Source organism: Rhizobium sp. CFBP 8752 (assembly GCF_014842035.1).
Lineage (GTDB): Bacteria > Pseudomonadota > Alphaproteobacteria > Rhizobiales > Rhizobiaceae > Neorhizobium > Neorhizobium soli.
Window position 1 is genome coordinate 1,183,752 of record NZ_JACYUZ010000001.1, and the last position, 115,343, is coordinate 1,299,094.

The following is a 115,343-nucleotide window of genomic DNA, read 5'->3' on the forward strand; positions in this document are numbered from 1 at the left end:
CGGCCGAAAGGCGGCACCCAATGCGATGCTGATCGGTTTGCGCGGCCGCTCCGTGGACGAGGGCTATCCGCGGTTTTTCCGCAGGCTCAGCCAGACGACGTTCGACCAGAAGGAGATCGCCTCGGAAGTGGAGGCTTTCGTCGGGTTCGTCGAGGATATCGGTCCCGCCTATGGCGCGGATCCGGCGCGCACCGCGTTCCTCGGTTATTCCAACGGCGGCAACATGATCGGAGCGACGATGCAGCTTTACCCTGAGCTGATCCGCAAGGCAGTGCTGCTGCGCTCAATGAACGTGCTGGAAGACCGACCCGTCGTTGATCTTTCCGGGGCAGAGGTCCTGTCACTCAGCGCCACCAACGATTTCTATGGCCCACTTGCCGGCGAGATCGAGGACAGGCTACGGACGGCCGGGGCGGACGTGACGGTCCGGGTACTCGACGCGGATCACGGCCTCGGCGCGGAAGACGAGGTCATCGTGCATGCATGGCTCAAGGAGCGGATTGGTTGACAGGTAACGCGTTCACGACCGGAAACGACAAGCCGGTATTCTGTGCCGATATCGGCGGTTCGTTCATCAAGTTCGCGGTGTCGCCGGCGCCTGGCATCGTCGAGCCTCTGGAACGGGTCGCTACGCCCGCTTCCGACTGGGATGCGTTCGTGCGCGCGCTGTCTGACCTGATCGCGCGGCATGCCCATCTGGTCGAAGACAATGGCTCGACGCCACTGGCCTTGTCGATCACGGGGATCGTTGATCCCAAGACCGGCGTGTCGATTGCCGCCAACATTCCCTGCATCACAGGACGTCCCGTGGCGGCGGAACTTTCCGCGCGGCTCGGAAGGCCGGTGATTGCGGCCAACGACGCCGATTGCCTGACTCTTGCCGAAGCCAGTGAAGGTGCCGGCAAGGGCCATGACGTCGTGTTCTGCGCCATCATCGGCACCGGGATCGGCGGTGGTCTGGCGATTGGTGGCAAGCTGGTGCGCGGTGCGGGCGGCGTGACCGGCGAATGGGGCCACGGGCCGATCGTCAATACGACCGTCGAGATCGCCGGCGAGACGATCCACATTCCGCGCCTGGCCTGCGGTTGCGGCCAGTCCGGCTGTGCCGATACGGTCGGCGGCGCACGCGGGATAGAGCGTATCGACGGCCTGCTCCATGAGAGAGCCGAGACCAGCCACACGATCATCGCGGACTGGCAGGCCGGCGACGTGTTGGGGGAAAAGACGGTCGCCGTCTGGCTAGAACTGATTGCCGATCCGCTGGCGCTTGCGGTCAACACGACAGGGGCGTCGGTCGTGCCCGTCGGAGGGGGACTGGCCTCCGTTCCGGCACTGATCGACCTGCTGGACAGAGCAGTGCGCAAACGCATCCTCAACCGGATAAGTCACCCATTGGTGATCCCGGCGCTTCGGCAGGCGGATGGTGGGCTGGTCGGGGCAGCGGTGCTCGGACGGCAGGAGGGCTGATGGCGATGCGGATCACGCTCGAAGTCTGTGTCGATACGCCTGACGGGTTCGAGGCGGCTGTGGCAGGCGGGGCCGACCGGATCGAACTCTGCGCGGCGCTCGATCTGGGCGGACTGACGCCGTCGGCGGGGCTGATGGCACTGGCGGCGAAAGCGTCGACCCCGGTCTATGCGATGATCCGACCGAGGGCAGGGGATTTCGTGTTCGGTCTCGGTGACGAGGCCGCCATGCTCGGCGATATCGACGCTGTGCGGTCCGCCGGGTTGGCGGGTGTGGTGATCGGTGCGAATCTGGCCGATGGCCGTCTCGATGTGGCGCTGCTCGAACGCCTGATGCGACATGCTGACGGTCTCGGTGTGACGCTGCACCGTGCCTTCGATCTGGTGCCGGATCCGGTTGAGGCCCTCGACGTGGCGATGACGCTCGGCGTTGAGCGCATCCTGACGTCCGGGCTGGTTCCGCGCGCCATAGACGGCGTGAACCTGTTGAAGCAACTGGTCGATCAAGCCGGGACACGGTTGTCGATCATGCCGGGCAGCGGGGTCACGCCGGCAAACGTTGTCGAATTGTTGAACTGCACCGGTGCCCGCGAGGTCCACGGCTCCTGCCGCGCTGTTCTCAAGCGCGGTGACGGCAGAGCTGTCGAGTTCGGTTTTGAAGCTAACCAATCATACCGGACAAGCGAAGTCATCGTGCGCGAGATGCGGACGATCTTGGATGGTGTCGGCGGCTGAGGGTTCGCTCAGCCTCAGGCGCAGAGGCTGGCGAGGGCCTTGAAGTCCTGGATCTGCACGCAGCGGACGCTTTGCAGTTTGATCAGGTTGGATGCGCGCAGCTTTGCGAACACACGCGAAACGGTTTCAATCGTCAGGCCGAGATAATCCGCGATGTCGAGTCTCGACATCGGCAGGTCGAAATGGTCGAGATTGCCCTGGCGGTTGGCCATGTCCAGCAGGAAGCCGGCGATGCGCTCCACCGCGGTCTGGCGACCGATGACCGCCAGGTGCTCCTGGGCGCGCAGCATGCCGCGCAAGGCGAGCTTTAGAATGTCGTCGCCATTGCCGGGTTGGGAAAAGCTGCGCAGTCCCGTCGGAACGATCGCTTCCGCGAAAAAGGCATGCGTGCGGTCGGCTTCAAACCCAAAGGTCTCGCCGGCAAGGTAGAAGCCGATGACCTGACGGCGGCCATCGGACAGGAGCCGATGGAGGCGGACGGCGCCGAATTCGACCTCGTAGAACGTCCCGGATTTCTCGCCGGGCGTGTAGATTTCCTTGCCGCCGGCATAGGTCTGGACCTGGGTAACCCGGGTGACTGGTGCGGAGGAACACGGAAACGCGATCGGCGTTGCGTTTAGCATCTTTGCCTGGGCGTTCGCGACCGGAGCGTTCACGGCTCTTCCTCCAAGTGATCAGAGCTAGGATGCCGCAAGCCACTCGTCGGCGATATTGAGGTGTCTCCCTACGGAGTTCTACGTAGCAACCGGTGCCGGCGTGGCGTGGCTCAGATGGGCGAAATCCCTCACCATCCGCAGCAGTTCGGCGCCATCGAATGGCTTTATCAGGATGCGCGCCGTGTTTTTGGATGGGATCGGCGTCATTCCGTCTGCCAGCATGATGAAACGGCTGGGAGAGTCGAGAAGCTTGTGCTGGGCGTCGAGGTTGCCGTGGACCTCGTGGGAGTCGATGATCGTGCACGCGGACGAGGCTGCCGAGGCGTGGCCCGCGCACCAGCTTTCATAGGAAAGAACCTGAAAACCTTCGACCTCCAGCGCGAACGCCAGCGACTGTCTAAGCCCGGCATCCGGAGCGATCACTGCAATAGTGGTCGAGGGTGACAACACGTGGACTATCCAGGATCCGGGGGGCGCTAGGGCGACATTGGACGCCGATTGTAATATGCGCGCCACGCCCCAAGCGGACTTTGCGTTAGATCAAGAAGTTGCAATTAAATCGCGGATTGTCCGTTTGTTCAGGTTCGGCGTCACTCCTGGTCGAATCCGGCCGCCATGGTCATCCGAACCAACTGCGGCAGGCTGCGCGCCCGCATCTTGGCCATCACGTTGGCGCGGTGGACTTCAACCGTCCGGGGGCTGATGTCGAGATCGTAGGCGATCGACTTGTTCGGCAAGCCGGCAACGACTGCCAGAAGGACCTGGCGCTCGCGATCGCTAAGCGACTGGAGGCGGCTCAACACTTCCTGCACCTCGGTCACTTCCGTCGGCTTTTCGACGAGAAGCTTGGCAGCCCGCTCGATTGCTTCGATGATGGTCGTATCGTCGAACGGTTTTTCGATGAAATCGACAGCGCCAGCCTTCATTGCTTCCACTGCCATCGCCACGTCGCCGTGGCCGGTTATGAAGATCACAGGCATCCGTATCTTCTGGGCGGCGAGCGACCTGATCAGCTCGAGTCCTCCGATATCGGGCATCCTGAGGTCGCTGATGAGCAGTGCGTTGCGAGTTCCGGGCGCAAATTTCAGGAAGGCCGTCGCGCTTTCATGCACGCGCACGGCAAATCCGTTCATCGTCAGCATGAAGGCGAGCGACTTGCGCACCGGCTCCTCATCGTCGACGATATGCACCACGTAGTCAGCGGTCGGCATTCTCTTCGTCCTCCTTGTACAACGGCAGCGTGAACCGGAACGTGGCACCTCCGGCGACATTTCGGGTGACCACCATCTCACCGTCATGGGCTTCGATAATACGTTTGCATATCGAAAGTCCGATTCCCATACCACCCGCCTTGGTCGTCACGAATGGCTTGAACAATTGGGCCTCGATCTCCTCCGCAATCCCGGGGCCTGTGTCTTCGACGACCACGGCCACGTGCTCGTCGTCCTGGACCAGCGTGCGGATCGTGAGCTCTCTCCGCTCACTGTCGCGCATCGCTTCGATTGCGTTTCGCATCAGATTGGTCAGGACTTGCTGGATCTGGATCTTGTCAGCGACGACGATTTCCGGGCCGTCGTTGAATTCGAACATCGTCCGCACGCCATTTTCGCGAGAACCGACCAAGGCCAGAGCGGCGGCTTCTTCAATCAGCCGGCGGATGTTGTGGGGTGCTTTTTCCGTTTCGCCCTTCGTCACGAATTCGCGCAGGTGCTTGATGATCTGCCCGGCGCGGAGCGATTGGTTGCCGGCTTCCTTCAGTGCGTCTCGCAATCGCGACGCCATGTCGTCGTCCATGTCCCGCAGGAGTCTTGCGCAGCCGTGGACATAGTTCGCGATGGCCGAAAGCGGTTGGTTCAGTTCATGGGCAAGGGTCGAGGCCATTTCACCCATCTCGTTCAGTCGCGCGAGACGGGCGACTTCACCCTGCATTTCCTGCAATCGTGCCGCCGATTCGGCGCGTTCGGTAAGATCTCGCACGAAGCCGGTATAGAAGGTCTCGCCACCCGACCGGGTTTCGCCAACGGCAAGCTTCATCGGGAAGGTGGAGCCATCCTTGCGACGGCCGACCACGACGCGATCCCGGCCGATAATCCGCTTCTCGCCGGTGCGCGCGTAGCGCTCGAGATAGCCGTCATGCTCCCTGTGGTAGGGCTCCGGCATGAGGATACGCAGGTTGCGTCCGACGACCTCGTCTTCCGTATATCCGAACTGGCGAACGGCCGCGGAATTGAAGGAGACGATGATGCCTTCCTTGGTAATGACGATAGTGGCATCGAGCACGGTGTCGAGGATCGATCGCAGATGCGCCTCGCGAACCTCGGCCTTGGCCTGGGTCTTTGCGATGATGATACGGGCGATATGCAGGACCTTGCCGGTGACGGCGATTGCCAGGCTGGTCAGAGCGACCACTCTCAGTTCCGCCGAGGTCGCGCTGACGGGTGACAGTTCCTTCAACGCCCAGACACCGATTACGGAGAGGACTGCAGCGACCACACCCGGTCTCAGGCCTCCGATGACGGAGGCGAAGATGATCGACGGCACGAAAAAGAAGTAGATCCCCTTGCCGTTCATGGGAACGGACAGAGCCAGACGAATTGCAAAGCCGACCAGGAAGCCGACCACAGCAAGGAGATAGACCTCACCGCGGGTGAAATCACGTTTCTGAATGAACTGTACGAAGCGTTCGGTGCGCCCGGTCATTTCGCTTAGGATCATCGCTCATCCTACTGAAAAGGCGATCGACACAGGCGCGCGGAGAGACGGGCGCGGATGTCTTGAACGCGTTGTAGCACAGGCTTAAATGCAGCGTCCAACGGGCAAATCGGGGAGGGGTCTTCATACACATGCTTTTCACCATATGTCAGAGAAACCACGCATTCGCTCCGGAACCCTGTTCATCCCGGCGTGCAATTGATCGGCAAACCCGATAAGGCTGGGCCTTGGCCTAAACATTCCGCTAGGTTATCAACCAGAATCAGACTGGTAACACACACGCAGCCATGGCTGCTGCCGGAGAATTCGATATGTCGACCGTAGCCGCCGAAGCAAATGAAGGGCGCGCCGCACCGATCAAGGTTTTGTTCGTAGAAGACGAAGCCCTGATCCGCATCTCTACAGCCGATTTCCTGCAGGACGCCGGCATGGGCGTCGTCGAAGCCGGCACGGCCGGTGAGGCGCTGGGCCTTGCCTCCGAGCAGCCGGTCGATATCCTGGTTACCGACGTGCATCTGCCTGACATGACAGGCCTGCAACTGACCATCAAACTCCGCGCCCAATTTCCGGATCTCCCGGTCATCTTCGCGACGGGCGATCGCAATGTCGAAGGCGCCGAAGGCCTGTCGCGTTCGGGCCTGGTGACCAAGCCTTATGACTACGACAGCCTTGTCTCGCTGATCCGCTCCATGGTCTCGGCCGGCTGACCGGCGGAACCGGCCGTCAGATCCGGCCGTCCGCCTCCACGATCATCTTCGTCAGGCTGCCATCCGCGGGAAACAGCGGGATGAGGCATGCCTGCAGCGCGTGATAGATGTCGCCCTTGCCGGGAAACAGGGTGTGAGCCGGGACCAGATCTTCCGTCAGTTCCTCGTGCCAGCCGCCGTTCTTGTGGTCGACGAACTTGTTGGCGATTGTGCCCCAGATCAGCCTGTAGCTGTCTTCGTAGAAGCTGTCGGCCGGCAGATGCTGGTTGATGAAGTGGGCAGCGCCAGCGCCCTCGCACATCGGCCACCAGAGCTTGTTGGTCTTGGCCGGCGTGTCGTCCCAATCCAGCGTGTAGAAGAAGCCGCCTTTTTCCTTGTCCCAGCCGAGTGACATGGCCTGCACGAACAGGTTCTTTGCCGCATCCGGCATCCAGGCGTGCTTCTTGTCGCCGAGCGTCCACAGTTGCAGCGTCAGTCTTGCCCATTCCAGCCAGTGGCCGGGCGTCGTGCCGGCCGGGCGGAACATCTCGTCCTGGTGATAATAGTTCTTGTCGATCTGCCAGTCGCTATCGAAATGCTCGGCGACGCGGAAGCCGACGCTGCCGGCGAGGCGCCGGATGACGAGGTCTGCAATGCTTTCGGCCTTGTCCAGATAATGCCGTTCGCCGGTTGCCTCAAAGGCCGCCATCAGCGCTTCAGTCAGGTGCATGTTAGAGTTCTGGCCACGGTAGCTGCCGCCGTCGATGGGGGACCAGTCGGGCGCGAATTCTTCGGCAATGGCGCCGTGTTCGATATTCCAGAACCGGGTCTCCAGCACGTCGGTGACGTCGGCGAGCATCGCGTCGGCGAGCGGATGGCCAACGACTTTTGCGGAGGATGCGGCGAGAAGCACGAAAGCGTGGCCGTAACCCTGCTTGTTGCCATCCGCCGGGCCATCGTCGTTCATCGACCAGGCATAGCCGCCATGTGTTTGGTCGCGGTGACCGTTCCAGAGAAAATTCATGCCGTGATCGATCAGGTCGCCTGACCCCGGACGACCGAGCAGATAGGCGATCGAATAGCAGTGCACCATGCGGGCAGACGCGTGAATGCCGCGAACGGCATTGCCGCCAGGGAGCGGGTTGCCGGTAGGATCGAGATCGAAGAAGCCGCCCTTGGGGTTGATGGCCCTGTGCTGGAAGAAATCGAACAGGCCGTCAGCCTGTTGCAGGAGCCAGCGCCGGTGGTAGGGCAGATCGCTCCAGAATTTCGATACCTGGCCCGCTTCGCTCATGCTTCTCTCCCTTTTGCATTCTGCTTCAAGGCTATACCGTCAGGAGTATGGCCTGTCATCGACAATTCGTTTATTACTCACAGCACGACGGCTGGACATCATATAAACGCATCTTTATATGATTATGAATACCGTTTGATGCTGTTCAGGAGTGTGTCCCTTGTTTGATGAACTCTTCGGTCCCGAAGGCGATCGCCGCGACGGTGCGGAAATCCTTGCAGCGCTAAAGGCCGCCGCACGCGAACGCATTCTCGTGATAGATGGCGCCATGGGCACCCAGATCCAGGGGCTCGGCTTCAACGAAGACCATTTTCGTGGAGAACGCTTCATTGGTTGCGCCTGTCACCAGCAGGGCAATAACGACCTTCTGATTCTCTCGCAGCCCCAGGCGATCGAGGATATCCACTATCGTTACGCCAAGGCCGGCGCCGATATTCTCGAAACCAACACGTTTTCCTCTACCCGTATCGCCCAGGCGGATTACGAGATGGAAGGCGCTGTCTACGATCTCAACCGCGATGGGGCACGGCTTGCCCGCCGCGCCGCGATCCGCGCCGAAAAGGAAGACGGCCGCCGCCGTTTCGTGGCCGGCGCCATCGGCCCGACCAACCGGACGGCCTCGATTTCCCCCGATGTCAACAATCCGGGCTACCGCGCTGTCTCTTTCGACGACCTGCGGATTGCCTATGGCGAGCAGATCGACGGTCTGATCGACGGCGGTGCCGATATCATCCTGATCGAGACGATCTTCGATACGCTCAACGCCAAGGCCGCGATCTTTGCCTGTGAGGAGCGCTTCGAGGCAAAGGGCATTCGCCTGCCGGTCATGATATCGGGCACGATCACCGACCTTTCCGGACGCACGCTGTCCGGCCAGACGCCGTCTGCGTTCTGGAACTCTGTGCGCCATTCGAACCCGTTCACGATCGGCCTCAACTGCGCGCTCGGGGCAGATGCGATGCGTCCGCACCTGCAGGAACTGTCGGGCGTTTCCGACACGTTCATCTGCGCCTATCCTAATGCCGGCCTGCCCAACGAGTTTGGCCAGTATGACGAGACGCCTGAGATGATGGCGAAGCAGGTCGAGGAATTCGCCCGCGAAGGTCTGGTCAACGTCGTCGGCGGCTGCTGCGGCTCGACGCCGGAGCATATCCGCGCGATTGCCGATGCCGTCTCCAAGCACAAGCCGCGTGAGATCCCGGAGCATTCGCCGTTCATGTCGCTGTCGGGCCTCGAGCCCTTCACGCTGACCAAGGACATTCCGTTCGTGAATGTCGGCGAACGCACCAACGTCACCGGTTCGGCCAAATTCCGCAAGCTGATCACCGCCGGCGATTATGCGGCAGCGCTGGTTGTTGCCCGCGACCAGGTCGAGAACGGCGCGCAGGTCATCGACATCAACATGGACGAGGGCCTGATCGATTCGGGCCAGGCGATGATCGAGTTTCTCAACCTGATCGCTGCCGAGCCGGATATCGCGCGCGTTCCCGTCATGATCGACAGCTCGAAGTTCGAGATCATCGAAGGTGGACTGAAATGCGTTCAGGGCAAGCCGATCGTCAACTCGATCTCGCTCAAGGAAGGCGAGGAAAAGTTCCTGGCGCAGGCCAAGCTGATCCGCAATTACGGCGCAGCCGTCGTGGTCATGGCGTTCGACGAGACGGGGCAGGCGGATACCTATGACCGAAAGGTCGAGATCTGCAGCCGCGCCTACAAGATCCTGACCGAGCAGGCGGGCTTCCCGCCCGAGGATATCATCTTCGATCCGAACGTGTTTGCGGTGGCGACCGGGATCGAGGAACACAACAATTACGGCGTCGATTTCATCGAGGCGACGCGCACCATCCGCGAACGCATGCCGCTGGTGCATATTTCGGGCGGCGTTTCGAACCTGTCCTTCTCGTTCCGCGGCAACGAGCCCGTGCGCGAGGCGATGCATGCCGTGTTCCTCTACCACGCCATCCAGGCGGGCATGGACATGGGCATCGTCAATGCCGGCCAGCTGGCGATCTACGAGAACATCGATCCGGAACTGCGCGAAGCCTGCGAGGACGTGGTGCTGAACCGCCGCGCCGACGGGACCGAGCGGCTTCTGGAAGTGGCCGAAAAATATCGTGGCGGCCCCGGCAAGGAAGCAAGGGTTCAGGATCTAGCCTGGCGCGAACGCTCGGTCGAAGAGCGGCTGTCGCATGCGCTGGTCAATGGCATTACCGAATTTATCGACGCCGATACGGAAGAGGCGCGGCTGCAGGCCGCGCGTCCGCTGCACGTGATCGAGGGGCCGCTGATGGCCGGCATGAATGTCGTCGGCGATCTGTTTGGCTCCGGCAAGATGTTCCTGCCGCAGGTGGTGAAATCCGCCCGCGTGATGAAGCAGGCGGTTGCGGTGCTGCTGCCTTACATGGAAGAGGAAAAGCGCCTCAACGGCGGCGACCAGCGCAAGACCGCCGGCAAGATCCTGATGGCGACCGTCAAGGGCGACGTCCACGATATCGGCAAGAACATCGTCGGTGTCGTACTCGCCTGCAACAATTACGAGATCGTCGATCTCGGCGTGATGGTGCCGGCCACGAAGATCCTCGAAACGGCAATTGCCGAGCAGGTCGATATCATCGGCCTGTCGGGCCTGATCACGCCATCGCTCGATGAAATGGTGCATGTGGCGGCCGAAATGGAGAGGCAGGGTTTCAACGTGCCGCTGCTGATCGGCGGCGCGACGACCAGCCGGGTGCACACGGCCGTCAAGATCCATCCGCGCTATGAGCGGGGCCAGGCCGTCTATGTCACGGATGCCTCGCGCGCCGTCGGCGTCGTCTCGGCGCTTTTGTCGCCGGACGCCAAGGATGGCTATGTCGAGACGATCCGCGGCGAATATGCCAAGGTCGCAGCCGCGCATGCCCGTTCGGAAGCGGACAAGAAGCGGCTGCCGATCGAGCGTGCCCGCGCCAATGCCGAGACGGTCGACTGGACATCCTATGAGCCCAAGAAGCCGCAGTTCTTCGGCACGAAAGTGTTCGAAGGCTACGATCTGGCGGAGCTTGCGACCTATATCGACTGGACGCCGTTTTTCCAGACCTGGGAATTGAAGGGTCGCTACCCGGCCATTCTCGAGGACGAGAAGCAGGGCGATGCCGCGCGGCATCTGTTTGCAGATGCGCAGGCGATGCTTCAAAAAATCATTGCGGAAAAGTGGTTCCGGCCCCAGGCCGTGATCGGCTTCTGGCCGGCCAACGCTGTTGGCGACGACATCAAGCTGTATACCGACGAGACACGCAGCACGGAGCTTGAGACGCTGTTCACGCTGCGCCAGCAGCTTTCCAAGCGCGACGGGCGTCCGAACGTGGCGCTGTCGGATTTCGTCGCGCCGGTTTCGAGCGGCAAGGCCGATTATGTCGGCGGCTTCGTGGTCACGGCCGGTATCGAGGAAGTGGCGATTGCGGAACGGTTCGAGCGGGCGAACGACGATTACTCGTCGATCCTGGTCAAGGCGCTCGCCGACCGGTTTGCGGAAGCGTTTGCCGAACGCATGCACCAGCGCGTGCGTCAGGAGTACTGGGGCTATGCGCCGGATGAGACGCTCACCAGCGACGAGTTGATCCACGAGCAGTATGCCGGCATCCGTCCGGCGCCCGGCTATCCGGCTCAACCCGACCACACGGAAAAGGAAACGCTGTTCCGGTTGCTCGATGCCACCAAGGCGACAGGCGTGACGCTGACCGAAAGCTACGCGATGTGGCCGGGATCATCCGTCTCAGGCTTCTATATCGGCCATCCCGCCAGCTACTATTTCGGCGTTGCCAAGGTGGAACGGGACCAGGTCGAGGATTATGCATCCCGCAAGGGCATGGCGATCGAGGAGGTCGAACGCTGGCTCGGACCTGTGCTCAACTATATCCCGACCAATGTGGCAGCGGTCAACGACGCCGCCGCGTAGAGCGTTCATTGCGAAGTTCACAGATTGAATCAAGAAGCCGGCAAGTTGAATCACTTGCCGGCTTCTTCCGTTTGATATTGCTGCGTTGTTAGCGATCAAGCATTTGCCAGTCGCGGCGCGCAGCGCCTATTCCTTGATCACCAGCAGGTCGCTTGCGGCAAAGCGCAGGGTCACGGTTTCGCCGGGCTGCGGCAGGACCTTGTCTGGTGCGTTGAACATGTCGAACGAGATCTGGTTTCCGCCCACAGTGAACCGGGTGCGCACGACGGACCCTAGGAAATGTGTCGAGACGACGGTGCCGGTCAACGCCGTATCGCCCGCGGCGCTCTCAGACAGCGAGCCAGCTTCGGGGCGTAGCGCGATCGAAACGCTGTCGCCCTGGTTCAAGGCGCCGATTGGTTCGCGCAGCGTGATGATGTTGTCGCCGATGCGGATGGTGTTGGCGGCCGGATCTACGACGATCGCGTCGATGATGTTGAGCGTGCCGACGAACGAGGCGACGAAGCGGGTGGCCGGGCGGTTGTAGATCTCCGACGGCGTGCCGATCTGGTCGGCGCGACCGGCGTTCATGACGACGATCCGATCCGAGATGGACAGCGCTTCCTCCTGATCGTGCGTGACGAACACCGTGGTGATACCGAGCTTCCTCTGGATCTGACGGATTTCCTCACGCAGCGATACGCGGATCTTCGCATCGAGCGCAGACAACGGTTCGTCGAGCAGCAGGACCTGCGGTTTCGGCGCAAGCGCCCGGGCGAGCGCGACGCGTTGCTGCTGGCCGCCGGACATCTGGTACGGGTAACGGTCGGCTAGATGTTCGAGGCCGATCAGCTTCAGCATTTCCTTCACGCGCGCGTCGATATCCGCCTTCGACATGCCGGCGACCTTGAGGCCGAAGGCGACGTTGTCGAACACGTTCATGTTGGGGAACAGGGCATAGGCTTGGAACACCATGCCGATATTGCGCTGGCTGGTCTTCAGGCCCGACTGATTCTTCCCGTTGATGACGATCGTGCCGTCGCTCGGGTTCTCGAAGCCGGCGATCATCCTGAGCACCGTGGTCTTGCCGCAACCGGACGGTCCGAGAAAGGAGACAAATTCCCCTTTCTCGATCGCCATATGGAAGTCCTTGACGACCTGCGTCTGGCCGAAGCTTTTCTTGATACCGTCGAGAACGAGAAACGACATGAGGTGAAAATCCTTGAGGCGTAGTCCCTAAGCCCGGGAGGGTGCCATCTTGCTGAAACGGGAAACGAGCTGGAGCAGGCCCATCGAAAGCCAGGTGATTGCAAAGGCGATCACGGCGAGCGCCGACGGCTCATAGGCCTTATTGGCGCCCACGAGCTGGAGATAGGGACCGAATGCGGGTCGGTTGAGGAGGGCGGCCATGGTGAACTCGCCCATCACGATCGCGAAGGTGATGAAGGCACCCGACAGCACGCCCGACATCACGTTCGGGAAGATGCAGCGAAACAGGATCGTCGGCCATTTGGCACCAAGGATTTCCGCCGCTTCCGTGAGGGTTCGAACGTCGATGGTGCGCATCGCCGTATCGACCGAGCGATACATGTAGGGCAGCGACAGGGTGATGTAGGACATGACCAGAAGTATGTTGGTGCCGAAGGTCGAGCCGGTGAAGGGAATGTAGGACGACGAATTGTAGAGCCGGAGGTAGCCGAAGACGATGACGATCGCCGGGATGACCAGCGGCATCAAGGTGATGAACTCCATCACCGGACGCATCTGCGGAACGCGGAGCCTGACCCAGTAGGCCGTCGGCACGATCAGCAGCATGCCGAAGATGATGGTGAGCAGCGCCATCAGCATGGAGAAGCCGAAGGTCGCCCGGAAGGCGGCATCCGAAAACACCGAGTCGTAGGCATCGAATGAGTATTCGCCGCGCCGCATGCGCAACGAGAATTCAAACGTGCCGATCAGCGGCACGAAAAAGTAGATGACGCCGATGGCGATGGCGAGCCAGGCGAAGAATTTTGTCATCTTCATCTCGCGCATCCTCACTTCTGCCAGCGTTCGGCGCGCATGCGCAGCCAGATGTACAAGACGTTGGAGGCGCCGGTGATGACGATCATGCCGAGTGCCAGCGCATAGCCGAGGTTCGGATTGTGCAGCACGTCGCCGCGGATCTGCGCATAAAGCAGGATCGGCACGATGTTGAGCGAGGAGCCGGTCAGCGCATAGGCCGTGGCGATCGCGCCGAAGGCGTTGGCGAAGAGAAGCAGGCTGGTGCCGAGGAGGCTTGGCCACAGGATCGGCATCGCCACCATGCGCCAATATTGCCAGGTGGAGGCACCGAGGATCTCGGAGGCTTCACGCCACTCCTTCTTCAGACCGTCGAGTGCCGGGGTCAGGATCAGCACCATCAACGGGATCTGGAAGAACATGTAGGTGAGGGTCAAGCCCACGAAGGAGAGGAGATTGAAGCCTGTCGAATAGAGGTTGAAGCCGAACCAGTCGCGCATGAAGACGGTGACAAGGCCTGTGCGGCCAAGCGTGGCGATAAAGGCGAAGGCGAGGGGCACGCCAGCAAAATTCGAGGCGACGCCGGAGAAGGTCAGGAGGCTGGAGCGGATCCAGGACGGCAGGCCGCCGAGGACGATCGCCCAGGCAAGTGCAAAGCCGATGATCGCGCCACCGAGCGAGGAGGCGAACGACACCTTGATCGAGATCCAGTAGGCCGAAAGAATGGTCGGCGTGAACAGGTCTGCAATATTCTTGAAGGTGAATGCCCCGTCCGGCGTGAAGAAGGCGCCGACGACGAGATAGAAGGTCGGGACGATCAGAAACATCAACGCGAAGATCATGAACGGCGCAATGCCGAGCCAATCGACGACGGTACGGCGGTCGATGAAGGACGATGATGCGGTGGACATGAATCCGGTGTTTCTGTCGGAGGAGGAAAAAGGCCTCCCCGCGCCCATAAAAGCGGAGCGGGAAGGCCGTCTAGGCTAGATTACTTGACGTTGGCGCCGACCACGGAATCCCACTTCGTGGTGATCGCGGTCTTGCCGGCAGCCTGCTCTTCGAGTGTCGGGAATACGGCCTTCTCATAGGACGCGGCCGGCGGCAGGGCGTCGAGCAGTGCCTTCGGGATCTTGTTGTTCTTGGCAAGATCGTTGAACCGGATCGGGTGGCAATAGCCCTTCAGCCAACCGAGCTGACCTTCGTCGGAATAGAGGTATTCCATCCACAGCTTGGCAGCGTTCGGATGCGGTGCGAAAGCGGAGATCGCCTGCACATAGACGCCCGCGACGACGCCCGACTGCGGAACGACGACTTCGTAAGGCGGGTTGCCCTTCAGGCTTTCGCCCCAGGACAGAGCGTTGTAGTCCCAGGCGATGATGATCGGGGTGGAGCCCTGTGCGAACGGGGCAGCCTTGCCGATGACCGGAACGAAGTTGCCGGCCTTGTTGAGTTCTGCGAAGAACTTCAGGCCTTCTTCGCCAGCCTTGGCGGCATCGCCCTTAGCGGCGGAGAGACCGGCAGCATAGACGCCCTGGACAGCCTGGTTGGCAGCGCGCGGGTCGCCGGCGAGTGCGACGGCGTTCGCGTAGTCGGACTTCAGAAGATCCTTCCAGTCCTTCGGCGACTCCTTGACGAGATCCTTGTTCACCATGAACGCGAGAACGCCGTAATAGTCGCCGTACCAGTAGCCTTCAGCATCCTTGGCTTCGGCCGGGATCGAGTCCCAGGTGGAAACCTTGTAAGGCTGGATCAGGCCTTCGGCCTTGGCGGACGGGCCGAAGGACAGACCAACGTCGATCACGTCAGGAGCCTGCGGGCCCTTGTTGCCCTTGTTGGCCTTGATGGCTTCGATTTCGTCGCCCGAGCTCGCGTCCGGGTTCAGTTCGTTGACTTCGATTCCGTACTTTGCCTTGAAGCCGGCGATCACGTCGCCGTAGCCGCACCAGCTGTGGGGCAGGGCGATGGTGGTCAGCGCGCCTTCCTTCTTGGCGGCGGCGATCAGTTCCGCGCTCGGCTCGGCTGCTGCAAGGCTGGTGGAAGCGATGAGGACTGCTGTCGTCAGAGAAAGCAGTCGATGGGCGTTCTTGAGCACGGGTGTCCTCCTGGGGTTGAGCGTCTCGGCGCGACTCGTAGAGCCATTGTGTGTATCGTATGTGACAGCGCGCATTCCAAGCGCATGCTAGAAATCAGGCCTGTATTTCAGGAATTTAGAAGATATCCCTCACCAATTGAATCCGTTTGTCCGGAGGGAACTGCGCTCGGACACGGCAATCGTGTTTGCCCTGTCATCACTGGTCAATCCTGCCGGTCATACGAAAGCCGTTCCCTCCGGTCTGCGCCGGTTTGTGACAGGATTAACATTCGTTTCCAGGACCGAGTCAACGGGGCCTATGGAGGAGATTTGAGATTACCGTTGACGACGCGGCGGAAGTGAAGAATTCTCGTCGTGGTTAATGCGTGTTCATACTTCACGAAATCGCTTCAAGACCGATGTCGGCGGGATCAAAGGACAGTCATCGCGTCCGGCACTGACTTCACGACCTAGACTATGAACGAGTTTATTCGAAACGAAGCCGCCTACGGTCGAGGCAGGCTTTCGACGGGCCGGTGTGGGAACTCTCCAGCCGGTTTACTGAGAGACCAGGGGAACAGCCAGAGCTGCGGGATACCGACACCGACAAAAGCGGGCGGATCCGAATGGACGGGGACGGCGGGCCGGACGGCCTCGCTGCCTATTTCTTTGATCAGGAGAGAAGGCATGGAAAGTTCATCAGCGGGCGTCAGCTACAAGAAGGCGGATGCTGCCTATTTCGAAAAGCGCGGGCTTTCGCGCTATGCAGGGGTCTGGTCGCTTTGGGCGCTCGGCGTCGGCGCCGTTATCTCAGGGCATTTCTCGGGCTGGAATTTCGGTTTCGCGACCGGCGGATGGGGAGGGATGCTGGTTGCCGGCATCATCATCGCCGTCATGTATCTCGGCCTGACGTTCTCGATCGCCGAGATGAGCCCGGCGCTGCCGCATACCGGGGCGGCCTATTCCTTTGCGCGAACGGCGATGGGTCCCTGGGGCGGGTTTATCACCGGGCTTTGCGAGAACGTCGAGTACGTTCTTACGCCGGCCGTCATCGTGACCTTCATCACCGCCTATGTGAATTCTATTCTAGGGCTCGATCCGGTCTATTCGCCGATCCTGTGGATCCTGTTCTACATCATCTTCCTCGCACTCAACGTGTTCGGCCTCGAACTGTCGTTCAAGGTGACGCTGGTCATCACGGTCATTTCGTTGGCCGTGCTGGTGTTCTTCTGGGTGAGCGCCATCCCCAACATGGACTTCTCCCGCTGGGCGCTGAATATCGGCGTCGGACCTGATGGCGCAGCGATCGAACTGCCTGAAGGCAATGGCGACTGGTTCCCCTTCGGGATCACAGGCGTGCTGGCAACGCTTCCTTTTGCGGTCTGGCTGTTCCTTGCGATTGAACAGTTGCCGCTCGCAGCAGAAGAATCGGTCGATCCAAAGCGTGACATGCCGAAGGGGATCATCCTTGGCATGATGACGCTGATGCTGTCGGCCTTCATGATCGTGCTGCTCAACCCGTCGCTTCCGGGCGTCGGCGCCTTCCATCTGAGTACGGCGCTCGAGCCGCTTCTCGACGGGTTCAAGTCCGTTTACGGCGACAGCGGCGTCGTTATCCTCGGTCTGGTGGCGCTGACGGGTCTGATCGCCAGCTTCCATACGATCCTCTATGCACAGGGTCGCCAGATCTACTCGCTCTCGAGGGCCGGCTATTTCCCGACGGCGCTCTCGGTCACGCATCCGACCTACAAGACGCCCTACGTTGCGATGCTGGCTGGAGCGCTGGTCGGTCTTGCCGTGATGCTGGTCATCTGGTTTTCGCTCGGTGCAGAAGCAGGTGGCAGCGCCATCGGCAGCGTGTTGCTCAACATGGCGGTGTTCGGCGCGATGTTCTCCTACATCATGCAGGCGATCTCGTTCATCATCCTGCGCAAAAAACTGCCCAATATCGAGCGGCCGTTCCGGTCTCCACTGGGCATCCCGGGTGCCGTCCTGACGATCGTCATCGCAGTGGTGACGCTTCTCTATCAGGTTCAGGATCCCAACTTCTTCAAGGGCGTCGTCTGGGTGGTGATCTGGTTTGCAGTCGCGATCGCCTATTTCGCGCTTGTTGGCCGCCATCGTCTGATCCTTTCGCCGGAAGAAGAGTTCGCGATGGAGCACAAGCAGGCGGCAGCGCTGGTCTGATCCCTAGACATCCGTGATCAACATGTGGCCCGCGATCGCTTCGCGGGCCACATTTGCGTTCTCAGCCTTTTTAGGTCGGCATGCTGAAATGTGACAGGCAATATGCGTTAACCCTTAATTTACGTCTCGTTAACCAAGTTCATGAAGAATACGTTAACTGCGCATGAAGCGGCGTGGTGGTGAGCGATGCGGCTCTATTTCATCAAGGACCGAGAATGCCCGTAATTTCATTTGCCAATGCCAAGGGCGGTGCCGGCAAGACGACTGCAGCCCTGCTGCTTGCCACGGAACTCGCCCACCAGGGATTTCGCATCACGATCATCGATGCCGATCCGCAGAAGTGGATCAGCCAGTGGTGCGAGATCTCGGGCCCCGTGCCCAACCTCTCGGTTATTTCAGAAGTCACGACGGCGTCGCTTCCATGCCACCTGCGCGAGATGGCATCTTCGACCGACTACTTCATCATCGATCTTGCCGGCGCGCGAGACGCGCTGGTAACCACTGCAATCGGGCTTTCCAACCACGTCATCATTCCGGTCCAGGGCTCGGCGATGGATGCGAAGGGCGCAGCACAGATCCTCGATCTGCTCGCGCAGATGAAGGACAAGGCCAAGCTCGACATTCCGCATTCCGTCGTCCTTACCCGTGTCACCTCGATGGTGACGACGCGAGCCATGCTGGCGATCAAGGGGTTGCTGGCGGCCAAGGGCGTCAATGTGCTGGAGACGTCGATCGGCGAACGGGTCGCGTTCAAGGAATTGTTCGAGACCGGCGGAACCCTGCACACGCTCGACGCGACAAAGGTCAGCAATGTCGACAAGGCAAAAGACAATGCGCGCAGTTTCGCTCAGGAAGTGATGCGCATGATGCCGGTCCGCGTCGTGCGCTCGATGGGATCGAAACTGTTTCCGTTTCGCCGCAACGCCGCCTGAAGCCAATTTAACGTAGCCAAAAAAAAGCCTCTCCGGTTTGCCGGAGAGGCTTTTTGCGTTGTTAAGTCTGGCAAAACCTACTCGAGGAATTCGACGGTCGTGCCGGGTTTGACCATCTTGGCAAGTTCCGTCGCATCCCAATTGGTGAGGCGCACGCAGCCGTGGCTGTTGGTCTTGCCGATCTTGGAAGGCTCCGGCGTGCCGTGAATGCCGTAGGTGGGTTTCGACAAGGCGATCCAGACCGTGCCAACCGGGCCGTTCGGACCCGGAGGGATCTGCAGGATCTGGGTGTTGTTGCCCTGTGTGAAGTTGATCTTCGGATTGTAGGTGTAGCCCGGATCGAGCGCGATGCGCTGGACCGTATGGTTGCCCGACGGCGATGGCGTATCGCTCGAACCGATCGTGGCCGGATAAGCCGAAATCAGAACGCCGTCTTCACCGTAGGCGAAGACCTGCTTGCGATACTTGTCGGCAACGATCCGCGTCACCTGTCCGGTCTTCGGCGTGCCGGGGTTGATCACCTTGATGGTCATGCCGGGAATGGTGAAGTCGACGTTCGGGTTGAGCGACTTCAGGTAGTTCTCATCCATGTGGAACTGCTCGGCGAGCTTTTCGGTCACGGATGTGTAGGACATCGCCGGCAGAGTGGCCTTGTGAGCGTAGTCTTCCGGGATAGACGCAACATATGGTCCGGCAGCGTCCGCGGCCGTGATCGTATAATCGATGATCGGCAGGCCGCCCGAATAGGTCAGGCGCTGCATGATGTCTTCGGAATTGTTCGGATCAAGCGTCTCGCCGGTCATTTCCTGCCAGGCGGCGATCGCCTTGTTGACGTTGTCGCCAAGATGGCCGTCGATCACACCCGGCGAAATGCCCTCGCGGTCAAGAAACACCTGGAGTGCGGCGATCTCGGCCTGCGGCTTCTTAGTGACGGTGATGACCGGTTTGGCATCATGCTGCGGTGCCGGAAGCTGCGAGCCCGCATTCGGGTCGATCGAGGCTTCTTCGGGCTCGGAATAGTTCTCGTCGATGCCGGGAAGTGCATCGTTGGTAAGTGGCTCGCGGGTAATCGAACCGGGGCCGGCAATCGACCCGGTCACGGCACCCGGTTCTTCACCGGGACGATACTGGCGGTAATCCTGATATCCGCCCTGGTCTTGCGGATACTGATCCTGCGGCTGATAGACAGTGTCGCGACGGTTGCGGTAGCCACTCGGTGCCGGCGGATATTCCGCCTCCTGGGGACGGTAGGCATCCTGGCGCGTTTCGGTCGCAACGATGTTTCCGCGGCGATCGAGATAGACGCGGCGGCCCATACCGTCGCGGCTGATCACCACGTCGCGCGGATCCGGCATGTAGTCGAGTATGGCGCCGTCAGGTGCCACGAGGGTCGTCTGCTGCTGATAGCTATATCCGCTCTGAGCCTGCGCCGACGATGGCCCGAAGGCTGCTGATATTGCCATTAGGCCGATACTTGCGAGAATGAGACGCTTCACGTTTCCACCGAAAGAAATTATTCCGTCTACGGTAAGCGGGGAAATGCGCATATGGTTCCCGACTCCGTATCTGGTGCCATAGACAACGTAATTTCGACTTTACCGTGAGAAAAGTGAATTCGTTATGAACCGATGGTTAAATTCGATCACGATCCGGCGAGAGGCACCGTGAGGGAGGTTTTATGAAAGCATTTTCAGCAGGAAACGGGCCGAAGCTCACTCTGGACGAGGGATCGGTGCTGGATATCGGCGCGTGTTTCGTCGGCGGCATCGACATCGCGCCCGGCCGGGCCATTCCTGACGACGGCGATCCGCGAATCGACCATTCGCTGGAAGGGTTTTTGTTTACCTGCGGTCCCGACCACATCCGTCATCCCGAACCCATACCCGGTCGTCCCGATGGCGCGAAGTTTCCGCTGCACGGCTCCTACTCGTCGCACCCGGCCGAGATCGTGTTCTGGGATATGCAGGAGGATGCCGAATGCCGGGCGCGCGTTCCGGTCACGACAGCCGAGGGCGGATCGGCGCTTCTGGAACGCCACTGGCGGATTGATGGTGTGACCGGAGAAGTCTGCCTGTCCGACAGGGTGACGAACATCGGAACGAAAGCCATCGCCCGGGTGCATATGTACCATATGAATATCGGGGCCTGGCTGCTGGACGACAACGTCCGTCTCTCGAGCGCGATGTTCGAGCAAAAAGAGATGCCCTGGAATTTCGGGCCCGAGCCAGGGAGCGTGTTCTGCGTGCCGGCAGCGGGCGGCGATCCCTGGGCGGAACTGGCCTTGGGACCGATCGCGGCGCTCGGTGGTCTCACGCTCAAAGTGCGCTTCAAGACCGACACGCTTCCATACCTGCAGATGTGGCGCAACCAGAAGCAGCCGGCGCATGTGTTGGGGATAGAGCCGGTCTCGCACCGGCTGGCCAACCGCGGCGAACTGGAGGCGTCAGGCGAGCTGAAATGGCTTCAACCCGGCGAAAGCGTCGACTACGGCCTGCGCTTCGTGTTTGCGTAAAAGGCCGCTTGGCGATTGACGCTCCCCGGGGTGCATCGTAAAGCTTGCCCCCTATCGAGAATGGAGGCTCTGCCATGGATATCCGCGAGATTAACGACGAATACTCGGTCTCAGGCCAGATCACGGTCGAAGACCTCGACCAGATCAAGGCGCTCGGCTTCAAGTCCATCGTCTGCAACCGCCCCGACGAGGAAGAGCCCGGCCAGCCGGATTTCGCCGCGATCGAGGCACGCGCCAAGGAGCTCGGTCTCGACATCCGCCATATCCCGGTCGGCCGCATGGGCCTGACACCGGAAGGCGTGACCGAGATGGTCGACGTGCTCGAAGATTTTCCCAAGCCGCTGCTTGGCTATTGCCGCTCGGGCGCACGCTCCACGGCGATCTATGAACAGAGCCTGCGCCTGCGCGGCTGATCGGTTCGAAAGCTTTTCCACGCAAGGGCGCGGTATGCCACGCCCTTAATTTCCGAAGCTCAGCATTCAGGAGCATTTTATGAGCATTCAGCGTATCGAGCCCGGCGCCCGCATGAGCGGCGCCGTCGTCCATGGCAACACCGTCTATCTGGCCGGCCAGGTTGGCGAAGGCGACAGCGTCACCGACCAGTGCAAGGACGCGCTTGCCGAAGTCGATCGTCTGCTGGCTGCTGTCGGTTCCGACAAGTCGAAGATCCTGCAGACCCTGATCTATCTCTCCGACATCGCGGATTTCGCTGAAATGAACGCGGCTTGGGAAGCATGGGTCGATCCGGCCAATACGCCGGCCCGCGCCACCAGCGAAGCCAAGCTCGCTGCGCCAAAGTACAAGGTCGAGTTCATCGTGACCGCGGCGATCTGATCGCTCGGTTCATACGGACATGAAAAAGGGGGCCGGTGAAAACCGGCCCCCTTTTTGTATCGTTGATCCGTTGCGATCACGGCTCGCCCGGCGTCATGCCGATGAAGTAGTAAGCCGCGAGTGCGAGACCGATAAAAAAGATGACGGCGACGAAGGTCGTCATGCCACCCAGTGCTTTGCGTTTTGTGTCATTTGCCATGCGCCATCAACGGCATGGCCGGCGGAATGTTCCGCCGGGTGATTGCGCAGATGCCGCCGTTTCAGTTCCTGTTGCGGATCTGCGTCAGCGTTTTGGCCGGCGTGATCGCTTCCGGATCGAGCCTGATTTCGATGATGGCCGGCTTGCCGCTTGCGCGGGCCCGAAGGTAAGCGGGACCGAAATCCTCCGTCTTCTCTACCAGTTCGCCATGCCCGCCGAAGGCTTGCGCATAGGCGACGAAATCCGGATTGACGAGATCCGTTGCCGAGACGCGGCCGGGGTATTCGCGCTCCTGATGCATGCGGATCGTGCCGTAGATGCCGTTGTTGACGAGGACAGTGATGATCGGCAATCCGTAGCGGACGGCGGTGATGAATTCCTGCCCGTGCATCATGAAGCAGCCATCGCCGGCAAAGCAGACGACTTCACGATCCGGAAACAGCTGCTTGGCGGCGACTGCTGCCGGAAGGCCGTAGCCCATCGATCCTGATGTCGGTGCCGACTGCGTGTTGTATTTCCGGAACCGGTGGTACCGGTGCACCCAGGTGGCGTAGTTGCCGGCGCCGTTGGTGAAGATCGCGTCAATCGGAACGTTTTCCTCGATCCAGGCCATGATCGGTCCCATGTGGACGTTGCCGGGGCCGCTTTTCGGGGGCGTCGACCACTTCAGATAGGAATCGTGCATCGACGACTTGCGCTCGGTCCAGAGCGGCAGTGCCGGCGGCTGAAGATCCTTGATGGCTGCGACGAATTCTGCCGGTGCCGCGCAGATCGCCAGATCCGGGCGGTACATCCGTCCAAGCTCTTCCGGATCCGGGTAGACGTGGACCAGTGTCTGCTTGGGGTAGGGAATGTCGAGGAGCGTATAGGAGGAGGACGGCATTTCCGACATGCGGGCGCCGATGAGGATCAGCAGATCGCTATCCTTGATTTCATAGGCAAGCGCCGGGTTGATGCCGATGCCGACATCGCCGGCATAGGATGGGTGGAGGTGATCAAACAGCATCTGGCGACGGAACGAGCAGCCGACCGGCAGCTTGAAGCGGCTCGCAAAATCCTGGAAATCCGAGACCGTTTTCTCGTCCCAGCGGGTGCCGCCAAGGATCACCATCGGCCGGCGGGCATTGCGCAGCATCTCGTCGAGGGTCGCGATCTGGCTCTTGCCGGGATGGCTTTCGACCGGGGTATAGGGGCGGGCCTGAACCGCCTCGACGGCTTCCGTCAGCATGTCCTCGGGCAGTGTCAGCACGACCGGGCCGGGGCGACCGGAGGTGGCGACGGCAAAGGCGCGGGTGACGAATTCCGGAATGCGGCGGGCATCGTCGATCTCGCCGACCCATTTTGCGAACTCGGTAAAGGCGCGGCGGTATTCGACTTCCTGGAAGGCTTCGCGTTCCTTCATGTCGCGGCCGATCTGGCCGATGAACAGGATCATCGGGATCGAATCCTGCTTGGCGATGTGTAGACCGGCCGACGCGTTGGTGGCGCCGGGGCCGCGGGTGACCATGCAGATGCCGGGTTCGCCGGTCAGACGACCCCAACTATCGGCCATCATCGCCGCGCCGCCTTCCTGGCGGCAGACGAGAACCTCGATACCGCTTTCATAGAGCGCGTCGAGCACGGCAAGATAGCTCTCGCCCGGAACGCAGGACACTCTGCGCACCCCGTTTGCCTTCAGTGCCTCGACGATCAGTTCTCCACCCGTTTTCATCGATTGCGTTCCTTCTCGATCATATTCAGTTCGGCAAGAATTTCGGCCGTGTGTTCGCCCACATTCGGGCTTGGCCGGTGATAGACAAGCGGCGTCTCCGATAGCACGATTGGGCTGCGGACGCCGGGAATGACGGTGCCGTCGGCGGCTTCTAGATCGACACGCAGGCCGCGCGCCTTGACCTGGGGATCCTCGAACATTTCGCCGATCGAATTGATCGGTCCGACCGGCACAGCATTTTCGCCGCAGGCGGACAGGAGTTCAGCCTTGGTCCACTTGATCGTCTCGGCGATCAGCAGAGCGCGAACCTCGATCCGGTGCGCCACACGCGCCTTGTTGGTGGAAAACCGTTCGTCGTCTGCCGCATGCTCTATCCCGAGAATTCGGCAGAAGCGGCGGAACTGGCCGTCATTGCCAACGGCGAGAATGATGTAGCCATCCTGCACGTTGATCACCTCATAAGGAGAGATGTTCGGATGGGCGTTGCCGAGGCGGACCGGCGAGATGCCTGATATCAGGTAGTTCATGTTCTGGTTGGCAAGGACCGCCGACATGACATCCAGCAGCGCCATGTCGATATGCTGGCCTTCGCCCGTCCTCATGACGTGGATCAGCGCGCTCTGGATGGCGGTGACGGAATAGATGCCGGTAAAGATGTCGGCGATGGCGACGCCCGACTTCATCGGCTGGCCGTCGGGTTCGCCAGTGATCGACATGAAGCCGGACATGCCCTGGACGATATAGTCGTAGCCGGCAAGGCTCGCATAGGGCCCGTCCTGGCCGAAACCGGTAATCGAGCAATAGACCAGTTTCGGATTGATCGCCTTCAGGCTCTCGTAGTCGAGCCCGTATTTGTTGAGGCCGCCGACCTTGAAGTTCTCGATCAGGACGTCCGACTGCGCGGCGAGGCGGCGGACGATGTCCTGGCCTTCTTCGGTCTTGAGATCGACCGCGATCGACCGCTTTCCCCGGTTGGTCGAATGGTAATAGGCGGCAGAGAGGTTTTCGCCGTCGACGCTTTCGACGAAGGGAGGGCCCCAAGCGCGGGTATCGTCGCCGCCGTCAGGGTTTTCGACCTTGACCACATCGGCACCCATATCGGCCAGCATCTGGCCGGCCCAGGGGCCTGCGAGCACGCGGGCCAGTTCGAGAACGCGAATGCCGGCAAGCGGCGGCTTTTTCTTGGGCTCATCCATGATCAGGGGCTTACCACTGTGTTTTCGCTGTTGGTGACGGGCTTAAGCGAGGCGGCGCGGCGTTCGCGCCAGATGATGTAGAGGCCTGACCCGATGATGATGGAGATGCCGAGCCATTTGACCGGATCCGGGAAGTCGCCGAACACCAGCCAGCCCAGCAAAGTGGCCGAGACGATCTCGAAATACTGAAGCGGCGCAATGACCGAGGCGGGTGCTGCGCGATAGGCATAGACGGCAAGAAGGCCCGACAGGGCGGCGACCGCGCCGACGCCGATCATCCATGTCGTCGTCGTCAAGTCGGGGATCGAGGGGGCCATGAATTCGATGCCGCCGACATGACCGATGAGGAGGAGGGCACCCGAGATCGGAATTCCCCAGAGCGACATCTGAAACTGCATCGACCATGGGTTTTCGCGGTGCGCGAGCGCTCGCGTCATCAGGGCGAAGACGGCGACGCCGAAGGCGGTGACCACGGGCAGAACCGCGATATAGCCGATTTCCTGAAAGCTTGGGCGGATGACGATCATCGCGCCCAGAAAGCCGACGCCGCAGGCCGTGTAGCGCCGCCAGCCGATGACTTCCTTGAGGAAGATCGACGACATGACGGTGAGGATGATCGGCTCGACGAAGAAGATCGCGACGGCGTCTGCGACTTCCATCACGGCAAGCGTTGCGACGAAGCAGATCATCGAGAGCGTGATCACGGCCGCGCGGATGGCGTGATAGAAACTGAGCTCCCAGGAGAAATTGCGCCATGACCCGGTCCACAGCACGATCGGCAGCATGCAAAGGCCCTGGACGATGAAGCGCACCATCGTGATGAGCGTCGGGGAGGCGTTGGCAGTTGCAAGCTTGCAAAACACGTCGATCAGCGGCGTGATCAGCATGGCAAGCAGCATCAGGCCCATGCCGGCGGAAATGCCGGACGCTTGCAGAGCAGGTCTCGTATGCGCATGCGGTGACGTCATGGCAAAGCTATACCTTCGGCATTCTCCGAGCGCACTTGAGGAAATGTCATGAACTCATTCCGTTTGCGTGCGGGTATCGCGCGACGGATCTGAGCGACGCGAGGTGAGCGTTTTCGCCCATTCGGCGAAGGCGTTGGTCGCGCGGTCCCGGACGCGATCGTTCAGGGTCTCGTGGCGGGTTTGTGGGTAGATGATCGTCTCGACATTGTGCATGCCGCGTTTCTGGAACCTGTCCGCGAGCCAGCGGATGGCGCGCCCTCCATCCGTCGCCGGATCGTCCGTGCCACCGACCAGATTGACCGGCAACTCGGCGGGCAGGCGGTCCAGAAGCGCGGGTCCCCGGTAGGACATCTCGAAGATGTCGAGCCAGAGCGAGACGCTGGCATCGAAACCGCAGAGCGGGTCGGCAACATAGGCATCGACTTCGGTTTGGTCGTGGCTCAGCCAGTCGAAATCCGTGCGATGGCCGGGGATCGATTTTCCCCATGCCCCGAAAGTGAGTTTCGGCAGATGCGTGCTTGGAACATCAGACCCTTTCAGCGCGCGCTCGACAAGCAGAATTGCTTGGGCACCGCGCCCGGCAAGGCCTGGATTGAAGTTGGAGTTCCAGACGGCAATCCCGTCGAAGGCCTGCGGATAATCGATCGCGGCATTGAGGGCGATGAGGCCGCCCATCGAATGCCCCAAGAGAATGACCGGCAGGCCCGGATGCCCCTTGGCGGCAAGATCGCGAACCGCTTTCACATCCGCGGTCACGATGCTTGCACCGTCCCGCAAGGCAAATCGGCCGATTGGTATGCCGGGCGCCGTGGTCTCGCCATGGCCGCGATGGTCGGGTGCATAGACATGGAAACCGTGCGTCGCCATCGCCTCGGCAAACCGCCGGTAACGGCGGGAATGGTCGGCGAGACCGTGCAAGACGAGGATGACGCCACGGCCGTCCGATGTCGCGGGTTGATGATGAAATGCTATGCGTGCGCCCGTCGAACTATCGAGCCAGTTGGTTGTGTCAAACATCGCTATTCCTGCGGCACCGACGCTGTCAGTCGCTTGTCCTGCCCGGCCGCTTCTCCCGTTCGATCTTTCGCAGAGGCAATCCGGTAGCGCAATGTTAATTCAAGCTAGGTAAGCCGGTGCTGAAGGGCAAAACGCAGGTGGCTTCGAGGATGGCTGGCGCGAGGAGAGGCGAGGCATGCGTGTCATCGACGCGGCAGAAAGGATCGCTTCTGCGGATCTTTTTCGTTGTCTATCTGACGGCTATCCTTTTGCTGCTACTCGACCTTTCCGATGGACGGCTGTTCTTCGCGGATGTGGATGATGTTCTCCGGGGCGTTCAGATTCGCCATCTGTTATCCGCATCCGGGTCCTTCTGGGACCTGACATTGCCGATGATCGACAGCCCAGGGATCTACGTCTCGGCCTGGTCTCGTCTCGTCGACCTTCCCTATGCCGGCCTTTCGCTTCTGCTGACGCCGCTGCTCGGCCGCGACGGCGCCATCTCCGCGTCCCTGTTGATCTGGCCTCCGATGCTTCTTTCGGTCTATGGGCTGTTTGTTGCCATGATCTGGAAACGCATTGCTCCGATCACCGAGGGTATTCATTATCTCCGGCTGGCGGCTGGGACGTTTGCGATGCTGTATGCGGTCTTCGAATTTGTGCCCGGTCGGATCGACCATCACAATCTCCAGATCGTTGCGTTGATGGCCGTCGCCTACGGTCTTGTCCGCTTCGATCGTATCGGCGGTAGCGTTGTCGGGGTAGGCACCGTCATGTCGGTCGCCATCGCACTCGAAGGTCTGCCGTTCCTGGTCATCATGTTCGGCGGACTTGTTGTGGCATTCGTCGCAGGGGCGACCAGGGCGGCCGAAACGCTCTCGGCGGCGTCGGCCACAATTTGTATCACCACTGTTCCAACAGCTTTGGCACTGCTTGGTGCCTCGGGTACGATGTCGACGCAGTGCGATGCGTTTTCTGCACCCTATATCGGTCTTCTTGTCGGTCTGTCCGGCACATCCTGGATTGCCTGCAGATGTTTCGCGGATGCATCCGGCTGGGTAAAACTCGCCGTTCTTGCCGCTGCCTCGATCGGCGTCATCGTTGCAACCGGAATCTCTTTTCCTGAATGCCTTGCGGGCCCCTATGCCGGGATGGATCCGCTTGCAAAGCAGCTATGGTTTGACCGGGTGCCGCAGGAGCAGGGACTGCTCCATTATGCAGGCGGCTCGCCGTTGCCGGGCATGTTGTTGATCGGTATTTTCCTCACCATACTCGCTCTTGCGGCGCCACGGGTCTTGAGTGAGGTTCGCGCCGGTAATCCTGCCCTTGCGATCCTGTTCGTCACCGCACTCGTCAGTGTGCTTCTGGCAACCGGTCTGCTTCGCTATATCCGCTTTCCATTCGTCTTCGCCGCACTTTTCGTGCCACTGGCGCTCCGCCATATCGATCAGACATCAAGGCAGCCCGGCCGAGCGTCAAGGACCTTGTTCAGCGTCGGGACCGGCGTCTTTCTGCTCATGGTCGGTCTCTGGAGCCTTTCGCGGCCACAAACGATACACGGCGATGCCGTTCAGGCGATGACCATCGACGACTGCAAGGCCGGCGACATGTCCGCTCTCTCAAATCTCGGCCAAGGGCATCTTCTAGCACCCCCGACACTTGCCATGTCGGTGCTGAGGAACCCGATGCCTTCGGGGCTGACGGTCGGGCCGATTCCGTTTCACCGGGCCTCACACGGGATGGAGAACGCCTATACAGCCTTCATCACAACCGACCCAGGGACGCGTCGCGAAGCGCTTGCACCGTTCGATTACGTGGCGGTATGCCGTTTCCCTGCGCAGGCTGAGCCTGGATCGGCGCCGCTCTACTATGCATTGTCCGCGGGCAAGGACTGGCCCGGCCTCGTACGGCTCGAGACCGGTCGCGCAAATCCGTTTCAGCTTTTCCGGATCGACCACGCAAACCTGCGCTAGAAAGCCTCCGGTCCCACGATTCCGTTCGGAAAGCGCATGGTTTGCGCCTCGTATGCGTTGCTCCCAGGCCTGTCTTCGCCTACATAGCGGGCAAACAAATTCCCCGGAGCACATTTATCCATGGCACGTCAGTTCATCTATCACATGTCGGGGCTGAACAAGTCCTACGGCGCCAAGAAGATCCTCGAGAACGTCAACCTGTCCTTCTATCCGGATGCCAAGATCGGTATCCTCGGTCCGAACGGTGCGGGTAAGTCGACGGTTCTGCGCATCATCGCCGGACAGGACAAGGAGTTCACCGGTGAGGCCTGGCTCGCTGAAGGTGCGACCGTCGGCTATCTTGAGCAGGAACCGCATCTCGACCCGACAAAGACCGCTTTCGAGAACGTCATGGTCGGCGTCGCTGCCAAGACCGCGGTGCTTGAGCGCTACAACGAACTGATGATGAACTATTCCGACGAGACCGCCGACGAAGGCGCCAAGCTCCAGGACGTCATCGACGCACAGAACCTCTGGGATCTCGACAAGCAGGTCGAAATGGCGATGGAAGCGCTGCGCTGCCCGCCGAAGGATTCGGACGTCACGCTGCTTTCAGGTGGTGAGCGTCGCCGTATCGCGCTCTGCCGTCTGCTTCTGTCGCAGCCGGACCTGCTGCTGCTCGACGAACCGACCAACCATCTTGACGCCGAGACCATCGCCTGGCTCGAAAAGCACCTGCGCGACTATCCCGGCGCCGTGATGATGATCACCCACGATCGCTACTTCCTCGACAACGTCACCGGCTGGATCCTCGAGCTCGACCGCGGCCGCGGGATTCCATACGAAGGCAACTACTCGGCTTACCTGCTTGCGAAGGCCAAGCGCATGCAGCAGGAGTCCCGCGAAGATGCCGGCCGCCAGAAGGCGATCAGCCGTGAACAGGAATGGATCGCCTCCAGCCCGAAGGCCCGTCAGGCCAAGTCGAAGGCCCGTATCAAGGCCTACGAACAGCTGGTCGATGCTGCCGACGGCATCCGTCCCGGCGATGCGCAGATCATCATCCCCGTGTCCGAGCGTCTCGGCCAGGTGGTGATCGAGATGGAAGGCATCAACAAGGGCTTTGAAGGCCGCACGCTGATCAACGACCTGTCGATCAAGCTGCCACCGGGCGGTATCGTCGGCATTATCGGCCCGAACGGCGCCGGCAAGACGACCCTGTTCAAGATGATCACCGGACAGGAAAAGCCGGATGCCGGTTCTGTCCGCATCGGTGAAACCGTACATCTCGGCTATGTCGACCAGAGCCGCGACGCTCTCGACGGCAACAAGACGGTGTGGGAAGAAATCTCGGGCGGTGCCGAAGTCATCAAGCTCGGCAAGTTCGACATGAACTCCCGCGCCTATTGCGGCGCCTTCAACTTCAAGGGCGGCGATCAGCAGCAGAAGGTCGGCAACCTGTCGGGTGGTCAGCGTAACCGCGTTCACCTTGCCAAGATGCTGAAGGCCGGCGGCAACGTTCTGCTGCTCGACGAACCGACCAACGACCTTGATACGGAAACACTGGGCGCTCTCGAAAGCGCGCTCGAAGCGTTTGCCGGCTGCGCGATCATCATCAGCCATGATCGCATGTTCCTCGACCGGTTGGCGACGCATATCCTCGCATTCGAAGGCGATGGCCATGTGGAATGGTTCGAAGGCAACTTCGAGGATTACGAAGAGGACAAGATCCGTCGTCTCGGCCCTGATGCTCTCAATCCCGGCAGCCAGGCCCACAAGCGCCTGACGCGCTAACTGCGACAAACGCGGTTTGAAGCTTACAAAAACCCGGGGTCGTCCCCGGGTTTTTTTTGTAGGAATGCAGGCTGAAATCCCGTTGCGTCTTGCATGACAATTTGAAATCACATAAACATATCTTTATATGTTGATTGTGAAGGCGTGTTGTATGGGGTTGGTCCTCGATGAACTGGTAGATGTGTTGAAGACGGCAGGGGAGCCCACACGGTTTCGCCTGCTTGTGCTACTGGCCGCGGGCGATCTGACCGTCACGGATCTGACCGAAATTCTAGGTCAGTCCCAGCCTCGGATCTCGCGTCATCTCAAGCTGTTGACCGAAGAAGCGCTGATCGAGCGCTACCAGGAAGGCGCCTGGGCTTACTTTCGGCTGCGCCAGGAAGGGAACGGCGCCGCACTGGTCCAGACTTTGCTCGCCTCCGCATCGCAGGATGATCCGGTGCTCGTGCGCGACCGCGAGCGTCTGACAACTGTGAAAAACCAGCGCTCGGCGAAGGCGCAGGAGTATTTCAGCCGCAACGCTTCGCAGTGGGACGAGCTTCGTCGTCTGCATGCGAGCGACGAGACGGTCGAAGAGGCGCTGCTGCGGCTGATCGGCCCATCGCCAGTTGATTCGCTGCTCGATCTCGGCACGGGAACGGGCTGGATCCTGCGTTTGCTGGCAAGCCGCTATCGCCGCGCGATCGGTGTCGACGCCAGCCGCGACATGCTGTCTGTCGCCCGGTCCAATCTCGACGACGCAGGCATCGTCAAGGCATCGGTCCGGCACGGCGACATTCTCAATCCGCCTGTCGAAGGCCAGGATTTCGATCTCATCACCATTCACCAGGTGCTGCATTTTCTCGACCGGCCTGATCTTGCGATTGCCGAAGCTGCCCGCATGCTGCGGCCCGGCGGGCGATTGCTGATCGTCGATTTTGCGCCGCATGCGCTGGAGCATCTGCGTGACGAGCACGCGCATCTGCGCCTCGGTTTTTCCCATCAGGCGATGAACGAGTGGCTGAACAGAGTGGGCCTGGACGTTCAAAAGGTGATCGACCTCAGCCCCGGCCGCGAAGGCGCCCTCACGGTGACCGTGTGGCTTGCCGGCGACCGTCGCCTGCTGATGGCGAAAGCCGACACACCCGCTCTCGCCGAAACCGTTATCTAGGAGCCTGATCATGGATACACCCGCAGCCAAGGCCCCGTTCAAGCTCTCCTACGAGTTCTTTCCGCCGAAGTCCGATGAGATGCAGACGCAGCTCTGGGAAACGGTCGATGCGCTTGCAGCCTTCAAGCCGGAATTCGTCACGATGACCTATGGCGCCGGAGGCTCCACGCGCGAGCCGACGCTCGCAGCGGTTCAGCGTATGATCAACGATGCCAAACTCCAGACCGCTGCGCATCTGACCTGCGTCGATGCCGCGCGCGAGGAGGTCAAGTCTGTTGTCGAGGAGTACCGGGCAGCGGGCGTTCGTCGCATCGTTGCGCTGCGTGGGGATTCGAGCGCAGGCGTCGGCGCGGCCTATACGCCGCATCCCGACGGTTTCTCGGACACGGCCGATCTTGTGCGCATGCTGGTCGAGTATGGCGACATGGATATTTCCGTCTCTGCCTATCCGGAAATGCATCCGGAAAGCCCGAGCATGGCCGCCGATATCGATACGCTCAAGCGCAAGGCAGATGCAGGTGCCAACCGTGCCCTGACGCAGTTCTTCTTCGACAACGAAGTGTTCGAGCGCTATCTCGAGGCCGTTCATGCGGCGGGCATCACCATCCCGATCGTGCCCGGTATCATGCCGATCCAGAACCTGACTCAGCTGAAGCGTTTTGCGGGCCGCTGCGGCGCCACCGTTCCGGCGTTTCTCGATGCCCGTTTCGAAGGGTTGGACGACAAGCCTGATGATCGTGCCAAGGTGGCGGCCGATGTTGCAGCCGAGCAGATCGCAGACCTGATAAACCGCGGTCACGATCACTTCCATCTCTACACGATGAACCGCGTCCCGCTGGTCTCAGGTGTGCTGGAACTGCTTGGCCGGCACCCTGACAAGGATGCAAACGTCGGTAACGCTGCGTAGCGCCGACAATGAAAAAGCGCATGTTCCATGCGGGAACATGCGCTTTTGTAATGCTGCCGATTATCAAACGGTCAGTCCGAGGTATCACCGGTCACCGGTTGCATGCGTTGTTTTGGAATGCGTCTAGATGAACAACATCGAAGCGACGAACACAAACGCAATACCAACCACCAGGACATTGAGAGGGTAGGTTCTTCCCATGTCTGCCTCCTTGCGTTGACTGACAGAGTTTATGTCTGTTTCATGGCAAATGGGAAGAGGGAAACTGTGCTGCGGCGCATCAAGATGCGGCCGAAACCGACCAATTATTTTCCATCTTATTGATTTGACAAAAGAAAGCCCCGTTAACGGAAGTTTTCAAAGTGTTAAATATCGCGATCAGACGGTTAACAGTACCGTTTCCAGCGAGGACTACGTCGCCGTTGTGCGGGTGCGAAAGATTCGCCCATCCAACAGAAGGAGCCCTGCACAGATGACCGCCATGCCGGCAATATCAGTCCATTCCAGTCGTTCGCCGAGGAAGAATACTCCCAGAAGAATGGCGCTCGGAGGGATGAGCAGCGTGACGAGGGAAGCGTTGGTTGCGCCGGCCAGTGCCAGGACCCTGAAGAAGATCAGGTAGGCGAGCGCGGTCGAGAGTAACGCCAACGCCACGATAGCCATGACGACGTGAGCGGAGGGTGCAGCAAGCGTCCAGGGTTGGTCCGCGACCAGCGAGACCGGCAGTATCATCAGGCTCGACGCCGTGAGCTGTCCCGTGGCCGTCACCGGGGCCGGTATGCCGCGGAAGCGTTTTCCGTAGGTGCCGGCGATACCATAGGAGATCGCGGCGCCGATCGGCAGGAGCAGCGCCCAGAGCGGTGCTGCCGTATCTGTAATCGTGCTCGGGCCGATCAGGATAAAGGTGCCGACAAGGCCTGCAGCGCATCCTGCGAGCTTTGCCCCGGTCAGCTTTTCGTCCGACGTCCACTGGTTGGCGATGATGACGGTCCAGATCGGCGTCGTCGCGTTGAGGATCGAGGCCATGCCCGCGCCGATCTCCGTCTGGCCGAAGAAGATCAGCGTGTGCGGCAGAGCGTTGTTGAGGAAGCCCATGACGAGAAAGGCGCGCCAGTGAGTGGCAAGGATGGAGTAGGCTCCGTTGCGGCCGTGCAGGTAGATGTGGAGAGCGAGCGCCGCAAGACCGAGGCGCAGAAACACCAGCGTGAACGGCGGTACTTCCTGGACGGCGATGCGGGCGAAGAAGAACGAGCCGCCCCACAGAAGGCCGAGTACGAACAGCAATGCCCAGGCGACGGGGGTCAGTCTGGCTGCGGCGGATGACATGGAATGCCTTTGTTGATGCTGCTCGAAGGTAAAACGGGCGGCGGTTATCCCGCCACCCGTTTCATGTCATGTGATGCAAGGTCTGCTGCTTAGAGAGCAGACAGAAGCGCCTGGGTCGGCCAGCCGTCGGCCGGCATGCCGAGGCGTGCCTGTTCCTTCTGGACGGCAACGCGCGTGCCGGAGCCCAGAATGCCATCGATCTTGCCGACGTCATAGCCATGCGCCTGAAGCTTGGTCTGCAGTGCCTTCATGCCCGTATCGTCGAGACCCGGTTCCGGGTTGCCCTTCAGGTAAGGCGGGGCGCCGGAGAGGCGGGTGGCGAAATAGGCGGCAGACGTCGTGTAGATGAACGACTGGTTCCACTGCAGGTAGATGCCGAAGTTCGGATAGGTCAGGAACGCGGGTCCCTTGCGGCCCTGCGGCAGAACGAGTGCTGCCGGCAGATTGCCGAAGGACGTGACGCCATCGCGCGGCGTGACGCCATAGGAAAACCATTCGCTGGCCGGAATCTCGTTGCCGAGGCCGCTCTTTTCGAAGGGCAGGCTTTCCGGAAGCGTCACTTCCTGGATCCACGGCTGGCCGGGCGTGAAGCCCATGCTCTGAATGAACTTCGCCGCTGTCAGGATGGCGTCGGGACCGCTCGTCTTGACGTTGATATGGCCGCTGTTGTCGCCATCGACGCCGTGCGCGATGATGTCTTCCGGCAGCATCTGCACCTGGCCGATTTCGCCGGCCCATGCGCCGGTGTTGGTGGCCGGGTCGAGATCGCCATGCTGGACCATTTCGATCAGCGCGATCAGCTGCGGCCGGAACAGGCCCGGACGGCGGCAGTCATGCGACAGCGTGACAAGCGCGTTGCGGGTGTTGAAATCGCCCTGAACGGCACCGAAATCGGTTTCCATCGCCCAGAATGCGGTGATGACTCCCGGCGCAACACCGAATTCGCTCTGGGCGCGGCCGAACACGTCCGAAAGCTGCTTCATCTTCTGACGACCGATATCGAGGCGGCCCTGGCTGACGGTGCGCTGCGAGAATTCGAGGAAGGTCTGGCGGAAGACGCCCTGCGCGCGGTCGCGCGACAGAACCTTCTGGTCGATCTCGGCGCCTGCAAAAGCCTGATCCGCGGCCGCAGCGGTGGCGCCGGCCTTGATCGCATCGGCCTTGACGCCGTCGAGGAAGGTCGCAAGATCGCCGCCGCAAGGTGCTGCCGGAATTGGCGGAGCGGTCGGCTGAGTGGCTGTCTGGGCAAGGGCGGTGGAAGAGAGGCAGGCGGCGAGAGCACAAGCCAAAGCTGCGCGGCGGACAAGTGTCGAAGACATCAGCGGTTTCCTAAAATCGATTTCTTCCGCGCGACATGGTCACTGGTGGACATGGGCGCAGACCCTCAGGTCGCGCCGGTTTTAGCGTAACGTCAGATACATTGCCAGAGAGCTTGTGCGGGTTAGCACATCAGTCGGCCGACGCAATAAACGTCTTCCACGCTTTGCTGTTTCCGGCAAAGACATTGATATCGGTTGCGCCCTTGACGCCCGGGACAACGCCGGTTGCCGTGTATTGCCAGAACGCCCACTTGCGGTCCGTATAGATCTTGGTCGGATGGGCGGCGACCGAGCGAACCCAGAAATGGTAGTTGGGGAAGGCGCCGACGAGGTTGTCGCGGTGGAAATCGACCGACGTGTAGATGATCGGCCGCTTGCCGTAGTGGGCCTCGATCCTGTCCATGAAGCGTTTCATGCTGGCCCGCACGGTCTGCGGATCCGGCTTCAGCTTGCAGGTGGGCGAGGCGTGGTTCCATTCCATGTCCAGCACCGGCGGCAGCATGTTTGCTTCCTTGGGAACATTGGCGATGAACCAGTCTGCCTGATCTTCCGGTGTCGAGCAGAAGTAGTAGAAGTGATAGGCCGCGTGCGGAATGCCGGCATTGGCCGCGTTGCGCCAATGGGTGGTGAAGGCGGAATCGATGCGGTCCTTGCCCTCGGTGCCCTTGATGAAGACGAAGGCGACGCCGGATTTCTTCACCGTCTGCCAGTCGATGTCGGTGCCGTTCCATTTCGACAGGTCGATGCCGTGAACCTCGTGGCGACCCGGATGGTTGGCGCCGAAATCCTGCGGATCCGTGTCCTTGAACTTCATCTGCCGGACAGAGCCAGTATCGACCAGATCGTAGCTCGTGGACGTACAACCGGACATCAGAAGCGCGGCAGACAGGACGGCAGCAGAAAGAACGGTTGGAAGCCGGGGCATGAAGGTTCCGTGTTAGGGCAGAGACAAAGAGCCTTGTCCGCGATCGAGTGGGCAAAAGGGAGGCATAGCGTCCCGTTTACCATAAGCTCGTAAAAATTCAGTTAGAAAGCAAGATCTGGAATCCGCTGAGTGATTATCCGCGGCGGCGAAGGATCGCCCGCCAGGCATAGCCGCTACCGATCACCTCGAACATCATGTCGGCCTTTGCCGGTGCGAGACGCTTTTCCAGCGCCTGTTCGAGGGTGTCGCGCGGGGTCACATGAAAGCGGGCGAGCCAGGACTTAAGCGCAGATCCCATGACGTTCGGCAGGTTTTCCTGCTGTCCGAAGTCGATGATATGCAGCGACCCTTGAGGCGACAGCGCCGCAAGGGCGGCGTCGATCGCCTTCTCCCAGTCTGGGATCATCGACAGGGCATAGGAAATGAGGATCCGGTCGAAACCGTTGACGCCGAACTCCTCCGCCGTGAATGTCGTGGCATCTGCGACCTTCAGAATAGGCTTTATTCCTGTGCCGCGGAAATTCGCGTCTGCCGTCTGGAGCATCTGCGCGGAGATATCGAGGCCGTAGAGTTTCGCGTTCGAGAAAAGCTTGTGGGCGAGCAGCAGGTTACGGCCGGTTCCGCAGCCGACTTCCAGCACGCTTCCTCCGACTGGCGGGGCAAGGCCTGCGATCGTGCCATCGCGTCCCAGGAGATAGTATTTGCGGGTGAGGTCGTAGATATGCCGCTGGTAGCGGTACATCCGGTCCATCCTGCCGGCATGGCCGATCTCTTCACGATTGGCCGGTCCGAGGTTGCCTGCGTCGGTCTCTGCCATCAGTCGGCCTTTGCGTAGACATGGAAGCCGCCGTAGATGGCGGAGCGGTCCTGCAGGTTGAGGGCCTGCGAGCGCTCGTCGAGATAGGTCCAGCGCGCGGCAAGCGAGGGCGAGAGGCGCCCTTCGATGACACTGCGCTCGGCGGCCGTCCGGAAGATCACCCTTGCGCCGACAGCGGCCGTCCGGTCGATCTCCGACCAGAGGTCGTTGATCTGCTGGTCGTTCATCCAGTCCTGCGCGTCCAGCAAGACGTAGCGATCGACGGAGCCCGCCGTCTTGCGCTTGAGGAGAGCGGTGAAACTCTCGTGGTGAACCGCGACCCGGTCTGTGGCGGCCCGGATCGCCTTGTAGTTGCCTGCCTTGAGATAGGTGGGCAGCGTGCCTTCGTGGGCGGCGGGATAGCGGCGGACAAACGCCTGCCATGCGAAATAATTGTCCTTCAGAGGAAAATGACAGGCGAGCTTTTCGAGACGCTCCCGCAGCACGGTCGCGATTGAGCCGTTATCGCTGCCGCCGGTCGCCATGCCGGCCAGCTCGTCATATTGCTGCGGCGGAATGCCAAGTCCGAACAGCGAGCTCTTGTTCGAGGTAATCCAGCGGACAAGTTTTCTGTCGAACAGGGGCGCGATCTCTTCGTCGAAGAAGCGGCGCTGATCTCGGACCGATTTGGTCTGCGCCATCTTCGTCAGATCGACGCCATGCAGGCGCGCCAGAAGGTGTCCCGCGCCGATAAACCGGCCGAGAAGACCGGTGCGGTAGATGTTGCGGTCGAACACTGAGATGCGGCGACGGCCGGTGATAGACCGCTTCTGCCAGTAACTGCGGGTTGCGCGATCCAGATGCGACGCGATCAGTCTGTCGAAGGTGACGCTGTTCGATCGTGTACCCTGCGCCGAGAGAAACCTGACGACATCCATATGGCTCGGCAGATGACGGAATGCCGCGAGCTTCAGCCGATTCAGCGCGACATGGTGGGGGTTAAGATCCACGACATCGATGCTGCGCGGATTGCGGGAGAGGTAGGCCAGCATGTTGCAGCCACCGGAGCCGATGGTGACGATCGCATGCTCCGATGAGAGCTTCATTGCTTCCATGTCGACGTCTGGATCTTCCCAGATCTGCGGATAGACGAGACCGGAAAACAGGAGCCCGAACAGCCGTTCCGACAGCCCTTCGCGCGAAAATAGTTTGTGCTGGAGCAGCGCATCCTTGAGCTTCTGATTGCTGGTGAAACCGGTTTCCCTGACGACGTCGGCCATTGCGTCTCTCGCTGCGTGAATTATTTCGCGATCTGTAGAACGCAGGCCTAAACCCGGCATGCTACAGCTGGATGACGAGGGCTGTTGGTGAACAAGGACATTTGACATATGCGCCTGATGAAGCGGATCGTGACGGGAATTGCCGGGGCATTGGCGCTTGGTATCGTCGGGGGACTGGCGTGGATCACGATCGCGCCGCCGCAACTGCTTCGGGTCGGAAGCGGCTATGCGGCAAAGATCGTCTGCTCCAATGTGTTTCTGGCCGGACGCGATCCGCAAGAGGTGCTGGCGACGGATGTGCAGGCGCCCGGCAATCCGCTGCTCCTGATGATGTGGGTCACCGTCGATCGCGATTCCGGCCGGGTCGACGCCGGGCTGCTTGGCTTCATCGGAACCAATCAGGCAACCTACAGGCCTGGCCTCGGCTGCACCGTTTCGCCGGATGGTTCGGCGTTGCCGCAAGTCGCGCTGCCGCCGCGATCATCACCTTCCGTCGATGAAGCTCCGGCCTGGCCGGTGGGGCAGGGGGTCGAACGCGATCCGCGCGTGATGGCGGTTCTAGAGGATAAGGCACTGACCGGGCCTGGCATGCGGGCGGTGGTGGTCGTCAAAAACGGGCGCATCGTCGGCGAGGCTTATGGAGAGGGCTTCTCGAAGGACACGCCGTTGCTGGGATGGTCGATGACGAAAACCGTCAATGCGGCGCTGATCGGCACATTGATGATCAGCGGCCGGATGTCGCTCGGAGATCGTGATCTTCTGCCCGCGTGGAGCAACGACAAACGACGCGAAATCACGCTTGCCAACCTTCTCGCCATGGAAAGCGGGCTTGGTTTCAACGAGAATTACGGTGCCGTCGCCGATGTCACACGGATGCTCTACCTCGAACCTGACATGGCCGCGTTCACGGCCACGATCCCGCTCGAGGCAGATCCGGGCGCGCGTTTCCGTTACTCGTCGGGCTCCAGCGTATTGCTGTCGAAGATCTGGATGGACAGGATCGGTGATCGCGCGACGGCTCTTGGCTATCCATCCAGGGCCTTGTTCGATCCGCTCGGCATGACAAGCGCCGTCATGGAGCCGGATGCGGCGGGGACGTTTGCCGGCAGTTCCTATCTCTATGCGACCGGGCGCGACTGGGCACGGTTCGGCCTATTTCTGGCGCGCGACGGGGTGTGGAACGGGATGCGGCTGCTGCCGGACGGTTTCGTGCACCTGATGCAGGAGCCGAATGCCCATTCGGGCGGACGGTTTTCGGAGATGCAGACGTGGCTGCCGAAGGCCAATGATAACATGCCTCTACCGGCAGATACGTTTTACCTGCAGGGCCATGACGGGCAGACCATCGCGGTCATGCCGTCGTCTGATCTCGTGGTGGTGCGGCTTGGGCTGACGCCCCGGTCGCTGGGTTACGAACCGGGCTTGCTGTTCGGCGCTGTTGCGAAGGCGACAGGTGTCGCAGGGCTCTGATCGGCCTTCAGCACATGCAGCATGTCGCGACGCTTGGCGTCGTAGTAATAACCGCGGGCATAGAGGCGGATGGCGTTGTCGTTCTTGTTGTCGGCAACGAGCCAGGCGCCGCGGAGATATCGGATCGCGTATTTAAGATTGGTCTCGGCGTCCAGCAGGCCTTCCGGCTTGCCCTGATAGCCCATCGACTTCGCGGTCGAGTACTTGATCTGCATCAGGCCCCAGTAGCCATTCTTGTGGTAGGCCTTTGGATTGTATTTGCTTTCGCGATGGACGACGCGGTGCACCAGCGATTCCGGCACGCCGTAGAGACCGGCATAGCGCTTGATGAGCTTCTTGAGGTCTGCGGGCGCGTTCGACGCGGTATCCGGCATCGGCTCGCCGGGAGCCGGCGGAAAGTCCTTGATATTGCCCATGGCCGAGACCGCAGCCACAGCGCGGGGTGCGGCTGCATAGGCAAGCGTGGAGCTTGCGGCAGCCGGCGTTGCAGCACCAGCAATAGCGCTCGATGTAAGCGTGGCTGGACGCGGTGTCGGCACGACCGATTGCAGCGCCACCATATCCGGCGTCAGTTCTTCCTCGTCGAGCGCGATGGCCTGCGCTGCTGCCGGCTGGATCTGGCCAGACGCAACGGCGGTCGCGACCGGCGGAGAGACGAGACGGCTCGACTTCTGGGTCATGACCGAACCGGCTGCCGGCTTGAGCGGCTGCGCGGAAGCAAGGCTCACAGGCTGGACCGCGGTTGCGATCGGCGGCGGCGCGAAGGCAACGATCGGCGCCATGGTCGGAGACGCCATGGCGGCATTCTGAGCCGATACGGTTTCTACGGTCGGCGGAACCGGAACGGCAATGCGACCGCTCTTGGCGATCTGCGCCATTGTCTGCCCGGGCGCCATTTGTTGAGATTGATCGGCGGCGGAAGAATTGTACTGGATGACGAGCTGACCGTCAGCTGACGTGGTCTGAGACGGCTGACCGGAAGCGACTTTTGTATCGCGCTCAACGCTGGAGCATCCAGCCAGAACGGAAGACATCGCAAGCGCCACAGCAGCTCTACGGCTGACGAATCTGACCACCGTCATCAGGTTGCTCTCATTTGAAATGGTTACCGTACCCGCCAAAAAGTCACCGATTGTGGATTTCCATTAACGTATAAGGCGGCGCCCGGCAAGTCGAAGGACGCTTTCTGTTTCCTCAAGCAGCGATTCGCCGGAAACCAGCCGTCACGGCACGCCTGGCGATGAATACCGTGCCGGGCTTGTTCAAGGCTGGATTGCGCCTCGAAAATCGCTTTGTGCCCCGCAGCGCAAGGCTGGGGATGAGTGCCTGCGCCAACGCACTGCCAGCGATGGAGGCGAGAAAAATCGCCGTCAGCACTTCGGCCTGGAGCGAGAGCGACAGCGAAGGGCGCAGAAACTGTGCAGTCAGCGCGGCAAGAATGATCGCGTATCTGGGGGTGCGAACGCATCGAACGAAGACGTCTGCGAAGATCCGGTCAAACCGCCGCGTCGGCAGATTGTCATTGTCGGCGAGCGGCGCGCGGACCTGTGGGTCCTGGAAGCACCAGAGTACATAGACCATGGCGTAGGCGATGCCGACCCAGCCGATCGCGGTCATGGCCGATGGCGCGTAAAAACAGACAAGCAGTAGCGGCGCGAGGCCCGCGGTGAAGGCGAGACCCAGTCCCAAGGCCAATGCGGGGACCGTCACGACTGCGCTTAGACGGCCGCGCTGCTTGGAATAGAGCGCGACTGTCCTCGTCAGCGGGTTGGGAAGGATGACGAGGGCCACAGCGGTCGCGGCAAATGCGAACCATGTTTCGATCGTCATCACATTCCTCCGGAGCCCACGGCTCTCGTTTGTCGCTCAGCGCGACGCGTTATACGGTTTCGTAGGGCTGGCCGATATGGTCCATCACCTCGCCGAACCATTTTGCCGTCAGATCGAAATGTTTTCCACCCTTGATTCGGGGAAATTCGATGGTTCTCAGTTTTCCGCCCTGGTCTTCATCATGGCCGGTGACGCCGGACACCTTGTTGAGAGCGCTTTCGACCGCAAGATCGACCATGCCCTGGATGAGGCGAAGATCATCACCATTGGCCGGGGCCGAGCGGGCGAAATAGCCTGACTTCTGGACCATCGAGCGTTCGGCGCCGATCAGGCCCGCAAACTGGTTCTGGAACCAGCCGCCGACATTGATCGTGTCGAGCTTCACATGGCCGAACGCATCGCGCTTGACGGTGTCGCCGGCGGCTTCCCGTTCCGCGATGATCGTATTCATGCCGGCACCTTCCGAGACGAAGATCGTCACGGTGCCGCGTTCTTCCATCACGCGCTTCAGGCGTGCAGACTCTTGTTCGAGGTCGAACTCCAGTTCCGGCAAATAGAGGCCATCGATGCTTTTCAGCTCGGCGTTCATCATGAGGCCGTCGACATACTCGTTGCCGCGGCTCTGCTCGATATAGGCGCGCGCCGTTGCGGCCGTCAGCCAGCCGCAGTGGCGACCCATGACTTCGTGGATCACGAAAGTGCGGGGGGCGGCGGTCTGCTCGTTGCTGACATTGTCGAAGAAACGCGCGCCGACTTCGGCGGCCGTCCATGCGCCGAGCGACTGGCGGATTGGCACGACGTCGTTATCGACGGTCTTCGGAAGACCGACGACGGTGAGATCATAGCCATTTGCGCCGAGGTAGGCTGCGAGATCGGCTGCCGTCGTGTTGGTGTCGTCGCCGCCGATCGTGTGAAGGATCGTAACGCCGTCCTTGGCGAGTCGTTCGGCTGCGACCTGCAGTGGGTTGTCGCCTTCCTTGACGAGGCCACGCTTGACGCAATCGGCGGCGTTGGTGAGCTTGACGCGGCTGTTGCCGATCGGCGAGCCGCCGTAACGATGAAGGAGAGGCGCCTTTTCACGCATCTCTGACGTAACAGCGATGCTGTCGCCCAAAAGCACGCCCTGGTAGCCGGAGCGGTAGGCAATGATGTCGAGGTCAGGCGCAACATCCGAGTAGCGCTCGATCAATCCGCCGACGGCAGACGAGAGGCAGGGGGCAAGGCCACCAGCGGTCAGCAGTGCGACTTTCTGTTTGGACATCGATCCTCCTTGATGCGCTCCGAGCGCAGAAACTGACAAAACGGGATAAATGGATGCGACACCAGCCGGAGCCTGTAAAGTGAATTTCTCAAGAAAATTCCGTCGCTTCGAGGTTTCTGTTGTCCTTTCCCCGATCTAATCGTTTCAAAGAAATCACGGGCCATGCGGGCTGCCGGGGTACGATACGGCGGGTCGTTTGCATCAGCGTTTCGACCCATTGGTCGTCCACGACTTTGTGCCGTTTCTGGGCAGACCGGGCTTCCAGCGCGATTGTTCGAAAAACATGAACATAGTTTAATCTACAGCGGACCGTCGTCAGCTTGCCAAAACGTCGGTTATCTGGTCATTTAAGGGATGATTTTCGATTTCAGTTGCCTTCAATTGTCCTCCCTCTGGGAAAGGTTGCTCGGTGCCGTCGGCGATGCCGCGGGCGGTGTGCTCAACCGAGTCGTCGATGCGATCCGCACCATGTTCGAGGGCGATCCGGAAACACGGCGCCAGGTTTCCTTCTCGGTGGCGATCATTGCCCTGTCTGCGAAGATGGCGAAGGCTGATGGTATCGTGACCACTGCTGAAGTGAGTGCCTTCCAGCAGATCTTCGATTTTCCGGATGAGGAAGCCCGCAACGTTGCACGTCTCTATAACCTCGCACGCCAGGACATTGCCGGCTACGAGGCGTATGCCACGAAGCTTTCGGGGCTGTGCAGCAGCGGTGACATGGAAAACTGCCCGATGCTTGAGAGCGTCGTCGATGGTCTGTTTCATATCGCCAAGGCGGATGGTCTCGTGCATGAGAGCGAGCTGGCGTTTCTGGCGCGCATCGCCGAAATCTTCCGGATCGACGAGGAACATTTCCGCCGCATCATGGCCCGCCACGTGCATCTCGACGGTCGTGACCCGTATCTGGTGCTCGGCGTTTCGCGTGACGACGATTTCTCGGCAATTCGCAAACAGTACCGTCTGCTGGTTTCGGAGCATCATCCCGACCGGCTGATCGCACGCGGCGTGCCGGCAACACTGCATGCGGCTGCGACCGAACGGATGGCAGCGCTCAACGCGGCTTATGAAGCGATCGAGAAAGAGCGCCGCGCGGCATGACAATTCCGGCTTCCTTTGCCGCCGATCATGCCCGCGCCACGGTCGAGCCTTCTCCTAATCATGGGGAAAGGGCAGGCGGGCGCCAGCCGGACATGATCCTTCTGCATTATACCGGCATGCCTGATGCCGACCAGGCGCTGGCATGGCTTCGCAACGAGGCGAGCCAGGTCTCCAGTCACTATTTCATCCATGAAGACGGCCGGATCGTGCAGCTTGTTCCCGAGGCGCGGCGCGCTTGGCATGCGGGCAAAAGCAGCTGGGCCGGCGAAACGGACATCAATTCCTGCTCCATCGGGATAGAAATCGCCAATCCCGGACATCCCGGCGGACTTCCCCATTTTCCGGATATCCAGATCGATGCGGTCGTCGAATTGTGTCGAGACTGCGGCAATCGCTGGGGAATATCTCGGGAACGGGTCGTCGGACACTCGGATGTCGCCCCCATCCGCAAGCTCGACCCGGGCGAAAATTTCCCCTGGCAGAAATTGTATTTGGCGGGGATCGGTCACTGGGTCGAGCCCGGTCAGATCAGCGGCGGCCGGTTTTTCCAGCACGGCGAAAGTGGCCAGCCGATCGAGGCCCTGCAGTCGATGCTGTCGCTCTACGGATACGATATTGAAATCACGGGCACATTCTGCGATCGCACGAAGGGCGTCGTCGAGGCTTTCCAACGGCATTTCAGGCCCGCGCTGGTCGATGGGATTGCCGATTTTTCGACGATCGACACGCTGCATCGGCTGCTCAAGGCACTGCCGAAATACAGCTAGGCGCAAGCTTCGCGAAACTGTCGGAAGCGTTTGCGGACAGGGCTTTTTTGCATTGCCACATGATCTCCTTAATGCGGCTTTCTAAAGAGTTGCTAACGCAGCGTCCCCAGACGGGGGCTGCCAAGATAAACCTACAGGTCTTGTAAAACCTCGCGTCGTCGTCCGGCGTCGCGACGAGGGATGTTTGCGTATCACGATATCCCGCGAGCCTGTTGTTCCGGAGATACTTTAGAATTGACTAAGATGACTTGTGCGGTCGCGGCAGGCATTGCCATGCTTTTCGCGGGATGTGGATCTGTGCGTGCCGAAGACGGCGGAGACGTGGTTCGGGTTTATGTCAAACCGCTGACCATTCCCTGGGAGACACGCGAAACCGGGTTTGCTGCCCCGACGGCCACCGAGAGGCAGATGGTTCGCCGGATGCATTATACGACGCTGATCGCCAAATATGCCGATCAATACGATGTGCCGTTCGACCTTGCTGAGGCTGTCGTGCAGATCGAAAGCAATTTTCGCCCGACCGTGAAGGGCAGTGCTGGCGAGATCGGCCTGATGCAGGTGAAGCCGGCGACCGCAAGGCTGATGGGCTACAAGGGCCCTGATTATGGCCTCTACGATCCGGAAACCAACATTCGCTACGGCATGAAGTATCTGGCGGGCGCCCATGATCTGGGTGGCGGCAAGATTTGCGGCACGATCCTTAAATACAATGCGGGCCACGCCGCCAAGCGTATGAACCCGACGTCCAAGCGCTACTGTCAGCGGGTCGAAGCGGTTCTTGAAGACAACAAGGACGATGTGATCGAAAAGACCTTCGCGTTCGATTTTCCGCCGAAGGGGTATGCCGTTCTGGCGCCTCTGGTATTCTGATTCCGGAAACGGTTAGAACTGCCTGAAAAGAGCGGCAATTCGAGCTAGGGAATCGAAAGGACAGGGCATGGCGGCGCGGTTCAAATACATCATCATCGGAAGCGGCATGATGGGGGCGGCAGCGGCCCGGCATCTTTCCAAATGGACCGATGGTGTGGCGTTGATCGGGCCGGGCGAACCTGACGATTACCAGCGGCATGACGGCGTGTTCGCAAGCCATTACGACGAGGCGCGCATCACCCGGACGATCGATCAGGATCCAGTCTGGGCCCGCCTCGCCAATCGTTCGATCGAGCGCTACGGCGAGATCTCGTCCGAAAGCGGTATCGATTTTTACTCGGAAGTGGGCTGTCTGATGGTCGGGCCTGGGCGCGCCGGACTGCAGTCCTATGCGCCCGGGCGTACCGGGCAGCCATCCTATGTCGGTCGCGTGCTCGATGCCGCCGGGCGGCTCGGGGTCGAGACCGAAACGCTGGGGCATGATGCTCTTTCGAGCCGGTTTTCATATTTCGCCTTTCAGGATGGCGCCGAAGGCGTCTGGGAGGAGAAGCGGGCGGGGCACATCAATCCGCGCCGGCTGGTGAAGGCGCAATGCCTGCTTGCGGAGCGCCAGGGTGCCACGCTGATTGCCGAGACCGTTTCGGCTGTTCGTCAGGACGGGGCGATCGTGACCGTGACGACGGCGGAAGGGCGCAGTTACACGGCCGACAAGGTGCTTGTGGCGGCGGGCGGCTTTTCCATCAACGAAGCACTTGTCGGCGCTCGTCTCGATCTCTCAGTCTATGCAAGGACCATCGCGTTCTACGAGGTCGGCGAGGGGGCGATGGAGGAGCTGAAGGCCATGCCATCGCTGATCTGGAAATGGAACGAGGAGGATGACGGGATCTACCTTCTGCCTCCGGTCCGTTATCCTGATGGCAAAACCTATGTGAAGATCGGCGGCGATCCGGATGATCTACTGCTGCCGTCAGAGCCCGAAATCCGTGACTGGTTCAAGACCGGCGGACGCGAGACGACCCGGCGCCACCTGACCGACGTGATGGAACGGCTGATGCCGAAGCTCGATCTGTCGCGATCTTCCATGGCAGCCTGCGTCACGTCTTTCACGCCGAACAACTATCCGGCCATCGCCATGACGGCGTCCGACCGGATCGGTGTTCTGACCGGCGGTTGTGGCGCTGCCGCCAAGAGTTCCGACGAGATAGGCCGGCTCGGCGCCGAACTGATCTTTAACGGGTCGATCATTGACGATGGCTATCCTGTCGATTTCCATGCGGAATACCGGTAGGCCTATGGCCTTATCCGCGCATCTCGGCTAAGAGCCGCGCGACCAGTTGGCCGGGCAGCCGCACTTTACCAATGCCGAAAGGCGGTAGGGTGAGGAAAGTCCGGGCTCCACGGAAACACGGTGCCGGATAACGTCCGGCGGGGGCGACCCTAGGGACAGTGCCACAGAAAGGAAACCGCCCCGCTTTCTGATCGACCGGATGACGCATTGCGGCAAGGGTCGATGAGATAGCGGGGTAAGGGTGAAAGGGTGGGGTAAGAGCCCACCGCGCGACCGGTAACGGAAGCGGCATGGTAAACCCCACCGGGAGCAAGACCGAATAGGGATGACGCGGGACGTGCGAAAGTACGTCTACAGCCTGTTTCCGGGCCAGTCATCCGGGTGGGTTGCGCGAGGCGACGTGTAAACGGCGTCCCAGATGAATGGCTGCCACGTTCCGGTGTTCGCACCGGGGCCATACAGAACCCGGCTTACAGGCCAACTGGTCACTACTCTCTTCTGATTCGTCAATTGTGCCCGTCCCCGACGGGGCAATCTGACATGCAAATTGCCCGATTCCGGTGCCGCTTTTTATATGAGCAGGCCGGAAAGCGCCTTGCGTTTCCGGCTCTTAGCAACTGTCAAAATATCACTTGCGAAGGGTCGCAGAGGCAGTTTCTCCAAAGCGCTCAATAACCCTTTGTTAAACTTAACAGCTTATAAATAAATCCGAACATGGAGGAGCTTGCAGGGCCTCTCCCATTGACGCCCATATGGTCCCATGGTATCCCAAATTCGCACTGCACAAGGGCTTTTTGCCCATCAAATCAAGAGTTTCGATCTCACAATCGGGCAAGCATCTGCTTATCCGCACGGATCGCCCTTGTTTGAATCTAAGCAGTCTGGCGGGAAGTTTCCCGTGTCTTTTGCGAACGGGGCGGGTGTTTGTTGCGATGAGCCGCTTCCTGTCGAATGCGACGAACAGGATCGATACGAAGGGGCGGGTCTCTGTGCCTGCCGGCTTTCGCGCGGTTCTTTCCGAGCGCGGAATTCAGGAGCTCTACTGCCTCCAGGATTTCATCTATCCGGCGATCAGCGTCGGCGGTCCGGATCTGCTCGATCGCTACGAGCGGCAGATTGCGTCCGTCGATCCGTTTTCACCGGACGCCAACAGGATGTCGCTGCTGATTCACGGCGGCGGTGTCTTCATGAGGCTCGATGCGGAAGGCCGGCTGATGGTCTCGGATTTCATCCGGGATTTCACGGGTATCAGCTCGGAAGTCACTTTCGTCGGGCGTTCGGATCATTTTCAGCTTTGGCAGCCGCAAGCATTTCACGAGGCGCAGGCGGCAGCACGGGAGGGACGTTTGAGTTCACGTCCCGCATAGTACAGGAGAGCGGGATGTCGGCGAATCCAGGCGAAGGTCAAACTGAGCCCGAAGGCGGACCGGTTCGCCATATTCCAGTTCTTCTGCACCAAGTGGTGGAGGCGCTTCAGCCTCTTCCTGGCAAGGTCATCCTTGATGGCACCTTCGGGGCGGGCGGTTATTCGTCCGCCCTGCTGGCAGCCGGTGCTGACGTCATTGGCCTTGATCGCGATCCTTCCGCAATCGCCAATGGACAGGCGCTCGTCGCCGCGCATGCCGGTCGCCTCTCTCTCATTCATTCACAGTTCTCGCAGCTTGCCGATCATGCGCCGGAAGGCGGGCTCGATGGCGTCGTGCTCGATATCGGCGTGTCCTCGATGCAGATCGATGAGGCCGAGCGCGGCTTCTCGTTCCAGCGCAACGGTCCCCTCGACATGCGCATGTCGAGCAATGGCGTATCGGCGGCTGATGTCGTCAATCGCGCGAAGGTCGGCGATCTCATCCGCATCTTCGGCTTTCTCGGCGAGGAAAAACATTCCGGCCGTATCGCACGTGCCATCGAAAAGCGCCGCGTGACCGAGCCCTTCCGCACGACGCGCGATCTCGTCAATCTCATCGAGAGCGTCAATCCGCGTAAAGCCAAGGACAAGATCCATCCGTCGACGCGTGTTTTCCAGGCGCTGCGCATTTTCGTGAACGACGAACTCGGCGAGCTGGCGCAGGCGCTGTTTGCCGCCGAGCAGGCGTTGAAGCCCGGTGGCCGGCTCGTGGTTGTCACCTTCCATTCGCTGGAAGACCGGATCGTCAAGCAGTTCTTCGCGGATCGCTCGTCCAAGACCTCCGGCTCAAGGCATCTGCCGATGGTTGCGGTGAAGGAAGCGATCTTCGATCCGCTCGGCAAGGCGATGGTGGCGGCAAGCGAGGAGGAGGCGGAGATCAATCCGCGCGCCCGTTCCGCCAAGCTGCGCGCCGGTATCCGCACCGAAGCAAAATCGCGTGGTTCCGACATGTCGATCTTCGACCTGCCGAGCCTCGCAAGCCTTTCGACATTGGGGGTCTGACGGATGTTGAGAAGCTTCGATCTCGTGCTGATCGGCGTCATGACGGCAACGGCTGTCGTGACCTATTCGATCAAGCATCGCGCCGATGAGAAACTTGAAGAGGTCCGGCGTCTCGAAACCGAGATCAGGCTCGAGAAAGATACGATCGATCTCTTGAGGGCCGACTGGGCGCTTCTAACCCAGCCGAACCGTCTTCACCGGCTGATCGGCGTCTATGGCACCGAGCTCGGCCTTGGCGCGACCGATACGACGCAACTCGCCATGCCCAAGGAATTGCCGATGATGAAGTCGCGTCTGCCGCAGCCCGAGACCACCATCGAGGACATCATTTCCGGCAAGGACAGTGAAGTCGCAGCGGCGCTGAAGGGCGTCGAGGCTGCAAAGTCCAGGCCTCCGTCCAAAATACCGGTACCCAAAAACCGTGGTGCTTCTTCTCTTGATGTTCATTCAACCGGATCGGTGAGACGCTGATGTCCTTCCTGTCACGAATCATGGTTTTGAAGAGCAGGGCGCATTTTTCGGCCGGGGGCCGTGGGCGCCCAACGATGCGCGGTGCGTCGTTCGAAGGCACCCGCAAGCGCAAATCCGCTCAGGCCAAGAACCGCGTCGGTCTCCTGATCGCCGGCTTTGTCGCGTTCTACGGCGTCATCGGCGGACGTCTCGTGCAATACGGCTTTGCGATGCCTGAGGTAACGTCGAGCATTCTGCCGGCAGACCGGTTCATGGCGTCGCGCCCGGATATTGTCGACCGCAACGGCGAGGTGCTGGCCACCGACATCCGCACCGTCTCGCTGTTTGCCGAGCCGCACAAGATCGTCGACGCCGACGAGGTGATCGAAAAGCTCGCGACCGTGCTGAACGATCTCGACGTGAAGGGCACCTATACGAAGCTTCGCTCCAATTCGCATTTCCAGTGGCTGCGCCGCCAGCTGACCCCGAAGCAGCAGAGCCAGATTCTGGCACTCGGCATCCCGGGTATCGGTTTCCGGCCTGAGAAGCGCCGTTTCTATCCCGGTGGCAGAACTGCTGCGCATCTCGTCGGTTACGTCAATATTGACAACCGCGGCGTCGCTGGAATGGAACGCTACATCGATTCCCAGGGTCTCGCGGACCTTGCGGCCGTCGGCATGACCTCCGATCAGCCGCTTGAGCCGGTCAAGTTGTCGATCGATCTGCGCGTGCAGGCAATCGTTCAGCAGGTCGTTGCCGAATCGATCGGCAAATACTCGGCGATCGGTGCAGGCGCCGTCGTCATCGACGTTCACACCGGTGAAATCCTCGGTATGGCATCCGCACCGGATTTCGATCCGAACGACCCGAACGGCGTGGACGCTGAAAAGGGCTGGATGAACCGCATGTCGAACAGCACGTTCGAAATGGGCTCCACCTTCAAATCCTTCACGCTCGCCATGGGTCTCGATGACGGCAAGATGAACCTGCAAAGCTCGTTCGATGCTCGCTTCCCGATCCGCATCGGCGGTTTCACCATCAAGGACTTCCATGGCAAGGGGCGCGTGTTGAGCGTTCCGGAAATCTTCCAGTATTCTTCGAACATCGGCACGGCGAAGATCGCCGACATGGTCGGCATTGCAGGACACAAGGACTTTTTGACGCGGCTTGGACTTCTCAGCCGGATGAAGACCGAACTGCCGGAAATCGCGATGCCAAGTCAGCCGCGCGAATGGAAGAAGATCAACTCCATCACCATCTCGTTCGGTCACGGCGTGTCGACGACGCCGCTGCAGACGGCTGTTGCCGGTGCGGCACTGGTCAACGGCGGCAAGCTCGTTCCGCCGACATTCCTGCCCCGCACCCAGGCGCAGGCCGACGAGATCGCCACCCAGGTCATGAAGCCCACAACCAGCAAGGACATGCGCTTCCTGTTCGAATGGAACGGCATCAACGGATCGGGCCGCAATGCGCGCGTGGCCGGCTTCAATGTGGGCGGCAAGACCGGAACGGCGGACAAGGTCGTCAACGGCCGCTACGCCCACGACAAGAACTTCAACGCGTTTCTGTCGGCCTTCCCGATGGACAATCCGCGCTATGTCGTCCTGTCCTTCAGCGACGAGCCGAAGACCGACAAAGGCAATGGCGCCGCGCTTGCTGCGATGTCCGCAGCACCCATGGTCAAGGAGATCATCGCGCGGTCTGCTCCCATTCTCGGTGTAAAGCCAAAATTCGGCAATGACGGTTCTGCCCTGCTTGTGTCTTATTGAGGATCAAGAACGGGCCCTCGATTCGTGAGGGAGCCTGCTGTTAGATGGAAAGATTACCGATGAAACTGCGCGATCTTGCCGGAGACGATTTTCCGGAAGCGGCCGATATCCTGGCTGGACCAGCCGGTGATGTGGATATTCTCGGTCTTTCCTCGGACAGTCGGCAAATCGCCGAGGGCATGCTGTTCGCAGCTCTTGCTGGATCCAAGGCTGACGGGTCGCGCTTTGTCGACGATGCCGCCGCCAAGGGCGCGGTTGTCGCCATCGCGTCCCATCCGGCAGACAGCAGCATCCCGGTTGTGGTCGTGGACAATCCACGCCGCTTTCTAGCAATCGCTGCCGCTCGGCTGTATGGCGCTCAGCCGGAGACGATGGTTGCGGTAACAGGCACTGCCGGCAAGACTTCGGTTGCCTCTTTCACCCGGCAGATCTGGGCCTATGCCGGCCATGCGGCTGCACAGATCGGCACCACGGGCGTCGTCTCGCCTGATCGCAACGACTACGGCTCGCTGACCACGCCTGATCCCGTCGAGCTTCAGAAGCTGCTGGCGGAACTCGCGTCCGAAGGCGTCACCCACGCGGCGATGGAAGCGTCCAGCCACGGTCTCGACCAGAGCCGTCTCGACGGCGTCAAGCTGTCGGCTGTCGGTTTCACCAATCTTGGCCGCGACCATATGGACTACCATCCGACCGTCGAGAGCTACATGGCCGCCAAGATGCGGCTGTTCGATACGCTGGCACCTGCGGGCGCTCCGGCCGTGATCTTTGCCGACGACCGCTGGACTGAAACTGCGATCGAGGTGGCACTTGCTTCAGGCCTCAGCATCCGGACCGTCGGGCGCAAGGGCGGCTATCTCTGCCTGAAGCGTGTCGAACACTTCCGTCACAAGCAGACCGCGGAGATCCATGCGGACGGCAAGATCTATGAGGTCGATATCCCGCTCGCGGGCGACTTCCAGGTGGCCAATGCGCTGGTTGCCGCAGGACTTGCGATGTCGACCGGCGTTCCGGCCGCTGTTGCCATGGCAGCGCTTGAAAAGCTCGTCGGCGCATCCGGCCGGCTCGAGCTTGTCGGCCAGACGAAGGATGGCGCGCTTGCCTATGTGGATTACGCCCACAAGCCCGATGCGCTCGAGAACGTTCTGAGCTCCGTGCGTCCGTTCACCACCGGCCGCGTGGTCGTTGTGTTCGGCTGCGGCGGAGATCGCGACAAGGGCAAGCGTCCGATCATGGGAGAGATTGCCACCCGCCTTGCGGACGTGGTGATCGTCACCGACGACAATCCTCGCTCCGAGGAGCCGGCCACGATCCGCTCCGAGATCATGGCGGCAGCGCCGGGCGCGGAAGAGATCGCCGACAGGGCAAAGGCAATCCGTCACGCGGTCGGACTGCTCAAAACTGGCGATACGCTGATCGTTGCCGGCAAGGGGCATGAGGAAGGACAGACGGTTGGGGCAACGACATTGCCGTTCTCCGATCATGTCGAAGTGCGCAAGGCATTGCAGGACCTGGCGGAGGGCGTAGCATCGTGAGCTTTCTTTGGACCTCGCAGGAAATGGCCACCGTCATGGACGGCCGGCCGATCGGGCAGATGCCGGAAGGCGTCACCGGTCTTTCGATCGACAGCCGCGGAATCACCGAGGGTGAAGCGTTTTTCGCCATCAAGGGTGACCGGGTCGACGGGCATGACTATGCCAGCATGGCGATCGCCAACGGTGCATCTCTGATCGTCGTTTCAGAAGCGAAGCTGCCGGCAATGGGCCGTCTGACGATCCCGATGATCGTCGTCGAGGACGTGCTGGCCGCACTCGTCAAGCTCGGGATCGCGGCGCGTGACCGCAGTCGCGCCCGTATCGTTGCCGTGACCGGTTCGGTCGGCAAGACCACGACCAAGGAAATGCTGCGCCATGCGCTTGCCCCGTCCGGCAAGGTGCATGCGGCCGTCGCCTCGTTCAACAATCACTGGGGCGTCCCGCTGACGCTCGCACGCATGCCGTCCGATACGGATTTCGGCGTGTTCGAGATCGGCATGAATCATGCCGACGAAATCCGGCCGCTGGTCAAGATGGTGCGCCCGCATGTGGCGATCATCACGACGATCGCGGCTGCCCATCTCGGGCATTTCAACAGTCTCGAAGAGATCGCGGCTGCCAAAGCCGAGATCCTTGAGGGTATCGAGCCCGGCGGAGCTGCCATCCTCAACCACGACAATGCACAGTTTGCGCTGCTGGAACAGAAAGCCCACGAGTTGGGCGTCAGCCACGTCATGACGTTTGGCCAGCATGCAAAGGCCGACTATCGCCTTGCCGATTTCGAGGGCAATGCCGAGAGCTCCGTTATCTGGGCCGTTCTCAATGGCGAGACGAAGGAGTTTGTGATCGGCGCACCTGGCCGCCACATCGCCGAAAATGCCATGGCAGTTTTAGGAGCGGCGCTCCTCCTCGGTGCCGACATGGGCTCGGTGGGGCAGGCGCTGGCCGAACTCAAGGCCGTCAAGGGCAGGGGACAGCGCCATCGTCTCGGTATTGGCGAAGGCCATTTGACGCTGATCGACGAGAGCTACAACGCTAATCCGGCCTCGGTTCGGGCCGCGATCTCCCTGCTCGCAGCGACAGCACCGGAACTCACCGGTCGCCGTATTGCCGTCCTCGGCGACATGCTGGAAATGGGCGAGTTCTCTGCCCAGGTGCACGAAGAGCTGGGCGGGCCATTGCTCGCCTCCGGGATCGAGCACGTCTGGCTCGCCGGCAAGGAAATGGCCGCTCTGCGGGATGCGCTGCCTGATAGTGTCGACGTACAGTATTTCGAAACGACGGACGCACTGACTGAATACGTCGTGCGCTCCGTCATTCCCGGCGACGTGCTGATGGTGAAGTCGTCACTTGGGCTTGGTTTCGGCAAGATCGTTGCCGCGCTGCTTGACAACTACCCGGCTTTTTCCGACACGGACCGCCAACCTTAAGACGACGCGGCTTTTTTGAAAGGGCCCTTTATGCTGATCTGGCTCGTGGAACTGGCAGACAAGATTCAGTTCTTCAACCTGTTCCGATACATCACGTTCAGGACGGGAGCAGCGCTCTTCACCTCGGCGTTCATCGTCTTCATGTTCGGGCCACGGATGATCAATTCGCTCCGAATCCGCCAGGGCAAGGGTCAGCCGATCCGCGCCGACGGACCGCAGACCCATTTCAAGAAGGCCGGTACGCCGACCATGGGCGGGCTGATGATTCTCGCCGGCATCGTCGGCGGATCGTTGCTCTGGGCCGATCTTTCCAACATCTATGTGGTCGCCACGCTGCTCGTGACGCTTGGCTTCGGCGCAATCGGTTTTTACGACGACTATCTCAAGGTCACCAAGCAGACCGACAAGGGATTTTCCGGCAAGGCGCGCCTCGGCATCGAGTTCCTCATCGCCGGCATCGCCGTGTTCTTCATGATGCGACTTGCGATGGTGACGGAGCCTGCGGGAAACCCGCATCTGGCAACCTCGGTCGCCTTTCCCTTCGCCAAGGATTTCCTGATCAATATCGGCTATTTCTTCATCCTGTTCGGTGGCTTCGTCATCGTCGGCGCCGGCAATGCGGTCAACCTGACTGACGGTCTCGACGGGTTGGCGATTGTGCCGGTCATGATTGCCGCCGCGTCGTTCGGGGTGATTGCCTATCTCGTCGGTAACGCCGTCTTTGCAGGCTATCTGCAGATCAATTTTGTCCCCGGAACCGGTGAGCTCGCCGTCATCATGGGCGCGGTGATCGGGGCTGGCCTCGGCTTTCTCTGGTTCAACGCCCCGCCGGCTGCGATCTTCATGGGCGATACCGGTTCGCTGGCACTCGGCGGCCTGATCGGTTCGGTTGCCGTCGCCACCAAGCACGAGATCGTCATGGCGATCATCGGCGGCCTGTTCGTGATGGAAACGATGTCCGTGATCATTCAGGTCGGCTTCTTCAAGATGACCGGCCGGCGTGTGTTCCTGATGGCGCCGATCCATCACCATTTCGAAAAGCTTGGCTGGACCGAAAGCCAGGTCGTGATCCGGTTCTGGATCATCGCCGTCGGCCTCGCGATGCTCGGCCTCTCGACCCTCAAGCTGCGGTGATCCGATGATTCCGGTCACGACATTCAACGGAAAACGTGTCGCGCTTTTCGGTCTCGGTGGTTCGGGACTGGCGACCGCGCAGGCGCTGGTTGCCGGCGGTGCCACGGTTCTGGCCTGGGACGACAATCCTGACAGCGTCGCCAAGGCAAACGTTGCCGGCATCGAGACGGCGGACTTGCGAACCATCGACTGGAGCGCGCAGGCGGCCTTCGTTCTGTCTCCGGGCGTTCCGCTGACCCATCCAAAGCCGCATTGGAGCGCCGATCTGGCGCGTGCTGCCGGCGTCGAGATCATCGGTGATGTGGAGCTTTTCGTGCGCGAGCGCCGGGCGCATGCACCGGACTGCCCGTTCATCGCCATCACCGGCACCAACGGCAAGTCGACCACGACGGCGCTGATTGCGCATATCCTGCGCTCAAGCGGGCGCGACACGCAGCTGGGCGGCAATATCGGGACGGCGATCCTGACGCTCGATCCGCCGAAGGCCGAACGCTATTTCGTCGTCGAATGCTCGTCCTACCAGATCGATCTGGCCCCGACGCTCAATCCCACGGCCGGCATATTGCTCAACCTCACACCTGACCATCTCGATCGTCACGGCACGATGCAGCACTATGCCGACATCAAGGAGCGACTGGTTGCTGGGGCGAAGACCGCCGTCATCGGCGTCGACGACAGCTATTCGACACTGATCGCCGACCGGGTCGAGCGCACAGGCGTCAAGGTTCGGCGCATTTCCAAGCGTAATGCGGTCGCCGATGGTATCTATGCCGAGACAACCCGCCTCATCGAGATGAATGGCGGCGTTTCGTCTGCGCTCGTCGACCTCGATGGCATCCCGACGTTGAAGGGCAGCCACAACGCTCAGAATGCGGCGGCGGCGATTGCTGCCTGCCTGGCGGTCGGCGTCTCTGCGGATGACATCCGCGCCGGTCTGCGGTCATTCCCGGGCCTCAAGCACCGCATGCAGCCGGTCGGGAGACGGGACCATGTTGTTTTCGTCAATGATTCGAAGGCAACGAACGCCGAAGCCGCGGCCCCTGCGCTTTCCAGCTATGAGCGGATCTACTGGATTGCGGGCGGTCTTCCCAAGGAAGGCGGCATCGCAAGCCTCGCACCACTCTTCCAGAATATAACAAAAGTCTATTTGATCGGAGAAGCAGCACCGGCATTCGCAGCAACTCTTGGAGACACGGTCCCTTACGAAATTTCGGGCACGCTCGAACGGGCCGTTACCCATGCAGCCGCAGATGCGGCAGCCGACACTGTTTCGTCGGCAGTGATGTTGTCGCCGGCATGCGCCAGCTTTGATCAGTTTAAGAATTTCGAAGTGCGCGGCGATGCGTTTGTCGCACTCGTCGCAGCTCTCGACAGTGTGGACATGCTGGTCGATACCGGAAAAGGAAACTGAATATGGTAAGCCGCGCAGACCGTGGACCGCTCGCAGACTGGTTCTGGACGATCGACCGTTTTTTCCTGGCGGCCTTTATCATGCTGATGGGCATCGGGTTCATGTTGTCGTTTGCGGCATCGCCAGCCGTTGCCCAGCGCATCGGTCTCTCAGACTTCCACTTCGTCGAACGCCATGCGGTTTTCCTCATTCCGTCACTCGCCATCATGATTGGCCTGTCGTTCCTGACCCCGCGTCAGGTACGAAGGACCGCAATCGTGCTTCTTGCTCTTTCGCTGGCCGCGATGGTTCTGGCGTTGTTCTTCGGCGTCGAGGTCAAGGGGGCGCGGCGCTGGATCGGTGTTGGCGCGCTGTCCATCCAGCCGTCCGAATTCATGAAGCCCGCCTTCGTGGTGGTCTGCGCCTGGCTGTTTTCAGAGCACGCACGGCAGCCTGAAATTCCGGGCAATCTCTTCGCCATCATCCTGTTCGGCATCGTCGCGGCCCTTCTTGTCGCGCAGCCCGACCTTGGGCAGACGATCCTGACCAGCATCGTGTGGGGCGGCATGTTCTTCATGGCCGGCATGCCGTGGCTCTGGATCGTTCTGCTCGGCGGTGTCGGTGTCGGCGGTCTTCTTGCGGCCTATTACATGCTGCCGCACGTGACGGCCCGTTTCGACAAGTTCCTGACCGGCGAAGGCGACCGCTTCCAGGTGGAGACAGCGCATGAGGCGATCGTGCGCGGCAACTGGTTTGGCCAGGGCCCGGGCGAGGGCATCGTCAAGCGGATCCTGCCCGACAGTCACACCGACTTTGTGTTCTCCGTCGCGGCCGAGGAATTCGGCATCATCTTCTGCATGGCGCTTGTTGCAATCTTCGCCTTCATCGTGCTGCGCGGCCTCAAGCATGCCTTCAACGAGCGCAACGACTTCAACCGCTTTGCCGTCGCCGGCCTTGTGCTGCAGATCGGCATACAGTCGATGATCAATATCGGCGTCAATCTCGAGTTGATGCCGGCCAAGGGAATGACGCTTCCGTTGATCTCCTATGGCGGATCGTCGATGATCGCCATATGTGTGACAGCTGGTTTTATTCTGGCACTCACACGTCACCGGCCGGAACGGCGCGCGCAGGAACGCAGCTTGTTCCGCGTCGCGTCCGGAGTTCCCGCGGAGTAGGTATATGAGCAAGGGCATTATTCTGTTAGCCGCCGGGGGAACCGGCGGTCATCTTTTTCCTGCGGAAGCATTGGGTCACGAGCTGAAAGCACGGGGCTTTTCCGTGCATCTGGTGACCGACAGCCGCGCCGAGCGTTTTGCTGGCAAGTTTCCGGCTGATGAGATTCATGTCGTACCGTCGGCGACGTTCGGATCGAAAAATCCGATCGCGATGGCGCGGACTGCCTGGAAGCTCTGGACCGGTCTTCGCGCCGCGCGCAAGCTGATATCGCGTTTGCGGCCGATCGCGGTCGTCGGCTTCGGTGGCTATCCAACAGTCCCGCCATTGATGGCCTCGACCGGCATGGGCGTGCCGACGATCATCCATGAGCAGAATGCAGTGATGGGCCGGGCCAACAAGGCGCTGGCTTCGAGGGTGCAGGCGATCGCTGGCGGGTTTCTTCCCGAAACGACCGGCACATACGCGGCAAAGACCGTAACGACCGGCAATCCCGTGCGCCCCGCGGTTCTGGAAGCCGCAAACGTGCCCTATGTCGCGTCGCGGGGAACTGATCCGTTCCGGCTCGTCGTGTTCGGTGGTAGCCAGGGCGCTCAGTTCTTCTCGTCTGCCGTGCCCACGGCCTTGAGCCTTCTCGATCAATCCGAGCGGGACAGGCTGGTTGTGACACAGCAGGCACGCCCCGAGGATCAGGGCCGTGTCGGCTCGTGCTTCGGCAAGCTGAATTCGAAGGTAGAAATCTCGCCGTTCTTCCCCGACATGGCCGAGCGTCTTGCGGCGGCGCATCTCGTGGTGTGCCGCTCGGGTGCATCGACGGTATCGGAGATCTCGGTGATCGGGCGACCGTCCATTCTGGTGCCCTATCCCTATGCTCTGGATCACGACCAGGCGGCCAATGCGGCGGCGCTCGTTGCGACCGGCGGAGCCGAGGTCGTGGCGCAGTCCGAGCTTTCGCCGGAACGCCTCTCGGCGATGATATCGTCTGCCATGAATGAGCCGGAGCGGCTGGAAAAGACGGCGGCAGCCGCCAAGCGGGCAGGTCGGCCCAATGCGGCGATCGCACTCGCAGACCTCGTCACCGCGGTTGCTGAACGTAAAAATATTGCAGAATTCAAGGGAGTACGGGCATGAAGATGCCGAAGGCTATTGGCCTCGTTCATTTCATCGGCATCGGCGGGATCGGCATGAGCGGTATCGCCGAAGTGCTGCACAATCTCGGCCACAACGTTCAGGGCTCCGACCAGGCCGATAGCGCCAACGTGCAGCGTCTGCGCGACAAGGGCATTCCGGTGTTCGTCGGCCATACCGCCGAAAACCTCGGCGATGCGGAAGTCGTGGTCGTTTCGACAGCGATCAAGAAGAACAATCCGGAACTGGTTGCTGCGCGAGAAAAATCGCTGCCGATCGTCCGGCGCGCGGAAATGCTGGCGGAGCTGATGCGCTTCCGCAACGCGATTGCGATCGGCGGCACGCATGGCAAGACCACCACGACCTCGATGGTCGCGGCGTTGCTCGAAGCCGGCAATCTCGATCCGACGGTCATCAACGGCGGCATCATCAATGCCTACGGCACCAACGCCCGCATGGGCGAGGGCGAGTGGATGGTGGTGGAAGCCGACGAATCGGACGGTACCTTCCTAAAACTGCCCGCTGACGTCGCGGTTGTGACCAATATCGATCCGGAGCATCTCGACCACTACGGCAATTTCGACGCGGTGCGGGCGGCCTTCCGGCAATTCGTCGAGAACGTGCCGTTCTACGGCTTCGGCATTCTCTGCCTCGATCACCCGGAAGTGCAGGCGCTGGTCGGCAAGATCGAGGACCGCAAGGTCGTCACCTATGGCGAGAACCCGCAGGCCGATGCGCGGTTTTCGAACATCCGCATGGAGGGCACCAAGTCGATCTTCGACGTGGAAATCCGTCGCCGTCGCACCGGCCGGATCTTCACCTTCAAGGATCTCGTGTTGCCGATGCCAGGCCGCCACAACATCTCCAACGCAACGGCTGCGATTGCCGTCGCAAACCGGCTCGGGATATCGGAAGAGAATATCCGCAAGGGTCTTGCGAATTTCTCCGGCGTCAAGCGCCGCTTCACCCTGACCGGCACTGTCGACGGCGTTTCCATCTTCGACGATTACGGTCACCATCCGGTCGAGATCAAGGCCGTGCTGAAGGCAGCGCGCGAGGCATGCCAGGGGCGTGTCATCGCCGTCCACCAGCCGCACCGTTTCTCCCGGTTGTCGAGCCTGTTTGACGATTTTGCGAATTGTTTTAACGATGCCGACAGTATCATCCTTGCGCCGGTGTATGCCGCGGGGGAAGATCCGATCGAAGGGGTCAATTCAGAATCGCTGGTGTCGCGGATCAAATCGAGCGGCCACCGCGACGCGCGTTACATGACCTCTCCGAGCGAACTGGCTTCGATCGTCTCCGGCATTGCGAAGCCGGGGGATTTCGTGGTGCTTCTGGGGGCAGGCAACATCACGCAATGGGCTGCGTCGTTGCCGAAGGAACTTGAGAGATTTTCGGGACAGTAGAATGAAACAAGTGAATGGGGAAAAGCTGCTGACGTCACTCGGGGACGGCGTCAAGAACCTGCGTGGTCGTCTGACGCCGAATGCACCGATGGATCGGGTCACGTGGTTTCAAGCGGGCGGACTTGCCGAGCTGATGTTCCAGCCGCATGACGCCGAGGATCTCGCGACTTTCCTCAAGATGCTGCCGCAAGAGGTCCCTTTGACCGTTGTCGGCGTCGGCTCCAATCTGTTGGTGCGTGATGGTGGTATTCCGGGCGTTGTGGTCCGTCTCTCTGCCAAGGGGTTCGGCCAGCTCGATCTCATGGGTGACAACCGGATCAAGGCCGGTGCGATCTGCCCGGACAAGCACCTCGCTGCGATGGCGATGGACAATGGTATCGGCGGGTTTGCCTTCTACTACGGCATACCGGGTTCGATTGGCGGGGCGCTGCGGATGAACGCCGGCGCCAATGGCGGGGAGACTGCCGAGCGGCTGGTCGAAGTCCATGCCGTCGATCGCGAGGGCAACGAGCATGTGCTTTCCAACGAGGACATGGGATACAGCTACCGCCATTCATCGGCTTCCAAGGACCTGATCTTCACCCATGCGGTGTTCGAAGGGTACCCGGAGGACCGTGCCAAGATCCGCGCCGACATGGACGCTGTGCGCCAGCACCGCGAGACCGTGCAGCCGGTCAAGGAAAAGACCGGCGGCTCTACCTTCAAGAACCCGGAAGGCCATTCCGCCTGGAGCCTTATCGACGAGGCCGGCGGCCGCGGCCTGATGAACGGCGGCGCCCAGATGTCGTCGCTGCATTGCAATTTCATGATCAATATCGGCCATGCCACCGGCTATGATCTCGAATATCTCGGCGAGATGGTGCGCCAGCGCGTGTTCGACAAATCGGGCACCAAGCTGGAGTGGGAGATCAAGCGCCTCGGTATCTTCATGCCGGGCCGGGAAGTGCGGCCCTTCCAGGGTGCGACGACGGAGTAGCTATAACTAGTCCTTCTTCAAGGATGGGCGAATGACGCTGATACACAACGAGCGAACCAAACTTCTGGCAAATTCGCTGGACAGGCTTTCGACGGCCTGTGTGGCCGCGGGTTTCATAGCTCCGGCTGTCTCGCTTTCCAACGGAGCAGCGTCGGCTGGTATCTCGCTGTCTATCGCCCTTTCGACGCTGGCTTGGATTTCCGGCGGTTTGCTACTACATTGGGGTGCAAGACGTGCTCTTGGAGAGTTGATCTCATGAACGCACCCACTTTCTTCTTCCTGTATGTCCTGCCCTTTGTGATCGCTGGAGCGGGTTGGGTTGCCGTCTTGCTTGCGGAGCGAAGCAGCCGTCGCAAGCACCGGCTACATCCAGGAGAGTGACAGTTCACACAAGAAAAAGCCAGCGANCAGGAGGATGCAGACCAGCGTGATCACGGCAGCGATGCCGAGATAGTAGCCGACATAGGCCATGCCGTAATTGGCCTGGAGGTAGGTTGCGATATAGGGCGCGAGCGACGCGCCGAAGATGCCGGCGAGGTTGAAGGTGATCGACGAGCCCGTATAGCGGACCGCGGTCGGGAAGGGAGCGGCCAGTGCCGTTCCGATCAGGCCATAGGTCATGCCCATCAGCACCATCGCCAGTACGACGAACAGGAAGATCATGCCTTCGCCATTGGTCATCAGTGCCGGCAGGACAAACGAGAACAGCCCGATCAGCACCGTCGTCACGATCAGCATCTCGCGGCGTCCGTAGCGGTCACCCAGCTTGCCAACGATCGGAATGAAAATGCCGAACACGATCGAGCCGAGCAACTGCACCTCGAGCGCATCGAGGAACGGCATCTTCAGGATCTTGACGTTGTAGGACAGAAGATAGGCCGAGCCGATGTAGAACAGCACGAAGGTTGCAAGCGCCACGAAAGTGCCAAGCGCCAGGCTGCGCTTGTGCGTGCGGAACAGTTCCACGACCGGGATCTCGACCCGCTCCTGCTTGTCGATCGTCTTCTGGAAGGCTGGCGTCTCGGTGATCGAGAGGCGTACCCAAAGGCCAACGGCAATCAGCAGGATCGATGCAATGAACGGAATGCGCCAGCCCCAGGATAGAAGCGCTTCCTGCGACATGAAGTGCAGCAGGATCCAGAACACGCCCGAAGACAGGAACAGGCCGACAGGAGCGCCAAGCTGCGGGAACATGCCGTACCAGGTGCGCTTACCCGGAGGTGCGTTTTCGGTCGCGAGCAGAACAGCACCGCCCCATTCGCCGCCGAGGCCAAAGCCCTGGCCGAAACGGCAAAGCGCCAGAAGCAGCGGTGCTGCCACGCCGATCGTCTCATAGGTCGGCAGCAGGCCGATGATCACGGTGGAAATGCCCATGGTCAAAAGTGCGGCAACCAGCGTTGTCTTGCGTCCGATCCGGTCACCGAAATGGCCGAACACGACGGCACCGAGCGGGCGGGCAAAAAATGCGATCGAGAAGGTTGCGAACGAGGCAAGCAGTGCGGTCGTCGGATCGCTGTTGGGGAAGAACAGCGCCGGGAAGACGAGGACCGCAGCCGTCGCGTAAACGTAGAAATCGAAGAACTCGATCGTCGTGCCGACCAGGCTGGCCGTCAGGACGCGTGCAGGAGAATTCATTGCAACATGCGCTAACGGCTCAGCTGACGGCGAAGCGGGAGGCGTCGCGTTTGTCATACTGATTCCAATTCAGGAGATTTAAATATGCGGCTCTCTAGGAGTACCGGCTGCGACATACAGCAGTTTTCTGACGAGTAAAACAAAAAACGCGCAATAAACGGCACGTTTTTACCCCTGATCCATTGCGATCTTACCGCGCTCGAGCAGCTGTTCGAGCTCCATGTCCCGTGCGGTACCATGCGACCTCAAGTCCTGCATTAACCATTTCAAAATCTAATTTGTGCTTCAATTTCAGCCTGTTGGGTTCTCCCATTAAGGAAAGTAAACGATTTGTTAACCATTTTGGTGCACCAATAGCCTGGCGATCAGATCTGAGAAAGAATCGTTGGTCGTACAAGTTTGGCGCAAGCGATGTCGCTTAAGCCTAAAGCCCTTTTCCGGGAGTGGTTGATGAACGACATGCATGTGGCTGTATTGATGGGAGGGTTTTCCTCCGAGCGGCCGGTCAGCCTGTCTTCCGGCAACGCCTGTGCTGAGGCTTTGGAAGGCGAGGGTTACAAGGTGACGCGGGTTGATGTCGATCGTGATGTCGCAGCGGTTCTTGCCAGCCTGCGCCCGGATGTCGCCTTCAATGCGCTGCATGGTCCCTTCGGTGAAGATGGCACCATCCAGGGCGTGCTCGAATATCTCGAGATCCCCTATACGCATTCCGGCGTTCTGGCCTCCGCTCTCGCGATGGACAAGCAGCAGGCAAAGCACGTGGCTAAGGCTGCCGGTATTCCTGTTGCTGAAGCCAAGGTCATGGATCGCCATGAGTTTACCAATGAGCATCCGATCGCCACGCCTTACGTCGTCAAGCCGGTGCGCGAAGGCTCGTCCTTCGGCGTCGTCATCGTCAAGGAAGGCCAGTCTCACCCGCCGCAGATCATTACCTCGCCGGAATGGAAATACGGCAGCCAGGTGATGGTCGAGCGTTATGTCTATGGCCGCGAGCTGACCTGCGGCGTCATGGGCGACGTGGCGCTGGGTGTGACGGAAGTCATCCCGAACGGTGATGCGTTCTACGACTACGATGCGAAATATGCCGTCGGTGGTTCGAGCCACGTCATTCCCGCACAAATTTCACCAAATATTTACCAAAAAATTCAATCCTTGGCGCTTGAGGCGCATCGGGCAATGGGGTGCCGTGGCGTCAGTCGTTCGGACTTTCGCTTCGACGACCGGTTTTCCGAAGACGGCGAAGTCATCTGGCTCGAAATCAACACCCAGCCCGGGATGACGCCGACCTCGCTTGTGCCTGAGATGGCTGTTCATGCTGGTCATACTTTTGGTGGTCTCGTCCGTTGGATGGTGGAGGACGCGTCGTGTTTGCGTTGAATAGCAAAAAAGCTGACGATCACGGCCGGGCAAACTATCTCGGCGCTGAAGAGCGTCGTGTACTGCCGCGTCCACTGCGCCGCGTCGTCCGCTTCGGCTTGAGCCTTGCGACGGGCCGCATCCATATCCCTGATCATACCGGCACGTTCGCGACTTTCGGTTTCTTCGCGGTTGTCGGCCTCTACGGAATGTCGCTCGGCGGCCATGCCCAGACGGTTGCCCAGGCGACGACAGCGGCCGTCGGTTTCGCCATCGAAGACGTTCGCGTCTCGGGCAATGACCAGACGTCGGAAATCGACATCCTGCAGCTTCTCGGTCTCGATGGCACGACCTCGCTGGTCGCTCTCGATGTCGATCAGGCGCGCCGCAAGCTGTCCGAGCTTCCCTGGGTTCGCTATGCCGAAGTCCGCAAAGTCTATCCGCGCACGATCGAAGTCATGCTCAAGGAGCGCGAAGCTTTCGGGATCTGGCAGAACGGTTCGGATCTCGCTCTGATCGAAAAGAACGGTTCCATCATCGCGCCGCTGCGGGACAGCAAGTTCGCTTCCCTGCCGCTGTTCGTGGGTCGTGAAGCAGACAAGGCCGCATCCGCTTTTGTCGATCAGATGGCTGCGTGGCCGGAGCTTCGCTCGCGGGTAAAGGCGTACGTCCGCGTCGCCGGTCGTCGCTGGGATTTGCACATCGACAACGGCGTTGTCCTGAAGCTGCCGGAAACCCAGGTCGAGACCGCGCTCAGCGTGCTGGCTCGTCTGGAAAAGGAAGAACGGATCCTGGAGCGTGACATCGCTGCCGTCGATCTTCGCCTGCACGACCGCACAACCGTTGAACTTACTTCTGCCGCCACCGAACGCCGCAACGAGGCAGTCGAGGCACGCACGAAGGCGTTGAAGAAGGCAGGAGAGACGTGAGTGTATTCGGTTCTTCCAATTACGGGCTTCCGCACATGAAGCCACTGTCTTCCAAGCGCAGCCACATCGTTTCGGTGCTCGACATCGGCTCGACCAAGGTCGTGTGCATGATTGCGCGGCTGACGCCAAAGCAGGAAAGCCAGATCCTGCCGGGTCGGACCCATCATGTCGAGATCATCGGCATCGGCCACCAGCGTTCGCGCGGCGTCAAGTCCGGCGTCATCGGCGATCTCGATGCGGCGGAAAGCGTCGTCCGTCTCGCGGTTGACGCTGCAGAGCGCATGGCCGGCCTCACGGTCGACAGCCTCATCGTCAATGTTTCTGCCGGTCGTCTGACCAGCGACGTCTATACGGCATCGATCGACCTCGGTGGACAGGAAGTCGAATCGGCCGATCTGAAGCGTGTTCTCGTCGCCGCCAGCCAGAAGTCGGCTCGCCAGGACCGCGCAATCCTTCACTCGCTGCCGACCGGCTTCACGCTGGATGGCGAAGTCGGGATCCGCGATCCGCTGGCGATGTACGGCGATATGCTGGGCGTCGATATGCATGTCGTCACCGCCGAGCGCGTGATGCTGCGTAACCTTGAGCTCTGCATCAACCGGGCGCATCTGTCCGTCGAGGGTATGGTGGCAACGCCTTATGCCAGCGGCCTTGCAGCCCTTGTCGACGACGAAGTCGAACTGGGCTGTGCAGCGATCGACATGGGCGGCGGCACGACAACAATTTCGGTGTTTGCCGAAGGCAAGCTCGTTCATACGGATGCGATCGGTCTCGGTGGCCATCACGTCACCACGGACCTTGCCCGCGGTCTTTCGACCCGGATCGAGGATGCCGAGCGGATGAAGGTCGTGCATGGCTCGGCCGTCTCCAACGGTGCAGACGACCGCGACATGATTTCGGTTCCACCGATCGGCGAGGACGACCGCGACCAGCCGACCCAGGTTCCACGCTCGCTCGTCACCCGAATCGTCAAGGCCCGCATCGAAGAAACGCTGGAACTGATTCGTGACCGGATCCAGAAATCGGGTTTCAGCCCGATCGTCGGCAAGCGCGTGGTTCTGACGGGCGGTGCCAGCCAGTTGACCGGCCTGTCGGAGACGGCCCGTCACATTCTGGCCCGCAATGTTCGTATTGGTCGTCCGATGGGCATTTCCGGCTTGCCGGCTGCCGCCAAGGGCCCGGCCTTTTCGACGGCCGTCGGACTGATGATCTACCCGCAGGTCGCGGACCTCGAAACACATGCATCCCAGAGCGGCCTGATCGGCTCGCTCGGAAATGGAAACGGCCGTCTCGCCCGCGTCGGGCAATGGCTCAAGGAAAGTTTTTGACCCGGGCTCTGCTCCCGGATCAGAGAAGTTGCAATGAATTGGCCAGCTCGGCAATGCGGCCACGAGAAGAAGGACAGGTACAATGACGATCAAGCTTCAAAAGCCTGATATTACCGAGCTGAAGCCTCGGATCACCGTTTTCGGCGTCGGCGGCGGCGGCGGCAATGCCGTCAACAACATGATCACCGCAGGGCTGGAAGGCGTCGATTTCGTCGTTGCCAATACCGATGCCCAGGCGCTGACCATGACCAAGGCCGAGCGGATCATCCAGATGGGTGTGCAGGTCACCGAAGGTCTCGGCGCAGGTTCGCAGCCGGAAGTCGGTCGCGCTGCCGCTGAGGAATGCCTCGACGAGATCATCGATCATCTTAACGGAACTCATATGTGCTTCGTCACCGCCGGCATGGGCGGCGGCACCGGCACCGGTGCTGCTCCAGTCGTTGCACAGGCTGCCCGCAACAAGGGTATCCTCACGGTTGGCGTTGTTACCAAGCCGTTCCACTTCGAAGGCGGTCGCCGCATGCGGCTTGCCGAACAGGGCATCCAGGAACTGCAGAAGTCGGTCGACACGCTGATCGTCATTCCGAACCAGAACCTATTCCGCATCGCCAACGACAAGACGACGTTTGCCGACGCCTTCGCCATGGCCGACCAGGTTCTCTATTCGGGCGTTGCCTGCATCACCGACCTGATGGTCAAGGAAGGCCTCATCAACCTCGACTTCGCGGACGTTCGTTCCGTGATGCGCGAAATGGGCCGTGCGATGATGGGCACCGGCGAAGCTTCCGGTTCGGGCCGTGCGATGCAGGCAGCTGAAGCTGCTATCGCCAACCCGCTGCTCGACGAAACCTCGATGAAGGGTGCACAGGGCCTGCTGATCTCCATCACCGGTGGTCGCGACCTGACGCTGTTCGAAGTCGACGAAGCGGCAACCCGCATCCGCGAGGAAGTCGATCCGGACGCCAACATCATCCTCGGCGCAACCTTCGACGAAGCGCTGGAAGGCATCATCCGCGTCTCCGTCGTTGCCACCGGCATCGACCGCGCCCATGGCGAAGTCGACCTGCGTGCCGCTGAAATGCGCGCAGCCCAGAAGCCGATTATCCGTCCTTCGGCGGCCGTTGCTCCGGCTCCGGCCGCACAGCAGCCTGTCATGATGCAGGCACCGGTTCAGGCCGCAGCGCCTGCGCCAATGGCTCCGAAGGCAGTCGATCCGATCGCCGAGACCATCCGCCAGGCCGAAGCCGACATGGAACGCGAACTGGCTATCCCACAGCCGGTCTTGCAGCAGCCTGCAGCGCCCGCGCCGCAGCCTGTCATGCAGCAGCAGCCGCCGGCCGAAGAGGCTTTCCGTCCGCAGAGCCGTCTGTTCGCACAGTCTGCACCGGTTGAAGCCGCTCCGCAGGTTTCGCGCCCGGCTCCGCAGATGACGCAGCAGCCAGCACCGCGCATGACACAGCCGGTTCAGCAGGAACCTGTCTACCGCGAACCCGTCATGGAACCGGTCCGCATGCCGAAGGTCGAGGATTTTCCGCCGGTCGTAAAGGCCGAGATGGATCACCGCACGCAGCCTGCCAGCCATGTGCAGGAAGAGCGCGGCCCGATGGGTCTTCTGAAGCGAATCACCAACTCGCTTGGCCGTCGTGATGAAGAAGAGCATGTCGAACCGGCCGCCGCTCCGGCGCCGGCTCAGCAGCAGCGCCGTCCGCTGTCGCCTGAGGCAAGCCTCTACGCACCGCGTCGTGGCAACCTCGACGATCACGGTCGTTCGGTTCCGCAGAGCTCGCAGCATGACGACGATCAGCTCGAAATTCCGGCATTCCTTCGACGTCAGTCGAACTGATTTGTGGGAGCGTCGCAGCGTCAGCGCGCGGCGTTCAACAAATGTCTGCAGAGCCCGGGTCGTTGCACCCGGGCTTTGTGTATCCGCACGCCTGAGGCGTTAAGGATTTTGTCCTGAACCTCTGGAAAAGCTGCCTTAATTCAAGTTGTTAACCGGTAGACGTCCGCGTTTGTGCCTTGAGTCCTAACACCGCGGCATTCTGCGGGTTAGTGGCGTAACAATCCGATACGAACAGTGATTTGGAATGTTAAAGACGCCTGCGTATGTAAGACGATAAGTGATGCTGACATGAACGTTTGAGAGGCGTTGTCGCCGGTATCTAACCAAGCTCGATCCCAGACTAGGGGTCTTGAGAGAAGGCATTAGGAATGACCATCGGATTGCTCGGTTTCCAGACCACCATCGCGGCCCCGGTTTCTTTGACCGGTATTGGCGTGCATTCGGGGTCTCCGGTCAGCATCACATTCCAGCCTGCTGAAGCCAATTCCGGTATCATCTTCGCGCGTCAGTTTGATGACGGATCTTCTGCCGAATACCGCGCCGTTTCCTCTCAGGTTGGTCCGACCGATCTCTGCACGATCCTCGGTTCATCGCCGGCCACCTGGGTTGCCACGATCGAACACGTGATGGCAGCACTCTACGCGCTCGGGATCGACAACGTGACTGTCGATGTCGATGGCGCCGAAATGCCGATCATGGACGGCAGCTCCTACCCTTTCATCGATGCGATCGAACAGGTCGGCATCGTCAATCTCAATGTGAAGCGTCGCTACATCCGTGTCATCAAGCCGGTCCGAATCGAATCGGGCGCGTCCTGGTCCGAGTTCCGGCCGCATGATGGTACCCGCTTTGAAGTCGAGATCGATTTCGCATCTCCGCTGATCGGCCGTCAGAGCTGGATCGGTGAACTGACCGCAGCGCGGTTCAAGCAGGATCTTTCACGGGCTCGTACATTCGGCTTCATGCGTGACGTCGAGCGCCTTTGGGCTGCTGGCTACGCTCTCGGTTCGTCGCTTGAGAATTCCGTCGTCATTTCCGATGACGAAACGGTCGTGAACGTCGAGGGTCTTCGTTACCAGGACGAATTCGTGCGCCACAAGACGCTGGACGCGGTTGGCGATCTTGCGCTTGCCGGCGCTCAGTTCATCGGCTGCTACCGCTCCTATCGCGGCGGCCACAAGATGAACGCCAATGCGCTGAAAGCTCTGCTCAACGATCCGACGGCTTATGAGATCGTCGAAGCGCCATCGTCGCGGGTTGCGCGCGTGAGGGCCGGAGATTTCGTTCCGGTCAGCGTCAGTGAACTGGCGCCGTCTTTTGCTTGAATAACAACTCCAGTCGACTTGGCCGCTTCCGTTGGAAGCGGCTTTTCTTTTGAATAGCCATGTGTGCTGCGGTCGGTGCCACAAAAATGCGTTAATGGGTGAGCATTGCGTTGCTCTGCCAATACTTTTATGGCTAGAACGACCTGCTTTCGGGCAGCAGGGCAAAACGGGCGGGACATCGGGAATTGTCGAATGGCGTATGCGAAGGCTGTAGAAATGCGTAGAGCGGCAAGGATCGCACTTGTATCGTTGGTGTTTGCGGGTGCCGGTCTCGGCCTTACCGCATGCCAGTCGGACAAAGACATCGACATCACCAAGCTCGGTTTCGAAAGCGAGTCGCCCGAGGCCCTCTACAATCAGGGCCTTGCCAACATGAAGGCGGGCAATATCGTCGAAGCGAGCCGCAAGTTCGACGCCATCGAGAAGCAGAACCCGTTCACCGAATGGGGCCGCAAGGCGCTCGTCATGAGCACGTTCAGCAAGTATCGCATGGGCCGCAACGACGAAGCCATCACCGTCGGTAACCGCTATCTCAACCAGTACCCGCGCTCCGCAGATTCGGCCTACGTGCAGTATCTGGTCGGCCTTGCCTATTCCAAGCAGGTCGCCGACGTCACGCAGGACCAGAAGGCCGCCAACAACACGATCGATGCGATGACCAAGGTCGTCCGTGATTATCCCGATTCGGAATATGTCGAGGATGCGCAGGCCAAGATCCGCTTTGCGCGTGACCAGCTTGCCGGCAAGGAAATGCAGGTCGGGCGATACTATCTCGAGCGCAAGGAATATCTTGCCGCCATCTCGCGCTTCCGCAGGGTCGTCGAGACCTTTTCCAATACCAACCAGGTTGAAGAAGCCCTCGCGCGTCTGACGGAAACCTATTACGCGATGGGCATCGTCGAAGAGGCGCAGACCGCCGCAGCCGTGCTTGGCCGCAACTATCCGGACAGCCAGTGGTACGCAGACTCCTACAAGCTGCTTCAATCTGGCGGCGTTCAGCCGCGCGAGAACAAGGGCTCGTGGATTGCGCGTGCCGGCGCAAAGCTCGTCGGCGCCTGAGACCTTTCAACCAAGTGCCTGACAGGATAGGCGAGGCCGCATGCTGATCCAGCTTTCGATCCGCGACATCGTTCTGATCGAGAAGCTGGACCTTGCCTTCGAAGCGGGCCTATCCGTGCTGACCGGCGAGACCGGTGCAGGCAAATCTATCCTTCTCGACAGTCTTTCTCTGGCGCTGGGCGGCCGCGGCGACGGCGGTCTTGTGCGCCATGGCGAGGATAAGGGGCAGGTGACGGCGGTCTTCGACGTGCCGATGAACCATTCCGCCCGCAAGCTTCTGCGCGACAACGGCATAGACGACGAAGGCGATCTGATCTTCCGGCGTATCCAGTCGGCCGACGGCCGCACCCGCGCTTCGATCAACGACCAGCCGGTCAGCGTGCAGATGATGCGCCAGGCGGGACAGGTACTGGTTGAGATCCACGGCCAGCACGACGATCGCGCGCTGATCGATACCGGCGCCCACCGCACGCTCGTCGATGCGTTTGCAGGCCTCAACGATGAGGTTCTCGCGGTTTCCCACCTCTACAAATCCTGGCGGGATGCCGACCGGAGCTTGAAGACGCATCGCGCCAAGGTGGAGGCCGCTGCGCGCGAAGCCGATTACATCAGGGCCTCGGTCGAGGAACTGGAAGCCCTCTCTCCCCGCGACGGCGAGGAGGAGGAACTGGCCGAGCAGCGCTCGAAGATGCAGAAGTCCGAGCGCATTGCCGGTGATATTTCGGAAGCGTCGGAATTTCTCAACGGCAACGGTTCGCCTGTACCGCTGATCGCCTCCATGGTGCGGCGCCTCGAGCGCAAGAGCCACGAGGCGCCTGGGCTGCTGGAAGAGACTGTCGAACTGCTGGATCAGGCGCTCAACCATCTGTCGAACGCACAGATGGAAGTCGAAACGGCGCTTCGCCGGACCGAGTTCGATCCGCGTGAATTGGAACGGGTCGAGGAACGGCTGTTTGCCCTGCGTGCGGCCGGCCGCAAATATTCGGTCGCCGTCGTCGATCTTCCAGCGCTTGCCGAGAAGATGGTGGCTGACCTTGCCGATCTCGATGCCGGCGAGGAACGGTTGGGCGAGCTGGAAAAGCTCGCGGCCGCCGCGAAAGAGGAATTCGATCGCGCCGCTCTCGTTCTCTCGGGCAAACGCAAAGCGGGTGCGGAGACGCTGGCCGAAGCGGTGATGCAGGAATTGCCCGCGCTGAAGCTGGAACGGGCGCGCTTCATGGTCGAGGTGACCGCCAATCCGGAGGCTGCAGCCGCCGAAGGTATCGATACGGTCGAGTTCCACGTCCAGACCAATCCGGGCACACGCCCAGGGCCGATCATGAAGGTCGCGTCCGGCGGCGAGCTCTCGCGCTTCCTGCTGGCGCTTAAGGTCGCGCTTGCCGATCGCGGCTCGGCACCAACGCTCGTCTTCGACGAAATCGACACCGGTGTCGGTGGTGCGGTGGCGGATGCGATCGGCCAGCGGCTGAAGCGTCTGTCGGGCACCGTGCAGGTGCTGTCGGTGACCCACGCGCCGCAGGTGGCGGCCCGTGCTGCGACGCATCTTCTGATCTCTAAGGGTCCGGCCGGCGACGGTTCCGACAAGATTGCCACACGGGTGGCGACTATGGCGCCTGAAAACCGCACCGAGGAAATTGCCCGCATGCTGGCCGGCGCTTCGGTAACGGACGAGGCGAGGGCGGCCGCCAGAAGCCTGCTTGCGGGCAACGGCTAGACGGTTATCCGGCAGTCGCGGGAGCGTGCTGGCGAAGTCGCCCGGACAATGCGTAATGCAATCCCGTATCCCGCCAGGGATGCTGCATCTCGTAGCGTTCAGTCACAGCCGTGATGGCCGCTGCTTCTTCCAATCTTCTCAAATTGCACTAGAAATGCCGTTGAAGATGGAGATTCCCGCATGGCCGCCGACCAGACCACGACCGAGACCGCTGTTGACGATCTGACAGAACAGGCCGCGGCCGACGAGCTGGAGCGTTTGGCGAAGGAGCTCTCCCATCACGACGAGCTCTACCACGCCAAGGACGCGCCGGAGATTTCCGATGCCGATTACGACGCGCTGAAGAAGCGTAATGCGGCGATCGAAGAGCGTTACCCGCAGCTGATCCGGGCCGATTCGCCGTCCATCAAGGTTGGTGCAGCACCTCTGCCGACCTTCGCACAGATCACCCATTCGCGACCGATGCTGTCGCTCGACAATGCCTTTGCCGACGACGACGTCCGCGACTTCGTGAACTCCGTCTACCGCTTTTTGGGTCAGTTGCCGGATGGTTCGATTGCGTTCACGGCCGAGCCGAAGATTGATGGGTTGTCGATGTCGATCCGCTACGAGAACGGGATCCTCGTCAACGCCGCCACGCGCGGCGATGGCACGACGGGCGAAAACGTCACCGCCAATATCAAGACGATCAAGGAAATCCCGAACCGGCTGCCCAAGGGCGTTCCTGCCGTCGTCGAGGTTCGCGGCGAAGTCTATATGGGCAAGAGCGATTTCTTGGCGCTCAATGCTGAGATGGAAGCGAAGGGCAAGCAGCTTTACGTCAATCCGCGCAACACGGCGGCAGGGTCGCTGCGCCAGCTCGATGCCAAGGTGACGGCCAGCCGCAAGTTGAAATTCTTTGCCTATGCCTGGGGCGAGATTTCCGAGCCGAACGAGTTGCCGGGCACGCAATACGAGATGGTGCAGACCTTCAAGGACTGGGGTTTCCCGGTCAATCCGCTGATGAAGCGGCTGAATTCGCTCGAGGATATTCTCGGCCATTACCGCGAGATCGGCCTTGAGCGTCCCGAACTCGACTATGATATCGACGGTGTCGTCTACAAGGTCGACCGGCTCGATCTGCAGGCGCGCCTCGGTTTCCGCTCGCGCTCTCCGCGCTGGGCGACGGCCCACAAATTCCCCGCCGAGCAGGCGTTCACGACGGTCGAGAATATCGACATCCAGGTCGGCCGCACCGGCGCGCTGACACCGGTGGCGCGATTGACCCCGATCACCGTCGGCGGCGTGGTCGTTACCAACGCGACGCTGCATAACGAGGATTATATCAAGGGTATCGGCAATTCCGGCGAGCGGATCCGCGAGGACGATCACGACATCCGCATCGGCGACACCGTGATCGTGCAGCGTGCCGGCGACGTCATTCCGCAGGTTCTCGACGTGGTCATGGAAAAGCGGCCGGCGGATGCCAAGGCCTATGAGTTTCCGAAGAAATGCCCGGTCTGCGGCAGTCATGCGGTGCGCGAGAAGAACGAGAAGACCGGCAAGCTCGATTCGGTCACCCGCTGCACCGGCGGCTTCGTCTGCCGTGCGCAGGCAACCGAACACCTGAAGCATTTCGTCTCGCGCAGTGCCTATGACATCGAAGGGCTGGGCGCAAAGCAGGTCGACTTCTTCTTCGAGGCGGAAGATCCGGCTTTGCAGATCCGCACAGCGCCCGACATTTTCACGCTGAAGAAACGTCAGGAAACATCACAACTGCTGAAGCTTGAAAACATCGACGGGTTCGGCAGGATCAGCGTCCGGAAGCTGTTCGACGCGATCGACGAGCGGCGCTCGATAGCACTCAACCGCTTCATCTACGCGCTCGGCATCCGCCATGTGGGCGAGACGACGGCAAAGCTTCTGGCGCGTCACTACGGCACCTACGAGGCCTTTGCCGAGGCCATGAAGGAAGCGGCCAGTCTCTCCGGGGATGCCTGGGCTGACCTCAACAATATCGAGGGCATCGGCGAGATCGTCGCCCGCGCCATCGTCGAGTTCTTCAAGGAGCCTCGCAATCTCGATGTCGTGACGCGTCTCCTCACGGAGGTGACGCCGCAGCCGGCAGAACAGATCGCGGCATCGAACAGCCCGGTCGCCGGCAAGACCGTCGTCTTCACCGGCTCGCTGGAGCGCTTTACCCGCGATGAGGCCAAGGCGCGTGCCGAGGGGCTTGGTGCCAAGGTGGCCGGTTCGGTGTCCAAAAAGACCGACTACGTCGTTGCCGGCCCCGGCGCCGGTTCCAAGCTCGACAAGGCCAGGGATCTCGGCGTCGAGGTGATGACGGAAGACAAGTGGCTGACGCTTATCGGTGGCTGAGCATCAGGTCCTCAGCCGCGCCATCGCATAGGCGTCAACATAGTGCCCGTCTCGAAAGGCGTCGTCCTTGAGGTGCCCTTCGATGACAAAGCCGTATCGCTCATAGAGCCTGATGGCGTCGTGGTTGTCGGTGAAGACGTCGAGTTCCAGGCGGTGCAGGTTCAGCCAATTGTCGGCGAGGTCGATCGCGGCCTTCATCAGTGCCGAGCCCACGCCGCGGCCGACAAAGTCGTCGTGCACGCCCATGCCGATCGTCCCCACATGCCGGCGGCGGCCCTGTAGCGGACCGAGGAAGATGTCGCCGATAATAACGCCGTCCATGTCCGCCACGAGCTTCTTTGCGCCGGGCGCGGGGTTTTCCAGGTATTGGCGGGTTTCCGCTACGGTCTGGAAGGGCAGCCTCAGCGTGCCGTAGCGATAACCGGGAAGATTGGCGAGAGCCGTGATGGATACCGCATCGTCAGGTGTCGACGACCTGATGACGTAACCGTTCAGCCGTTCGGCTCGGGGTGGTTTTTCCTGGATTTCGTCGCTTGAAGACATCTTTGCTCTCCTTCAGGTATAACCGAGGCAGAGCGGACCAGCCGATCCCTGCCATTTTCGGCAGGGTGGTGGACGGAGGATCGACTAACGCGCCAAACCCGCCACACGCCCTGCAAGGCTTGTGGTCACGGTAAGATGGGTAAGGGCGATAGCGTTGATCATGGATCACATTGGGCCTGACAATAATGTGGAGGTCAAGATGCAGGCGGGTATGTGCTTTGCCGAATCGCTCCATCCGGCATAAAAGTCCGACGACCGAAGATTGGGACGCGACCTTGAAGACCATTGCGATCGATTTCGAAACCGCCAACGAACAGCGCGGCAGCGCCTGCTCCGTGGGCCTCGCGTGGATCGAGGATGGGCGTGTCGTGCGGGTCGAGGAACGGCTGATCCGGCCGCGGGATATGCGGTTTTCGTCTTTCAACATCGCCATTCATGGGATCCGGCCCGACCATGTCGAGGATGCCGGCGAGTTTCCCGAAGTGATGGACGAGTTCATCGACGACTTTCGCGGCGCGACGATGATCGCCCATAATGCCGCATTCGATTTCAGCGTCTGGCGCGCCTGTCTCGACCAGTACCGCCAGTCCTATCCGGAACTATCCTATCTCTGCAGCGTCAAGATGGCCCAAAAAGTCTGGCCGCATCTGATCTCGCACAAGCTGAATATCCTCGCGCAGCACCTGGGGCTGAGCTTCCTGCACCACAATGCAGCCGAAGATGCCGCGGTCTGTGCCGAAGCCTCGATCGCGATTGCGCGGTCGCTTGAGGTCATGCATATCCACGATATCCCGACCGCGATCGGCATGCGCGCAGGGCGCCTGTTTTCCGGCGGCTACGATGCCTGCACATTGCGCAAGGAGTGATCACTTGTAACCCCGCCGCCGAAGCTTATCTCTGATCACGTATCGTTGACTGGAGATTTTGCCCCTATGACCCGTTCGAGCCGCCGCCTTGCCATTCTCGCGACCGCCGCTATCCTCGGCGGTCTTGCCGTTCCCGCTCTTGCCCAGGTGGTCGGCAAGGTCGGCGTCGACTGGATCGGCAACGACATCATCGTCGAGGCGGTGCAGGACCCGAAGGTGAAGGGTGTCACCTGCCACGTCACGTATTTCGATCGCAGCGTCATCGACAGGCTGAAGAACGGCAAGTGGTTCGAGGACCCGTCCAACAATTCCATCTCCTGCCGTCAGACCGGGCCGATCGAGATCGGTGATATCGAGCTGGACGACGGTGGCGAGGAAGTGTTTCGCCAGGGACGTTCGCTGATCTGGAAAGACCTTCTGGTCAAGCGGATCTACGACAAGCCGAACGATACGCTGATCTACCTTGCCCATTCGCGACAGGTTGTCGAAGGATCGGCGAAGATGGCGATCTCCAGCGTGCCGCTGTTCAACCAGCCGGTGACCTGGGAAAAGGGCAAACCCTGATCCGCTCTACGTCCTGACGTAAGAAAACCGGGCTCCTTTCGGAACCCGGTTTTAACTAGGACAGCTCTAAGGCTTACGATCAGGCGGCTTCGCGCGACAGTTCGTCTGCAATGACGGTGTCGAGGTTCAGGAAGCAGACCATGGTCTTTTCCAGGGCAACGATGCCGCGGCAGAAATCGCGCTGGGCTTCCGGAATGATTTCCGGTGCCGGCTGCAGATCTTCGCTTCTGATCGTCATCATGTCGGAGACCTGTTCGACCAGAAGGCCGACCAGCTTGCCGGCGATGTCGGTGACGATGATCGCCGAACGCTCGGACGGTTCGGTCATCTTCATGCCGAGGCGGCAGGCCATGTCGATGACCGGGATCACCGCGCCGCGCAGGTTGATGAGGCCAAGCACGTAAGGCGGAGTATGCGGCATCGGAGTGACCGGCGCCCAACCGCGAATTTCGCGGATCGCCATGATGTCGATGCAGAATTCCTGGTCTCCCAGATGGAAGGAGACGATTTCGAGATAGGCTCCCGACTGCTTGATGGCGTTACTCATGTCGATCATCCTGATGTCGTTTTTTTGAAGGTCTCACGTCCCCGTTAAACTTCCCCTAATCTTTGCCGCCACAACGCGCTTTTTGTTCTATTTCCAGGCCGGTCGACGATGCTATAGTGGGTCATGCAACCGATCGCTCCATCGCTTCGACTTCCGGTTTTTCTGATCGCCGCGCTTGCCGCGATGCTGATCGGCGTCCTCGCTTTTGTTGGTTGGGCGCAGCACGGTTCTTCCATCTTCCTCGCGATGGCCGAGGGAACGCTCTCCTGGTGCATGTGACGGCCACGTCTGTGAAAACGTGGTGGTGATTTGCAACAATCGTCGTCTGCGGCTATCAGCGGTCACGATCTCAACTGATGATGCAGCAGGCAAACTACGATGAAGACTTTCCGAATTGTACTTTGGCTCGCCGTCGTCATTCTGGCCGGTGTTCTGGCCTGGCTGACCCTGGAGGTCACGCGTTCGAAGCAGCAGGTTGCCGAAGGGCCGTTCGGTGTGCCGTTCGAGCTTGTGGCGCAGGATGGCAGCCCGATCACCGAAGCAGCGTTCCGCGACAAACCGACGGCCGTGTTCTTCGGCTTTACCCATTGCCCGGAAGTCTGCCCGACAACGCTGTTCGAGCTGAACACCTGGCTGCATCAGGTCGATCCCGATGGCACAAAGCTCAACGCTTACTTTGTGAGCGTCGACCCGGAGCGCGATACGCCTGAGCTGATGGGGCAATATGTCTCGAATGTCTCCGACCGTATTCGCGGTATTTCAGGTCCGCCTGCCAAGGTGATGGAGATGGTCAAAGGGTTTCGCGTGCTTGCCCGCAAGGTGCCGGTGGATGAGAAAAACCCTGGCGGCGATTACACGATGGACCATACGGCATCGATTTTCCTCCTGAAGGACGGCGGCCGTTTTGCCGGGACGATCGCTTACGGCGAGGATCCTGCAGCGGCGGCGAAGAAGCTCGAGAACCTGACCAAGGGATAAGTCGCTTGAGGCGGATGCCTTATCTGTGGCAAAGCTTGCCGCGAAGATTATGAAAGGCGACTTCCTTTGAGTGAAATCCGGCTTTACGTGACATCCACCGAAATCGGTTCGGCCGAGATCCTCGACCTCCTGTCGCTGGAGTTCGGCGAAGAGGACGTGGCGATTGCCACGACCGAGGTGGACGAGAAGAAGGATATCTGGGAAGCCTCCGTCTACATGATGGCGGACGACGAGGAGGTCTTCAGGGAACGGATTGCAAAGGCGATCAGCGAGGATTTTCCCGATCTTTCGATTGCGATGGAGGTTATCCCGGATGTCGACTGGATTGCCAAATCGCTCGAAGGGCTCAAGCCTGTCAGGGCAGGGCGGTTTCTGGTTCATGGCTCGCATGACCGCGACAAGGTCAAGATCAACGACATTGCCATAGAGATCGATGCTGGACAGGCGTTCGGGACCGGCCATCATGGGACAACGGCGGGGTGCCTCGAGGTGATCGACACGGTCGTTCGAGCAACCGAGCCGAGAAATGCGCTCGATCTGGGAACGGGCAGCGGCGTTCTGGCGATTGCGGTGCGCAAGTTGCGCAACATCCCGGTTCTGGCAACGGATATCGATCCGGTCGCCGTTCGGGTTGCCAAGGAGAATGTTCGCCGCAACGGCATTGCCAGCGGACTGCGGCTGGAGACGGCACCGGGTTTCCACTCCTCGGCCTTTCGCCAGGACGGTCCGTTCGACCTCATCATCGCCAATATTCTGGCGCGGCCGTTGATCAAGATGGCGCCGCAGCTGGTGACGCATCTGACACCGGGCGGATCGGTGATCCTGTCCGGTATTCTAGCCGAGCAGCGCTGGAAGGTGATTTCCGCTTATGCAGGAGCCCGCTGCCGGCATGTGCGCACGATCTGGCGCAACGGCTGGGTGACCATGCATTTCGTGCGAGGCATGTGACGGGCCATGGGCTGGCCTGTCAGGTTTTGTAGGCTTGCCGGCACACCGAGTTGCGTGCCGGGTATCGCGTCGTCCTCAGATCAGAAGATGTAACGGGTCGCGCCCTGGCGCTGAAGTTCTTCGCGCGTCGTGCCGAGGCTCTTCAGCGTCGCATCATCAAGGCCAAGCATTGCGCCGTTGACGTAACGGGAGACCTGACGCTGACGGGCTTCGACCACGCGGTTCATTGCATTGCGGAGAAATGAGTTGGCCATCGTGTTCGTCCTTTTCAAAGTGATGACCCCAGAAGTCATCGAACATTGACGACACCTTAGATGATAAAAAATGAGGCAGGCAGTGGGTCTGCATCATGTGTGGCATGCGTCGGCTGCATGGATAGGTTCCTGACACTGACTGCCCTGTCACGTATCTGCATAGGATACTGGCGGCGGCGCGGGGAAATGTTCTAACATGGCGGCCATCAGTCGGAATCAAACCAGCCGGAATTCACTCATGTTTCAATCGTTCGAGACCAAGTCCGCCCCGCAGTTCGGCCGCGAAAGGGTGACTGCCCTGCGCGACGGCTTTGCCGAACTCGGCATCGACGGGTTTCTCGTGCCCCGCGCCGACGAGTATCAGGGCGAGTATGTGCCTGAGTCGGCCGAGCGCCTGTCATGGTTGACAGGCTTTACCGGATCTGCCGGCATGGCGCTCATCACGCAGCGTGAGGCGATCGTGTTCGTCGATGGACGTTACGTGACGCAACTGGCCGAACAGGTTGACGGAACTGTGTTTTCCGGCGGCGATCTGGTCGGCGAGCCGCCGCATGCCTGGATTGCGAAACATGCGCCGAAAGGGTTCCGCCTCGGCATCGACCCTTGGCTGCATGCCGGTGCGGAAGTGCGCAGGCTGGAAAAGGCGCTTGCGGAGATCGGCGGCGCGCTGGTTTCGCTGGCCCACAATCCGCTCGATGCGATCTGGAGCGATCGCCCTGCGGAACCGGTTGGCGCGTTGACCATCCAGAGAGAAGAGTTTGCCGGGAAGCCGGCCGGCGACAAGCTGAGCGAGATCGCGCGGCAGACCGAAGCGAAGGGACTGTCGGCGGTGCTGATCACGGATCCGTCATCCGTCGCCTGGATCTTCAATGTTCGCGGGGCTGACGTGCCGCACACGCCACACCCGCTGGCACGCGCGATCGTCTTTGCAAATGGCAAGGCAGAACTCTTCATCGATGCGGCAAAGCTCGGGAGCGAAGAGGCGGCTTACCTGGACGCTCTCGCTCTCCGGCGCGACCCTTCCGCGTTCCTAGGCCGTCTTGCCGAGGTCTCCAAAAACGGCGCCCGCATCCTGATCGATCCGGATCTGACACCGCTCGCGCTGACGGCTGCAATCGTCGCAGCCGGCGGCGAGGTGGTCGAGGGGATCGATCCGGCGAAGCTGCCGCGCGCCTGCAAGAATTCGGCGGAACTCGATGGATCTGCCAAGGCGCATCTGCAGGATGGCGCGGCTGTCGTCGAGTTTCTGTGCTGGTTGGATGGCCAGACGCCGGGCTCAATCACCGAGATCGATGCGGTAACGGCGCTGGAAGCGACGCGCGCCCGCGTCGGCCAGAGCATGCAGAACTCGCTGAAGGACGTTTCCTTCGATACGATTTCCGGTGCCGGAGAGCATGCCGCGATCATGCATTACCGGGTGACGTCCGAAAGCAACCGGCAGATCCTGCCCGGCGAACTGTTCCTGATCGATTCGGGCGCGCAGTATGTCAACGGAACGACGGATATCACCCGCACGGTTGCGGTCGGCTCGGTTTCCGAGGATCGCAAGCGCTTCTTCACGCTGGTTCTGAAGGGCATGATCGCCATCAGCATGGCGAAGTTTCCGAAGGGAACGCGCGGCTGCGATCTCGATCCGCTCGCTCGGATCGCGCTGTGGAAGGCGGGGGCTGATTTCGCGCATGGCACGGGACACGGCGTCGGGTCCTATCTCTCCGTGCATGAGGGACCGCAGCGCATTTCGCGGATGTCGACGCAGGAGCTTCTGCCCGGCATGATCCTGTCGAACGAGCCCGGCTATTATCGCCCCGGCGCCTTCGGGATCCGCATCGAAAACCTGATCTTCGTGAAGGATGCGCAGCCCATCGAGGGTGGCGACATGCCGGTTCTGTCGTTCGAGACGCTGACCTGGTGCCCGATCGATCGCCGCCTCGTCGTCGCCTCGCTGATGACCTCGGAAGAACTGCAGTGGCTGAACGACTATCACACACAGGTGCGCGAAAAACTGATGCCGCTGATCGACAAGGATTCGGTCAAGGCCTGGCTCACTGCAGCGACGGCGCCGATCTCCGGCTGAGTCGGATTACATGCCGATACCGAAACCGTGCCGGGCGGCCATGACTGCCGCCCAGCCGACGACGAGGACCATGAGGCCCGGAAAACGCAGGCCGAACACCAGCGCCGCGATCATCGCAATGCGCACGTCCCAGCCGCTGTTGACGAAGGGTGGAGCGACGAGTGTCACCAGAACGGCGGCCGGCACGGCGTTGAGGGCCGATTCCACCCGTGGCGGTATGCGTTTCAGGCTGTTGACAAGGATGTAGCCGCCGAGCCGCGTGGCGTATGTCGCAATTGCCGCCATCAGGATCAGGGTGACGGTCTGGCTATCGACGGAGAAGGCGCTCATGCCGGTTTCCATCACGCAGCCTCCGTTTCAAGGGCCGGGTCTTTCACGTCGTGATCCGAGGCTCCGGGAGGAGGCAGGATGGCCGCGACGACGATCCCGAGCGCTGCCCCCACACTGCTATGCCAGGGTGACCCGACGACCCAGTAGGCGACAACCGATCCGACTGCTCCGGCGACGAGGACGGGTAGAAAATTGTGCCGCTTGCGAAAGCCCATCACCAGACCGAGAAAGTAGACGGGCAGGAGGACATCGATGCCGATCGCCTTCGGGTCGCCGATCAGGCTGCCGAACAGCGCGCCGACAATGGTATTGCCGACCCATCCAATCCAGACCACGCCGCCCATGGCGATGTACCAGGCGAAGGTGACCGGGGTCTGTTCTTCACGTTTCTCCGTCTCGGCAAATTGCGGATCGGTCAGCAGGAAAAACGAAAGACAGCGCTTGAGGAGCGGGAAGCGCCCGAGGATCGGCGATACTGCCGCGGAATAGAGAACGTGGCGGAAATTGACGGCGAGCACCGAGAGCACGATCATCCAGGCCGCGACATGGTGGCCGAACAGTTCGATCCCGACCAACTGGCTCGCACCGCCGAAGACAAACGCGCTCATCAGCGCCGCTTCCGCCATGCTGAAACCGTTGTCGATGGCGATCGCTCCGAACAGGATGCCGAACGGGGCTGAGGAGAGGACGATAACGAAGCCCTTCTTCAATCCGTTCCTGATCTGGCCGCTTGTGGTGATCGGTTCGCTGAAACTCATGAGTCTTCCGATGCGTGCGCGTGCAATGCTTCGTTTATGCACGTGAGCGCCCGGTGACAATCGAATTGCGTTGATGCGTGTATCGATTTTGCTGAACGATCGGCGGCGCGGAGTGCGTCAGTCCGCGAGAATCTCGCTGCTCTTGATAATGCCGACGCCGTTGGCGCGCATCTCCTCGATGGCAGCCCTGACACCCTCGGGTGTTATGCCGCGGCTCGCATCCTCGATGAAGCGCACTTTGACGTCCGGCAGCATTTCGACAGCGTCCAAGGCTGAAAACTTCACGCAGTAGTCCGTGGCGAGACCGCAAACGTCAAGCTCCGTAATCTGCTGTGCCCGGAGGTAACCGGCAAGGCCGGTAAGGGCGGCCTGGTCGTTGTCGCGAAAGGCGGAATAGCTGTCGACCGCAGGGTTTTCGCCCTTCTGCTGGATATAATCGACTGCGCCGATATCGAGATCCGGATGGAATTCCGCATCCGGTGTTTCCTGCACGCAGTGATCTGGCCACATGACCTGCGGCTGGCCGGAGAGCTCGCCCATGTCGAATGGTTTCTTGCCCGGATGCTGGGAGGCGAAGCTGCCGTGATTGACGGGATGCCAGTCCTGCGAGGCGACGATCACATCGTAACCGCCGTCGGAAATGAGGCTGTTTGCGATCGGCACGATGTCGTCACCGTGGGCAACGGCAAGGTTGCCGCCCGGGCAGAAGCCATTCTGGATGTCGATCAGGAGCAGCGCTTTCATAGATCGTCCTCAAGAGTGGTTCTTCCTTGTCACACGAAGATGCCAAGCATGGCGGCATCGATCAAGCCTCTTCTGCCCAACACGATCGTCGCTCCAAATCATTTGTGACGAAACGGTCGGCCTTGGTGGCAGGTTCTGCGGTCATCTGATCTCCGCGGTTTCTAGGATGTCTGAAGATGACTCGATCGCTTTTGCTGACCGATCTGAAATCTCAATCCGGTTTCGAGCCGAATGTTGAAACGTGATTCCTCGTCGGATGCGGACCACGACCCTATCTAGGGGTCATCTTCACGGAGTTTCTCCCATGTCACTGTCGTCTTCGCTAGAAACGCGGGCTGAAGGCCTGCCGCCGATCGGTTTTCCCGGTCTCGGCGCTCTCATCGTGCTTGTTGTCGGCACCGTTGCGCTCGGCCTCGCTTATGGTCCAGCCCAAGGTGCGCTCTTCCTCATCGGAGGCGGGCTTGGCATCGCGCTCTATCACGCGGCCTTCGGGTTCACGTCTGCCTGGCGTGTCTTCATTGCGGAGGGCCGGGGCCGGGGTCTTCGCGTTCAGATGATTCTTCTGGCACTTGCCGTCATCCTGTTTTTCCCGGCTCTATCCAGTGGCGTGCTGTTCGGCACCGAGGTGCGTGGCAATATTTCGCCGGCCGGTATCGGCGTGATCGTCGGCGCCTTCATGTTCGGCATCGGGATGCAGCTTGGCGGCGGTTGTGCATCCGGCACGCTGTTTACCGCCGGTGGCGGCAATGCGCGCATGCTGGTGACCCTGTTCTTCTTCATCGTCGGTTCGGTTCTCGCCACCATCCACTTCGACTGGTGGGTCAGTCTTCCTTCGCTGCCGCCGACGTCTCTGTTTCAGACGTTCGGTGCATTTGGCGGCATTGCGGTATCGCTTGCCATATTCGCGGCGATCGCAGCGATCACTGTGGTCGTCGAGAAGCGGCGCAACGGCGCACTTGAACAGGCACCACCTTCGCCACGGCATGGTCTTGCCCGCTATCTGCGTGGTCCGTGGCCGCTGGTGGCTGGCGCGATTGCACTCGTCATCCTCAATTTCGCGACGCTCGCAATCGCCGGCCGTCCCTGGGGGATCACGTCCGCCTTCGCGCTCTGGGGTGCGAAGGGCGCGCAGGCGATCGGCTTTGATCCGACAGCCTGGGCCTACTGGCAGCAGCCGGGGAATGCCAAGGCACTGGCCGGAAGCGTGTTTGCCGATGTCACATCCGTCATGGATTTCGGCCTCATCGCGGGCGCCATGCTGGCGGCGGCGCTGGCCGGAAAGTTTGCTCCCAGCCTCGACATTCCGCTGCGTTCGATCCTTGCGGCCGTCGTCGGCGGTCTGCTGCTCGGCTACGGTGCGCGAATTGCCTATGGCTGCAATATCGGAGCCTATTTCTCCGGCATCGCGTCCGGCAGCCTGCATGGTTATCTCTGGGCAGTCGCGGCGTTTGCCGGAAATGTGCTGGGTGTGAAATTGCGGCCCTTCTTCTTCATGGAAGGTCGGTCCATTCGCCGGGCCGACGGTTGAGCCGTTCACCGCATCCCTTCAAAACTCCACGATCCATGGGCGCCTCCACAGAGGCGCCCATTTTCGCATGTGGGTTCAGACAGAGTGTCGCCACACTTTGGCTCTGGCTTGCCGCGTCTCACCCCCTCAAAATTGCGGGTGCGATTTCGTACCTCAAATGTCGCACCAGTTAAAAACCGGTGTAAGCCTTGAGTTTGTTAACTTTTGTCGCTAAACAGCAACAGTCGACGAGCTAGACACCGGACTTGCGGGCAGGGTCGAACACCCCTTTGCCGCATTTCTGCTTAACTTCCGGCGGTATGCGCTTTTAAGTGCACCACCGAAACCAAATCGGGGCGGCGTAAAGACATTGGTTACCATAATCGTTCATTCTCATATGCAGTCGATTGGCGGCGATGAGCAGATCCTGTCTGCTTTCTCAGTCCGCTTTGATCTTGCGGGCAAGACTGCGAAAGCAGGCCTTGCCGGTGTGAGTAACGGTTCGGGTAACGAGTAATGGCGCGTCAGTTGGAATCCAAAGCTTCGAAGCAGAACGGTCGCAAAGCGGCATCAAAAGCATCCTCGGCGCAGGCGCGCCGCAAGAAGTCCCGCTCACTCATGACGAATATGGCGCTTGGCGTCGGCTTTACCGTGGCGGCGCTGGTTGGTGCCTCGATGGTCACGGTCGCGACCTCGGTCAAGTCTGCCCCCAGCATCAGGTTCGAAACGGCCCTGCTTGCGCCACCAACGGCGCGCGAGCATCTCGTGGCTGCATCGGCGCGCACTGCGGACCGCAATCTCGATGTTTCGAAATTCTCCCGCCTTCCAGGCAGCGCGCCGGCCGAGCCGAAGCGCGGTCGTCTGGAAGGAGCGCAGCTTGCTGCTCTCTCGTCCCAGCGTCCGGATGACGCAAGCGTTCGTCAGTCGATGCATCTCGCGATGGCAAAGGCTGCCCGTCACGCCGAAACCGAACAGCAGTTTGCGGCCCTTGGCAAGCTGCGGCCCGGTTCCGACCAGATCAAGTCCGCCCTCGGTTCTGCCATGGAAAGTCTTGTGGTCGTAGCGCCACGCGGTAGCGAAGCTCTGGGCGCAATGCCCGACATTCTCCAGGAAGTTCAGCCGGCGACAGAGGTGGCGGAACTCGACACGATGAAGCCGGTGGAACTGGCGTCGCTCGAAAGCGATCTGCCGGAAAGCACGTCGGAGGATACGGTGGCGATTGCCGAACAGGCGACGCCGCTGCCTTCACCTGCGCCGACATCTCTCGCCCAGGCGCTGCCGAAAGCCGGACCACTGCCCGTCCTGCGTCCCGGTGCGGCCACCACCAGCGCTTCCATGGCCGTCGCTTCCGTCAAGCCTGAAAAGCCGAATGCACTTGCCGCAATCGCAGCCGTCGCACCGCAAAAGCCTGGCCGTGGCGACAACGATAACGACAAGCCAACCGTGCTTGCCTTTGCCAAGCCGAACAACCCGATGCGCGAAGAGCCTCTCGCTCCGTCGCAGGGTTCGCCGAAGTGGCCTGGTATCGGGACCAAGGTTGCGATCTACGACATCACCAACGGCGTGGTCATCATGCCGAATGGCAGCAAGCTCGAAGCCCATTCCGGCATCGGCAGCATGCGCGACAACCCGAAGTTCACGCATGTGAAGATGCGCGGCCCGACACCTCCGGGCACCTACAAGCTCTCGATGCGCGAATCGCTGTTTCACGGTGTTGCGGCAATCCGACTGACACCGACCGACGGCAAGGCGCCTCAGGGCCGCACGGGTCTTCTCGCCCACAGCTTCCTGCTTCGCGTTCGCGGCGACAGCCACGGTTGCGTAGCGTTCGCCGACTACGACAAGTTCCTGAAGGCCTTCCAGCGCGGCGAAATCACCCACATGATCATCGTGCCGAAGTGGGATGGCAAGCGCCCCGGCGCCGGCCCAAGCGGCGGCGGCATCATAGCAAAGCTGTTCGGCAACAAGGACGCCTGATCAAACTCAAAACAAACGGAGCCTTTTAGGCTCCGTTTTTCGTTGTCAGCCCAGCACCTGCCGCGTTGCGGCCAGGAAGATGCGCGCGCCGATCGCAATCAGATCGTCGGGATAATCATAAGTCGGGTTGTGCAGGGCAGGGTGGCTTTCGCCGGCGCCGAGAAACAGCATGGCCGATTTCGAGACCTTAGCGAAGCGACCGAAATCCTCCGAGGCGCGATAGGCTTGCCCAGCGACATGCGGCACGCCCTCGGCATCCATGGCGGCCCTCAGGATGTCGGCTGCAGCGGGATCGTTGATGCAGTGGCCGAACACATCCTGATAGGACACGGTCAGGGCCAACCCATCCGCCGCAGCCGCGTCTCTCGCCATTGTCTCCGCCTGTTCGACAAGAGCGGACATTTGATCATCCGTCGAGGTGCGCAACGTCACCCAGATCTCGCCATGCGCCGGTGAAATGCCCGCCGCGGGTTCACCGATCGTCACGTGGGTCACGGTCGCTCGCACGAGGTCGTCGTTTTCGACAGAGCCTGCCAAAATACCGCTCAGGGCTGGCAGCAGCCTGGCCACGGCCGAAACCGGCGAGATCCCGGTCTCTGGCCATGCCGCGTGGGCAGTCTTGCCGGTCAGGATGATCTTCATGCCGCGCGACGCGCAATTGGTCGGGCCGTCCTTCAGATGAACGTGGCCGAGCGGGATGCCCGGCATGTTGTGCAGGGACAGGCTGATATCGGGCGTCAGGTCCCGAAACTTGTCGTCGGCAAGGACCGCTGCCGCCCCGGCGCCGGTTTCCTCCGCCGGCTGGAACAGGAGAACGACACGACCCTTGGCGGGACGTCGACGTCCGAGCGCACGGCCGACCGCAGCAAGCGTTGCCATATGCCCGTCATGGCCGCACATATGGCTTTTTCCCGATACCTTCGACTTGTGCTCGGGGTCGCCGAGTTCCTCGATCGGAAGAGCATCGAGTTCCGCGCGCAGCATCACCGTTATTCCGGGCCCGCCACTGTCGTAGACGACCGCGACGCCGGTGCCGCCAATACCTTCGACGATCTCGTCCGGACCGGTCTCCGACAGGAACCGTACAACCTCGCGCGCCGTCTGCACTTCCTCCCCGGACACTTCCGGCATGGTGTGAAGCCGGCGGCGCCATGCGGTGAGTTCGACGACGTCGCTGTTGCTGAGGGAGATGTCATTCATCGAATTCTAAAGCCCTCATCATGGTCACGACCCTCGTTTGCGAGTGAGTAGACGTCTCGTCAGCCCGCCTTCTCCACGAACCCGTCCAGCACCCGCTTTTGCCCTGCCTTGTCGAACTCGATCGTCAGCTTGTTGCCTTCGATCGCGGTGATATTGCCGTTGCCGAACTTGATGTGGAAGACCCGGTCACCGGTGGTGAATTTCGACGGCGTGTCGGTTGTCGATTTGGCGACCAGCTCGCCGTCGATCGTGCGGCCGCGGGGGCCGCTTTCGCCGTAGCCGATGCGTTCCACGGCGTGGCCGGAGCGGCTGCCCCAGTTGTCGCGGGTGGCATCTGTCTTGTTGGCCTGGGCGCGTTTCCAGCCGGGCGTCGAATAGGAGTTGCCGGCGAAGGCATCCGCCTTGTCGAAGCGCGACTGGCCGTAGCCGCCGCGGCCGCCATAGCCACCGAAGCTTGAGGATTCCGATGCCGCGACATCGACATGGCTCGGCGGCAGTTCATCAAGAAAGCGCGAGGGCATTGTGGATTGCCACAGGCCGTGAATACGCCGGTTCGAGACGAACCAGATATGGCAGCGGCGTTTCGCGCGGGTGATGCCGACATAGGCGAGGCGGCGTTCCTCCTCCAGCCCGGAGCGGCCGCCTTCGTCCAGCGCGCGCTGGTGCGGGAACAGGCCTTCCTCCCAGCCGGGCAGGAACACGGTCTCGAATTCCAGACCCTTGGCCGAGTGGAGCGTCATGATCGAGACGGCATCGAGGTTCTCGTTGGTCTCGGCATCCATGACGAGCGAGACGTGCTCTAGGAAGCCGCGCATGCTCTCGAACTGCTCCATCGAGCGGATCAGTTCCTTGAGGTTTTCCAGCCGCCCCGGCGCTTCGGCGGTCTTGTCGTTCTTCCACATGTCGGTATAGCCCGACTCTTCGAGGATCTGCTCGGCCAGTTCCGTATGCGGCACGGTTTCGAGACGTGCCTGCCAGTTGCGGAAATTCTGCACGACATCGAACAGGGCCTTGCGGGCCTTCGGCTTCAGCTCGTCGGTCTCGATCATTTCGCTTGCGGCCTGAAGCATGGGCACATCGCGGGCGCGGGCGCTGTCATGCAGGTAGCGTATGGTCGTGTCGCCGAGGCCGCGCTTTGGTGTGTTGACGATGCGCTCAAAGGCAAGGTCGTCGGCCGGCTGGCAGACCATGCGGAAATAGGCCATCGCATCGCGGATCTCGAGCCGCTCGTAAAAGCGCGGGCCGCCGATGACGCGGTAGTTGAGCCCGAGCGTCACGAACCGGTCTTCGAACTCGCGCATCTGAAACGAGGCGCGCACCAGGATCGCCATGTCGTTCAGCGCGTGTTTCTTGGCATCGCTGCGACCATCGCCGCGCTGCAGCCGCTCGATCTCCTCACCGACGGCACGGGCTTCCTCTTCGCTATCCCAGGCGGCGTGGACGATGACCTTTTCATCTTCGGGATCGACCCGGTCGGTGAACAGCGTCTTGCCGAGGCGTCCTTCGTTATGGGCGATCAGATGGCCGGCAGCGCCGAGGATGTGCTCTGTCGAGCGGTAGTTGCGCTCAAGCTTGATGACCTTGGCGCCCGGGAAATCCTTGTCGAAGCGAAGAATGTTTTCCACTTCGGCACCGCGCCAACCATAGATCGACTGGTCGTCGTCGCCGACGCAGCAGACGTTCTGCGGCACATCCTTCGGACGCTGGGCGAGGAGACGCAGCCACATATACTGGGCCGTATTGGTGTCCTGATACTCGTCGACGAGGATATAGCGGAACCGCTGGTGATACTCCTTGAGCAGATCCGGTGCCTTGCGGAACAGGGCGATCGGGTGCAGCAAAAGGTCGCCGAAATCGCAGGCGTTGAGCGTGCGCAGGCGGGCCTGATAGGCGGCATAGAGTTCGCGGCCCTTGCCGTTGGCAAAAGCTCGGGCGTCGCCTTCCGGAATGTCGGGCGGCAACAGGCCCTTGTTCTTCCAGCCATCGATCATGCCGGCGAACTGCTTGGCCGGCCAGCGCTTGTCGTCCAGACCTTCCGCCTGGATGAGCTGCTTGATCAGGCGCACGACGTCGTCGGTGTCTAAGATGGTGAAATCGGATCGCAGGCCGACCAGCTCCGAATGGCGCCGCAGCAGTTTGACGCCGATCGAGTGAAACGTGCCGAGCCACGGCATGCCTTCGACGGCGCCGCCGACGAGAACGCCGATGCGCTCCTTCATCTCGCGCGCAGCCTTGTTGGTAAAGGTCACGGCGAGAATCTGGCTCGGATAGGCGCGGCCGGTCTCCAGCAGGTGGGCGATGCGGGTGGTCAGCACGCGGGTCTTGCCGGTTCCGGCGCCGGCCAGAACCAGAACGGGACCATCCAAGGTCTCGACCGCTTCGCGCTGTTCCGGGTTAAGGCCCGTCATATAGTCGGGTGAGGGCCGGTTGCCACCGCGCGCCGCCATGGCCCGCGCCGCGATCCCCAAACCACCGGAACCACCAGCAGGAACAGGAGCAGAACCTTGGTTGCCAGCCGATGCCGGCACCGGGCGCTGGTCCGATTGGTCTTCGCCTCGCGCCTTGCGGGGGGCGGGCTCCGGCTCCTCATCGAAGAAAGGGATGTCGTCGTAACTGTTACTCATCCGGCCAATGTAGTGATTCGGGCTCGAAAGACCAGCCGATGTTCTCTTTTCATTCCTATGTTTCCCCTAGGAATCGTCCGGATCCGTGTCGTTGAAGCTCTGACACATCCGTGAAATCGCGTGATGTTACAAAACAGTAAGGTAGGTTCCTCGACCTTGCCAGTTGGGCGCGAAACGGGGATACTTGCACCACTTATCGATAGACTTGCGAGGAATGAATGCGGATCTGGAACCAGCTTCTGATGTCGGTTGCGGTACTGCTCGGAGGGCTCTGTCTCTGGGTCTACCTGTCGGCAGATGCCGGGCGGTCACTGATTTCGATGGGCGTTCCCGCAGGCATGGTGACTTCCATCAATCCTGATGTCGCCGAGCCGGCGGCCGCAACGGTTGCGGGCGCACCGGCTTCGTCATCGCGCGGCGGGCAGCGGGGCGGCGGTGAGAGCCAGGTGGTGTTGGTTGCAACCAGACCCGTCGGAACCGGTGTGGTCAATGACAGACTGTCGGCGATCGGTGACGGCGAGGCGATCCAGTCGGTTATCGTGATGCCGCAGGCGACGGGCACCGTAAACGAGATCCTCGTCAAATCCGGCGACATGGTCATAAAGGGCCAGATTCTTGCGCAGCTCGATGACGACGAGCAGATCATCCTGCGCGATCAGGCGCAGGTGGTGTTGCGCAGTGCGCGTGAGAAATCCGATACTTACCGGAACCTCAAGAGCTTTTCCCGTCTCGACGTGCTCGACGCGCAGATTGCGTCCGAAACGGCGCAGCTGACGGTCACCAACGCCGAATTGGCGCTGAAGCGTCGCTCGGTCGTTGCGCCAATCGATGGGATCGTCGGCATCGTCGCGGTCAATATCGGTGACAACGTCACGACCGCGAGCAATATCGTGACGATCGACAACCGTACCGAGCTGCTGGTGGATTTCTGGGCGCCAGAGCGTTTCGCGGTCCAGGTCAAGCCTGGCATGCCGGTCGAGGCCGCCTCCGTCTCGCGTCCAGGCCGCACCTTCGAGGGTTCGGTCGAGGCCGTCGACAACAGGGTCGATCCGGCAAGCCGTACGATCCGCATTCGTGCCAGAATTCCCAATGTTGATGACGAACTCCGCGCCGGCATGTCTTTCGGCGTGACGATGCGGTTTCCGGGCGAGACATTTCCAAGCGTCGATCCGCTTGCAGTCCAGTGGGATGCGAAAGGCTCGTTCGTCTGGCATATCGTCGATCACAAATCGGTCAAGGAGCGGGTAAGGGTCATCCAGCGCAATCCCGATGCGATCCTCGTCTCGGCCAATCTGAAGGATGGCGATGTCGTGGCAACCGAAGGGTTGCAACGGGTCCGGGAAAATGGTGCCGTCCGCATTGCCGGTGAAAAGCCGCCGGAGGTCGCCAGCCGATGAGCAGCAGCCACAGCGGTAACGCCAATAACAACGGGTCGGCCGGCCAGTCTTCCGGAAAGCAGAACAGCTTTACCGCGCTCTTTGTGCGGCGGCCGGTCCTTGCCGCGGTTCTCAACACGCTTCTTGTCGTCGCAGGCCTTGCCGCTCTTGCCGGCGTCGAGGTGCGCGAGTTGCCGGATGTGGACCAGCCGGTCATCACCATCCGCACCACCTATGACGGCGCTTCTGCCCAAACCATGGACCAGGAAGTGACCGATATCATCGAGGGCGCGGTTGCCCGGGTCGCCGGCCTCAAGGCCGTTTCGTCGGAATCGCAGTTCGGCCAGAGCCGTGTCACGCTGGAATTCAACGACACCGCCGATCTTGCGGTGGCCGCCAACGACGTGCGCGATGCGCTTGGTCGTGTCACCGGCCAGTTGCCTGACGACGTGGACGAACCGCGCATCATCAAGGCCGATTCCGACAGTCAGCCGATCATGCGGCTTGCGGTCACCTCGAACACGCTCTCCATGGAAGACCTGACGCTTCTCGTCGATAACGAGGTGTCCGACCGGCTTGCGTCGGTTGACGGCGTCGCTGACGTGGAACTCTACGGCGATCAGGAAAAGGTCTTCCGCGTCGACGTGAACCAGACGGCGCTTGCCAGTCGTGGGCTGACGATTGCAGATCTCTCCGAGGCGCTATCGACGGCTGCGCTCGACGTGCCCGCCGGTTCGCTGGAATCCTCGACGCAGGACATTGTCGTGCGCGCGACGGCGAGCCTGACCAAGCCCGAAGACTTCGAAAACGTCATGCTGGGCAACAATGTCCGGCTGCGCGATGTCGCGACAGTGATGCTTGGGCCGGACGACGGCACGACTGCGCTGCGATCGAACGGCGTTCCGGGCGTTGGTCTCGGCGTGCTGCGCCAGGCGCAATCGAACACGCTCAGCATTTCGGAAGGTGTGCGGGCCGCCGTCGCCGATCTCCAGAAGACGTTGCCCGAGGGCACGCGCATTGCCATCACCAGTGACGATGCGGTCTTCATCGAAGGCGCGCTGCACGAGGTCGAGATCGCGCTGGCGCTCTCGGGCACGATCGTCATTGCCGTCATCTATCTCTTCCTGCGCGACTGGAAGGCGACGCTGATCCCGGCGCTCACCATGCCGGTGGCGCTGATCGGTACGCTGGTCGCAATCTATGCCGTCGGGTTCTCGATCAATATTCTGACGCTTCTTGCAATCGTTCTTGCGACCGGCCTTGTGGTGGATGACGCGATCGTCGTTCTTGAAAACATCGTGCGACGACGATCGGAAGGCATGGGTCCGCGCGCGGCAGCCGTGATCGGCACCCAGGAGGTTTTCTTCGCAGTGCTGGCGACGACCGCGACGCTTGCCGCCGTATTTATTCCGCTGTCGTTTCTGCCCGGCCAGATGGGTGGCCTGTTCCGCGAGTTCGGTTTCGTTCTGGCGTTTGCCGTCGCGCTGTCTTCGGTCACGGCGCTGACGCTTTGCCCGATGCTTGCGTCGCGCATGCTGACCAAGCCGATACAGGAAAAGAACGACGGCCTGCTTGGCCGGTTCGGAACGCTGTTTGCCAATTTCTACCGGGTGACGCTGCATGCCTGCCTTGGCGCGCCGGCGATCGTCATCGTCTTCGCGCTGCTGTTCGGCGGTGCCGGCTATATGGCCTTCAAGACGGTCAAGAGCGAACTGACCCCGCCGGAAGACCGGGCCATGGTCATGCTGCGGGCGACGGCGCCCGAAGGCATCAGCCTGCAATATATGCGCGACAAGCTGCAGCAGATCGAAGAAAAACTGCAGCCGCTCGTGGCGTCCGGCGAGATCCAGAACATCTATTCGATCTCGGGGCAGGGTGGCGCCACCAATAACGGTTTCATGGTTCTGACGCTTGCACCTTGGTCCGAGCGGGAGCGCAGCCAGGCCGATATCGTGCGCGATATCAACGCGGCCACCGCGACCGTGCCCTCGCTTCGCGCCTTCGCGACGCAGCAGAACAGTCTGCGTATCCGCGGTGCCGGCAACGGGTTGCAGATGGCGATGGTCGGCACCAATCATGAAGAGCTGACGGCCGCCGCACTGAAACTGGTGGACCAGCTTCGCGCGAGCGGATTGTTCGATACGCCGCGTCTCAACAACGAGCCGACGCAGGCCCAGATCTTCGTGTCGGTGAACCGTGAGCGGGCATCGGATCTCGGAATCGACATCACCAATCTCGGCACGTCGCTGCAGTCTCTTCTCGAAGGCCGATCTGTGGTGGACGTGTTTGTCGACGGCGAGGCGACGCCGGTCAAGCTGACATCGACGACGCGTCCGATCGATGACCCGACGGATCTCGAGAACATTTTTCTGAAGGCCAAGGATGGCCGCATGGTGCCGCTCTCCACCGTCGCGACGCTCGAGGAACGGGCCGTGGCGCCGAGGCTCAACCGCGAACAGCGGCTTGCGGCAGTCTCCTTCTCGGCCAGCCTCAAGGACGGTGTCTCGCTCGGTCAGGCGGTCCAGGCGGCGACCGAGCTTGCGCAGCCGCTCCTGCCAGCTGGATCACGTCTGATACCGTTGGCAGAGGCTGCGACACTCAAGGAAAACTCGAGCGGCATGGCGCTGACATTCGGCTTTGCGATCGCCATCATCTTCCTGGTGCTTGCGGCGCAGTTCGAAAGTGTCCTGTCCTCGATCATCATCATGTCCACGGTGCCGCTGGGACTTGCCTGCGCTGCCTTCGCCTTGGTTCTGACCGGCTCCAGTCTCAACGTCTACAGCCAGATCGGGCTTGTGCTGCTTGTCGGGGTCATGGCGAAAAACGGCATTCTGATTGTCGAGTTCGCCAACCATCTGCGCAACGAGGGCGCGTCCTGCCGCGAGGCGATCGAGCGGGCGTGCGCGATCCGTCTTCGACCGGTGATGATGACGATGATCGCCACCGTGATCGGCGGCGTGCCTCTGGTTCTTGCCAAGGGCGCCGGTGCCGAAGCCCGTATCGCGCTCGGCTGGGTGATCGTCGGTGGCCTCGGCATGGCAACCATGGTGACGCTCTACATCACCCCCGTCGCATACTTGTTGATCGCCCGCTTCTCCAAGCCACAGGTGCACGAGGAACAGCGGCTGCAGGACGAGCTGGAAAGCGCCCGCAAGGGACGCGCCAACGATACGAAAGAGCAGCAGCTGATGGCAGCCGAGTAAGGGCTTGCCTTCAGGCAACGGTTTCGGGGTTCCGCATGTCGGCGAAAATCTGCTTCAGGACGTCGTAGATCCGTCCATCGAGCGATTGCGACACGTTGAAGCGCATGGAACTCGTCGCTGATTGCGACGGGCTGAAGACATTGCCCGGGGCGAGCACGATGTTGTTCTTCAATGCCGCCCGCGCGACGTCGGCGGAATCGAGACCGTCGGGCAATCGGCACCACAGAAACATGCCGGCCTGCGGCTCGATCCACGGAACGATTCCGATCGCCTTCAGCCGTCCCGATACCTCGACCCTTGCGCCGGCAAGCCGCCCCCTGATCGTGTCCAGATGCTTGCGGTAGCTGGCATCGCTCAGTGCCTGATAGACCAGTTCGGACGCAAGCGACGGCCCGCCGAACGAGGTCGCAATCTTCAGGTCCGTCAGACCCTCGATCCAGTCCCGCTTCGTGGCAATGAACCCGCAGCGGACCGAAGCGGACAGCGTTTTCGAAAAGCTGCCGATATGAATGACCCGTTCCAGACCGTCGAAGGCTGCCAGCCTTGGGGCCGGCGTATGCTCGAAATCCGCAAAGATATCGTCCTCGACGATCGTCAGGCCGAACTGTTCGGCAAGCTTCAGGACGCGATGCGCGGTGACGGGACTAAGCGTTGCCCCGGTCGGATTGTGGACCGCCGAATTGGTGATGTAGAGGCGAGGGCGGTGCTCAGTGAGGACGTTTGCCAGCGCCTCTAGATCCGGCCCGTTCGGCGTATAGGGCACGCCGACGATCCGGGCGCGATGGGCGCGCAGGATCGCCTGGAAATTGAAGTAGCAGGGGTCGTCCACGAGGACGGTGTCTCCGGGCTCGATCAGGAACCGGCAGAGAAGGTCGATCGCCTGGGTGCCGGAATCGGTCAGCACGATCTGGTCGGGTGACGTCTCGATCCCGCGCTCTCCCATTCGCCGCGCAATTAGGCTTCGAAGCGGCATCAGGCCGAGCGGTGAACCATAGTCCGTGAGCGTTGCCGTATCGCCGCGGGAAAGCGTGCGAAGCGATCGCCGCAAGGTCTCGTCCGGCAACCAGGATGGCGGTAGCCATCCGCAACCCGGCGTCAGGCCATCGCGCCGGACATCGAGCGATTGCCGTGACACCCACAGGGGATCAACGGCGCGGTCGAGCTTCGGACCGATCTGCGCGAGCGACAACGGTGCCGTCTGGCTGGCAACGTAGAAACCGGAGCCGGGGCGGGAGGTGATCACGCCCTCTGCCGTCAGCCGGTCGTAGGCATCGACGACGGTGGAGGTGGAGACTTTAAGAGTTGCCGCGAGGCTTCGCACGGAGGGAAGCTTTGCTCCGGGCACGAGGCTGCGCCCGGAAATCCGTTGCCGGATGGTCGAAACGACCATGGCGACCTTCTGCCCACCTTGCGTCCCCAGATCCATCCGTACTGCCTCATGCACCATTACAGTTTTGTCAAATCGTACCTGAGTGTAGCTGTCTCTGCCAGAGGCTTGCGCGCATAAGCGTCGAAGGATTTCGGCAGGGGGTTTAAAGGCTTATGGATCGTTCTCTTTCAGGTTGGATCAACGGCATGATCGGCGTGATCATCTTCAGCGGCTCGCTGCCGGCGACAAGGGTTGCCGTCACGCAGTTCGATCCGGTTTTTCTAACCGTTGCCCGTGCCGCGATTGCCGGCATCCTCGCGCTCTGCATTCTCCTTGTTTTCCGGGAGAAATGGCCGTCGCGCCGCGACCTCGTGTCTCTTGTGGTCATCGCGCTCGGCGTCGTGGTGGGTTTTCCGCTTCTCACTGCGCTGGCACTCCAGCACGTGACATCGGCCCATTCCATCGTCTTCATCGCTCTGTTGCCGCTCGCGACGGCATGCTTTGCTGTTCTGCGCGGTGGCGAGAGACCCAGGCGGGCATTCTGGATCTTCGCGATTGCCGGGAGCGCTTGCGTTGCCGGTTTTGCGCTGTCGCAGGGTGTGATGGCGTCACCCTATGGCGACGGCATGATGCTTGCCGCGGTTCTTGTCTGCGGCCTCGGTTATGCGGAGGGTGGCCGCCTGTCGCGGACGCTCGGGGGGTGGCAGGTGATCTGCTGGGCGCTTGTTCTATCTCTGCCGGTGATGGTCGTCATCACGCTTACGCAGCTGCCGCCGGATTTCTCAGCAATCCGCATGCCGGCATGGCTTGGCCTCGGCTATGTCTCACTCTTCAGCATGCTGATCGGTTTCATCTTCTGGTACCGCGGGCTGGCGCAGGGCGGCATTGCTGCAGTGGGGCAGCTGCAACTGACGCAGCCATTCTTCGGCCTCGTGCTTGCCGCCCTGCTGCTCGGTGAAAGCATCAGCCCGATGATGATCGTTGTGACGCTGGCCGTCATCCTCTGTGTCGCCGGGGCTCGCCGCTTCGCGCGATAGGCCCACCGTACCGATGGGGGGTTGTTCGTTCTGGACAAACCTTGCCGTGTCTCCTAACCAAGCCGTAGCATCTTGAGGAGACGTAGCATGGCAATTCGCGACGTGAAGGCAGGCCAACGGAACGAGGAGGGCATTGCCGCGGTCCTCGGGATCTTGAAACAGGCCTTCGGCGAGCGGTTCCAGACCGGCCAGTCGTTCCGCGAACAGCATGCACACACGACCACCTATCTTCCGGGCCAGCTTCCCGATGGCGTCGTGTTCGTCGAGACGAGCGACGATGTGAAGACCGTGGTGAAGGCTTGCTCCGAACACCGGGTTCCGATGATCCCGTTTGGCGTTGGTTCCTCGCTCGAAGGTCAGGTCAATGCGCCGTCCGGCGGCATTTCGATCGATTTCAGCCGCATGAACAAGGTCCTTCGCATCAGCCCTGAAGATCTCGACGTCACCGTGGAGCCGGGGATGACACGTGAGGAGCTGAACCGCGAATTGCGCGATACCGGCCTGTTCTTCCCGATCGATCCCGGCGCCAACGCAACGATCGGCGGCATGGCGTCGACGCGTGCGTCCGGAACCAACGCCGTACGTTATGGCACGATGAAGGACAATGTCCTGGCACTGACCGTGGTGACCGCCGATGGCGAAGAGATCCGCACCGCGCGTCGTGCCCGCAAATCCTCGGCCGGCTACGATCTGACCCGGCTTTTCGTGGGCTCCGAAGGGACGCTCGGCGTGATCACGTCGGTGACGCTGAAGCTTCAGGGCATTCCGGAGAAGATCGGCGGTGGCGTCTGCGCCTTCCCGAGCGTCGAGGCTGCCTGCGATGCCGTCATCATGACCATTCAGATGGGCATTCCGGTTGCCCGTATCGAACTCTTGGACGACGTGCAGATCCGCGCCTGCAATGCCTATTCGGGCTTATCCTACGCGGAAAAGCCGACATTGTTTCTCGAATTCCACGGCACCGAGGAGACGGTTCGCATCCAGTCGGAACAGTTCGCCGAGGTCGCGTCCGATTGTGGTGGCGACGAGTTCCATTGGACTGCCAACGCCGAGGAGCGCACGAAGCTGTGGAACGCCCGCCACAATGCCTACTGGGCCGGCCGCGCGCTCGATCCTTCACTCAACGGTCTGTCCACCGATGTCTGCGTGCCGATCTCGCGACTGGCAGAGTGCGTGGCCGAGACCCAGGCCGATATTCGTGAAACGGGGCTTCTGGCCCCGATCGTCGGCCATGCGGGCGATGGCAATTTCCATGTTCTCGTGCTGTTCGACGACAAGGATCCGGCTTCCGTTGCCAATGTCGAGGCTTTTACGGGACGCCTCAGCCGCCGGGCGCTGGCAATGGATGGAACCTGCACCGGCGAACACGGCGTCGGGCAGGGCAAGATGTCCTATCTCGACGAGGAACTGGGCGGCGCCGTCGAGCTGATGCGGTCGATCAAGAAAGGCTTTGATCCGCAAAACCTCTTCAATCCAGGAAAGATCTTCCGCATTGCGGAATAACACTCCCCAATGATTGACTTGCCAGTCCGGCGCGTGGAACTACTCTTGCCGTAGAAACAGGGAGATAGGCCGGTGCTCGGACGCATCATGTTGGCTTTGGGCGGATTGGTCGTGGCGGCGCTTTTTGCGGCGCTGCTGGTGCCGTTCTTTGTCGATTGGTCGAGCTTCCGCGTCGCTTTCGAGGATCAGGCCAGCCGTCTGCTCGGCAAGAAGGTCGCCGTCCACGGCTCGGTCGATGCGCGGATCCTGCCGTTTCCGTCGGTCACGCTGCACGACGTGCGCGTCGGCCAGGACGTCGATGGCCAGCCGCTCGTGCAGGTGGCGCAATTCTCGATGGATATGGAACTCGCGCCGTTTCTCTCCGGCGAGGCACGCATTTTCGATATGCGCATCGACAAGCCGAAGGTGCGTTTCCGCATCCTGAAGGACGGCACGTTCGAATGGCTGCGCGGCAGTCGCCCGACGATTGCGGCCCGCAGCGTCATTCTCGAAGACGTCCATATCATGGGTGGCGAAATCGAGATCATCGACGATCGCAACGGCCAGGTCCGCCACATGACCGGACTGTCCACCGACCTGTCGGCGGGGACGCTTGCCGGGCCATGGCGGGGCGAGGGCAATGCGGTGCTGGATGGCCAGGAGGCCCGCTTCAGCCTGACAAGCGGTGAAGCCGCCGCCGAGGGACGGCAGATTCCATTGCGGCTTCGCGTCTGGCCGGATGCCCATCCGGTCGTGGTCGATTTCGATGGCGAACTTGCCGCAGTGGACAACAAGCCCAGCTACAACGGCAAGTTCAACCTTGCCTTCCTGCAGGAAGAAGACGAGTCCGAGCCGGTCAAGGCGCCGCCGCCCGGTCCGCGTGTCTCGGGCGATTTCGAGCTGACCGGCGAGCGCGCCCGCATTCCGCAATACCGGGTCGAAGTCGGTCCGAAGGAAAACCCTTACATCGTCACCGGCGAGGCAACGCTCGATACCGGGCCGAAGCCGGAATTCCTGCTGACGGCCGATGGCCAGCAGATCGACGTCAACCGGCTGAGCGACGGTCCCCAGGCTAAGACCGGTCGCAATCCGGCCGCGTCCGCGCAGCGCCGCCTGAATGCCTTCGTGCAGATGGTGGCATCGATCCCGATCCCGCAGGTGCCAGGAAGGGTCAACCTCAAGCTGCCGGCGATCGTCTTCAACGACACAACGATCCGCGACATCCATCTCGACGTTAGACCGGCCGGGCGCGGCTGGGCCGTCGACAATGTGACTGCCACCCTGCCGGGCCGCACCCAGCTGGAGGCCAAGGGCAATCTCAACCTTGCAAACCGAACCGCCTTTGTCGGCGACATGCTGGTTGCCTCGACACAGCCGTCAGGTCTCGCCGACTGGCTGTCCGGCAGCGTTGATCCTGCGATAAGGCAGCTGAAAAACGCCGGCTTCTCGGCCAAGGTGAACCTCACGCCGGAACTTCAGAGGTTCGAAGCTCTGGAACTTGGGATAGGGCCTGCAACGCTTAAGGGTCGGCTGGAGCGCCAGTCGCCGAATGGCCAGGCGCCAAGCCTTTCCATGGCGCTTGCCGGCAACGAAATCGATATCGACGCGATGCGCGCGCTCGCTTCGCTGGTCACCGGCGACGATGCCGGTCAGGACGTGCTGGATCACCGGGTCGCAGCAAGCCTCAAAGCCGACCGGCTGACGGCTCTCGGGGTCGTCGCAACCAAGGTCGATACCGCTTTCAGCGTGGCCGAGGGCGTGTTGTCGCTGGAGCGGCTGACTGTCGGAGATATCGAGGGCGCCACCTTGTCCGCCAAGGGCAGGGTAGAGGGCTCGCTGGTTTCCTACGGCGGGACCGGGTCGGTGAGTTTCCGTTCACCGGACCCTACGTCTTTCATCACCATGCTGCGGGATCGGCTGCCGCATCATCCGTTGCTCGACCGGTTGGCCCGAAACGGCAGCTGGTATGCGGATTCAGATCTGATCGCCGATATTTCACTCGGCGGTAGCGGTCTTGGCGGTGCGAATATCAAGCTGCGCGGCAAGGCGAATGGCAGCACTGTCGATGCAGATCTGAAGCTGCCCGGCATCTTCGATCTCACGGCCGGCAACGCGATGACGCTGTCTGCATCGCTTGCCAACCCGAAGGCGACGGTCCTGCTGGGTCAAGCCGGTCTCGATCCCTTGCCTTTCGATGGTGACGGCGCGGGACGGTTGGCGCTGACATTGCAGCAAAAGGAACAGCACGCGGCCACCACCGAACTGAGCTTCACGACGCCCAAGACGTCGCTGCTGATGGCCGGCGACGTGAATATCCAGAATGCCGGATTTGGCGAAGGGCGGGCGCGGGTGTCGCTCAAGAGCGCCGATATCGAGCCCTATCTGCTGGTCACCGGTGTCAGCCTGCCGCAGTTCGGCAGCGGACTGCCTGTCAATCTCGCGGCTGATGTCGAGCTTTCGGCAGATGCCGTGAAAGTCTCTGGCCTGCGTGGCGATCTTGCCGGAAACACTGTCGGTGGATCGCTATCCGCCGATCGCCGCGCTCCCGGCCTGCCTGTTACCGGCGACATGTCTGTCGACACGATCGATCTTGCCTGGATGGGCGAGGCGGTATTCGGGCCGATGGAGAATGGCGTGACAGGCGCCCCATCAAAGACGCCGTTCGCCACGCCGCTGATTGGATCGACGGATGTCGGCATCAATCTGTCGGCAAAAACGCTCCGGGCGGATGGGCTTGGAACAATCACCGGTTTTTCGGGCAAGGTGAACAGCAAAGCCGGTGGTCTGACGCTCGACAACGCGTCCGGAACCTGGCAGGGCGGGAAGCTGTCCGGACGGCTGATGATGTCGAACGGCGATGCGACCGGCATCGTCCAGGCAAAGCTGCAGGTCGAAAACGCCGATCTCGCACCGCTCGTCTGGCAAAAGGGCGGCACACCGGTCGCGACGGGCAAGCTGGACAGCACTGTCAGCATCGAGGCGACGGGCAAGAGCATGGACGAACTCATGCATGGCGTCAGCGGCTCCGGCGAGATTCGCCTAAAGAATTTCGAGATTGCCGGGATCAATCCGGATGCGCTCTCGCCAATTCTTGCCGGTGCCGACAGGCTGCAGGGCGAGGTCAACGAGGCAGCGGTTCAACCGATCGTGACAACTGAGGTCCTGAAAGGGACAACCCGGCTCGGGTCCGTCACCATTCCGATGACGATTACCGGCGGCGCGGCACGGGTTCAGAATTTTACGGCAACGGCCGGCCCCGCACAGGTCTCGGCTGAGGGCGTGCTCGACTTTGTCGATGGCCGCATCGATGCCGGGCTGTCGATCCGTTACGATGCGGGTGAAGAGGCTGTGGCGGGCGGAGAACCGACTGTCACGCTCGGTTATTCCGGATCGCTCGAGCAGCCGGACCGGCGGATCGATATGGCCGCAATGGCAAACTTCCTGTCACTGCGGGCATTCGAACAGGAACGCCGCCGCGTCGAGACGCTGCAGGCCAGCGTGCTCGAGAAGCAGCGGCTGCGCCGCGAAGTCGCACTCTACACGTTCCGTGGCGTGGAACGGGAGGCGGCACGCGTCAAGGCAGAGGCCGAGGAGCGGGCACGCCAGGAGGCGGCGGAGGCAGAACGCAGAAGCCAGGAAGCCGAACGGCAGGAGGCGGCACGGCGCGCTGAAGCAGCCCGGCTCCAGCAGGAGCGGCAACGGGAAATCCAAAGGCAGAACCAGCAGCCATCGGCGCCGTTCACGATGCCACCCGCCGGCGACCTTTTCCAGGAGCAGCCTTCGGGTACGGGTCGCTCCTCAAACCCCAGTTTGCCGGGCGTGCAGCCGTGAATGCGGCGGCACGCTGATCTGAGCAAATGGGGGGCGGGAGGACGCTGACCGTCAGCGCCTGGCTGGCAGCCCGGCAAGACAGTCTGCCAGCGAGGTTTTGAACCAGCGCAGCACATGCAGGCGGAGTGCGGAGGAAAGATTGTTGTCTTCCGAACGACCGTCGTCGACCTCGGCGATCAAGGCGGCCAGACTGATGCCGCGTTTGGCAGCAATGGATTTCAGTTCATGCCAGAATTCATCTTCCAGCGAAAAACTCGTTCGATGACCGTGCAGGGTCGCAGAATGTTTTCGGATCAAGTGTAGGCCCCGTCACCCTCATGGTGATTGATGGAGCGCAATTGAGGATGTCGCATGCGCACGGTCAAGCCGTTGCCATGAGTCAGCCTAACGAAGCCTTAACGCCGTTCGTCCGTTTCCGGAGAAGGCTTTTCGAGCTTGCCCTGATCGAGGGTTTTCCCCGCTTTTTCGTTGAGGGCCGTCGTCAGCTGCTTTTCAATCTTGGTGCGGCCAAAGCTGATGCGGTTCTGTTCGGCAGCCGCGTCCTTTTGCGAACGCGCCTTGCCTTTGCGAAACTGCCGAAGGTTGACGATCTCGGCGCACATCGTGTCTGCCTACTGCTTCTTGCGGAACGAATCGAGGGAGACGACGGAGCCTTCCTTCTTGTCCTCGCCGGTGGCGGCATCCGCATCCACAACCTTTGGCGTGGTATCGACCGGGATCGCGGTGATCTCGGCGGAAACTTCGCCTTCCTCGACCATCGGCACTTCGAACTCGAGTTCGAAATTCACGGACGGGTCGTAGAAGCCGCGGATCGTGTTGAACGGGATGACCAGGCGTTCCGGCGTATCGTTAAACGACAGGCCGATTTCAAAAAGCGTATCGGTGATCTTGAGGTCCCAGAACTGGTGCTGGACGACGATCGTCATCTGTTCCGGATATTTCGACTTCAGCGCCGGAGAGATTCGTACCCCGGGTGCGCCGGTCAGGAATGTGATGAAGAAGTGGTGGTCACCCGGCAGTCTGCCGGTTGCCGCGACCTCGGACAAAACCTTGCGGATAACGCCGCGGAGGGCGTCCTGTGCCAGAATATCGTAGCGGATGTGATCCTGCCCCATGCGATCCTGTCTTTCTATTGCTCTTCAAACGCCGCTTATGTCACGAGACGCGCCCGCGGGGAAGTCCGCTTCGGCGTCGAGTCATGTCATGATATTCCACCGGGGAGCGAAGGTGAAGGCTTCTGTTGCCAGGTGCCTCCGGACCCCGCCTTACGGGGCTAACCGTAAGGACTTAGTTCGGGTTTCCCGCACCGCCATTAGGCAGCGAGAGCGTAACCCTTAGCGTTGTTGTCATTTGCAACTACACTTGTGACCCGATAACGGCGGTATCATGCCGAGCAAAAGTTCGATCTTTACACCCTTGTCGATCCTATTTCGCCCCCATCACAAGCCGGTCCAGATTGACCGACCGGTTTGTGGTGGAGGCGCCGGGTACCGCCCCCGGGTCCAATAGGCTTATTTCATCGACCGTTTATCGCCATATCCGAACCGAAGTCCGGCACGAGTGATATAGGGGTTTGCGAACCGGATGAAAAGAGGTCTCGTCATATTCCTATCATCAACGTGAAAAGCTTGGAAAAGCCGCGCCGGTGACGAGGAGGTGATTGGTGAGTAGGCTTCGTGCTATTATGTAGGACGATCTCGACCAATCGGCGGAAGACCTATGAAGCAGTATCTCGACCTTCTCCGGCACGTGATGGAGACTGGCGCCGACCGCGGCGACCGCACCGGGACCGGTACCCGCTCGGTCTTCGGCTATCAGATGCGATTCGATCTGAACGAGGGTTTTCCGGTCCTCACCACCAAGAAGCTGCATCTGCGCTCGATCATCCATGAGCTCTTGTGGTTTCTGAAGGGCGACACGAACATTGCCTATCTCAAGGAGAATGGTGTCTCCATCTGGGATGAATGGGCGGACGAAAAAGGCGATCTCGGTCCGGTTTACGGATATCAGTGGCGCTCATGGCCGACGCCTGATGGCGGTCATGTGGATCAGATCGCCAACCTGATCGAGAACCTGAAGGTCAACCCGAACTCGCGCCGGCACATCGTCACAGCCTGGAATCCTGCACAGGTTGACGACATGGCGCTGCCGCCCTGCCATTGCCTGTTCCAGTTCTACGTGTCGGAGGGGCGGCTGTCGTGTCAGCTCTACCAGCGGTCGGCGGACATATTTTTGGGAGTTCCGTTCAACATCGCCTCTTACGCGCTCCTGACCATGATGGTGGCGCAGGTGACCGGGCTGAAGCTTGGCGATTTCGTGCATACGCTTGGCGACGCGCATATCTATTCGGATCATTTCGAACAGGCGCGGCTGCAGATGACGCGCGAGCCGAAGCCGCTGCCGACACTGCGTATCAATGCTGATGTGAAGGACATCTTCTCCTTCCGCTTTGAGGATTTTGCGCTGGAGAATTACGTCGCTGATCCTAGCATCAAAGCACCGATCGCAGTCTGATGGCGGTTCCGGTCGCAATCTTCGTCGCGGTGTCGCGCAACAATGTCATCGGCAGAGATGGCGACATGCCCTGGCGGCTGTCGACCGACCTCAAGCGTTTCAAGGCGATGACGCTCGGCAAGCCGATGGTGGTGGGACGAAAGACGCTCGACAGCTTCGGCGGCAAGCCGCTGCCCGGCCGCCCGCATGTCGTGGTCACCCGCAATCGCGATCTCTCGGTCGAGGGTGTGGAGACGGCGGCGTCCCTCGAGCAGGCGATATCTAGGGCGAGGGAGATCGCTGCAGCGACCGGTGCCGGAGAGGTCGGCATTCTCGGAGGCGGCGAAATCTACGCGAAAGCAATCGATCTGGCAGACCGACTTTACGTGACCCATGTGGAAGCGGATATTGCAGACGGTGATACGATGTTTCCAGCAATCGATCCAACCGTGTACGAAAAGATCGAGGAGATCCTCGTCCCGGCCGGCGAGCGCGACAGCTTTGCCACCCGTTTTGCTGTCTACAGCCGCCGATCGATGCCAAAGTGACATAATTCGTTACCGAACACCGGGAAGTTATTGAAGCTGCGTTGAAAGCGGCTCTTCCGATACTTATAACGGCATGACCGGGGGCACGGACCGCGAGCTGCTGCATTTCAGGCGGCTCGGACAGGCGACCGGTTAGGGAGTAGCACTAACAAAGAGGTTTTGATGCCCTGGAGCAATCAGAATGGCGGCGGCGGCCCATGGGGCGGCGGCGGCGGCGGCGGTAACAATCAAGGACCTTGGGGACAAGGCCCGAACCGTCCGCGCGGCGGCGGTGGTGGCGGAGGGGGAAATGGCGGACCGCCTGACCTCGAAGACATCCTGCGGCGCAGCCAAGACCGGCTGAAGGGTTTTATGCCTGGTGGTTTCAACGGCGGAGCAGTCGCGGTCGTCTTTCTGGCCGTTCTCGCATTCCTGGCATTCGAATCGATCTATACGGTTCAGCCGGACGAGCGGGGCGTCGAACTTCGGTTTGGAAAGCCCAAGGAAGAACTGTCCATGCCGGGCCTTCACTTCCATCTCTGGCCGTTCGAAACGGTGGAGATCGTCAAGGTCACCGAGCAGCAGCAGAATATCGGTGCGCGCAGCAGTGCCACCAATTCGAATGCCGGATGGATGCTGACCGGCGACCAGAATATCGTCAACGTCCAGTTTTCGGTCCTCTTCACCGTCACCGATCCACGCGCCTATCTCTTCAACGTCGAGGCCCCGGCCCAGACGCTGCAGCAGGTTGCAGACAGCGCCATGCGCGAAGTCGTCGGACGCCGTCCGGCTCAGGATATTTTCCGCGACGCTCGTGAAGGCATGTCGACCCAGGTGCGCGACATCATTCAGGGCACGATGGACCGTTACGGCGCAGGCATTGCCATCAACGCCGTGCCGATCGAAGATGCAGCGCCGCCGCGTGAAGTGGCAGACGCGTTCGAAGAGGTCCAGCGCGCCGAGCAGGACGAAGACCGTATCGTCGAGGAAGCCAATCGCTACGCCAACCAGAAGCTTGGTGGCGCCCGTGGTCAGGCCGCGCAGGTCCGCGAAGAGGCGTCCGCCTATCGTGACCAGACGGTCAACGAGGCTCAGGGTGAAGCGCAGCGCTTCGTGTCGATCTACGACCAGTATGTGAACGCACCGGACGTGACGCGCGAACGCATCTTCATCGAGACCATGGAGAACGTTCTGAAGAACTCCAACAAGGTCATCATCGAGCAGGGTCAGAACGTCGTCCCTTATCTGCCGCTCAATGAAATCAACCGGCCGGCAGCCGCACAGGGGGGCAACTGATGATCTCGAACAAATTGCCCGCTTTCCTGATCGGTCTCGCCGTTCTCCTGTTCCTCGTCTACTCGTCGGTCTTCGTCGTCAACGAACGGCAGCAGGCGCTCGTGCTTCGCTTCGGTGAAATCCAGAGCGTGAAGAACGAGCCGGGGATCTATTTCAAGCTTCCCTTCGCCTTTGCCGATGCGGATCGCGTTCAGTATATCGAGGACCGCGCACTTCGCCTGGATCTCGACAATATCCGCGTTCAGGTCCGCGGCGGCGCGTTCTATGAAGTCGACGCGTTCGTGATCTACCGGATCGAAAACCCGCAGCGTTTCCGGGAAGCGGTTTCGGGCGATCGCGTGTCTGCCGAATCGCGTATCAGCACGCGTCTCGACGCCGGTCTGCGCCGCGTCTACGGTCTGCGCAGCTTTACTGAAGCACTCTCCGAAGAGCGTGCGTCGATGATGACCGAGGTCAAGCGTGATCTCGACGTTGCCGCCGAAACGCTTGGCGTCAAGATCCAGGATGTCCGCATCCGTCGCACCGATCTGACGCAGGAAGTCTCGCAGCAGACGTTTGCTCGCATGCGGGCAGAGCGTCTGGCGGAAGCGGAACTCATCCGCGCCCGTGGTAGCGAAGAAGGCCAGCGCCGCCGTGCTATCGCCGACCGCCAGGTTGTCGAGTTCGTCTCGGAAGCGCAGCGCGATTCGGAAATCATCCGAGGTCAGGGCGATGCCGAGCGTAACCGCATCTTTGGGGAAGCGTTCCAGCGTGATCCGTCGTTCTTCCAGTTCTACCGGTCGATGCGCGCCTATGTCGCCTCGATGGCCGGGAAGGACACGACCCTGGTGCTTTCGCCTGATTCACAGTTCTTCCGGTTCTTCAACTCGTCGGACGGCGTGGTAACGCCGCCTGCAGCGGGACGGCCTGCACCGGCCCAGCCGACGCCAGCCCAGCCGGCACCGGCGCAACCGACGAACTAAGCACTTAAGAAAAGGGCGGCCTGTCATGGCCGCCCTTTTCGCAACTGCCCTTTTCACCCGTCATCCACATCCATGTGCGCTGATGGTCGCGGTTTCACGAAAAGGTAATTTTCCCGGCCGTTATTCCGCCCTATGCTTTCTTCAGAACGGGGCGCGAGTTATCAATGCGTAACGTTGTGGGTTGCACGGATGCTTTTCTGCCGCGGCAGACACCGTGACAGAAAACGAGGATGCCAATGGGCCATTCGAAACTATCGTCCTTGAAGGGTTCCGTGAGCCTCGGTCTAGTGGTTGCCGTCATGGTCAGTCCGCTTCAGGCACTGGCGCAAGGCCCGGCCCAGCCGCAGCAGGTCCAGGCCCCGGCCCCTCGTCCACAGGCGCCAGCGCCTCAGGGACAGGCGCCCGCTCCGCAGGGGGAAGCCCCGGCACTTCCGGGACAAGCGCCGGCTCCACAGGCTAATAGCCAGCCGGCCACTCAGCCCGGCGGCATGCTGCCCGCGCCACCAGCGCCAGTCGGCAACAAGTTCAATCCGCCACCTCCGGTCAGCCCGTCCGCGGTGCCCGCAGGTCCAGCGCCTATCTCCGATCTGGCGGAAGGCCTGCTCGACGCCGTCGTCAACATCTCGACGTCGCAGAGCGTCAAGGACCAGGGTGCCGGCCCGCAGCCGCAGATCCAGGAGGGCTCACCCTTCCAGGAATTCTTCGACGACTTTTTCGACGACAAGGACAATCAGGGCGGAAACCAGAAGGTGTCTTCGCTCGGCTCCGGCTTCGTGATTGATTCCTCCGGCTATGTGGTGACGAACAACCACGTTATCGAAGGCGCCGACGATATCGAGGTGATTTTCCCGGATGGCCGTAAGCTGAAGGCTCGCCTGGTCGGCACCGACACAAAAACCGACCTCTCCGTGCTGAAGGTCGAGTCCAAGACGCCGCTCAAGGCCGTTCCCTTCGGTGATTCCAAAAAGATCCGGATCGGCGACTGGGTCATGGCGATCGGCAATCCGTTTGGTCTTGGCGGGTCGGTGACGCTCGGCATCGTGTCCGCACGCGGCAGAAACATCAATGCAGGGCCCTACGACAACTTCATTCAGACGGATGCGGCGATCAACAAGGGCAATTCCGGCGGACCGCTGTTCAATATGCGCGGCGAGGTGATCGGGATCAACACGGCGATCATTTCGCCCTCCGGCGGCTCGATCGGGATCGGCTTTGCCGTCCCGACAGAACTTGCGGAAAACATCGTCCATCAGCTGATCGAGTTCGGCGAAACGCGCCGCGGCTGGCTCGGTGTCCGCATTCAGCCCGTGACTGACGATATCGCGGCGAGCCTGGGGCTCGACAAGGCCCGTGGAGCACTGGTTTCCGGCGTCGTTGAAAACGGTCCGATCAAGAACGGTGAAATCAAGTCGGGCGATGTCGTGCTCGCCTTCGACGGACAGTCGGTCAGTTCGATGCGCGATCTGCCGCGGATTGTTGCCGAAAGCCCTGTGGGCAAGGATGTCGAGGTGCGTTTGCTGCGCGACGGCAAGGAGCAGACCGTCCGCATCACGCTCGGGCAACTCGATGATACGGCCGATGCCGCAGATGGCGATGAGCCGGCAGCACCCGAAGGACAGTCGCCAGACGCACAAAGCCCTGACGATCAGTCCCCGGATGACCAGGGCAAGAATGACAGCGGCTCCCCGGACGCCGGCGACAAAAGCAGCGAGCCCGTCACGGTTTACGGCATGACGCTGAGCGTGCTGGATGAGGCGCACCGAAAGACGTTCGGGATCGCCGAAAGCGTCGAGGGCGTGGTGGTGTCCGAGGTGAAGGCTGGTTCGGTTGCCGCTGCCAAGGGCTTCAAGGCCGGCGACGTGGTGGTCGAAATCGCCCAGGACTTCGTCGAGAACCCGGGTGAGGTCGCCAAGCGCTTCGACGTGCTGAAGAAGGAAGGCCGCCGCAACGCGCATGTCATGGTGGCCGACAAGACCGGAAACCTGCGGTTCGTGGCACTTCCGCTGGAATAGCCTGAGAGTTCAGGCTTCCTCGACAAGGCGGGCGTTCCGCCTTGTCCATTCCTCCGGTGTCATTGCATAGACGACATGGCGCTTGAGGTGGGGATGCGTCTCCGGCACGCGCGGATGGTCGAAATCCATGCCGGCCGCCCGATGCATTCCAAGGCGCTTCATGACAGCCGTCGAGCGGTTATTGTCCGCTACGGCGAACGAGACGACGGCCTTGATGTCCTTCTCCACGAAGGCGAAATCGAGAAGCGCTTCTGCCGCTTCCGTCACATAGCCATTGCCCCAGTAACGGGCAGCCAGACGCCAGCCGATCTCCACCGTTTCGGCCGGAAAAATCCCCGGCATATTGGCATAGGTCGGCCCGCAAAACCCGAGCGGCTCGCCGGTTTCCCTGAGTTCGAGCGCGTAAAAGCCAAGCCCGTTTTCGGAAAACATGTCGTTCAGCTTCCCGAGGAACGCATCCGATTCGTCGTGGCTGCGACGGAACGGGAAGAACGCCATCACGTCAGGGTCCGCGTTGATTTCGCGGAACAGGTCCCGGTCCGTGGGGAGCCAGCGGCGCAGGACGAGGCGTGAAGTTTCGAGGAGCGTGGTTGCGACAGGCTGCGGTTGCATCGTGATGCTCATCCCTCTGTGGAGCCTCAGCCGGGAATGACGAAATCCGTCTTCCGGTAGCCCTGGATATAGAGGAGCGCGGTCAGGTCGCCGTGGTCGATTCGGATCTTGGCCTGGGCCGCAACGGTGGGCTTGGCATGGAGGGCAACGCCGGAGCCTGCGATGCCGAGCATGCCAAGGTCGTTTGCGCCATCGCCGACAGCAATCGTATCATCAGGGGTGATGCCGAGTTCGCGGGCGACCTCTTCCAGTGCATCCACCTTGGCCTGTTTGCCGAGGATGGGTTCGGCGACTTCGCCGGTCAGGATGCCGTCTTCTTCGAGAAGGATGTTGGCGCGGTTGATGTCGAAGTCGAGCATTGCGGCGATGCGGCTTGTGAAGACGGTAAAGCCACCGGACACGAGCGCCGTGTACCCACCCTTCGCCTTCATCGTCGCGATCAGTTCCGGTCCACCCGATGTCAGCGTGATCCGCTTTTCGATGACCTCATCGACGACGCCGATCGGCAGGCCCTTCAGGAGCGCTACCCGTTCCCTCAGGGCAGGTTCGAACGCGATCTCGCCGTTCATGGCGCGCGCGGTGATCGTCGCCACCTTGTCCTTCAAACCGACGACGTCCGCGAGTTCATCGATGCATTCCTGGCCGATCATGGTGGAATCCATGTCTGCGATCAGGAATGTCTTGCGCCGGGTTTCCGCCTCCTGCACCACGACATCGATCCGCTCCTCGCCGATCAAGCCGCGAAGTGTTTCTTCCGCAGCCGACGGATCGGTGCCGTCGCGAAGGGCGATATCGCAGGCGATGCCGTCTGCCAGCCAGTAGAGACCGGAGGCGTTGACCGCCTCGGCGGTCCGTTCGGCGATGGCCGGAGTGAGAACGGGGTTTGACGGATGGGCAATGAGCGTGGCAACGAAAGCCATATGACCGACCTTATGCAAAATACTGATGCGATCCTGATAACCGGGCCAACTGCCAGCGGCAAGTCGGCGCTTGCCATTCGCATGGCACGCGAATGCGGCGGCGTCGTCGTCAACGCCGATAGCATGCAGGTTTACGACACGCTCAGGATCATCACCGCGCGTCCGTCAGAGGAGGAGACCGCGGACATCGCCCATTACCTCTATGGGCATTTGCCGGCGACGCACGCCTATTCGACGGGCGAATGGCAGCGGGACGTATCCGCACTCCTGCCGGTCTTGAAAGAACAGCGGCGGATCCCGGTCTTCGTCGGCGGCACGGGGCTTTATTTCAAAGCGCTCACGGGCGGTCTGTCGGACATGCCGGAGATTTCGCAGGATATTCGGTGCCGTGTGCGCTTGCGGCTCAAGGAGGAGGGACCGCAGGCGCTTCACTCGGAGTTATCGGCACGTGACGCGGCGGTTGCCGCCAATCTGAAGCCGATGGACGGACAGCGAATCCTGCGGGCACTGGAGGTGCTGGAAGAAACAGGCCGATCCATCACCGAGTTTCAGGGCAAGGCAGGCCCGGTCATCATCGATCCGTTGCGAGCGCGCAAAATCGTCGTTCTGCCGGATCGAATAATCCTGCACGATCGTATCAATGCCCGCTTCGTCAAGATGCTGGATGGGGGCGCCGTCGAGGAGGTCGAATCGCTGCTGGCCTCTAATCCTGCCCCGGACCTGCCGATCATGAAGGCGATCGGCGTGCGGGAGATCGGCGAAATGCTCGCGGGACGGATGACCCGCGACGCGGTCATCGAGCGTGGCTCCGCGCTGACGCGGCAATATGCCAAGCGTCAGATGACCTGGTTCCGCAACCAGATGGACGAAAGCTGGGAGCGCCTCGCGACGTGAGGGCGCTCGCTCGCGATCAGTCCTTGTCGTAGAGACTGCTGAGCGGCTTCTTGAGAAGGCCATCGCGCAACGAACCTTCCCTTGGCGGAGCTTCGCGCCGCAGGAATGCGTTCGGACGCGGTTCCAGTGACGGCGAGCCCGGTCGCGGGGTCTCGGACGAAACCTGCCGACGAAGATCGGCGAAACGGTCGTGAATGGCGGGCGGGCGATCCGTGAGCCGGTCGGTCTGACGCTCCACGGGACGCTCGGCAAAGCGCTCAACCGGCCTGTCGCGTTCCGGGAAGCGCGGTGCAAGCCGCTCCGCTGCACGCGGGGTCGGCAGCATGTCGGATCTGTAGGGTGCCAACGAGGGCGGTTCCGGCGAGCGCGGGGCAGGCGCATCGAGCGGCGGTATACCGCTGCCGATTTCACGCCGCCAGTCATTCAGTTCCGCGTCATCGGCGGACGGCACAGCCTGCCTGTCTTCGGGCGGGATCGGCAGACCTGCCTCCGGGGCGGGTGGATTGGCGGAATAGCTCTGCTGGAACGATGAGATTTCCGGCGCTGTGACCGAGCGCATGCGGGACACGATCGAACGCAAATCAACCGTGTCGGGCGTTTCTTCGCTGCCCTTGTTTGCAAGACTGTTGGTCTTTGGAAGATAGCGTTTCTCGACGCGTGAGAAGCGCATGCGCATGGGAACCGAGATGGCCTCGCCGAACGCGATTGCCTCGCCATTGCCGATCGACGACAGGAAGCTCGTCGTCGAAATCGACGAATTCGGGATCGCCGACTTGATGATGACCTGATCCCGTTCATTCGACAGGCGCATGGCAAACAGTGTCGAGCACTGGGACAGGATCGTCTGGTCAAGCTCGCCGGGGCGCTGCGTGATGATGCCAAGGGAAACGCCGTATTTCCGGCCTTCCTTTGCGATGCGGGAGATGGCCTGCACGGTCGGCGCAAACCCGAGCTCCCGGTCCGCCGGTACGTAGCGGTGCGCTTCCTCGCAGACAACGAGCATGTGAATTGCGCCATTGCTCCAGAGCGCAAGCTCGAACGCCATACGGCAGAGGATAGAGGCGACAGAGTTCACGACTTCCGATGGGATGCCGGCAAGCTGGAACGTCGAGATCGGCCGGTCGTCGCCGGGAATGCGGAAGATATGCGCGATCGTCTCCATGATCGTGTCTTGGATCGTGTTGTTGGAGAACATGAAATGGTAGCGCGGATCGTTGATCGCCGACGTGATGCGCATTTTCAGAGCGCGCAGGAACGGCTTGTCGGAGCGACCCTCCAGCCTGCCGAGCCGTTCGTCGATCAGGGCCAGCAGATCGGCCATGCGGTAAGGGACGGGCGTATCGGCGGTCAGTGAACTTTTTTCCGAAGCCGAGCGGCGCATCAGGCCCGAATCGCTTCCCTTGAAAGCGCGTTTTGCTTCCGGGATGAGGTCGCGCATGATGTCGAGCTCTTCGGGGATAGCCGGGCGGCCACGGAAAATGACTTCCGAGAATTCCTCAAGGCGCATCAGCCAGAAAGGCAGGTCGAGCGTGTCGGTATCGATAACGACCGCATGATCGGGAAAGGCTGCCGCAAATTCGTTGTGCGGATCGAGGATCAGAACGCGGAGCCGATGGTCAGCTTCGATCGCCTTGTGCAGGAGAAGCGAAACGGCTGTCGACTTGCCGACGCCGGTGGAGCCGACGATGGCGAAATGCTTCGACAGCATTGAAGGCACATGGATTGCCGCATCGATGCTTTCATCCTGGCTGAGCTTGCCGATCGTGCACGTATCGTTCTTGCCGGCATCGTAGATGCGCAGAAGGTCGGCCGAGCGGATACGATGGGCAATGGCGCCGAGATAGGGGTAGGCGGAAATGCCGCTCGAAAACTCTTCGCGACCATCATGCCCGACACGGACCTCGCCGAGCAGCTCGACTTCGATGTGGAATTTCGTGTCTTCACCTTCCGCCCACTGGCGTTCGC

At 61.0% G+C, this 115,343-nt stretch carries 96 protein-coding genes, 2 other RNA genes and 1 pseudogene (2 of these 99 cut by a window edge); 59 read left to right on the plus strand and 40 right to left on the minus strand.

Features of this window, described 5'->3' with window-relative positions:
• The 3 genes in view from IFT59_RS05685 to IFT59_RS05695 are tightly spaced (at most 5 nt apart) and all read left to right on the plus strand, a layout consistent with a single transcriptional unit that may run on beyond the window.
• Positions 1–508: the 3' portion of a VOC family protein gene (locus IFT59_RS05685; RefSeq protein WP_192086314.1), read on the plus strand. It extends 1,049 nt beyond the left edge of the window; the window shows 508 of its 1,557 coding nt (coding positions 1,050–1,557); the start codon falls outside the window, past its left edge; the stop codon is at positions 506–508.
• The gene (locus IFT59_RS05690; RefSeq protein WP_249407498.1) at positions 505–1,467 is read left to right on the plus strand and encodes an ROK family protein; all 963 of its coding nucleotides are present in this window, start codon (positions 505–507) and stop codon (positions 1,465–1,467) included. The genes IFT59_RS05685 and IFT59_RS05690 overlap by 4 nt, the downstream gene beginning before the upstream one ends.
• 5 nt (positions 1,468–1,472) lie before the next feature.
• The gene (locus IFT59_RS05695; protein ID WP_192087111.1) at positions 1,473–2,201 is read left to right on the plus strand and encodes a copper homeostasis protein CutC; all 729 of its coding nucleotides are present in this window, start codon (positions 1,473–1,475) and stop codon (positions 2,199–2,201) included.
• A gap of 14 nt (positions 2,202–2,215) precedes the next feature.
• On the opposite strand, the gene IFT59_RS05700 is transcribed toward IFT59_RS05695, so the two are convergent.
• From IFT59_RS05700 to IFT59_RS05715, 4 genes are all read right to left on the minus strand, one after another.
• Complete coding sequence (locus IFT59_RS05700; protein ID WP_244474054.1) at positions 2,216–2,857, minus strand: helix-turn-helix domain-containing protein; 642 nt, start codon at positions 2,855–2,857, stop codon at positions 2,216–2,218.
• Between the two features lie 78 nt (positions 2,858–2,935).
• Complete coding sequence (locus tag IFT59_RS05705; protein ID WP_139283807.1) at positions 2,936–3,307, minus strand: transcriptional regulator; 372 nt, start codon at positions 3,305–3,307, stop codon at positions 2,936–2,938.
• A 140-nt stretch (positions 3,308–3,447) separates the two neighbouring features.
• Complete coding sequence (gene fixJ, locus IFT59_RS05710) at positions 3,448–4,068, minus strand: response regulator FixJ (RefSeq protein ID WP_062456050.1); 621 nt, start codon at positions 4,066–4,068, stop codon at positions 3,448–3,450.
• A complete protein-coding gene (locus IFT59_RS05715; protein ID WP_274598251.1) occupies positions 4,055–5,572 on the minus strand; it encodes a PAS domain-containing sensor histidine kinase in 1,518 nt (505 codons plus the stop codon). The genes fixJ and IFT59_RS05715 overlap by 14 nt, the downstream gene beginning before the upstream one ends.
• Before the next feature lie 308 nt (positions 5,573–5,880).
• Between IFT59_RS05715 and IFT59_RS05720 the strand changes: the two genes are divergently transcribed.
• Positions 5,881–6,276 carry a response regulator gene (locus IFT59_RS05720; protein ID WP_062456056.1) on the plus strand — a complete coding sequence of 132 codons (396 nt, stop codon included), beginning with the start codon at positions 5,881–5,883 and terminating at the stop codon, positions 6,274–6,276.
• Positions 6,277–6,292: 16 nt separating this feature from the next.
• Here IFT59_RS05720 and IFT59_RS05725 read toward each other — a convergent pair whose 3' ends face one another.
• The gene (locus tag IFT59_RS05725) at positions 6,293–7,549 is read right to left on the minus strand and encodes an AGE family epimerase/isomerase (protein WP_192086316.1); all 1,257 of its coding nucleotides are present in this window, start codon (positions 7,547–7,549) and stop codon (positions 6,293–6,295) included.
• A 160-nt stretch (positions 7,550–7,709) separates the two neighbouring features.
• Between IFT59_RS05725 and metH the strand changes: the two genes are divergently transcribed.
• Positions 7,710–11,483, plus strand: coding sequence for a methionine synthase (gene metH / locus IFT59_RS05730; RefSeq protein WP_192086317.1), 3,774 nt, complete (start codon positions 7,710–7,712; stop codon positions 11,481–11,483).
• Between the two features lie 126 nt (positions 11,484–11,609).
• Here the strand turns inward: metH and IFT59_RS05735 are convergent, their stop codons facing one another.
• The 4 genes from IFT59_RS05735 to IFT59_RS05750 form a co-directional block, all read right to left on the minus strand.
• Entirely contained in the window at positions 11,610–12,671 is a 1,062-nt protein-coding gene (locus tag IFT59_RS05735) for an ABC transporter ATP-binding protein (RefSeq protein WP_192086318.1), read from the minus strand.
• A 27-nt stretch (positions 12,672–12,698) separates the two neighbouring features.
• Entirely contained in the window at positions 12,699–13,487 is a 789-nt protein-coding gene (locus tag IFT59_RS05740; protein WP_192086319.1) for an ABC transporter permease, read from the minus strand.
• Between the two features lie 11 nt (positions 13,488–13,498).
• Positions 13,499–14,374 (minus strand): ABC transporter permease, encoded by an 876-nt coding sequence (locus IFT59_RS05745; protein ID WP_192086320.1) that lies wholly within the window; start codon positions 14,372–14,374, stop codon positions 13,499–13,501.
• Between the two features lie 80 nt (positions 14,375–14,454).
• Positions 14,455–15,558 (minus strand): extracellular solute-binding protein, encoded by a 1,104-nt coding sequence (locus tag IFT59_RS05750; protein WP_192086321.1) that lies wholly within the window; start codon positions 15,556–15,558, stop codon positions 14,455–14,457.
• 666 nt (positions 15,559–16,224) lie between these two features.
• Here IFT59_RS05750 and IFT59_RS05755 point away from each other — a divergent pair.
• Entirely contained in the window at positions 16,225–17,724 is a 1,500-nt protein-coding gene (locus tag IFT59_RS05755) for an amino acid permease (protein ID WP_192086322.1), read from the plus strand.
• A gap of 215 nt (positions 17,725–17,939) precedes the next feature.
• On the plus strand, positions 17,940–18,656 hold the full coding sequence (locus IFT59_RS05760; protein ID WP_062456077.1) for a ParA family protein: 717 nt from the start codon (positions 17,940–17,942) through the stop codon (positions 18,654–18,656).
• A gap of 77 nt (positions 18,657–18,733) precedes the next feature.
• Here the strand turns inward: IFT59_RS05760 and IFT59_RS05765 are convergent, their stop codons facing one another.
• Positions 18,734–20,152, minus strand: a complete 1,419-nt coding sequence (locus IFT59_RS05765; protein WP_192086323.1) for a L,D-transpeptidase family protein — start codon at positions 20,150–20,152, stop codon at positions 18,734–18,736.
• Positions 20,153–20,334: 182 nt separating this feature from the next.
• On the opposite strand from IFT59_RS05765, the gene IFT59_RS05770 reads away from it, so the two are divergent.
• The 3 genes from IFT59_RS05770 (at position 20,335) to IFT59_RS05780 (ending at position 22,002) form a co-directional block, all read left to right on the plus strand.
• Entirely contained in the window at positions 20,335–21,168 is an 834-nt protein-coding gene (locus tag IFT59_RS05770) for a DUF4432 family protein (protein WP_192086324.1), read from the plus strand.
• A 74-nt stretch (positions 21,169–21,242) separates the two neighbouring features.
• Complete coding sequence (locus tag IFT59_RS05775; protein ID WP_062456086.1) at positions 21,243–21,581, plus strand: TIGR01244 family sulfur transferase; 339 nt, start codon at positions 21,243–21,245, stop codon at positions 21,579–21,581.
• Positions 21,582–21,660: 79 nt separating this feature from the next.
• Positions 21,661–22,002 carry a RidA family protein gene (locus IFT59_RS05780; RefSeq protein ID WP_062581144.1) on the plus strand — a complete coding sequence of 114 codons (342 nt, stop codon included), beginning with the start codon at positions 21,661–21,663 and terminating at the stop codon, positions 22,000–22,002.
• Between the two features lie 76 nt (positions 22,003–22,078).
• Here the strand turns inward: IFT59_RS05780 and IFT59_RS23260 are convergent, their stop codons facing one another.
• The 5 genes from IFT59_RS23260 to IFT59_RS05800 all read right to left on the minus strand — a co-directional run bounded on the left by IFT59_RS23260 (position 22,079) and on the right by IFT59_RS05800 (position 27,093).
• On the minus strand, positions 22,079–22,201 hold the full coding sequence (locus IFT59_RS23260) for a hypothetical protein (protein WP_256413794.1): 123 nt from the start codon (positions 22,199–22,201) through the stop codon (positions 22,079–22,081).
• A gap of 61 nt (positions 22,202–22,262) precedes the next feature.
• Complete coding sequence (locus IFT59_RS05785) at positions 22,263–23,912, minus strand: thiamine pyrophosphate-binding protein (protein WP_192086325.1); 1,650 nt, start codon at positions 23,910–23,912, stop codon at positions 22,263–22,265.
• Positions 23,909–25,108, minus strand: coding sequence for a CaiB/BaiF CoA transferase family protein (locus IFT59_RS05790; protein WP_192086326.1), 1,200 nt, complete (start codon positions 25,106–25,108; stop codon positions 23,909–23,911). Before IFT59_RS05790 ends, IFT59_RS05785 begins: the two co-directional genes overlap by 4 nt.
• A 2-nt stretch (positions 25,109–25,110) precedes the next feature.
• On the minus strand, positions 25,111–26,076 hold the full coding sequence (locus tag IFT59_RS05795) for a DMT family transporter (protein ID WP_192086327.1): 966 nt from the start codon (positions 26,074–26,076) through the stop codon (positions 25,111–25,113).
• A 54-nt stretch (positions 26,077–26,130) separates the two neighbouring features.
• Positions 26,131–27,093, minus strand: coding sequence for an alpha/beta hydrolase (locus IFT59_RS05800; RefSeq protein WP_192086328.1), 963 nt, complete (start codon positions 27,091–27,093; stop codon positions 26,131–26,133).
• 179 nt (positions 27,094–27,272) lie between these two features.
• On the opposite strand from IFT59_RS05800, the gene IFT59_RS05805 reads away from it, so the two are divergent.
• The 4 genes from IFT59_RS05805 to metF all read left to right on the plus strand — a co-directional run bounded on the left by IFT59_RS05805 (position 27,273) and on the right by metF (position 32,872).
• Positions 27,273–29,045, plus strand: a complete 1,773-nt coding sequence (locus IFT59_RS05805; RefSeq protein ID WP_192086329.1) for a hypothetical protein — start codon at positions 27,273–27,275, stop codon at positions 29,043–29,045.
• Between the two features lie 120 nt (positions 29,046–29,165).
• On the plus strand, positions 29,166–30,815 hold the full coding sequence (gene ettA / locus IFT59_RS05810) for an energy-dependent translational throttle protein EttA (protein WP_062456108.1): 1,650 nt from the start codon (positions 29,166–29,168) through the stop codon (positions 30,813–30,815).
• Positions 30,816–30,966: 151 nt separating this feature from the next.
• Complete coding sequence (locus tag IFT59_RS05815; protein WP_062456111.1) at positions 30,967–31,965, plus strand: ArsR/SmtB family transcription factor; 999 nt, start codon at positions 30,967–30,969, stop codon at positions 31,963–31,965.
• A gap of 10 nt (positions 31,966–31,975) precedes the next feature.
• Positions 31,976–32,872 (plus strand): methylenetetrahydrofolate reductase [NAD(P)H], encoded by an 897-nt coding sequence (gene metF, locus IFT59_RS05820; protein WP_113110675.1) that lies wholly within the window; start codon positions 31,976–31,978, stop codon positions 32,870–32,872.
• A 411-nt stretch (positions 32,873–33,283) separates the two neighbouring features.
• On the opposite strand, the gene IFT59_RS05825 is transcribed toward metF, so the two are convergent.
• The 5 genes from IFT59_RS05825 to IFT59_RS05845 form a co-directional block, all read right to left on the minus strand.
• A complete protein-coding gene (locus tag IFT59_RS05825; RefSeq protein ID WP_192086330.1) occupies positions 33,284–34,198 on the minus strand; it encodes a DMT family transporter in 915 nt (304 codons plus the stop codon).
• An 89-nt stretch (positions 34,199–34,287) separates the two neighbouring features.
• Positions 34,288–35,517 (minus strand): lytic murein transglycosylase, encoded by a 1,230-nt coding sequence (locus tag IFT59_RS05830; RefSeq protein WP_192086331.1) that lies wholly within the window; start codon positions 35,515–35,517, stop codon positions 34,288–34,290.
• A 130-nt stretch (positions 35,518–35,647) separates the two neighbouring features.
• Positions 35,648–36,442: a glycoside hydrolase family 25 protein gene (locus tag IFT59_RS05835; RefSeq protein WP_062456127.1), complete on the minus strand. Its 795-nt coding sequence runs from the start codon at positions 36,440–36,442 to the stop codon at positions 35,648–35,650.
• Positions 36,443–36,575: 133 nt separating this feature from the next.
• Positions 36,576–37,259: a class I SAM-dependent methyltransferase gene (locus tag IFT59_RS05840; protein ID WP_192086332.1), complete on the minus strand. Its 684-nt coding sequence runs from the start codon at positions 37,257–37,259 to the stop codon at positions 36,576–36,578.
• On the minus strand, positions 37,259–38,518 hold the full coding sequence (locus IFT59_RS05845; RefSeq protein ID WP_192086333.1) for a DUF3419 family protein: 1,260 nt from the start codon (positions 38,516–38,518) through the stop codon (positions 37,259–37,261). Before IFT59_RS05845 ends, IFT59_RS05840 begins: the two co-directional genes overlap by 1 nt.
• A 108-nt stretch (positions 38,519–38,626) precedes the next feature.
• Between IFT59_RS05845 and IFT59_RS05850 the strand changes: the two genes are divergently transcribed.
• Positions 38,627–39,988 carry a serine hydrolase domain-containing protein gene (locus tag IFT59_RS05850; RefSeq protein WP_192086334.1) on the plus strand — a complete coding sequence of 454 codons (1,362 nt, stop codon included), beginning with the start codon at positions 38,627–38,629 and terminating at the stop codon, positions 39,986–39,988.
• On the opposite strand, the gene IFT59_RS05855 is transcribed toward IFT59_RS05850, so the two are convergent.
• From IFT59_RS05855 to IFT59_RS05865, 3 genes are all read right to left on the minus strand, one after another.
• On the minus strand, positions 39,928–41,070 hold the full coding sequence (locus tag IFT59_RS05855) for a transglycosylase SLT domain-containing protein (RefSeq protein WP_249407501.1): 1,143 nt from the start codon (positions 41,068–41,070) through the stop codon (positions 39,928–39,930). The two genes, IFT59_RS05850 and IFT59_RS05855, sit on opposite strands and share 61 nt — an antisense overlap.
• Positions 41,071–41,182: 112 nt before the next feature.
• Positions 41,183–41,818, minus strand: a complete 636-nt coding sequence (locus tag IFT59_RS05860) for a hypothetical protein (RefSeq protein WP_062456138.1) — start codon at positions 41,816–41,818, stop codon at positions 41,183–41,185.
• Positions 41,819–41,867: 49 nt separating this feature from the next.
• Positions 41,868–43,079 carry a pyrophosphate--fructose-6-phosphate 1-phosphotransferase gene (locus IFT59_RS05865; RefSeq protein WP_192086335.1) on the minus strand — a complete coding sequence of 404 codons (1,212 nt, stop codon included), beginning with the start codon at positions 43,077–43,079 and terminating at the stop codon, positions 41,868–41,870.
• Positions 43,080–43,433: 354 nt separating this feature from the next.
• Between IFT59_RS05865 and IFT59_RS05870 the strand changes: the two genes are divergently transcribed.
• The 17 genes from IFT59_RS05870 (at position 43,434) to murB (ending at position 61,903) form a co-directional block, all read left to right on the plus strand.
• Complete coding sequence (locus IFT59_RS05870; protein ID WP_192086336.1) at positions 43,434–44,177, plus strand: J domain-containing protein; 744 nt, start codon at positions 43,434–43,436, stop codon at positions 44,175–44,177.
• Positions 44,174–44,944, plus strand: a complete 771-nt coding sequence (locus IFT59_RS05875) for an N-acetylmuramoyl-L-alanine amidase (RefSeq protein ID WP_062456144.1) — start codon at positions 44,174–44,176, stop codon at positions 44,942–44,944. Before IFT59_RS05870 ends, IFT59_RS05875 begins: the two co-directional genes overlap by 4 nt.
• Positions 44,945–45,187: 243 nt before the next feature.
• Positions 45,188–45,814 carry a lytic transglycosylase domain-containing protein gene (locus tag IFT59_RS05880; protein WP_062581112.1) on the plus strand — a complete coding sequence of 209 codons (627 nt, stop codon included), beginning with the start codon at positions 45,188–45,190 and terminating at the stop codon, positions 45,812–45,814.
• A 67-nt stretch (positions 45,815–45,881) separates the two neighbouring features.
• Complete coding sequence (locus tag IFT59_RS05885; protein WP_192086337.1) at positions 45,882–47,102, plus strand: NAD(P)/FAD-dependent oxidoreductase; 1,221 nt, start codon at positions 45,882–45,884, stop codon at positions 47,100–47,102.
• A gap of 42 nt (positions 47,103–47,144) precedes the next feature.
• An RNA gene (gene rnpB, locus IFT59_RS05890) (RNase P RNA component class A) lies at positions 47,145–47,591 on the plus strand.
• Positions 47,592–48,034: 443 nt separating this feature from the next.
• Positions 48,035–48,469, plus strand: coding sequence for a division/cell wall cluster transcriptional repressor MraZ (mraZ, locus tag IFT59_RS05895; RefSeq protein WP_062457964.1), 435 nt, complete (start codon positions 48,035–48,037; stop codon positions 48,467–48,469).
• Between the two features lie 14 nt (positions 48,470–48,483).
• On the plus strand, positions 48,484–49,509 hold the full coding sequence (gene rsmH / locus IFT59_RS05900) for a 16S rRNA (cytosine(1402)-N(4))-methyltransferase RsmH (RefSeq protein ID WP_062456153.1): 1,026 nt from the start codon (positions 48,484–48,486) through the stop codon (positions 49,507–49,509).
• A 3-nt stretch (positions 49,510–49,512) separates the two neighbouring features.
• Positions 49,513–49,980, plus strand: a complete 468-nt coding sequence (gene ftsL, locus IFT59_RS05905; protein WP_062581108.1) for a cell division protein FtsL — start codon at positions 49,513–49,515, stop codon at positions 49,978–49,980.
• On the plus strand, positions 49,980–51,728 hold the full coding sequence (locus tag IFT59_RS05910) for a peptidoglycan D,D-transpeptidase FtsI family protein (RefSeq protein WP_062456158.1): 1,749 nt from the start codon (positions 49,980–49,982) through the stop codon (positions 51,726–51,728). The genes ftsL and IFT59_RS05910 overlap by 1 nt, the downstream gene beginning before the upstream one ends.
• Positions 51,729–51,787: 59 nt before the next feature.
• Positions 51,788–53,260 carry a UDP-N-acetylmuramoyl-L-alanyl-D-glutamate--2,6-diaminopimelate ligase gene (locus IFT59_RS05915; protein ID WP_062456161.1) on the plus strand — a complete coding sequence of 491 codons (1,473 nt, stop codon included), beginning with the start codon at positions 51,788–51,790 and terminating at the stop codon, positions 53,258–53,260.
• Positions 53,257–54,690, plus strand: a complete 1,434-nt coding sequence (locus tag IFT59_RS05920) for a UDP-N-acetylmuramoylalanyl-D-glutamyl-2,6-diaminopimelate--D-alanyl-D-alanine ligase (protein ID WP_113110665.1) — start codon at positions 53,257–53,259, stop codon at positions 54,688–54,690. The genes IFT59_RS05915 and IFT59_RS05920 overlap by 4 nt, the downstream gene beginning before the upstream one ends.
• A gap of 30 nt (positions 54,691–54,720) precedes the next feature.
• Positions 54,721–55,824: a phospho-N-acetylmuramoyl-pentapeptide-transferase gene (gene mraY / locus IFT59_RS05925; RefSeq protein ID WP_062456167.1), complete on the plus strand. Its 1,104-nt coding sequence runs from the start codon at positions 54,721–54,723 to the stop codon at positions 55,822–55,824.
• Positions 55,825–55,828: 4 nt separating this feature from the next.
• Positions 55,829–57,235, plus strand: coding sequence for a UDP-N-acetylmuramoyl-L-alanine--D-glutamate ligase (gene murD / locus IFT59_RS05930; protein ID WP_192086338.1), 1,407 nt, complete (start codon positions 55,829–55,831; stop codon positions 57,233–57,235).
• 2 nt (positions 57,236–57,237) lie between these two features.
• Positions 57,238–58,392 carry a putative lipid II flippase FtsW gene (gene ftsW, locus IFT59_RS05935; protein ID WP_062456173.1) on the plus strand — a complete coding sequence of 385 codons (1,155 nt, stop codon included), beginning with the start codon at positions 57,238–57,240 and terminating at the stop codon, positions 58,390–58,392.
• Positions 58,393–58,396: 4 nt separating this feature from the next.
• Positions 58,397–59,521, plus strand: a complete 1,125-nt coding sequence (gene murG, locus IFT59_RS05940) for an undecaprenyldiphospho-muramoylpentapeptide beta-N-acetylglucosaminyltransferase (RefSeq protein WP_192077030.1) — start codon at positions 58,397–58,399, stop codon at positions 59,519–59,521.
• The gene (murC, locus tag IFT59_RS05945) at positions 59,518–60,927 is read left to right on the plus strand and encodes a UDP-N-acetylmuramate--L-alanine ligase (protein WP_062456179.1); all 1,410 of its coding nucleotides are present in this window, start codon (positions 59,518–59,520) and stop codon (positions 60,925–60,927) included. The genes murG and murC overlap by 4 nt, the downstream gene beginning before the upstream one ends.
• A gap of 1 nt (position 60,928) precedes the next feature.
• The gene (murB, locus tag IFT59_RS05950; protein WP_192086339.1) at positions 60,929–61,903 is read left to right on the plus strand and encodes a UDP-N-acetylmuramate dehydrogenase; all 975 of its coding nucleotides are present in this window, start codon (positions 60,929–60,931) and stop codon (positions 61,901–61,903) included.
• Between the two features lie 408 nt (positions 61,904–62,311).
• Here murB and IFT59_RS05955 read toward each other — a convergent pair.
• Positions 62,312–63,595, minus strand: a pseudogene (locus tag IFT59_RS05955) (MFS transporter); the annotation flags it as partial.
• Positions 63,596–63,988: 393 nt separating this feature from the next.
• Between IFT59_RS05955 and IFT59_RS05960 the strand changes: the two are divergent.
• From IFT59_RS05960 to ligA, 8 genes are all read left to right on the plus strand, one after another.
• Positions 63,989–64,915, plus strand: a complete 927-nt coding sequence (locus IFT59_RS05960; protein ID WP_062456188.1) for a D-alanine--D-alanine ligase — start codon at positions 63,989–63,991, stop codon at positions 64,913–64,915.
• Positions 64,903–65,823: a cell division protein FtsQ/DivIB gene (locus tag IFT59_RS05965; protein ID WP_062456190.1), complete on the plus strand. Its 921-nt coding sequence runs from the start codon at positions 64,903–64,905 to the stop codon at positions 65,821–65,823. The genes IFT59_RS05960 and IFT59_RS05965 overlap by 13 nt, the downstream gene beginning before the upstream one ends.
• Complete coding sequence (ftsA, locus tag IFT59_RS05970; RefSeq protein ID WP_062581091.1) at positions 65,820–67,151, plus strand: cell division protein FtsA; 1,332 nt, start codon at positions 65,820–65,822, stop codon at positions 67,149–67,151. Before IFT59_RS05965 ends, ftsA begins: the two co-directional genes overlap by 4 nt.
• 82 nt (positions 67,152–67,233) lie before the next feature.
• On the plus strand, positions 67,234–68,994 hold the full coding sequence (ftsZ, locus tag IFT59_RS05975) for a cell division protein FtsZ (protein WP_192086340.1): 1,761 nt from the start codon (positions 67,234–67,236) through the stop codon (positions 68,992–68,994).
• Positions 68,995–69,362: 368 nt separating this feature from the next.
• Positions 69,363–70,319, plus strand: coding sequence for a UDP-3-O-acyl-N-acetylglucosamine deacetylase (gene lpxC / locus IFT59_RS05980; RefSeq protein WP_192086341.1), 957 nt, complete (start codon positions 69,363–69,365; stop codon positions 70,317–70,319).
• A gap of 192 nt (positions 70,320–70,511) precedes the next feature.
• A complete protein-coding gene (locus tag IFT59_RS05985; protein WP_062456202.1) occupies positions 70,512–71,378 on the plus strand; it encodes an outer membrane protein assembly factor BamD in 867 nt (288 codons plus the stop codon).
• A 40-nt stretch (positions 71,379–71,418) separates the two neighbouring features.
• Positions 71,419–73,092 (plus strand): DNA repair protein RecN, encoded by a 1,674-nt coding sequence (gene recN, locus IFT59_RS05990; RefSeq protein WP_192086342.1) that lies wholly within the window; start codon positions 71,419–71,421, stop codon positions 73,090–73,092.
• A 180-nt stretch (positions 73,093–73,272) separates the two neighbouring features.
• A complete protein-coding gene (gene ligA, locus IFT59_RS05995; protein WP_192086343.1) occupies positions 73,273–75,450 on the plus strand; it encodes an NAD-dependent DNA ligase LigA in 2,178 nt (725 codons plus the stop codon).
• A gap of 3 nt (positions 75,451–75,453) precedes the next feature.
• On the opposite strand, the gene IFT59_RS06000 is transcribed toward ligA, so the two are convergent.
• A complete protein-coding gene (locus tag IFT59_RS06000) occupies positions 75,454–75,993 on the minus strand; it encodes a GNAT family N-acetyltransferase (RefSeq protein ID WP_192086344.1) in 540 nt (179 codons plus the stop codon).
• Positions 75,994–76,268: 275 nt separating this feature from the next.
• On the opposite strand from IFT59_RS06000, the gene IFT59_RS06005 reads away from it, so the two are divergent.
• Positions 76,269–76,859 carry a 3'-5' exonuclease gene (locus tag IFT59_RS06005; RefSeq protein WP_249407503.1) on the plus strand — a complete coding sequence of 197 codons (591 nt, stop codon included), beginning with the start codon at positions 76,269–76,271 and terminating at the stop codon, positions 76,857–76,859.
• Positions 76,860–76,925: 66 nt separating this feature from the next.
• Positions 76,926–77,423 carry a CreA family protein gene (locus IFT59_RS06010; RefSeq protein WP_174196524.1) on the plus strand — a complete coding sequence of 166 codons (498 nt, stop codon included), beginning with the start codon at positions 76,926–76,928 and terminating at the stop codon, positions 77,421–77,423.
• Between the two features lie 79 nt (positions 77,424–77,502).
• Here the strand turns inward: IFT59_RS06010 and IFT59_RS06015 are convergent, their stop codons facing one another.
• A complete protein-coding gene (locus IFT59_RS06015) occupies positions 77,503–77,970 on the minus strand; it encodes a chemotaxis protein CheW (RefSeq protein ID WP_062457968.1) in 468 nt (155 codons plus the stop codon).
• A 123-nt stretch (positions 77,971–78,093) separates the two neighbouring features.
• On the opposite strand from IFT59_RS06015, the gene IFT59_RS06020 reads away from it, so the two are divergent.
• The 3 genes from IFT59_RS06020 to IFT59_RS06030 all read left to right on the plus strand — a co-directional run bounded on the left by IFT59_RS06020 (position 78,094) and on the right by IFT59_RS06030 (position 79,896).
• A complete protein-coding gene (locus IFT59_RS06020; RefSeq protein ID WP_165699872.1) occupies positions 78,094–78,249 on the plus strand; it encodes a hypothetical protein in 156 nt (51 codons plus the stop codon).
• Between the two features lie 99 nt (positions 78,250–78,348).
• Positions 78,349–78,948 (plus strand): SCO family protein, encoded by a 600-nt coding sequence (locus IFT59_RS06025; protein ID WP_062456221.1) that lies wholly within the window; start codon positions 78,349–78,351, stop codon positions 78,946–78,948.
• Positions 78,949–79,014: 66 nt separating this feature from the next.
• Positions 79,015–79,896 carry a 50S ribosomal protein L11 methyltransferase gene (locus IFT59_RS06030; RefSeq protein WP_062456224.1) on the plus strand — a complete coding sequence of 294 codons (882 nt, stop codon included), beginning with the start codon at positions 79,015–79,017 and terminating at the stop codon, positions 79,894–79,896.
• 80 nt (positions 79,897–79,976) lie between these two features.
• On the opposite strand, the gene IFT59_RS06035 is transcribed toward IFT59_RS06030, so the two are convergent.
• A complete protein-coding gene (locus IFT59_RS06035; RefSeq protein ID WP_062456227.1) occupies positions 79,977–80,150 on the minus strand; it encodes a hypothetical protein in 174 nt (57 codons plus the stop codon).
• A 238-nt stretch (positions 80,151–80,388) separates the two neighbouring features.
• Here IFT59_RS06035 and IFT59_RS06040 point away from each other — a divergent pair, with 238 nt between their 5' ends.
• Positions 80,389–82,224, plus strand: coding sequence for an aminopeptidase P family protein (locus IFT59_RS06040; protein WP_192086346.1), 1,836 nt, complete (start codon positions 80,389–80,391; stop codon positions 82,222–82,224).
• A 6-nt stretch (positions 82,225–82,230) separates the two neighbouring features.
• Here IFT59_RS06040 and IFT59_RS06045 read toward each other — a convergent pair whose 3' ends face one another.
• From IFT59_RS06045 to pncA, 3 genes are all read right to left on the minus strand, one after another.
• Positions 82,231–82,554, minus strand: coding sequence for an AzlD family protein (locus IFT59_RS06045; protein ID WP_062457971.1), 324 nt, complete (start codon positions 82,552–82,554; stop codon positions 82,231–82,233).
• An 11-nt stretch (positions 82,555–82,565) separates the two neighbouring features.
• The gene (locus tag IFT59_RS06050) at positions 82,566–83,312 is read right to left on the minus strand and encodes an AzlC family ABC transporter permease (RefSeq protein WP_192086347.1); all 747 of its coding nucleotides are present in this window, start codon (positions 83,310–83,312) and stop codon (positions 82,566–82,568) included.
• A 117-nt stretch (positions 83,313–83,429) separates the two neighbouring features.
• Positions 83,430–84,056 (minus strand): bifunctional nicotinamidase/pyrazinamidase, encoded by a 627-nt coding sequence (pncA, locus tag IFT59_RS06055; RefSeq protein WP_192086348.1) that lies wholly within the window; start codon positions 84,054–84,056, stop codon positions 83,430–83,432.
• Between the two features lie 304 nt (positions 84,057–84,360).
• On the opposite strand from pncA, the gene IFT59_RS06060 reads away from it, so the two are divergent.
• Together IFT59_RS06060 and IFT59_RS06065 are read left to right on the plus strand one after the other, a co-directional pair.
• Positions 84,361–85,584: a YeeE/YedE family protein gene (locus IFT59_RS06060; RefSeq protein WP_092660637.1), complete on the plus strand. Its 1,224-nt coding sequence runs from the start codon at positions 84,361–84,363 to the stop codon at positions 85,582–85,584.
• Positions 85,585–86,181: 597 nt separating this feature from the next.
• The gene (locus IFT59_RS06065) at positions 86,182–87,540 is read left to right on the plus strand and encodes a DUF2778 domain-containing protein (protein WP_192086349.1); all 1,359 of its coding nucleotides are present in this window, start codon (positions 86,182–86,184) and stop codon (positions 87,538–87,540) included.
• A gap of 45 nt (positions 87,541–87,585) precedes the next feature.
• On the opposite strand, the gene IFT59_RS06070 is transcribed toward IFT59_RS06065, so the two are convergent.
• A complete protein-coding gene (locus tag IFT59_RS06070; RefSeq protein WP_192087114.1) occupies positions 87,586–88,731 on the minus strand; it encodes an amidohydrolase in 1,146 nt (381 codons plus the stop codon).
• A gap of 68 nt (positions 88,732–88,799) precedes the next feature.
• Positions 88,800–91,364, minus strand: a complete 2,565-nt coding sequence (locus IFT59_RS06075) for an ATP-dependent helicase (protein ID WP_062581065.1) — start codon at positions 91,362–91,364, stop codon at positions 88,800–88,802.
• Positions 91,365–91,582: 218 nt separating this feature from the next.
• On the opposite strand from IFT59_RS06075, the gene IFT59_RS06080 reads away from it, so the two are divergent.
• Both IFT59_RS06080 and IFT59_RS06085 read left to right on the plus strand, forming a co-directional pair.
• Entirely contained in the window at positions 91,583–92,761 is a 1,179-nt protein-coding gene (locus IFT59_RS06080) for an efflux RND transporter periplasmic adaptor subunit (RefSeq protein WP_192086350.1), read from the plus strand.
• The gene (locus IFT59_RS06085) at positions 92,758–95,943 is read left to right on the plus strand and encodes an efflux RND transporter permease subunit (protein WP_192086351.1); all 3,186 of its coding nucleotides are present in this window, start codon (positions 92,758–92,760) and stop codon (positions 95,941–95,943) included. Before IFT59_RS06080 ends, IFT59_RS06085 begins: the two co-directional genes overlap by 4 nt.
• Positions 95,944–95,953: 10 nt before the next feature.
• Here the strand turns inward: IFT59_RS06085 and IFT59_RS06090 are convergent, their stop codons facing one another.
• Complete coding sequence (locus IFT59_RS06090) at positions 95,954–97,390, minus strand: aminotransferase-like domain-containing protein (protein WP_192086352.1); 1,437 nt, start codon at positions 97,388–97,390, stop codon at positions 95,954–95,956.
• A 95-nt stretch (positions 97,391–97,485) separates the two neighbouring features.
• Between IFT59_RS06090 and IFT59_RS06095 the strand changes: the two genes are divergently transcribed.
• The 3 genes from IFT59_RS06095 (at position 97,486) to IFT59_RS06105 (ending at position 103,662) form a co-directional block, all read left to right on the plus strand.
• Positions 97,486–98,349, plus strand: a complete 864-nt coding sequence (locus IFT59_RS06095; protein WP_062456257.1) for a DMT family transporter — start codon at positions 97,486–97,488, stop codon at positions 98,347–98,349.
• 87 nt (positions 98,350–98,436) lie between these two features.
• The gene (locus IFT59_RS06100; RefSeq protein ID WP_192086353.1) at positions 98,437–99,852 is read left to right on the plus strand and encodes an FAD-binding oxidoreductase; all 1,416 of its coding nucleotides are present in this window, start codon (positions 98,437–98,439) and stop codon (positions 99,850–99,852) included.
• Between the two features lie 72 nt (positions 99,853–99,924).
• Positions 99,925–103,662, plus strand: a complete 3,738-nt coding sequence (locus IFT59_RS06105; RefSeq protein WP_192086354.1) for an AsmA family protein — start codon at positions 99,925–99,927, stop codon at positions 103,660–103,662.
• A 51-nt stretch (positions 103,663–103,713) separates the two neighbouring features.
• Here the strand turns inward: IFT59_RS06105 and IFT59_RS06110 are convergent, their stop codons facing one another.
• The 4 genes from IFT59_RS06110 to ssrA form a co-directional block, all read right to left on the minus strand.
• Positions 103,714–103,959 carry a ribbon-helix-helix domain-containing protein gene (locus tag IFT59_RS06110; protein ID WP_062456265.1) on the minus strand — a complete coding sequence of 82 codons (246 nt, stop codon included), beginning with the start codon at positions 103,957–103,959 and terminating at the stop codon, positions 103,714–103,716.
• 98 nt (positions 103,960–104,057) lie between these two features.
• Positions 104,058–104,264, minus strand: a complete 207-nt coding sequence (locus IFT59_RS06115) for a DUF4169 family protein (RefSeq protein WP_062456267.1) — start codon at positions 104,262–104,264, stop codon at positions 104,058–104,060.
• 9 nt (positions 104,265–104,273) lie between these two features.
• Positions 104,274–104,777, minus strand: a complete 504-nt coding sequence (locus IFT59_RS06120; RefSeq protein WP_062456270.1) for an SspB family protein — start codon at positions 104,775–104,777, stop codon at positions 104,274–104,276.
• Positions 104,778–104,888: 111 nt separating this feature from the next.
• Positions 104,889–105,257: a transfer-messenger RNA gene (ssrA, locus tag IFT59_RS06125) on the minus strand.
• A 124-nt stretch (positions 105,258–105,381) separates the two neighbouring features.
• Here ssrA and IFT59_RS06130 point away from each other — a divergent pair.
• From IFT59_RS06130 to IFT59_RS06150, 5 genes are all read left to right on the plus strand, one after another.
• A complete protein-coding gene (locus IFT59_RS06130; RefSeq protein ID WP_192086355.1) occupies positions 105,382–106,176 on the plus strand; it encodes a thymidylate synthase in 795 nt (264 codons plus the stop codon).
• Entirely contained in the window at positions 106,176–106,703 is a 528-nt protein-coding gene (locus IFT59_RS06135; RefSeq protein WP_062581045.1) for a dihydrofolate reductase, read from the plus strand. The genes IFT59_RS06130 and IFT59_RS06135 overlap by 1 nt, the downstream gene beginning before the upstream one ends.
• 162 nt (positions 106,704–106,865) lie before the next feature.
• Positions 106,866–107,978, plus strand: a complete 1,113-nt coding sequence (hflK, locus tag IFT59_RS06140) for an FtsH protease activity modulator HflK (protein WP_062581043.1) — start codon at positions 106,866–106,868, stop codon at positions 107,976–107,978.
• On the plus strand, positions 107,978–108,940 hold the full coding sequence (gene hflC / locus IFT59_RS06145) for a protease modulator HflC (RefSeq protein ID WP_062581041.1): 963 nt from the start codon (positions 107,978–107,980) through the stop codon (positions 108,938–108,940). The genes hflK and hflC overlap by 1 nt, the downstream gene beginning before the upstream one ends.
• Positions 108,941–109,176: 236 nt before the next feature.
• A complete protein-coding gene (locus IFT59_RS06150) occupies positions 109,177–110,952 on the plus strand; it encodes a Do family serine endopeptidase (RefSeq protein WP_446737808.1) in 1,776 nt (591 codons plus the stop codon).
• A 9-nt stretch (positions 110,953–110,961) separates the two neighbouring features.
• Here the strand turns inward: IFT59_RS06150 and IFT59_RS06155 are convergent, their stop codons facing one another.
• Together IFT59_RS06155 and serB are read right to left on the minus strand one after the other, a co-directional pair.
• Positions 110,962–111,564: a GNAT family N-acetyltransferase gene (locus tag IFT59_RS06155; protein ID WP_192086356.1), complete on the minus strand. Its 603-nt coding sequence runs from the start codon at positions 111,562–111,564 to the stop codon at positions 110,962–110,964.
• Between the two features lie 26 nt (positions 111,565–111,590).
• Positions 111,591–112,484 carry a phosphoserine phosphatase SerB gene (gene serB, locus IFT59_RS06160; RefSeq protein ID WP_192086357.1) on the minus strand — a complete coding sequence of 298 codons (894 nt, stop codon included), beginning with the start codon at positions 112,482–112,484 and terminating at the stop codon, positions 111,591–111,593.
• On the opposite strand from serB, the gene miaA reads away from it, so the two are divergent.
• Positions 112,485–113,378 (plus strand): tRNA (adenosine(37)-N6)-dimethylallyltransferase MiaA, encoded by an 894-nt coding sequence (gene miaA / locus IFT59_RS06165; RefSeq protein ID WP_192086358.1) that lies wholly within the window; start codon positions 112,485–112,487, stop codon positions 113,376–113,378. It abuts the gene before it with no gap.
• A gap of 16 nt (positions 113,379–113,394) precedes the next feature.
• Here the strand turns inward: miaA and IFT59_RS06170 are convergent, their stop codons facing one another.
• Positions 113,395–115,343 carry the 3' portion of a helicase HerA domain-containing protein gene (locus tag IFT59_RS06170; protein WP_192086359.1) on the minus strand. Its footprint extends 241 nt past the window's final position, so only the last 1,949 of its 2,190 coding nucleotides appear in the window; its start codon lies beyond the right edge, outside the window — the gene reads right to left on this strand; its stop codon occupies positions 113,395–113,397.

What these genes read in the sequence shown, in the direction of transcription:
- IFT59_RS05695 (WP_192087111.1), top strand. Translation starts at nt 1,473, where the DNA reads ATGCGGATCACGCTCGAAGTCTGTGTCGATACGCCTGACGGGTTCGAG.
- fixJ (WP_062456050.1), bottom strand. Translation starts at nt 4,068, where the DNA reads ATGCCGACCGCTGACTACGTGGTGCATATCGTCGACGATGAGGAGCCG.
- IFT59_RS05715 (WP_274598251.1), bottom strand. Translation starts at nt 5,572, where the DNA reads ATGATCCTAAGCGAAATGACCGGGCGCACCGAACGCTTCGTACAGTTC.
- IFT59_RS05720 (WP_062456056.1), top strand. Translation starts at nt 5,881, where the DNA reads ATGTCGACCGTAGCCGCCGAAGCAAATGAAGGGCGCGCCGCACCGATC.
- IFT59_RS05725 (WP_192086316.1), bottom strand. Translation starts at nt 7,549, where the DNA reads ATGAGCGAAGCGGGCCAGGTATCGAAATTCTGGAGCGATCTGCCCTAC.
- IFT59_RS05735 (WP_192086318.1), bottom strand. Translation starts at nt 12,671, where the DNA reads ATGTCGTTTCTCGTTCTCGACGGTATCAAGAAAAGCTTCGGCCAGACG.
- IFT59_RS05740 (WP_192086319.1), bottom strand. Translation starts at nt 13,487, where the DNA reads ATGAAGATGACAAAATTCTTCGCCTGGCTCGCCATCGCCATCGGCGTC.
- IFT59_RS05745 (WP_192086320.1), bottom strand. Translation starts at nt 14,374, where the DNA reads ATGTCCACCGCATCATCGTCCTTCATCGACCGCCGTACCGTCGTCGAT.
- IFT59_RS05755 (WP_192086322.1), top strand. Translation starts at nt 16,225, where the DNA reads ATGGAAAGTTCATCAGCGGGCGTCAGCTACAAGAAGGCGGATGCTGCC.
- IFT59_RS05760 (WP_062456077.1), top strand. Translation starts at nt 17,940, where the DNA reads ATGCCCGTAATTTCATTTGCCAATGCCAAGGGCGGTGCCGGCAAGACG.
- IFT59_RS05770 (WP_192086324.1), top strand. Translation starts at nt 20,335, where the DNA reads ATGAAAGCATTTTCAGCAGGAAACGGGCCGAAGCTCACTCTGGACGAG.
- IFT59_RS05775 (WP_062456086.1), top strand. Translation starts at nt 21,243, where the DNA reads ATGGATATCCGCGAGATTAACGACGAATACTCGGTCTCAGGCCAGATC.
- IFT59_RS05780 (WP_062581144.1), top strand. Translation starts at nt 21,661, where the DNA reads ATGAGCATTCAGCGTATCGAGCCCGGCGCCCGCATGAGCGGCGCCGTC.
- IFT59_RS23260 (WP_256413794.1), bottom strand. Translation starts at nt 22,201, where the DNA reads ATGGCAAATGACACAAAACGCAAAGCACTGGGTGGCATGACGACCTTC.
- IFT59_RS05785 (WP_192086325.1), bottom strand. Translation starts at nt 23,912, where the DNA reads ATGAAAACGGGTGGAGAACTGATCGTCGAGGCACTGAAGGCAAACGGG.
- IFT59_RS05790 (WP_192086326.1), bottom strand. Translation starts at nt 25,108, where the DNA reads ATGGATGAGCCCAAGAAAAAGCCGCCGCTTGCCGGCATTCGCGTTCTC.
- IFT59_RS05795 (WP_192086327.1), bottom strand. Translation starts at nt 26,076, where the DNA reads ATGACGTCACCGCATGCGCATACGAGACCTGCTCTGCAAGCGTCCGGC.
- IFT59_RS05800 (WP_192086328.1), bottom strand. Translation starts at nt 27,093, where the DNA reads ATGTTTGACACAACCAACTGGCTCGATAGTTCGACGGGCGCACGCATA.
- ettA (WP_062456108.1), top strand. Translation starts at nt 29,166, where the DNA reads ATGGCACGTCAGTTCATCTATCACATGTCGGGGCTGAACAAGTCCTAC.
- IFT59_RS05815 (WP_062456111.1), top strand. Translation starts at nt 30,967, where the DNA reads ATGGGGTTGGTCCTCGATGAACTGGTAGATGTGTTGAAGACGGCAGGG.
- metF (WP_113110675.1), top strand. Translation starts at nt 31,976, where the DNA reads ATGGATACACCCGCAGCCAAGGCCCCGTTCAAGCTCTCCTACGAGTTC.
- IFT59_RS05825 (WP_192086330.1), bottom strand. Translation starts at nt 34,198, where the DNA reads ATGTCATCCGCCGCAGCCAGACTGACCCCCGTCGCCTGGGCATTGCTG.
- IFT59_RS05830 (WP_192086331.1), bottom strand. Translation starts at nt 35,517, where the DNA reads ATGTCTTCGACACTTGTCCGCCGCGCAGCTTTGGCTTGTGCTCTCGCC.
- IFT59_RS05835 (WP_062456127.1), bottom strand. Translation starts at nt 36,442, where the DNA reads ATGCCCCGGCTTCCAACCGTTCTTTCTGCTGCCGTCCTGTCTGCCGCG.
- IFT59_RS05840 (WP_192086332.1), bottom strand. Translation starts at nt 37,259, where the DNA reads ATGGCAGAGACCGACGCAGGCAACCTCGGACCGGCCAATCGTGAAGAG.
- IFT59_RS05845 (WP_192086333.1), bottom strand. Translation starts at nt 38,518, where the DNA reads ATGGCCGACGTCGTCAGGGAAACCGGTTTCACCAGCAATCAGAAGCTC.
- IFT59_RS05850 (WP_192086334.1), top strand. Translation starts at nt 38,627, where the DNA reads ATGCGCCTGATGAAGCGGATCGTGACGGGAATTGCCGGGGCATTGGCG.
- IFT59_RS05855 (WP_249407501.1), bottom strand. Translation starts at nt 41,070, where the DNA reads ATGACGGTGGTCAGATTCGTCAGCCGTAGAGCTGCTGTGGCGCTTGCG.
- IFT59_RS05860 (WP_062456138.1), bottom strand. Translation starts at nt 41,818, where the DNA reads ATGACGATCGAAACATGGTTCGCATTTGCCGCGACCGCTGTGGCCCTC.
- IFT59_RS05865 (WP_192086335.1), bottom strand. Translation starts at nt 43,079, where the DNA reads ATGTCCAAACAGAAAGTCGCACTGCTGACCGCTGGTGGCCTTGCCCCC.
- IFT59_RS05870 (WP_192086336.1), top strand. Translation starts at nt 43,434, where the DNA reads ATGATTTTCGATTTCAGTTGCCTTCAATTGTCCTCCCTCTGGGAAAGG.
- IFT59_RS05875 (WP_062456144.1), top strand. Translation starts at nt 44,174, where the DNA reads ATGACAATTCCGGCTTCCTTTGCCGCCGATCATGCCCGCGCCACGGTC.
- IFT59_RS05880 (WP_062581112.1), top strand. Translation starts at nt 45,188, where the DNA reads ATGACTTGTGCGGTCGCGGCAGGCATTGCCATGCTTTTCGCGGGATGT.
- IFT59_RS05885 (WP_192086337.1), top strand. Translation starts at nt 45,882, where the DNA reads ATGGCGGCGCGGTTCAAATACATCATCATCGGAAGCGGCATGATGGGG.
- mraZ (WP_062457964.1), top strand. Translation starts at nt 48,035, where the DNA reads ATGAGCCGCTTCCTGTCGAATGCGACGAACAGGATCGATACGAAGGGG.
- rsmH (WP_062456153.1), top strand. Translation starts at nt 48,484, where the DNA reads ATGTCGGCGAATCCAGGCGAAGGTCAAACTGAGCCCGAAGGCGGACCG.
- ftsL (WP_062581108.1), top strand. Translation starts at nt 49,513, where the DNA reads ATGTTGAGAAGCTTCGATCTCGTGCTGATCGGCGTCATGACGGCAACG.
- IFT59_RS05910 (WP_062456158.1), top strand. Translation starts at nt 49,980, where the DNA reads ATGTCCTTCCTGTCACGAATCATGGTTTTGAAGAGCAGGGCGCATTTT.
- IFT59_RS05915 (WP_062456161.1), top strand. Translation starts at nt 51,788, where the DNA reads ATGAAACTGCGCGATCTTGCCGGAGACGATTTTCCGGAAGCGGCCGAT.
- mraY (WP_062456167.1), top strand. Translation starts at nt 54,721, where the DNA reads ATGCTGATCTGGCTCGTGGAACTGGCAGACAAGATTCAGTTCTTCAAC.
- murD (WP_192086338.1), top strand. Translation starts at nt 55,829, where the DNA reads ATGATTCCGGTCACGACATTCAACGGAAAACGTGTCGCGCTTTTCGGT.
- ftsW (WP_062456173.1), top strand. Translation starts at nt 57,238, where the DNA reads ATGGTAAGCCGCGCAGACCGTGGACCGCTCGCAGACTGGTTCTGGACG.
- murG (WP_192077030.1), top strand. Translation starts at nt 58,397, where the DNA reads ATGAGCAAGGGCATTATTCTGTTAGCCGCCGGGGGAACCGGCGGTCAT.
- murC (WP_062456179.1), top strand. Translation starts at nt 59,518, where the DNA reads ATGAAGATGCCGAAGGCTATTGGCCTCGTTCATTTCATCGGCATCGGC.
- murB (WP_192086339.1), top strand. Translation starts at nt 60,929, where the DNA reads ATGAAACAAGTGAATGGGGAAAAGCTGCTGACGTCACTCGGGGACGGC.
- IFT59_RS05960 (WP_062456188.1), top strand. Translation starts at nt 63,989, where the DNA reads ATGAACGACATGCATGTGGCTGTATTGATGGGAGGGTTTTCCTCCGAG.
- ftsZ (WP_192086340.1), top strand. Translation starts at nt 67,234, where the DNA reads ATGACGATCAAGCTTCAAAAGCCTGATATTACCGAGCTGAAGCCTCGG.
- lpxC (WP_192086341.1), top strand. Translation starts at nt 69,363, where the DNA reads ATGACCATCGGATTGCTCGGTTTCCAGACCACCATCGCGGCCCCGGTT.
- IFT59_RS05985 (WP_062456202.1), top strand. Translation starts at nt 70,512, where the DNA reads ATGGCGTATGCGAAGGCTGTAGAAATGCGTAGAGCGGCAAGGATCGCA.
- recN (WP_192086342.1), top strand. Translation starts at nt 71,419, where the DNA reads ATGCTGATCCAGCTTTCGATCCGCGACATCGTTCTGATCGAGAAGCTG.
- ligA (WP_192086343.1), top strand. Translation starts at nt 73,273, where the DNA reads ATGGCCGCCGACCAGACCACGACCGAGACCGCTGTTGACGATCTGACA.
- IFT59_RS06000 (WP_192086344.1), bottom strand. Translation starts at nt 75,993, where the DNA reads ATGTCTTCAAGCGACGAAATCCAGGAAAAACCACCCCGAGCCGAACGG.
- IFT59_RS06010 (WP_174196524.1), top strand. Translation starts at nt 76,926, where the DNA reads ATGACCCGTTCGAGCCGCCGCCTTGCCATTCTCGCGACCGCCGCTATC.
- IFT59_RS06015 (WP_062457968.1), bottom strand. Translation starts at nt 77,970, where the DNA reads ATGAGTAACGCCATCAAGCAGTCGGGAGCCTATCTCGAAATCGTCTCC.
- IFT59_RS06020 (WP_165699872.1), top strand. Translation starts at nt 78,094, where the DNA reads ATGCAACCGATCGCTCCATCGCTTCGACTTCCGGTTTTTCTGATCGCC.
- IFT59_RS06025 (WP_062456221.1), top strand. Translation starts at nt 78,349, where the DNA reads ATGAAGACTTTCCGAATTGTACTTTGGCTCGCCGTCGTCATTCTGGCC.
- IFT59_RS06035 (WP_062456227.1), bottom strand. Translation starts at nt 80,150, where the DNA reads ATGGCCAACTCATTTCTCCGCAATGCAATGAACCGCGTGGTCGAAGCC.
- IFT59_RS06040 (WP_192086346.1), top strand. Translation starts at nt 80,389, where the DNA reads ATGTTTCAATCGTTCGAGACCAAGTCCGCCCCGCAGTTCGGCCGCGAA.
- IFT59_RS06045 (WP_062457971.1), bottom strand. Translation starts at nt 82,554, where the DNA reads ATGAGCGCCTTCTCCGTCGATAGCCAGACCGTCACCCTGATCCTGATG.
- IFT59_RS06050 (WP_192086347.1), bottom strand. Translation starts at nt 83,312, where the DNA reads ATGAGTTTCAGCGAACCGATCACCACAAGCGGCCAGATCAGGAACGGA.
- pncA (WP_192086348.1), bottom strand. Translation starts at nt 84,056, where the DNA reads ATGAAAGCGCTGCTCCTGATCGACATCCAGAATGGCTTCTGCCCGGGC.
- IFT59_RS06060 (WP_092660637.1), top strand. Translation starts at nt 84,361, where the DNA reads ATGTCACTGTCGTCTTCGCTAGAAACGCGGGCTGAAGGCCTGCCGCCG.
- IFT59_RS06065 (WP_192086349.1), top strand. Translation starts at nt 86,182, where the DNA reads ATGACGAATATGGCGCTTGGCGTCGGCTTTACCGTGGCGGCGCTGGTT.
- IFT59_RS06075 (WP_062581065.1), bottom strand. Translation starts at nt 91,364, where the DNA reads ATGAGTAACAGTTACGACGACATCCCTTTCTTCGATGAGGAGCCGGAG.
- IFT59_RS06080 (WP_192086350.1), top strand. Translation starts at nt 91,583, where the DNA reads ATGCGGATCTGGAACCAGCTTCTGATGTCGGTTGCGGTACTGCTCGGA.
- IFT59_RS06085 (WP_192086351.1), top strand. Translation starts at nt 92,758, where the DNA reads ATGAGCAGCAGCCACAGCGGTAACGCCAATAACAACGGGTCGGCCGGC.
- IFT59_RS06090 (WP_192086352.1), bottom strand. Translation starts at nt 97,390, where the DNA reads ATGGTGCATGAGGCAGTACGGATGGATCTGGGGACGCAAGGTGGGCAG.
- IFT59_RS06095 (WP_062456257.1), top strand. Translation starts at nt 97,486, where the DNA reads ATGGATCGTTCTCTTTCAGGTTGGATCAACGGCATGATCGGCGTGATC.
- IFT59_RS06100 (WP_192086353.1), top strand. Translation starts at nt 98,437, where the DNA reads ATGGCAATTCGCGACGTGAAGGCAGGCCAACGGAACGAGGAGGGCATT.
- IFT59_RS06115 (WP_062456267.1), bottom strand. Translation starts at nt 104,264, where the DNA reads ATGTGCGCCGAGATCGTCAACCTTCGGCAGTTTCGCAAAGGCAAGGCG.
- IFT59_RS06120 (WP_062456270.1), bottom strand. Translation starts at nt 104,777, where the DNA reads ATGGGGCAGGATCACATCCGCTACGATATTCTGGCACAGGACGCCCTC.
- IFT59_RS06130 (WP_192086355.1), top strand. Translation starts at nt 105,382, where the DNA reads ATGAAGCAGTATCTCGACCTTCTCCGGCACGTGATGGAGACTGGCGCC.
- IFT59_RS06135 (WP_062581045.1), top strand. Translation starts at nt 106,176, where the DNA reads ATGGCGGTTCCGGTCGCAATCTTCGTCGCGGTGTCGCGCAACAATGTC.
- hflK (WP_062581043.1), top strand. Translation starts at nt 106,866, where the DNA reads ATGCCCTGGAGCAATCAGAATGGCGGCGGCGGCCCATGGGGCGGCGGC.
- hflC (WP_062581041.1), top strand. Translation starts at nt 107,978, where the DNA reads ATGATCTCGAACAAATTGCCCGCTTTCCTGATCGGTCTCGCCGTTCTC.
- IFT59_RS06150 (WP_446737808.1), top strand. Translation starts at nt 109,177, where the DNA reads ATGGGCCATTCGAAACTATCGTCCTTGAAGGGTTCCGTGAGCCTCGGT.
- IFT59_RS06155 (WP_192086356.1), bottom strand. Translation starts at nt 111,564, where the DNA reads ATGCAACCGCAGCCTGTCGCAACCACGCTCCTCGAAACTTCACGCCTC.
- serB (WP_192086357.1), bottom strand. Translation starts at nt 112,484, where the DNA reads ATGGCTTTCGTTGCCACGCTCATTGCCCATCCGTCAAACCCCGTTCTC.
- miaA (WP_192086358.1), top strand. Translation starts at nt 112,485, where the DNA reads ATGACCGACCTTATGCAAAATACTGATGCGATCCTGATAACCGGGCCA.